Origin of the sequence: Hymenobacter sp. UV11 (assembly GCF_004684095.1) — a bacterium.
Classification (GTDB): domain Bacteria; phylum Bacteroidota; class Bacteroidia; order Cytophagales; family Hymenobacteraceae; genus Hymenobacter.
Genome location: NZ_SRII01000002.1, coordinates 1 through 115343, shown reverse-complemented (window position 1 = coordinate 115343; position 115343 = coordinate 1). Strand labels below are relative to the sequence as shown.

At 62.1% G+C, this 115343-nt stretch carries 92 protein-coding genes and 1 tRNA gene (1 of these 93 running past the window's edge); 60 read left to right on the top strand and 33 right to left on the bottom strand.

Annotated elements, in window-relative coordinates; translation table 11 throughout:
* A protein-coding gene (locus E4631_RS03105) for a DUF4331 family protein (protein ID WP_133657457.1) crosses the window boundary here: on the bottom strand, positions 1-255 show its start. It extends 1905 nt beyond the left edge of the window; only the first 255 of its 2160 coding nucleotides appear in the window; the start codon lies at positions 253-255; its stop codon lies beyond the left edge, outside the window.
* Positions 256-611: 356 nt separating this feature from the next.
* Positions 612-2633 carry a M1 family metallopeptidase gene (locus tag E4631_RS03100; RefSeq protein ID WP_133657458.1) on the bottom strand — a complete coding sequence of 674 codons (2022 nt, stop codon included), beginning with the start codon at positions 2631-2633 and terminating at the stop codon, positions 612-614.
* Between the two features lie 160 nt (positions 2634-2793).
* On the opposite strand from E4631_RS03100, the gene E4631_RS03095 reads away from it, so the two are divergent.
* Both E4631_RS03095 and E4631_RS03090 read left to right on the top strand, forming a co-directional pair.
* Entirely contained in the window at positions 2794-3198 is a 405-nt protein-coding gene (locus E4631_RS03095) for a VOC family protein (protein ID WP_133657459.1), read from the top strand.
* 3 nt (positions 3199-3201) lie between these two features.
* Positions 3202-4149 (top strand): hypothetical protein, encoded by a 948-nt coding sequence (locus E4631_RS03090; RefSeq protein ID WP_133657460.1) that lies wholly within the window; start codon positions 3202-3204, stop codon positions 4147-4149.
* Positions 4150-4163: 14 nt separating this feature from the next.
* Here the strand turns inward: E4631_RS03090 and E4631_RS03085 are convergent, their stop codons facing one another.
* On the bottom strand, positions 4164-5420 hold the full coding sequence (locus tag E4631_RS03085; protein ID WP_133657461.1) for an MFS transporter: 1257 nt from the start codon (positions 5418-5420) through the stop codon (positions 4164-4166).
* 319 nt (positions 5421-5739) lie between these two features.
* On the opposite strand from E4631_RS03085, the gene E4631_RS03080 reads away from it, so the two are divergent.
* The gene (locus E4631_RS03080) at positions 5740-6705 is read left to right on the top strand and encodes an aldo/keto reductase (RefSeq protein ID WP_133657462.1); all 966 of its coding nucleotides are present in this window, start codon (positions 5740-5742) and stop codon (positions 6703-6705) included.
* A 66-nt stretch (positions 6706-6771) separates the two neighbouring features.
* On the opposite strand, the gene E4631_RS26215 is transcribed toward E4631_RS03080, so the two are convergent.
* From E4631_RS26215 to E4631_RS03050, 6 genes are all read right to left on the bottom strand, one after another.
* Positions 6772-7245: a hypothetical protein gene (locus E4631_RS26215; RefSeq protein ID WP_174805455.1), complete on the bottom strand. Its 474-nt coding sequence runs from the start codon at positions 7243-7245 to the stop codon at positions 6772-6774.
* Between the two features lie 41 nt (positions 7246-7286).
* Positions 7287-7820 carry an SgcJ/EcaC family oxidoreductase gene (locus tag E4631_RS03070; protein ID WP_133657463.1) on the bottom strand — a complete coding sequence of 178 codons (534 nt, stop codon included), beginning with the start codon at positions 7818-7820 and terminating at the stop codon, positions 7287-7289.
* A gap of 27 nt (positions 7821-7847) precedes the next feature.
* Complete coding sequence (locus E4631_RS03065; RefSeq protein WP_133657464.1) at positions 7848-8399, bottom strand: SgcJ/EcaC family oxidoreductase; 552 nt, start codon at positions 8397-8399, stop codon at positions 7848-7850.
* A 74-nt stretch (positions 8400-8473) separates the two neighbouring features.
* On the bottom strand, positions 8474-9298 hold the full coding sequence (locus E4631_RS03060) for a helix-turn-helix domain-containing protein (RefSeq protein WP_133657465.1): 825 nt from the start codon (positions 9296-9298) through the stop codon (positions 8474-8476).
* A 76-nt stretch (positions 9299-9374) separates the two neighbouring features.
* Complete coding sequence (locus E4631_RS03055) at positions 9375-10754, bottom strand: HAMP domain-containing sensor histidine kinase (RefSeq protein WP_133657466.1); 1380 nt, start codon at positions 10752-10754, stop codon at positions 9375-9377.
* Positions 10755-11429: a response regulator transcription factor gene (locus E4631_RS03050; protein WP_133657467.1), complete on the bottom strand. Its 675-nt coding sequence runs from the start codon at positions 11427-11429 to the stop codon at positions 10755-10757.
* A gap of 274 nt (positions 11430-11703) precedes the next feature.
* Here E4631_RS03050 and E4631_RS03045 point away from each other — a divergent pair, with 274 nt between their 5' ends.
* On the top strand, positions 11704-12366 hold the full coding sequence (locus E4631_RS03045) for a Dps family protein (RefSeq protein WP_133657468.1): 663 nt from the start codon (positions 11704-11706) through the stop codon (positions 12364-12366).
* A gap of 94 nt (positions 12367-12460) precedes the next feature.
* Here the strand turns inward: E4631_RS03045 and E4631_RS03040 are convergent, their stop codons facing one another.
* Positions 12461-13450 (bottom strand): transglutaminase-like domain-containing protein, encoded by a 990-nt coding sequence (locus E4631_RS03040; RefSeq protein ID WP_133657469.1) that lies wholly within the window; start codon positions 13448-13450, stop codon positions 12461-12463.
* A gap of 217 nt (positions 13451-13667) precedes the next feature.
* Between E4631_RS03040 and E4631_RS03035 the strand changes: the two genes are divergently transcribed.
* Positions 13668-14573, top strand: coding sequence for an NAD(P)-dependent oxidoreductase (locus E4631_RS03035; protein ID WP_133657470.1), 906 nt, complete (start codon positions 13668-13670; stop codon positions 14571-14573).
* A 114-nt stretch (positions 14574-14687) separates the two neighbouring features.
* Here E4631_RS03035 and E4631_RS03030 read toward each other — a convergent pair whose 3' ends face one another.
* A complete protein-coding gene (locus E4631_RS03030) occupies positions 14688-15308 on the bottom strand; it encodes an FMN-dependent NADH-azoreductase (protein WP_133657471.1) in 621 nt (206 codons plus the stop codon).
* A 177-nt stretch (positions 15309-15485) separates the two neighbouring features.
* Positions 15486-16115: a hypothetical protein gene (locus tag E4631_RS03025; protein WP_133657472.1), complete on the bottom strand. Its 630-nt coding sequence runs from the start codon at positions 16113-16115 to the stop codon at positions 15486-15488.
* Between the two features lie 57 nt (positions 16116-16172).
* Between E4631_RS03025 and serA the strand changes: the two genes are divergently transcribed.
* From serA to E4631_RS03010, 3 genes are all read left to right on the top strand, one after another.
* Positions 16173-18074, top strand: a complete 1902-nt coding sequence (serA, locus tag E4631_RS03020; RefSeq protein WP_133657473.1) for a phosphoglycerate dehydrogenase — start codon at positions 16173-16175, stop codon at positions 18072-18074.
* A gap of 63 nt (positions 18075-18137) precedes the next feature.
* Complete coding sequence (locus E4631_RS03015) at positions 18138-18401, top strand: DUF6364 family protein (protein ID WP_133657474.1); 264 nt, start codon at positions 18138-18140, stop codon at positions 18399-18401.
* Positions 18398-18820 (top strand): PIN domain-containing protein, encoded by a 423-nt coding sequence (locus tag E4631_RS03010; RefSeq protein WP_133657475.1) that lies wholly within the window; start codon positions 18398-18400, stop codon positions 18818-18820. The genes E4631_RS03015 and E4631_RS03010 overlap by 4 nt, the downstream gene beginning before the upstream one ends.
* Here the strand turns inward: E4631_RS03010 and E4631_RS03005 are convergent.
* From E4631_RS03005 to E4631_RS02990, 4 genes are all read right to left on the bottom strand, one after another.
* Positions 18817-19179, bottom strand: coding sequence for a hypothetical protein (locus E4631_RS03005; protein ID WP_133657476.1), 363 nt, complete (start codon positions 19177-19179; stop codon positions 18817-18819). The two genes, E4631_RS03010 and E4631_RS03005, sit on opposite strands and share 4 nt — an antisense overlap.
* Before the next feature lie 226 nt (positions 19180-19405).
* Entirely contained in the window at positions 19406-21247 is a 1842-nt protein-coding gene (locus tag E4631_RS03000; protein WP_133657477.1) for a VCBS repeat-containing protein, read from the bottom strand.
* Between the two features lie 613 nt (positions 21248-21860).
* Positions 21861-23336, bottom strand: a complete 1476-nt coding sequence (locus tag E4631_RS02995; RefSeq protein ID WP_133657478.1) for a D-alanyl-D-alanine carboxypeptidase — start codon at positions 23334-23336, stop codon at positions 21861-21863.
* Positions 23337-23430: 94 nt separating this feature from the next.
* A complete protein-coding gene (locus E4631_RS02990) occupies positions 23431-24975 on the bottom strand; it encodes a hypothetical protein (RefSeq protein WP_240734641.1) in 1545 nt (514 codons plus the stop codon).
* A gap of 168 nt (positions 24976-25143) precedes the next feature.
* Here E4631_RS02990 and E4631_RS02985 point away from each other — a divergent pair, with 168 nt between their 5' ends.
* The 10 genes from E4631_RS02985 to galA all read left to right on the top strand — a co-directional run bounded on the left by E4631_RS02985 (position 25144) and on the right by galA (position 39673).
* On the top strand, positions 25144-26310 hold the full coding sequence (locus tag E4631_RS02985) for a 2-isopropylmalate synthase (protein ID WP_133657479.1): 1167 nt from the start codon (positions 25144-25146) through the stop codon (positions 26308-26310).
* Between the two features lie 308 nt (positions 26311-26618).
* Positions 26619-28010, top strand: coding sequence for a 3-isopropylmalate dehydratase large subunit (gene leuC, locus E4631_RS02980; RefSeq protein ID WP_133657480.1), 1392 nt, complete (start codon positions 26619-26621; stop codon positions 28008-28010).
* Complete coding sequence (leuD, locus tag E4631_RS02975) at positions 28010-28606, top strand: 3-isopropylmalate dehydratase small subunit (protein ID WP_133657481.1); 597 nt, start codon at positions 28010-28012, stop codon at positions 28604-28606. Before leuC ends, leuD begins: the two co-directional genes overlap by 1 nt.
* Positions 28600-29715, top strand: a complete 1116-nt coding sequence (gene leuB / locus E4631_RS02970; RefSeq protein ID WP_133657482.1) for a 3-isopropylmalate dehydrogenase — start codon at positions 28600-28602, stop codon at positions 29713-29715. Before leuD ends, leuB begins: the two co-directional genes overlap by 7 nt.
* Positions 29716-29927: 212 nt before the next feature.
* A complete protein-coding gene (ilvD, locus tag E4631_RS02965; RefSeq protein ID WP_133657483.1) occupies positions 29928-31646 on the top strand; it encodes a dihydroxy-acid dehydratase in 1719 nt (572 codons plus the stop codon).
* 28 nt (positions 31647-31674) lie between these two features.
* Positions 31675-33357, top strand: a complete 1683-nt coding sequence (ilvB, locus tag E4631_RS02960; RefSeq protein ID WP_240734669.1) for a biosynthetic-type acetolactate synthase large subunit — start codon at positions 31675-31677, stop codon at positions 33355-33357.
* A gap of 90 nt (positions 33358-33447) precedes the next feature.
* On the top strand, positions 33448-34038 hold the full coding sequence (ilvN, locus tag E4631_RS02955; RefSeq protein WP_133657485.1) for an acetolactate synthase small subunit: 591 nt from the start codon (positions 33448-33450) through the stop codon (positions 34036-34038).
* A gap of 113 nt (positions 34039-34151) precedes the next feature.
* Positions 34152-35213: a ketol-acid reductoisomerase gene (gene ilvC / locus E4631_RS02950; RefSeq protein WP_133657486.1), complete on the top strand. Its 1062-nt coding sequence runs from the start codon at positions 34152-34154 to the stop codon at positions 35211-35213.
* 164 nt (positions 35214-35377) lie between these two features.
* Positions 35378-36652, top strand: a complete 1275-nt coding sequence (gene ilvA / locus E4631_RS02945; protein WP_133657487.1) for a threonine ammonia-lyase IlvA — start codon at positions 35378-35380, stop codon at positions 36650-36652.
* 126 nt (positions 36653-36778) lie between these two features.
* Positions 36779-39673: a beta-galactosidase GalA gene (gene galA, locus E4631_RS02940; RefSeq protein WP_133657488.1), complete on the top strand. Its 2895-nt coding sequence runs from the start codon at positions 36779-36781 to the stop codon at positions 39671-39673.
* Between the two features lie 138 nt (positions 39674-39811).
* On the opposite strand, the gene E4631_RS02935 is transcribed toward galA, so the two are convergent.
* The 4 genes from E4631_RS02935 to E4631_RS02920 all read right to left on the bottom strand — a co-directional run bounded on the left by E4631_RS02935 (position 39812) and on the right by E4631_RS02920 (position 44515).
* Positions 39812-41848 (bottom strand): cellulase family glycosylhydrolase, encoded by a 2037-nt coding sequence (locus tag E4631_RS02935; RefSeq protein ID WP_133657489.1) that lies wholly within the window; start codon positions 41846-41848, stop codon positions 39812-39814.
* 141 nt (positions 41849-41989) lie between these two features.
* Complete coding sequence (locus tag E4631_RS02930; RefSeq protein ID WP_166648078.1) at positions 41990-42268, bottom strand: T9SS type A sorting domain-containing protein; 279 nt, start codon at positions 42266-42268, stop codon at positions 41990-41992.
* Positions 42269-42289: 21 nt separating this feature from the next.
* Entirely contained in the window at positions 42290-42532 is a 243-nt protein-coding gene (locus E4631_RS02925; protein ID WP_133657491.1) for a hypothetical protein, read from the bottom strand.
* A 129-nt stretch (positions 42533-42661) separates the two neighbouring features.
* On the bottom strand, positions 42662-44515 hold the full coding sequence (locus tag E4631_RS02920) for a right-handed parallel beta-helix repeat-containing protein (protein ID WP_166648079.1): 1854 nt from the start codon (positions 44513-44515) through the stop codon (positions 42662-42664).
* Between the two features lie 185 nt (positions 44516-44700).
* On the opposite strand from E4631_RS02920, the gene E4631_RS02915 reads away from it, so the two are divergent.
* The 4 genes from E4631_RS02915 (at position 44701) to E4631_RS02900 (ending at position 51645) form a co-directional block, all read left to right on the top strand.
* Complete coding sequence (locus E4631_RS02915; RefSeq protein ID WP_133657493.1) at positions 44701-46350, top strand: CTP synthase; 1650 nt, start codon at positions 44701-44703, stop codon at positions 46348-46350.
* Positions 46351-46562: 212 nt separating this feature from the next.
* Positions 46563-48344, top strand: a complete 1782-nt coding sequence (yidC, locus tag E4631_RS02910; protein WP_133657494.1) for a membrane protein insertase YidC — start codon at positions 46563-46565, stop codon at positions 48342-48344.
* A 98-nt stretch (positions 48345-48442) separates the two neighbouring features.
* Positions 48443-48934, top strand: a complete 492-nt coding sequence (locus tag E4631_RS02905; RefSeq protein ID WP_133657495.1) for a DUF6438 domain-containing protein — start codon at positions 48443-48445, stop codon at positions 48932-48934.
* Positions 48935-49197: 263 nt separating this feature from the next.
* A complete protein-coding gene (locus tag E4631_RS02900; protein ID WP_133657496.1) occupies positions 49198-51645 on the top strand; it encodes an SBBP repeat-containing protein in 2448 nt (815 codons plus the stop codon).
* Positions 51646-51673: 28 nt separating this feature from the next.
* Here the strand turns inward: E4631_RS02900 and E4631_RS02895 are convergent, their stop codons facing one another.
* Positions 51674-53338: an ABC transporter substrate-binding protein gene (locus E4631_RS02895; RefSeq protein WP_240734639.1), complete on the bottom strand. Its 1665-nt coding sequence runs from the start codon at positions 53336-53338 to the stop codon at positions 51674-51676.
* A 96-nt stretch (positions 53339-53434) separates the two neighbouring features.
* Between E4631_RS02895 and E4631_RS02890 the strand changes: the two genes are divergently transcribed.
* From E4631_RS02890 to E4631_RS02855, 8 genes are all read left to right on the top strand, one after another.
* Positions 53435-54115: a metal-dependent hydrolase gene (locus tag E4631_RS02890; protein ID WP_133657498.1), complete on the top strand. Its 681-nt coding sequence runs from the start codon at positions 53435-53437 to the stop codon at positions 54113-54115.
* 263 nt (positions 54116-54378) lie between these two features.
* Positions 54379-55188: a ParA family protein gene (locus E4631_RS02885; protein WP_133657499.1), complete on the top strand. Its 810-nt coding sequence runs from the start codon at positions 54379-54381 to the stop codon at positions 55186-55188.
* Between the two features lie 158 nt (positions 55189-55346).
* A complete protein-coding gene (locus tag E4631_RS02880) occupies positions 55347-55568 on the top strand; it encodes a DUF433 domain-containing protein (RefSeq protein ID WP_133657500.1) in 222 nt (73 codons plus the stop codon).
* An 86-nt stretch (positions 55569-55654) separates the two neighbouring features.
* Positions 55655-56629 carry a ParB/RepB/Spo0J family partition protein gene (locus tag E4631_RS02875; protein WP_133657501.1) on the top strand — a complete coding sequence of 325 codons (975 nt, stop codon included), beginning with the start codon at positions 55655-55657 and terminating at the stop codon, positions 56627-56629.
* A 43-nt stretch (positions 56630-56672) separates the two neighbouring features.
* On the top strand, positions 56673-57419 hold the full coding sequence (locus tag E4631_RS02870) for a DUF5683 domain-containing protein (protein WP_133657502.1): 747 nt from the start codon (positions 56673-56675) through the stop codon (positions 57417-57419).
* 20 nt (positions 57420-57439) lie between these two features.
* On the top strand, positions 57440-58162 hold the full coding sequence (gene dapB / locus E4631_RS02865; RefSeq protein ID WP_133657503.1) for a 4-hydroxy-tetrahydrodipicolinate reductase: 723 nt from the start codon (positions 57440-57442) through the stop codon (positions 58160-58162).
* A gap of 162 nt (positions 58163-58324) precedes the next feature.
* Positions 58325-59479 carry a signal peptidase I gene (lepB, locus tag E4631_RS02860; RefSeq protein WP_133657504.1) on the top strand — a complete coding sequence of 385 codons (1155 nt, stop codon included), beginning with the start codon at positions 58325-58327 and terminating at the stop codon, positions 59477-59479.
* A 115-nt stretch (positions 59480-59594) separates the two neighbouring features.
* Positions 59595-60089, top strand: coding sequence for an HNH endonuclease (locus E4631_RS02855; RefSeq protein ID WP_133657505.1), 495 nt, complete (start codon positions 59595-59597; stop codon positions 60087-60089).
* Positions 60090-60165: 76 nt separating this feature from the next.
* Here the strand turns inward: E4631_RS02855 and E4631_RS02850 are convergent, their stop codons facing one another.
* Positions 60166-61110 (bottom strand): alpha/beta fold hydrolase, encoded by a 945-nt coding sequence (locus tag E4631_RS02850; protein ID WP_133657506.1) that lies wholly within the window; start codon positions 61108-61110, stop codon positions 60166-60168.
* Positions 61111-61304: 194 nt separating this feature from the next.
* Between E4631_RS02850 and E4631_RS02845 the strand changes: the two genes are divergently transcribed.
* The gene (locus tag E4631_RS02845) at positions 61305-62522 is read left to right on the top strand and encodes a DUF3298 and DUF4163 domain-containing protein (protein ID WP_133657507.1); all 1218 of its coding nucleotides are present in this window, start codon (positions 61305-61307) and stop codon (positions 62520-62522) included.
* A 74-nt stretch (positions 62523-62596) separates the two neighbouring features.
* On the top strand, positions 62597-63193 hold the full coding sequence (locus E4631_RS02840; RefSeq protein WP_133657553.1) for a DUF4202 domain-containing protein: 597 nt from the start codon (positions 62597-62599) through the stop codon (positions 63191-63193).
* A gap of 200 nt (positions 63194-63393) precedes the next feature.
* On the opposite strand, the gene cobA is transcribed toward E4631_RS02840, so the two are convergent.
* The gene (cobA, locus tag E4631_RS02835) at positions 63394-64137 is read right to left on the bottom strand and encodes a uroporphyrinogen-III C-methyltransferase (protein WP_133657508.1); all 744 of its coding nucleotides are present in this window, start codon (positions 64135-64137) and stop codon (positions 63394-63396) included.
* Between the two features lie 336 nt (positions 64138-64473).
* On the opposite strand from cobA, the gene nirB reads away from it, so the two are divergent.
* From nirB to E4631_RS02795, 8 genes are all read left to right on the top strand, one after another.
* The gene (gene nirB, locus E4631_RS02830; protein ID WP_133657509.1) at positions 64474-66978 is read left to right on the top strand and encodes a nitrite reductase large subunit NirB; all 2505 of its coding nucleotides are present in this window, start codon (positions 64474-64476) and stop codon (positions 66976-66978) included.
* Positions 66979-67051: 73 nt separating this feature from the next.
* Entirely contained in the window at positions 67052-67402 is a 351-nt protein-coding gene (gene nirD, locus E4631_RS02825) for a nitrite reductase small subunit NirD (RefSeq protein WP_133657510.1), read from the top strand.
* A gap of 100 nt (positions 67403-67502) precedes the next feature.
* On the top strand, positions 67503-68816 hold the full coding sequence (locus tag E4631_RS02820; protein WP_133657511.1) for an MFS transporter: 1314 nt from the start codon (positions 67503-67505) through the stop codon (positions 68814-68816).
* A 178-nt stretch (positions 68817-68994) separates the two neighbouring features.
* Positions 68995-72501: a nitrate reductase gene (locus E4631_RS02815; protein ID WP_133657512.1), complete on the top strand. Its 3507-nt coding sequence runs from the start codon at positions 68995-68997 to the stop codon at positions 72499-72501.
* Between the two features lie 55 nt (positions 72502-72556).
* The gene (locus E4631_RS02810; RefSeq protein ID WP_133657513.1) at positions 72557-74038 is read left to right on the top strand and encodes a rubredoxin; all 1482 of its coding nucleotides are present in this window, start codon (positions 72557-72559) and stop codon (positions 74036-74038) included.
* Positions 74039-74108: 70 nt separating this feature from the next.
* Positions 74109-74795, top strand: coding sequence for a bifunctional precorrin-2 dehydrogenase/sirohydrochlorin ferrochelatase (locus E4631_RS02805; protein ID WP_133657514.1), 687 nt, complete (start codon positions 74109-74111; stop codon positions 74793-74795).
* Positions 74796-74860: 65 nt separating this feature from the next.
* Positions 74861-75433 carry a TIGR04282 family arsenosugar biosynthesis glycosyltransferase gene (locus E4631_RS02800; protein WP_240734637.1) on the top strand — a complete coding sequence of 191 codons (573 nt, stop codon included), beginning with the start codon at positions 74861-74863 and terminating at the stop codon, positions 75431-75433.
* A 124-nt stretch (positions 75434-75557) separates the two neighbouring features.
* Complete coding sequence (locus E4631_RS02795; protein ID WP_133657516.1) at positions 75558-76994, top strand: NAD(P)/FAD-dependent oxidoreductase; 1437 nt, start codon at positions 75558-75560, stop codon at positions 76992-76994.
* Here E4631_RS02795 and E4631_RS02790 read toward each other — a convergent pair whose 3' ends face one another.
* Entirely contained in the window at positions 76995-77717 is a 723-nt protein-coding gene (locus E4631_RS02790; RefSeq protein ID WP_133657517.1) for a TIGR04283 family arsenosugar biosynthesis glycosyltransferase, read from the bottom strand.
* A 104-nt stretch (positions 77718-77821) separates the two neighbouring features.
* On the opposite strand from E4631_RS02790, the gene E4631_RS02785 reads away from it, so the two are divergent.
* The 3 genes from E4631_RS02785 (at position 77822) to E4631_RS02775 (ending at position 80470) form a co-directional block, all read left to right on the top strand.
* A complete protein-coding gene (locus E4631_RS02785) occupies positions 77822-78229 on the top strand; it encodes a hypothetical protein (protein ID WP_133657518.1) in 408 nt (135 codons plus the stop codon).
* A gap of 165 nt (positions 78230-78394) precedes the next feature.
* Positions 78395-80287: a 30S ribosomal protein S1 gene (gene rpsA, locus E4631_RS02780; RefSeq protein ID WP_133657519.1), complete on the top strand. Its 1893-nt coding sequence runs from the start codon at positions 78395-78397 to the stop codon at positions 80285-80287.
* A 109-nt stretch (positions 80288-80396) separates the two neighbouring features.
* Positions 80397-80470 (top strand) — tRNA-Cys (locus tag E4631_RS02775).
* Between the two features lie 60 nt (positions 80471-80530).
* On the opposite strand, the gene E4631_RS25785 is transcribed toward E4631_RS02775, so the two are convergent.
* Positions 80531-80707, bottom strand: a complete 177-nt coding sequence (locus tag E4631_RS25785; protein ID WP_166648080.1) for a hypothetical protein — start codon at positions 80705-80707, stop codon at positions 80531-80533.
* Positions 80708-81117: 410 nt separating this feature from the next.
* On the opposite strand from E4631_RS25785, the gene cphA reads away from it, so the two are divergent.
* The 3 genes from cphA (at position 81118) to E4631_RS02760 (ending at position 88223) form a co-directional block, all read left to right on the top strand.
* The gene (gene cphA, locus E4631_RS02770) at positions 81118-83754 is read left to right on the top strand and encodes a cyanophycin synthetase (protein WP_133657520.1); all 2637 of its coding nucleotides are present in this window, start codon (positions 81118-81120) and stop codon (positions 83752-83754) included.
* A gap of 202 nt (positions 83755-83956) precedes the next feature.
* Entirely contained in the window at positions 83957-85762 is a 1806-nt protein-coding gene (locus E4631_RS02765) for a DUF885 family protein (RefSeq protein WP_133657521.1), read from the top strand.
* Positions 85763-85967: 205 nt separating this feature from the next.
* A complete protein-coding gene (locus E4631_RS02760; RefSeq protein WP_133657522.1) occupies positions 85968-88223 on the top strand; it encodes a M3 family metallopeptidase in 2256 nt (751 codons plus the stop codon).
* A 196-nt stretch (positions 88224-88419) separates the two neighbouring features.
* Here E4631_RS02760 and E4631_RS02755 read toward each other — a convergent pair whose 3' ends face one another.
* Positions 88420-90030 (bottom strand): T9SS type A sorting domain-containing protein, encoded by a 1611-nt coding sequence (locus E4631_RS02755; protein WP_133657523.1) that lies wholly within the window; start codon positions 90028-90030, stop codon positions 88420-88422.
* An 88-nt stretch (positions 90031-90118) separates the two neighbouring features.
* Positions 90119-91063 carry an SMP-30/gluconolactonase/LRE family protein gene (locus E4631_RS02750; RefSeq protein ID WP_133657524.1) on the bottom strand — a complete coding sequence of 315 codons (945 nt, stop codon included), beginning with the start codon at positions 91061-91063 and terminating at the stop codon, positions 90119-90121.
* Between the two features lie 142 nt (positions 91064-91205).
* Here E4631_RS02750 and E4631_RS02745 point away from each other — a divergent pair, with 142 nt between their 5' ends.
* From E4631_RS02745 to E4631_RS02730, 4 genes are all read left to right on the top strand, one after another.
* Positions 91206-91625 (top strand): DoxX family membrane protein, encoded by a 420-nt coding sequence (locus tag E4631_RS02745; RefSeq protein ID WP_133657525.1) that lies wholly within the window; start codon positions 91206-91208, stop codon positions 91623-91625.
* Between the two features lie 209 nt (positions 91626-91834).
* A complete protein-coding gene (locus E4631_RS02740) occupies positions 91835-93211 on the top strand; it encodes a POT family MFS transporter (protein WP_240734635.1) in 1377 nt (458 codons plus the stop codon).
* 29 nt (positions 93212-93240) lie between these two features.
* On the top strand, positions 93241-94005 hold the full coding sequence (locus E4631_RS02735) for a creatininase family protein (RefSeq protein ID WP_133657526.1): 765 nt from the start codon (positions 93241-93243) through the stop codon (positions 94003-94005).
* 93 nt (positions 94006-94098) lie between these two features.
* A complete protein-coding gene (locus tag E4631_RS02730) occupies positions 94099-94731 on the top strand; it encodes a flavin reductase family protein (RefSeq protein WP_133657527.1) in 633 nt (210 codons plus the stop codon).
* 86 nt (positions 94732-94817) lie between these two features.
* Here the strand turns inward: E4631_RS02730 and E4631_RS02725 are convergent, their stop codons facing one another.
* Positions 94818-95198: a hypothetical protein gene (locus E4631_RS02725; protein ID WP_133657528.1), complete on the bottom strand. Its 381-nt coding sequence runs from the start codon at positions 95196-95198 to the stop codon at positions 94818-94820.
* Positions 95199-95397: 199 nt separating this feature from the next.
* Here E4631_RS02725 and E4631_RS02720 point away from each other — a divergent pair, with 199 nt between their 5' ends.
* From E4631_RS02720 to E4631_RS02710, 3 genes are all read left to right on the top strand, one after another.
* Positions 95398-96549: a triacylglycerol lipase gene (locus tag E4631_RS02720; protein ID WP_133657529.1), complete on the top strand. Its 1152-nt coding sequence runs from the start codon at positions 95398-95400 to the stop codon at positions 96547-96549.
* A 67-nt stretch (positions 96550-96616) separates the two neighbouring features.
* Entirely contained in the window at positions 96617-98299 is a 1683-nt protein-coding gene (locus E4631_RS02715; RefSeq protein ID WP_133657530.1) for an MFS transporter, read from the top strand.
* 65 nt (positions 98300-98364) lie between these two features.
* Positions 98365-98943, top strand: coding sequence for a hypothetical protein (locus E4631_RS02710; protein WP_133657531.1), 579 nt, complete (start codon positions 98365-98367; stop codon positions 98941-98943).
* A 10-nt stretch (positions 98944-98953) separates the two neighbouring features.
* Here E4631_RS02710 and E4631_RS02705 read toward each other — a convergent pair whose 3' ends face one another.
* Entirely contained in the window at positions 98954-100801 is a 1848-nt protein-coding gene (locus E4631_RS02705) for an SBBP repeat-containing protein (protein WP_133657532.1), read from the bottom strand.
* Positions 100802-101012: 211 nt separating this feature from the next.
* Between E4631_RS02705 and E4631_RS02700 the strand changes: the two genes are divergently transcribed.
* Positions 101013-101258, top strand: a complete 246-nt coding sequence (locus E4631_RS02700) for a hypothetical protein (protein ID WP_133657533.1) — start codon at positions 101013-101015, stop codon at positions 101256-101258.
* Between the two features lie 144 nt (positions 101259-101402).
* Here E4631_RS02700 and E4631_RS02695 read toward each other — a convergent pair whose 3' ends face one another.
* Positions 101403-102677 carry a M48 family metallopeptidase gene (locus E4631_RS02695; RefSeq protein WP_133657534.1) on the bottom strand — a complete coding sequence of 425 codons (1275 nt, stop codon included), beginning with the start codon at positions 102675-102677 and terminating at the stop codon, positions 101403-101405.
* A gap of 158 nt (positions 102678-102835) precedes the next feature.
* Positions 102836-104074 (bottom strand): YgcG family protein, encoded by a 1239-nt coding sequence (locus tag E4631_RS02690; RefSeq protein ID WP_166648082.1) that lies wholly within the window; start codon positions 104072-104074, stop codon positions 102836-102838.
* A gap of 212 nt (positions 104075-104286) precedes the next feature.
* Between E4631_RS02690 and E4631_RS02685 the strand changes: the two genes are divergently transcribed.
* From E4631_RS02685 to E4631_RS02675, 3 genes are all read left to right on the top strand, one after another.
* Entirely contained in the window at positions 104287-105081 is a 795-nt protein-coding gene (locus tag E4631_RS02685) for a bacteriorhodopsin-like (protein ID WP_133657536.1), read from the top strand.
* Positions 105082-105164: 83 nt separating this feature from the next.
* Complete coding sequence (locus E4631_RS02680) at positions 105165-106175, top strand: Brp/Blh family beta-carotene 15,15'-dioxygenase (protein WP_133657537.1); 1011 nt, start codon at positions 105165-105167, stop codon at positions 106173-106175.
* 262 nt (positions 106176-106437) lie between these two features.
* On the top strand, positions 106438-107502 hold the full coding sequence (locus E4631_RS02675; protein ID WP_133657538.1) for an acyl-CoA desaturase: 1065 nt from the start codon (positions 106438-106440) through the stop codon (positions 107500-107502).
* 133 nt (positions 107503-107635) lie between these two features.
* Here E4631_RS02675 and E4631_RS02670 read toward each other — a convergent pair whose 3' ends face one another.
* Positions 107636-109075, bottom strand: coding sequence for an amidohydrolase family protein (locus E4631_RS02670; protein ID WP_133657539.1), 1440 nt, complete (start codon positions 109073-109075; stop codon positions 107636-107638).
* Between the two features lie 117 nt (positions 109076-109192).
* Between E4631_RS02670 and E4631_RS02665 the strand changes: the two genes are divergently transcribed.
* The 3 genes from E4631_RS02665 (at position 109193) to eat (ending at position 112629) form a co-directional block, all read left to right on the top strand.
* Positions 109193-109771, top strand: a complete 579-nt coding sequence (locus tag E4631_RS02665) for a DUF421 domain-containing protein (RefSeq protein ID WP_133657540.1) — start codon at positions 109193-109195, stop codon at positions 109769-109771.
* A complete protein-coding gene (locus tag E4631_RS02660; RefSeq protein WP_133657541.1) occupies positions 109764-111098 on the top strand; it encodes a DUF2254 domain-containing protein in 1335 nt (444 codons plus the stop codon). The genes E4631_RS02665 and E4631_RS02660 overlap by 8 nt, the downstream gene beginning before the upstream one ends.
* 244 nt (positions 111099-111342) lie before the next feature.
* Complete coding sequence (eat, locus tag E4631_RS02655; RefSeq protein WP_133657542.1) at positions 111343-112629, top strand: ethanolamine permease; 1287 nt, start codon at positions 111343-111345, stop codon at positions 112627-112629.
* A gap of 74 nt (positions 112630-112703) precedes the next feature.
* Here the strand turns inward: eat and E4631_RS26735 are convergent, their stop codons facing one another.
* The gene (locus E4631_RS26735) at positions 112704-114866 is read right to left on the bottom strand and encodes a DUF748 domain-containing protein (protein ID WP_133657543.1); all 2163 of its coding nucleotides are present in this window, start codon (positions 114864-114866) and stop codon (positions 112704-112706) included.
* Between the last annotated feature and the right edge of the window lie 477 nt (positions 114867-115343).

The window sequence follows — 115343 nt, the reverse complement described above, 5'->3', positions numbered from 1 at the left end:
GTAGTAGTTCGGGCCGCCCTGCGGCAGCTGCATCGGGATAAAGTTGGCGATGATGTTAATCATCTCCGGGTCCGTCGGGTCCTTAAAGGCGTACACGTCGGTGTTGTCAGCCAGCGGGTCGTCGGCAATGAGCGGGGCTTCGCGGTGGCTACTAGCCTCCAGCCGGTTGTGCTGGCCACTCCAGGCCATGAGTCCGCCTATAGCGGTTGCCACTACGGCAACGTGAAGGGCAGGACGAGTAAGCAGTTTCTTCATAAAAGGGTAAGGGGAAAGGGGGTGGGGGAAAAAATGAAATAGCTCAACAGTAGTGGGCCAACAGAGGTCGGCTAAGCTGCTGCTTAGGTGGTTTAGGCACTTATCCTATGATTAATGTGAAGCTACGAAGATGGCGTGATACCGGATTTAGATTAATGACATTATTTTACTAATTTTTTGTCTTTACGCCAGCAGGTCGTCTAAACTCATTTTCAGGGCGTTGTATAAGCTCAAAGCCAGCGAAGGCCGGGCCGGAATAGGAGCACCTATTCCGACCCGGCCTTCGCTGGCTGTTGGGTGTTTCTGGCCGCCTTCGCGACCTATTTTCGGGGCCTACCCCCATGGCGACTAGCAGCCTACTCGGGCAGCTTCAGGGCCCGCCAGGTGTTGTTATAGCGGTTCACATCGGGCAGGATGTTGGTGGGGTTCAGCACCACCTGCGTGAGGGGGGTAGTGGTGTTGGCCCGGAACGTCCAGGTGCCGCCGCGCTGCCAGATTTCGACGGGCAGGTGCACGGTGGTTTTCTTGCCGTTGGTTTCGGTTATCTCGGCCGTCACGGGCATGGCGGCCTGGCCCTTGTTTTCGATGGTGATAAGGGCGCCCTTGCTGGCGTCCTGGTTCACGTAGGCCACCGACGTCACGGCCTGGTCGAGCAGCCAGTTTTCGAAAAACCACTCGTGGTAGAACCACGACAGGTCCTCACCAGCCACCTCGTTCATGGTGCGGAAAAAGTCGCGCGGCTGCGGGTGCTTAAACGCCCAGCGCTTGATGTAGGTACGGAAAGCGTAGTCGAAGCGCTCGGAGCCCAGGATTTCCGAGCGCAGCAGGTACAGGCCATAGCCGGTTTTAGAATACGCCGCGAAGCCCAGGTTGCGGGCCTGCGTCACGTCGGGCACGGTGTAGGGCACATCCATGGTGGGCTGCATCATCTGGTACGTCACGCCGGGCGCGGTACGGCCGGCCACGTCGCCCTGCTCCTTGTACTCGCCGTTGTTGAAATTCTGGCTGCTCAGGATGTTGATAAACGTGTTGAAACCCTCGTCCATCCACGGGTACTTACGCTCGTTCGAGCCCACAATCATCGGAAACCAGTTGTGGCCAAACTCGTGGTCGGTCACGCCCCACAGGCTGCCCTTGCGGGCCTTCACGCCGCAGAATACGATGCCCGGATACTCCATGCCGCCCACCACGCCGGCCACGTTGGTAGCCACCGGGTAGGTGTATTCGTACCACTGCTTCGAGTTGTATTCGATGCTTTTCTTCACATATTCCGTCGAGCGATTCCAGGCCGTATCCTGGGCGGCTTCGACGGGGTAGAGCGACATAGCCAGCGACTTGCGCCCGCTGGGCAGGTTCATCTTGGCGGCATCCCACACGAAGGCCGACGAGGCGGCCCAGGCCACATCGCGCGCCCGCTGGCACTTGAAGTGCCACGTCAGGCGGCCGTTTTTGCCGGCCGGACGCGAGCCCGCCTGCGTCACCTCGGCGGGCGTGCGCACCAGCACCGTTTGGTCGGAGGTAGCCGCCTGGGCTAGGCGGCGCTGCTGGGCGGCCGTAAGCACTTCGGCGGGATTCACCAGCTCGCCCGAGCCGCCCACGAGGTAGCTGGCCGGCACGTTGACGGTATAGTCGAAGTTGCCGTATTCGAGGTAAAACTCGGCCGACATATAGGGCAGCGTGTTCCAGCCCGAAATGTCGTCGTAGACGAACATGCGCGGGTACCACTGCGCCACCTCAAATATTTCGCCGTTGGGCGTCTTCAGGCGGCCCAGGCGGTCGGCCCCGTACTCGGGAATGTTGAAGCCGTAGGCGATGCTGATTTTGAGCTTATCGCCCTTGGGCCGCATTGGCTCGGGCAGGATAATCTGCATTCGCGTGTCGTTCACGCGGTAGTTGGCCTGCATCTTCTTGCCGTGCAGCTCAATGCTGACCGTGCGCAGCGAGTCGCCGCCCTGGAAGCCGCGCGCGCCGTTGCCGAAGCGACTGCCCGCCACCGGCGTGGCCGCCGCCCCGCGCGAGTCGGCCCGAAACAGGTTCTGGTCGAGCTGCACCCACACGAAGGGCAGCTCGTCGGGGCTGTTGTTGGTGTAGGTGATGGTGGCGGTGGCCGTTACGCGGGCCGCCTTTTCGTCGAGGCTGGCGGCCAGCTGGTAGTCGGCCGCGTTTTGCCAGTAGGTGGCGCCGGGCTTGCCGCCGCCGGTGCGGGTTGCGGGCGCGGTCTGGTCGAGGTAATCGGGCTGAAACAGCACCCGCGCATCGTAGGGCGGCATGTTGGCCGGGGGAGGGGGTAGGGGCGCGGGGCGCTGGGCCTGGGCCGTAGCTGCGCCAAGCAGCAGCACCGCGCTGGCCAGCAGCTTGGTAAAGGAAAGTTTTTTCATCGAAAAAGAATAAGGCGAAAACCTGTGCGCCAAAAGTAGTAAACCTGGTGAAAGCCCACACCTTACCGGCAGCCCCGGTTTATGGCAGGGCAGAAGGACGCGGCGGCCGGCGCGCCGTTGCAACGGGCGCATTAGCGCCAGCGCACCCGTACTTTGCCGCATGCCTACTGCCTCTACGCTGCGCCTGCGGGGCGTGCACCACATTGCCATCATCTGCGCCGACTACGCCGCTTCGAAACGGTTTTATACCGAAGTACTGGGGCTGGAAATCATTCGGGAGGTGCACCGTGCCGCCCGCGATTCCTACAAGCTCGACCTGGCGGTGAACGGGCAGTACGTCATCGAGCTATTTTCTTTCCCTACCCCCCCGCCACGCCTCAGCCAGCCCGAGGCCACGGGCCTGCGCCACCTGGCCTTCGCGGTGGCCGACGTAGAGGCCGCCCGCCAGCACCTGGCCGCCCACGGGGTGGCCTGCGAGCCGGTGCGAACGGATGAGTTTACGGGCCGGCGCTTCACGTTTTTCAGCGACCCCGACGGGCTGCCGCTGGAGCTGTATGAGGCCTAGCGTATGCTGAAAGGTTACTTCCTCGTCGGGCTGCTGGCCCTGGCCGGCTGCGCCACCCGCCCGCCCACGCGCCTGGCCGTGGCCGCCGGCTACTGCGACCCGCCCCTACCCTACCGCTACAACCCGGCCTTCGCGCCGCAGGCCGACCTGGCGGCGGCGCTCACGCCCGCGCTACTGGCCCATTACCCCCGCCGCAACCTACTCACGGCCAATGCGGTCGGCATCTTGCCTGCCTTGCACGAGTTGCTGGCTTTGCAGGAAAAAGCGGCGCGGCAGCCCGGCCTGGCCGCCGAGCTGGCGGTGCTAAAGCAGCGGCAGCGCATTGCGGCGCAGGTGGCGCTGGTGAGCAGCACCGTGGCCAGCCTTGCCGCCGAGCTGGACTGCGAGGGCGAGCGCGCCGACCAGGTGGCCGGCTACCTCAAAACCCTGGACGACCGCCGCACGCAGCGCCTCAACGTGCTGTCCATCAGCGTGGGGGCGGCCAGCGGCATCGGCACCACGGTTATCGGCAGCCAGGGCGGGCAGTATGCGCTCGGTATTGGGGGCGGGCTGCTGGCGGCGGGGCTGGGGCTGCTGACCCTGCGCCAGAGCGGGCACACGGCCGAGTTTACGCACCCGCGCAACCTGCTGGGCGAGGTGTGGGCCGAACAGCCGGCCGCCGACCTCTACCCGCCCAGCGTGTGGTACATGCTCACCAACCCGGCGTTCAGCAACGGCGGCCAAACAAGCATTATTCACAACACGCGCCAGCGCTGGCAGCACTACGGCCAGCTCAGCAAGCCCGATTCGAAGGAGGGCCGGGCACTGGCAGCGCTGCTCTTCGGCCCCGGCGGCCAGTACTCGGCCGACCAGCTCACCGTGCGGGCCAACCTGCTGAATGAGCTGCAATCGGCGGTGCGCCTGCTGAATCAGGAGCTGCAGGGCCTGCTGGTGGTGCTGAATGAGGGGTGAGCCACCCGCTCAGCTTAGCGGGCTTGGGCGGCCGGCAGGGGGGTAGGCGCCAGGGGCGCGGCCGCCTGGGTCTGGCGCAGGTTGCGCAGGTAGAGCAGGCCAATGAGCAGCGCCAGTCCGCCCTCGGCCAGCACGGTGGCCCGCACGCCCACGCGCTGCGAAATAGCCCCCACCAGCAGGCTGCCCAGCGGCAGCGCCGCCGTGTACACCAGCACATAGAGGCTGATGACGCGCCCGCGCATGGCCGGCAGCACGGTGGTTTGCATCAGCGTCACGTTGAGGGTGGTCTGGGCCATCATGCCGAAGGCGCCTACTACCAGAAAGGCCAGCGCCAGCCAGTACCAGGGCGTGTAGGCAAACAGCAGCAGCCCCACGCCCAGCACAAAGCTGTTGGCGGTTATCACCCGGTTGAGGTCGGCGCGGGGGGGTAGGGAGGTCAGGTAGAGCGCCGCCGCAAAGCCGCCCAGCCCAATGGCGCCGTCCAGGATGCCGAAGGTGGCCGCCGTGCCCCCAAAAATATCCTTGGCAAACACCGGCATGAGCGTAGTAAAGGGCAGCACCAGCAGCGCCAGCAGGCCAATAGTAATGATAATGAACCGAATATGCGGCGTGTCGCGCACGTACCGGAAGCCATCCGTGAGCTCCGCCAGGATGGGCTGCGTGCGCGGCTGGGCCACGAACGCGGGCAGCCGCATGGCCAGCAGCGACCCGATAACAGCCACGAAGCTGAGCGCATTGAGCCCAAAGCAGGCGGCCGCCCCCAGGCGCTCGATGGCAAAGCCCGCCACGGCCGGCCCCAGCAGCTTGCTCAGGTTGAGCATGGTCGAGTTGAAGGCCACCGCGTTGGGCAGGTCCTGCTTGTTGTCGACCAGCTCGTATACCAATGACTGCCGGGCGGGCACGTCGAAGGCGTTGATAATGCCCAGCACCGCGCTCAGGCTGATGATGGCCCACACCGCATCCTGCTCGTGCATAAACACGGCCAGCGCCAGCAGGGCGGCCTGCGCCATCGATAGCACCTGCGTGGCCAGCAGCACGCGGTAGCGCGAGTAGCGGTCGGACACGACGCCCCCGAGCAGCGAAAACAGCGCCGACGGAAACAGCGTGGCAAACACGCTCACGCCCAGCATCAGCTTGGAGTGCGTTTCGGCATACACCACCCAGCTCACCGCTGTTTTCTGCATCCAGGTGCCCAGCAGCGACAACGACTGCCCGGCAAAAAACAAGCGAAAGTTGCGGCTTCGAAAGGCGCGAAAGGCGTCAGGGTTCATGCGGGGGCGGGTCAGGTAGCGCAAGTTCGCAGGTAGTGCGTGGCTGCCTGGCGCCGCGCCCCTGCGCGGCCCGCCGGCAGCCCGCCCTTTTGCCGCCAGAAGCGGCCAAGCGCCGCACCTCTACCTCAGGTACCAGCGCTGCAAAGCTGCGGCAAAAAGCGCGGAGCAGGCCGGGCAGCACCGTTGAGCTAACTGGCTGGCCGCTGCCGCCCTACCCCCCTCGGCCAGCCCCAGGTGCGCAACCCAAACGGCCCTGACGAGTTATAGGTCATTCGTAACCGGAACGCTTTGCGGCTTTCCCTCCACAATTTCCTTTGCAATGACAACTTTTCGTGAACTTGGCCACTCGGGCCTGCACATTGCCCCGCTCGTGCTGGGTGGCAACGTATTTGGCTGGACGGCCGACGAGCAAACCTCCTTCGCCGTGCTCGACGCCTTCGTGGCGGGCGGCGGCAACGCCATCGACACCGCCGACGTGTACTCGGCCTGGGTGCCCGGCCACAAAGGCGGCGGGCAGTCGGAAGCCGTGATTGGTAAGTGGCTGGCCCAGCGCGGCCGCCGCGACGACGTGCTCCTCTTCACCAAAGTGGGCATGGACCTGGGCGATGGCCAAAATGGCTTGTCGAAAGCCTACATCAAGCGCTGCGTAGAAGACTCGCTCAAGCGCTTGCAGACTGACTATATCGACCTCTACCAGAGCCATAAAGACGACGAGAGCCTGCCCGTGACCGAGCCGCTCGAAGCCTACGCCGAGCTGCTAAAGGAGGGTAAAATCCGGGCCATCGGGGCCAGCAACTTCAAGCCCGAGCGCCTGCAAGCGGCCCTCGACGCGGCCAAAAGTGGCCTGCCCCGCTACGAAAGCCTGCAGCCCGAGTATAACCTCTACGACCACGAGACGTTTGAGAAGGACGACCTGGCCATCGTGCAGGCCAGCGGCATCGGCGTCATTCCGTACTTCGGCCTGGCCGCCGGCTTCCTCACCGGCAAGTACCGCTCAAAGGATGACCTCAAAAAGAGCCCACGCGGCGAGGGCATCGGCAAGAAGTACCTGAACGATAAGGGCATGGCCGTTTTGAAAGCCCTGGATGCCGTGGCCGACCGCCACTCGGCCACCCAGGCCCAAATAGCGCTGGCCTGGCTGATGCAGGCGCCCGGCATCACGGCGCCCATCGCCAGCGGCACCAGCCCCGGCCAGGTGCAAGAGCTGACCGAAGCCATGAACCTCCGGCTCACCGCCGCCGACGTGGCCGAGCTGCAAGTGCCCGAGCCCGCCAAGGCCGCGTAGCCTTCTTCGTGCCTCAGCCAAAAGCGTCGCTCCACCCGAAGCGACGCTTTTTTTTGCCCTACCCCCCTATTTCAGTTCAACGCGGATAAAGCGGTCGGCCACCTCGTCGGTGTTTTCGACGGCGTGCGGGGCTTCGGGGGCCTGCCAGCGGGCGCGCACCAGGTCGGGCCCTTTGCGATAGGGCGTGGTGGACTCGTGCACCAGCTGGCCGGTGGCGTCGTAGTAGCGGCCCCGGCCGGTTTGCTCCTTGTAAATCACGCTGGGCCAGCGGTGGGTGTGCACCGGCTCGCGCTGGTGGGGCGGCACCGTCACTTCGAGCACCCGCACGCGGTCATTTTCGAATAATACGCGGTGAAATTTGGGCGCCGCTACCACGGCATCGAGCGAGTCGGGGTAGGGCCAGGGTGGGGCCGCCTGGCGCTCCCACCCGGCGGCTTTCAGCGGCTGCCCTGTGCCCGAGTGGCCCGCCGCGCCGAGCGCCACGCCGACAAAGACCCCGAACACCACCGCTCCAAACCAGGATAATAAGCTATTTTTCAAGATACTAAGGAGTAAGTAGAAAGCAATATCAACGGGCAGCCTTACCGGATAGGATTAGCGGCCGCGGCGCGGGCATCGACGGGCGTGTTTTGGCCGGCCGTGATGAGCCAGCGGCCCTGGCGCTTCACCAGCAGCGTGTTGAAGATGGACTCGGCCGCGGCCGGGGGTGCGCCGGCGGGCGGCGGCCCATCCGAGCGCACGGGCATGGTGGAGCGGCTCGTCACCAGCACCACATCAGGCGTGATGGCCCGAAACGTGAGATTGCCGGGCGCGGCGGGGGGTAGGGCCGCGCCCTTGTAAATGCGGTCGAAGATGGCCTGGTGCGCCCGCTGCACATCGGCCTCGCCCTGCCAAAACATGCCCACCACATTCACGAAGCTGATATCGGGCGTGGTATAAGCGGGCATCTCGGCAAACTGGTGGTCGCCCAGGTTTTTCCGGAATTTACCCAGCGTGGTTTCAATAGCCGCCTTGTCGGCCGCCGACAGCGCCGGGCCCGCCTCCTGCGCCAGCGCCTGATACCCAATGAATAAGGAGGGAAAGGCACTCAGCAATACGACTTTTAGCGTGCTCATAGTAGCAGGTTTTGACGTGAGGTTGAGTTAGTGCTGGTCGGCTATTTTGGCGGGGTCGAAGGGCGGCGGGCTAGCCTGGCCTATTGGGTTATTGGCGGCCGCGCTGGCCCGCACCACGGTGTTTTGGCCGGCCGCCAGCAGCCAGCGGCCCTGGCGCTTCACCAGCACCAGCGTGAGCAAGTCTTCGTCGTCGCCCTCCTTGTTGGTGCCGTGGTCGATGCCATCGGGGGGGTAGAAGGCGCCCACGTGGCAGTACATATTCACCACTGCCACGCCCGGCGCGATGGGGCGCACCGTGGCCGGGCCGGGCTTGAAAGCCACGCCCTTGAAGAGGGTGTCGAATATTTCCTGGTGGGCGGCCTGCACCTGCGCCCGGCCGCGCCACCACATGCCCACGATGTTCACCCAGCTCACGTCGGGCGTGGTGTAGGTGGCCATATCGGCAAACTGGTGGTTGGTGAAATTGGTGGTCATGCGCGCCACCGTCTGGCGGATGGCGGCCTCTTCGGCGGCGGGGGTTTGGGCAAATGCGCGGCTGGCTGCCAGCAGCAGGCTCAGGCTCAACAAGTAGGTTTTCATAGGGGTAGGGAGGTTAATGATGCTGCAAAGCTCCTACCCTCTCCCCCACTCGTAGTAGTAAAAAACCGACATTCTCAGCCGGCCAGCGCCAGCCGGGTGTGGCGGGCATCGGCGGCCAGCAGCTGCGGCGGCGTCACGCCGGCAAAGGCCTTGAAATCGCGCACCAGGTGGCGGTAGTCGTAGTAGCCGCATTGCACGGCCACAGTCAGCCAGTCGAGGGCGGGCTGCCGCTCCTTCAGCCGAAAAGCCTGGTCGAAACGCACGATGCGGGCGTGCAGCTTGGGCCCCATGCCCACCCGCTCGATAAAGCTGCGCTCAAACTGCCGGGGGCTGAGGCAGACTTCGTGCGCCAGCTGCTCAATGGGTTGCGCGGCCCAGGCGCCCAGCAGCTGCGGCAGCAGCGCATCGAGGGGCCGGGCGGGGGGTAGGGCGCGCCGGGCGGCACGCAGCAGGTAGCTTTCGACGGTGGCCACCATGCGGTCGTAGTCGGTGAGCTCGGCCAGGCGGTCGGCCACCTCGTCCACGGCGGGGCCCAGCACGGCGCGGCTATCCACTGAGAAGTCAAACAGCTCTTTCACCGGCACACCCAGCAGGCGGTGCAGCCCGCCGGGCCGAAACGCCACGCACACCACCAGGTGGTCGGCGGCAAAATTCAAGTCGACCCGTGACACCTGCGGCCCCACCAAAATGCTGCGCGGCGACCGCAGCTCGCGCGCCTGCCCGTAGTGAAAGTTGCGCACCTCATCGCGCGGGTAAAAGAACAGAAACTGCTGCGGCGTGGGCGGCTGTGGCTTGGGCGCGGGCAGCGGCAGGCCATCGGCGGTGCGCACGTGGGCCACCAGGTAGTGCTGCACAAACGGGCGCAGCGGCGCGGCCGGCGGGTAGAGGCGGAAAAACATACGACCAGGCAGTTGGTGCGCCGGAAGATAATCATCAGCCAGTCAATACGGTGGCTACTATGTTCGCCCTACCCCCCTACGCCGGAAAGCCGAGCGTGAAGGTGCTGCCCCGGTTCAGCTCGCTGGCCACCGTCAGCTCGATGCCCAGCTGCTGGCAGGCCTTGGCCACGATGGACAAGCCCAGGCCGGTGCCGCCGATGTGCTTGTGCTGCAGCGCATCGGAGCGGTACAGCGGGTCAAAAATGCGGTCCAACTCTTCGGGCCGAATGCCAATGCCCTCGTCGGTGATGGTGCAGCGCAGCCGCGCGCCCTCCTGCGACAGCCCCACCACAATGGCCGAGCCGGCCGACGAATACTTGATGGCGTTGGACAGCAGGTTGTCCAGAATCAAATCGACCAGGTAGGGGTCCGATACCAGGGGCGGGGTGTCGCCGTCCTGCACATCGACCCGGATGTGCTTGGCGCTGAGGTCGGCGCGGCGGCGGTACAGCACGTCGTGCACGCAGCTCAGCACCGAGAGCTCCTGGCGATTGTGGCTTTTAGCGTGGTTCTCGAAGCGGGCCAGCAGCAAGAGCTGGTCCACGAGCTGCGAAAGGCGGTCAATTTCCCGAATGCCGAGCGTGATATTGGCCACGTACTCCTCGGGCTGGCGGGGCTTGCGCACCAGCACTTCGAGCGTGCCCTTGAGCACAGCCAGCGGCGTGCGCAGCTCGTGCGAGGCATCGGCCGTGAACTGCTTTTCGCGCTCCACGGCCTGCTCGATGCGGTGCAGCAGGCCGTTGATGGCGCTGGCCAGCGTGTGCAGCTCATCGGGGCGGGGGGGTAGGGCCACGCGCGCCGAGAGGTTGCTGCGGGTAATGCGGTTGGTGGCGGCCGTAATCTGGGCCACGGGCGCAATGCTGCGCCCCGCCAGCACCCGCGCACTGCCAAACAGCGCCAGCAGCACCACCGGAAACGACCCCAGCAGCACCATCGCCAAGCTATTGAGCACGTGCTGCGCCGCCTCCGACGAGATGGCCGCCAGCAGGTAGCCCACCGTGGCGCCGCCCTGCTGCACCGGCACCTGCACCTGCCGCAGGGCTTTGCCGCGTAGCGCCGAGTTGTGGGGCGCCTGCCCGCCCGGCGTGGTATCAAAAGCCAGCTGGTCGGCCTTGAGGTTGGGCGAGCGGTCGGTGAGGCGGCCGCGCAGGTCACTTACCTGAATAAAGACCGGGTCCACCTGCACCTCCAAGTGCTCGCGCTCTTCCCACTCGCGGCGGTTGCCAAAGCGCAGGGTGCCGCCCATCACGCGCAGCTCGCCCATGTGCTTGGCGGTTTCGAAGCGCAGGTTGCGGTCGAGGTCGGTGTACACGCGGTTGCGCACCACCCCGAATACTACCAGGTAGGCCGCAGCCACCAGCGCGGCCGTGGCCAGCACGTAGTGCAGCGCAATACGGTTCTTAAACGTCAGGCCCATTTAGTCGCGGGCGACATAGCCAATGCCGCGAATGGTCTGCAAATAATCGTCGTCTTTGCTGAGGTGCAGCTTCTTACGCAGCGCGTTCATGTACACGTCCAGCACGCCGGTGTTGTACTCGAAGTGGATGTCCCACACGTTTTCAATAATGCTTTGGCGGCGGCACACCTTGCCCTTGTGGCGCAGCAGGTATTCGAGCAGCGCAAACTCTTTCTGAGTCAGGGCGATTTCCTCGTCGTCTTTGTGCACCTGGTGGGTAGCCACGTCGAGCACGATGGGGCCTACCGAAAACCGCTCGGTGGGGCCGCCCGCCGGCCCCGCCGCCCGCAACTGCACCCGAATGCGCTCCAGCAACTCTTCAAAGTGAAACGGCTTCTTGATGTAGTCGTTGGCGCCCGCCTGCAGGCCAGCGATGGTATCGGGCACGGTGTCTTTGGCGGTGAGGAAGATGATGGGCGCGCCTACCCCCTGGCCGCGCAGCTGCCGGCACACCTCCAGGCCCGTGAGGCCGGGCAGCATCCAGTCGAGCAGCAGCAGGCTGTAGGGCTGGGCCAGGGCGCGGGCCAGGCCGTCGGGACCGTTGTCGGCCACGTCCACGGTATAGCCTTCCTCCTCCAAGCCCTGCTTCACAAACCGGGCAATACCCGGCTCGTCTTCCATTAATAATAAGTGCATCGTCGAAATCGAATAGAAAATTAAGATAGAAACAGTTGCGCGGCCTAACTGCCGAGGAAGCCGCCTCCAAAAGGCCTGCCATACTGTTCAGATAATGGCTAACGGCTAGGCTCTCAGATAGATGTGCGGAACCCGAAACCAGTCGGCTTTTTAAGTAAACCTTAATTTTATCTTAAGAAAGCTTTAAGAACAGCCCCCGTTAAAGGACCATATCTTAAAAATACTGGCTGGTTGCCGCCCGGCACCCGGCTACTGTTTACTCATTTTTCTCTTTATGAAAGTTTACCTATTGGCGGCTGCGGCGGCCATTCTCTCGCTCACAGCCACGCACGAAGCGGCGGCCCAAAATCGTCGAAATAACAACAATACGACGACCATGCCGGCCACCTCGCCAACGGCAACTACTCCGGATAACACGGCCAACCCGCCCGCCGACACCAACGGCAAGCTCGACTACCGCAACCCCGCCGCCGACCCGCTCATTCCGGTAGAGGCCGAAAAGCGCCAGCCCATCACCGACGACCTGCAGGCCACGGTAGTGGAGCTGCTGGAGCTTTTCCACGATTCGAAGCAGAGCCACTGGAACCTGCGCGGCCCCATCTACCTCTCGCTGCACGAGCAGCTGCAGGAAAATGCCGACGAGTACCGCAAGTATGGCGACATCCTGGCTGAGCGCGTGCTGCAAGTGGGCCACCCCATCGACGGCCGTACCAGCGTGATAGCTGCTACCGCCAACCTGGGCGGCTACCCCGGCGGCTACCTGTCCGATAAGCAAGTGCTCATCTTGATGACCGAGCGCATCAACACCGTAGCGAAGCGCGTGCGCCAGCGCATCGAGCATATGAGCAAAGTGGATGAAGTAACTTCTAACCAGCTGCAAGAGTTGAGCTATGCTCTTGACAAGCAGGTGTGGAAGTTCCGCGTGATGCAGCAATAACCAGCCTGGCCACTAGCTAAAAAAGCCCGCCCGCAGTTCCCATTTGGGTGATGCGGGCGGGCTTTTTTAGCTAGTGGCCAGTGCTTCCCTACCCCTACTGGGCCACGTCGGCAAAGGTGTAGGTATGGGCCACTTCGAGCGGCTGGCCGTCGGCCTCGGCATACGGGTACACGAAGTAGTTGAGCGGCGCGCCAGCCTGCTTGGGCTTGAGGGTGAGGTCGCGGCCGCGGGTAAACTCGACGCGGTTTTCGTCGTGGGCGCCGAAGAAGTAAGCGCGCTTATCGGGGTTTTTGGCGGCTTCCGAGGCATCGACGGGTACCCAGCCGGTTTGCTTGGTGAAGAACTCGGCCCAGCAGTGGTAGCCCTTGATTTCACCCTTGCCGCGCTCGGCGGGCAGCGGCAGCCCGATGCTGAAGCGCGCCGGAATGCCCAGCGCCCGGCAGTAGCCGATAACGATGGCGTGAAAATCGGTGCAGTTGCCGCGCCGCGCGTCGCAGGCGTAGTAGATGTCGCCGCGGCCCCAGCCCTGGCCGGTTTTGTCGTAGGTGACGGTGCTCACCACGTGCTCGTAGATGGCGCGGGCCTTTTGCAGGTCGGTTTTGGCGCCGGCCTTGTCTACCACGTCCTGGGCCTGGGCCTTGATTTTGAAATCGAGTGGCACCAGCCGGTCGGGCGCCAGCCAGCGGCTGAGATTGGGGTCCTGGGCCTCAGTTTCGGCGGGCGCGTGGTCGTCGGTAGCGCGCAGGTTGAGGTGCTCGCGGCGCGTGACCTGGGCCGTGAGCGTGACCACCAGCGGCGCCGTGGGCACGGTAGCCGGCTTCAAGTGCAGCGTTTGGTTGCCGTACTGGTCGGTGGCAATGGTGTAGGGCACGCCGGCCTCAATCTTGAGGTCGTGCACATCCTGGCTCTTGTCGCTGTGCGGCACGGGCATCCACAGCTCCAGGGCCTTGGTGCCGGCCGCGGGCACGGGCACCGTGGCCCGGCTCGTGAGCTGGAAGGTGCGGCTGCGCGGCGCAACCGTTGTAGTGGCCGGCGCGGCGGCGGTGAAAAGCAGCGCCGTAGCAGCGAGCAGCAGGGGTTTCATAAGCGGCGGAACTAGTAAAGAATCACAAATTTACGCCCTACCCCCCAAGTGGGGCCCAACCGGCACAACGCCCCGTTGCGGGCCCTGATTACCAGCTTAGCGGGCACATTGCCCAAAAAATGCACGGCGGCGAAACCCGCCCCGCCGTATTAGGCCTAACTACTACCGGATGGCGGCCAGGCGGCCGCCGCCCGGCCTTTTCCACTTCTCTCTTTTCATGAAATCTCCCAAGCAAAAAACCGCCAAGCGCATTCTCGTGACCGGCGGCACCGGCAAGCTCGGTAAAGCGTGCGTGCAAGACCTGCTGGCCCACGGCTACGACGTATTCGTGGTCGACGTGGTGGCGCCCGAAAAAGGCATTCCGCACATCATCGCCGACCTCTCCGACTTTGGCCAGACGCTCGACGCGCTCTCCTCAGTGAGCTTCGATATCCACGCCGGGGTAGGGCCGCAAGCTTTTGATGCCATTGTGCACCTGGCCGCCTTCCCTACCCCCCGCCAGTACCCCGACGCGCACTTGTTCCAGAACAACCTCATGGGCACCTACAACGTGTTTGAGGCCGGGCGGCGGCTGGGCATTCACAACATCATCTGGGCCAGCAGCGAAACCACGCTCGGCGAGCCCTTCGACGGTGCTGAGCCCTACGCGCCCGTGGACGAGGATTACCCGCTGCGCGCCAAGAGCGCCTACGCCCTGGCCAAGGTACTGATGGAGGACATGGCCCGCCAGTTCGTCCTCCAAACGCCCGATATGAAGCTCATCGGCCTGCGCTTCTCGAACGTGATGGAGCCGCAGGACTACGCCAAATTTGCGGCCTACGACGACGACCCCGAGGAGCGCAAGTGGAATATGTGGGCCTACATCGACGCCCGCGACGGCTCGCAGGCCATCCGCAAGGCCATCGAGTGGGAGGCCACTGGCATGCACCCCTTCATCATTGCTAATGCCGACACGGTGATGTCAAAATCCTCGACCGAGCTGATGAAAAACTTCCTACCCCAGGTGGAAGTGCGCAAGGAGCTGGGCGAGCACGAAACGCTGCTCTCCATCGAGAAGGCGCGCCGCGTGCTGGGCTACGAGCCCGAGTTCAGCTGGCGCAACAAGAAGTCGTGGCAGGCCTAACACAGTAGCGCGAACTTTGTAGTTCGCGTCCCCGCGCCAGTCGAATCAACCTGATGGCGCGGGGACGCGAACTACAAAGTTTGCGCTACAAGTTTTTTAATAACTACCTGTTAATTAAGCCATAACAGCTTCTTTAGCGGTAATCGTCACGCTGTCTAGGCCTTTCTGCACGGCCGTATCCTGCACGCCGGGAATGGACAGGCCTTCAGCGCGGGCCACGGTTACGTCGGTCATGCCCAGGAAGCCAAGCACGGCTTTCAGGTAGGGCGCTACGAAGTCGTAGCCGGCCGCCGGGCCCTCGGAATAGATACCGCCGCTGGCCATAGCCACGTACACTTTCTTGCCGGTAATGAGGCCCTGGGGAGCACCATCGACGTACTTGAACGTGACGCCGGCGCGGGCAATGTGGTCAACCCAGGCCTTCAGCGTGGAGGGAATACCGAAGTTGTAGAGCGGCGCGCCAATCACGATAACGTCGGCATCCTTGATTTCCTGGATGGCGTCGTCGGAGTGCTTCACGGCAGCAGCATGCTCGGGCGAGCGGCCTTCAGCGGGCGTGAAAAACGATTGCAACGTAGCCTCCTCCAGGTGCGGGAAGGGGTGGGTAGCCAGGTCGTGCACCACGACATTGCTGCCAGGATTGGCGGCCTGCAGTTTTTCGATGATGCCGTTGGCGAGTTGAATGCTGGCCGAAGCCCCTTTGCGCGGGCTGGAAATGATGTTGAGGATATTCACGAGAAAGACAATGGTTGTGGCCCAAGAGCCAGTAGGTACAAGGTCAGGCGCGGGGCTAACCGCGCTTCAAATGTACATACATCTAATGTATCAACATTGTTTCTTGACGGATAAAAAAATCCTGCCCATCCTTAACGCCTGGGCAGGCTCTGGGGGCGCACCGTGGCTGAATGCTGCTTATTGAAGTGTCAGCCGGGCGTACTTGAAAGTGTTACCTGGGCTCTTACCACCCCACATCTTCTTAATCAGCAGGAGCGAATTATTTGAGGTCCAGCATACTTGAGAGGGCTCCCAAGTTTTGGGTTCTAAAGACCAGACCTCTCGCCAGGTGCCATTCTTTAAGTGGAACAACCGGATATAATTAGAATTTGCCCAATATTCCAGCCCTGCCGAAATAGCCACATAGCTGGTGAGGTCTAGCGAAAATTCTGGCTTATCCTGAAACACTAACTGCTGGCCACTTTGGCTAAGCACTATCATGCGCGACCACTCATAGTGACGATGAAAAATCAAATGCACTCCCGCCTGCGGTAAATAACCCTCGTACTCATACTTTTCCCAATCAGGATTATCTTCCTCCAAGTTGCTGTCGCGAAAAACCTTCTGTCCTTTTGCGGTTGGAATGACAATGCGCCCGTGCTGCTTTTTAAGCGGAAACGTAACGCGCGGCTTGGTTTCGACGCAGCTTTTTGCCGCCGCCAGGTACGCTGCTTTCGTTAGCGGGCTGAACGTGACGCGCACGGCGGGCGGGGCGCCGGCCCTACCCCCGCCAAGCAGCGCAACGAGTAGCAGCAAGCCGGTTTTCATAAATTAATTGGCAGTTAAGTACCTGGGCAAGATACTAGCGGCCGCATCTTTGCGCCCATGCCCGACGCTGCCCCGCTCCTCCCCTACCTCGTTTTCGACTTCGACTCCACGTTTACGCAAGTCGAAGGGCTTGATGAGCTGGCCGACATTGCCTTGCAAGGCCAGCCCGACCGGGCCGCGCGCGTGGCCCAAATCAAGGCCCTCACCGACCGCGGCATGGCCGGCGAAATCGGCTTTCAGGAGTCGCTGCGCCAGCGGCTGGCGCTGCTGGGGGCCAACCGGCGGCACCTGGCCCCGCTGGTGGCGCACCTGCAAACCAAGGTGAGCGCCAGCATCCGGCGCAACGGCGACTTCTTCCGGCGCTTTGCCGACCGCATCTACGTGGTGAGCAGCGGCTTTCGGGAGTTTATTGAGCCGGTAGTGGCCGAGTTTGGCATTCCGGCCAGCCACGTGCTGGCCAATACGTTCACCTACGATGCCGAGGGCAACATCACGGGCTGCGACCCGCAGAACGTGCTGAGCCGCGACGGCGGCAAGATTCGCCAGCTCGTGCTGCTCGACCTCGACGGGCCAGTGTACGTGCTCGGCGACGGCTACACCGACTACCAGATTCGGGAAGCCGGCCTGGCCCACCGCTTCTACGCCTACACCGAAAACGTGAGCCGCCCCAGCGTGGTAGCCCACGCCGATGAGGTGCTGCCCACTTTTGACGAGTTTTTATACCAACTGAAATTACCGATGACTCTTTCGTATCCCAAGAACCGCATCAAGGTGCTGCTGCTGGAAAACCCCGACGCCCGCGCCGCCGAGCTCTTCCGCCAGGAAGGCTACCAGGTGGAGCAAGTGAAAGGTGCCCTCGACGAAGACGAGCTAGTGGCCCGCATCGAAGGCGTGAGCATCCTCGGCATCCGGTCGAAAACGCACGTGACCCAGCGCGTGCTCGACGCGGCCAACCGCCTCATCGGCATCGGCGCCTTCTGCATCGGCACCAACCAGATTGACCTGCCGGCGGCCATGAAAAAGGGGGTAGCCGTGTTCAACGCGCCCTTCAGCAATACCCGCTCGGTGGTGGAGCTGACGCTGGCCGAGCTGATTATGCTGGCCCGCCGCATTCCGGAGAAAAACCCCAAGATGCACGCCGGCGAGTGGGACAAGTCGTCGAACGGCTCGTTCGAGATTCGGGGCAAGACGCTGGGTATCATTGGCTACGGCAACATCGGGGCGCAGCTCTCGGTGGTGGCCGAGGCCGTGGGCCTAAAGGTCATTTACTACGACATGGCTGAAAAGCTCCAGCTCGGCAACGCGGTGAAGGTTAAGACCCTGGAGGAGATGCTACCCCTGGCCGACATCGTGACGCTGCACATCGACGGCCGCCCCGAAAACCAGGACTTCTTCGGCGCCAAGGAATTTGCCTTGATGAAGCCCGGCGCGCTGTTTATCAACAACGCCCGCGGCCACGTGGTAGACGTGCCCGCCCTGGCCGCCGCCCTGCGCAGCGGCCAGCTCGGCGGCGCGGCCATCGACGTGTTTCCCCACGAGCCCAAAACCAACGCCGAGAGCTTCGAGAGCGAGCTGCGTGGCCTGCCCAACGTGCTCCTTACCCCCCACATCGGGGGTAGCACGGCCGAGGCTCAGCGCAACATCGCCGAGTTTGTGCCCGAGCGCATTATGGAGTACATCAACACCGGCAACACGCAGCAGAGCGTCAACTTCCCCAACATTCAGCTGCCGGTGCAGCAGGCGCACCGCCTCATTCACATCCACGCCAACGTGCCCGGCGTGCTGGCCAACATCAACAACGTGCTGGCCACGCACCACGTCAACATCCTGGGCCAGTACCTCAAAACCAACGAGCACATCGGCTACGTGATTACGGACATCAACCGCGAATACGACCAGGACGTGATTCAGGCCCTGCGCGAGGTCGAGCACACCATCAAGTTTCGGGTGCTGTACTAGCCGCGGGGCAAACTCTTGGGCGGCGCTGGTCGTTATCTTCCTGTTGTCATTTAACTTACTGCCATGTCCCAGCTCACTATCACGCTCGACGACAACTTGTTGCAGGCCGCCCAGGAGTACGCCCGCCGGAATGGGCAGGAATTGAACGCCTGGGTAGCGCAGCTGCTGGCAGAAGCTATGCAGCCGGCTACCGATGCGCCGGCCGACCAACCGGCGCGGCCTTTATCGCCCCGCATTCAGCGCCTGTTTGGCGCAGTGAAGGTGCCCGCTGATTTTGACTATAAGAAAGTGTTGGATGAGGCAATGCGGGAGCGTTACGGGATATGAGGCATTTTTTTGTAGACACGAATGTGCTGCTGGATTTTTTAATGCACCGTGCTCCTTTTGCATTTGCTGCCGCAGAATTATTCCAACTGGCGGAGGACCGCACCATCGGGCTCTATTGCAGCAGTCTATCTTTTAGCCAAGCCCATTACGTCCTCCGCAAGGTAGTTGGGTCTTCCCAAGCGCAGGATTTGCTTATTGAAATCGCTGACATCGTGACAATCATTGCGGTTGACTCGCGTAACGTCAACGATGCCTTGCGTTCTTCCTTCACTGATTTTGAAGACGCGCTGCAATATTTTGCCGTCCTGGCCGAAGAGCCAGTCATCGAGGCCATCGTCACTCGCGACCCAAAGGGTTTCGCAAGTGGCGCCCTACCCGTGCTGACACCCCCGGAGGCGTTGGCACGGGTAGGGCGCTAGTCGGCCACTGGCGACTGACTGGCGGCCAGCTCAGGCGGCAGACTCAGTGCGTGCTGATAAGGCACTTGCCGCAGCTCAGACACGGGGATACCGCTTTTCAGGTCGGCCAGCAGCTCGCCTAGCAATTCCATGCTCTGCGCGGCCGGGCACCGAAACTTGCGCATCACGTAGCCGGTGGCCAGGCCCACCCACTGGTCGATGCTCTGCTGAATGAGCAGCAGGTCGGCGTCCGGAGCTTCGCGCAGCTGCGGCTGCTGAGCCAGGCGGTCGTCTTCTTCCAGGTGCAGCCGAATGGTGTTCATGGCTAGGGAAAAAAGGGTTTTGTCGCGGCGCAGCTGGCGCGGGCGGGGGGTAGGCATAGCAGCTCGGCTAATGTGGGAGGAACTGCAAAGGTAGAAGCAGGCGCTTAGCACGGCCTCGCGGCGCGGCCCAGGCAGTACGCAGGCTCTGCGCGTCGTAAAGCACCCCGGATAGAAAACGGATTCATCGCCCTACCCCACGCTCAAAGGCCGGCCCGCTGCACTGCGAGTCGGCCTTTTGTTTAGCTAGATAAGCTGATAGAAAGCGGAGAGCGGGTACTGTTAATTAGTTGTGGCTGAGGCGCTGGGTGGTGGTGCCAGCGGCGGTAGTGGTGCGCAGCAGGTAGAGGCCGGGGGCCAGGGCAGGCAGTTCGGCCAGCGCCTGGGGGGTAGCGCCCAGCTCCACGGCGCGGCTGTACACGGTGCGGCCATCGAGGGTGAGCAGGGCGATGGTAGCCGGCTGGCTAGCCTCGGCACCGGGCAGGGCTACGCTCAGCGTTTCGGCAAAAGGCGAGGGGTAGGCCAGGGCCTGGGCCGCCACGGCAAGGCGGGTGGCGGTGAGCACCACCACGGGCGAGTAGGCCACGGTGCCGTCGAGGTCTACCTGGCGCAGGCGGTAGTAGCTGAGGCCGGCCGGGGCGGCGGCGTCGAGGTACTGGTAGGTGCGGGCGCTGGTGGTGGTGCCGGCGGCGGCTATGCTGCCAAGCGGCGCGAAGGTGTTGCCATCGGCCGAGCGCTCTACTTCGAAGCTGCGGCTGTTTTGTTCGGTGGCCGTGGCCCAGCGCAGTTGGTTGCCGGCGCTGGTAGCCTGGCCAGTAAAGGCGGTGAGCACCACCGGCAGCGGCGAGGCCACGAGGGCCGCCTGCTGGGCCTGGGTGTAGAGGTAAATCGAGCCGTTGGTGTCGCCAATCAGCATGTCGAGGCGACCGTCGTTGTTGATGTCGGTGATGATGGGCGCCGCGAAGCCACCCTCGTTGTTGCCCGTGGTACCCATGTTGATGGCCGTGGTGCCGTCAGTAGTCAGGTTGCCTTTGCTGGTGAACGTCAGGGCGTAGCGCGCCGACTGCTCGTAGCGGATAATGGCCCCGAGCTGCGTGCCCATCACCATGTCCAGCAGCCCATTACCATCCATGTCAAAAATCAGCGGCTTGGAGGTACCATTCGCGGTCGCGCCATCGGCTTTGATATCGACCCCGTCGACCTGCACGTTGCCGGCGTCGGCAGTAAAGGTGGCGGCGTTCACGGCGCTGGCCTCGTAGCGCTTCATCAGGCCCGAGTAGTCGCCAATCAGCAGGTCAAGCTTGCCATCACCGTTCAGGTCGGTAATGGCCGGGCGGGGGAAGTTGCCACCCGTCAACAGGTCGGCGCCCGAGGTCAGTTTTAGGTTGCCAAGCGAAGTAAACGTGGTGGCCCCAGCGGCCGTTTGCTCGAAGCGGGCAATGTGCTTGTCACTACCGGTGCCTACCAGCATATCCAGCAAGCCGTCGCCGTCGATGTCGGCCACGGTCGGCTTGGCGAAGTTGGTCACCCGAATATCTACGCCACCTGCCTGCAAGTTGCCAATTTTGGTAAAAGCCGTGCCGTTTACAGTGGTCTGCTTCCAGTACTCCACATTGCCGTTGGCATTGCCAATCAGCAGGTCGGTGCGGTTGGTGTTAGTCAGGTCGGCAATGGTGGGGGTCGAGTAGTACACCGCACCGTAGGCAGCCGTCACGGCCGAATTGCTGGCAGCAGTTACTTTAATAGAGCTAAACGAGGCGCCCTTCGTGGTTTGCTGCGGAAAGGTGGTGCCCGAGGTGCTGCGCGTCACGCCAAACTGCGTGGCCGATAGCACGTTGCCCGTGGCCGTAGTGAGCACCAGCTTGCCGGTGCTGGCGGCTACGGGTACCGTCACTTGCAACGATACACCCGTATTGATACCCAGTTTCAGCGATTGACCATTGAGCAGCACCGACTTTGCCCCGGCAAGACCGGTGCCCGTGATGGTAATCGAGGTGCCGACCGGACCCGTAGCCGGCGTGAAATTGGTAATGGTTTGGGCCAGCGTAGCCAGCGGCAGCGCTACCCCGGTAGCGAAAGCTAAAAACCTGAACATTTTGGCAGGTGAATATTTGGTAGAGAGCAACATAAAGTAGAAGCGCAGAAGAAGGTTGAGTGCTGATAACACTACAAATTTCCCCTTCGCAGCGCAGCCAGATGCCTCTCTTTCGTCCAGTTTATAGTTTCACTATGCGAATGAATGTAAAGCCCAGGTTAAATAATGCGCTCGGCATCCAACGCGCTACGAAATCGCGCTTTTTGCGCACTACTATGCATTTTACAGTATTCCGAAGTGGTTTCTGCTGGGTATTTCAGCCTTATATTATCAGATAAAATATAGCATTTAGCCCAATCAAATGCTATCTGATACGTTCTGATTACCGCTAAAGCCTCAGCTTAGAGAGCAGGCAAGCTACACGCCAGCGGAGCCTCCTCCCTCCCACTGCCATAAGGGAACTTAAGCTACATTCTTACACGCGGGCGCGGCTGCTTCTAGAGCAGTTCCCAAGGCGGTGTAGGTTCGGGTACATGCGCCGGTCCGACGGCGGAGCCGTCCGACCGGTTGTTGCAGGAACGAGGACTGAACGCCTGACCAGAAGGCGCACCCGACAACCGGTCGGACGGCTCCGCCGTCGGACCGGAGCGGGTAGACCAACCTGGAAATTGCTCTAGGTGGTCAGAGCCTCGGCCCTACCCCCCTCCTAGAGCCGCGTGCGTACCTCGCTTAGTATCCACTGCATGGTGTTGCGGGTGCGCTGGTCGTCGCCGGGAATGCCGTTGTTGAAGAACGTGACGGCCACCAGCCGGCCGCTTTTGCAGCGGACGTAGCCCGCCAAGTTGCAGGTGTGGGTGAGCGTGCCGGTTTTACCCCAAAACCACGTCACCTTGGGCGGGCCGGGCTCGAAGTAGCGCTTGCGCAGCGTGCCCTGGCCGCCGCCGGCCGCCAGCAGGCTCAGCAGGCGGCGCTCGGGCACTTGTTGGTGCAGCCGCACCAGCAGCGCCGTGAGGGTGCGCGGCGTGAGCAGGTTGAGGCGCGACAGGCCCGAGCCATCAACCCAGTCGGGCCGGTCAGGCAAGCCCTTCAGCTGGTTTTTGAGCAGAAAGCGAATGGCCCGCGGCCCGCTCAGCGAGTCGCGGTAGCCGACTTGCGTACTGGCCATGAGCAGCAGCTGCTCGGCCAGGAAATTGTCGCTCACGCGCAGCATGCGGCGGTAGAGCGAGTCGGCGCGCATCCCGCGCAGCGTGGCCACGCCGTCTTGGTTAGGGCGCGGGCGCCACGGCACGCCCACAATGGCCCGGCGCAACGTATCGCCGAGCAGGCGCAGCAGCAGCGTGCGGCTGGTGCGGTAGGGCACCTCATCGACCCACTTTTTGGGGGTAGGGACGTAGGTAAAGCGATTTTCGAGCGGCGCGCGGTACACGTGCTCCTCGTCGTCCTGATCGGGCGAGAGGCGAAAATCCTCCCCTGCCCGCTCGGTCAGCGGCGCGAAGCTGCGCGGCACTACCCGCACGTGCTGCGGCAGCATCCGCACTGCCGCGCCCGGCCGGGCGCGCACCACTTGCGGCACCAGCCCGTAGAAGCGCACCGTGTTGCCATACACCGGAAACGCCGTGCGCTCGGGCTGGAAATAGTAGCCAAAATCGTCCCAGGACCAGCTTGGGCCGTAGGTGGGCACGCAGGCAATATCACAGTAAGCCAGCACTTTCTCGGGCCGATTGGCCAGAAAAGCGTAGGCCCGCCGCGAGGGCACGTCGCCGTGCAAAAAAGTGGGGTCGCCGGTGCCCTGAAAGAACAAGGTGTCGCCCCGCGAGAAGTAGCGCAGGCTGGGCAGCGAGTCGCCGAGCAGCGCTAGTCCACCAGCCAGGCTCAGCAGCTTCATGGTGCTGGCAGGGGTGAAGTAGCGCGCCTCGTTGTAGCCAAACAGCGGCTCGCCGGTGGTGGCGTCGGCCAGGGCCACGCCCACCTGGTGGCGGCGCAGCGCAGCGCTGCTATCGAGGCGCTGGCGCAGCCAGGGCATGTCGATGCGGCCAGTGGCCGAATCGACTACTACAGCCGGCGGCAAGGCAGTTGTGGGGGTAGTAGTTTGCCCGCAGGCAGTGGTAAAAACGAGGCTCAGCAGCGCCAGCAGACTGGCGTAGCGCTGCGCCGCGCGAATAGCAGAAACAGAGGGTAGCATGGGCACAGCCGCAACTTAAGCACGAACGCGGCAGTAGTTGGCCTGCTTGGGCCCCTACCCCCCTTTTTTAGTAGCAAAGCCCGCTGCGCACCGCTTACTTCAGCGTCAGAAACTTCTGCTGCATCACGTCCTGCACCGAGCGGCCCGAAATCTTGCTTTCGAGCCACGAGATGATGTCGAAATACAGGAACGGCCGGCGGTCGAAGGGCCGGGCGGCGATTTCTTCCAGCTTGGCTTTCAGGCTGATAAATTCCTCGCGCAGCTGCGCCGGCGCCGCGTGCCCTACCCGCCGCAAAAACCGGAATACCTCGACCTGCATGGGCTGCTGGTCGTTCATCTTGCCCAGAAACTGGTACACCGAGCGCACCTGGTATTCGAGTTCGGCATCCTGGCCGGCTTCGTAGTGCGCCACCAGGTTGAGGATGCGCGCAAAGCACTGCAGGTCTTCGCGCAAGCTCAACTCCTTGTGTTCAATGATGCGATTTAAGTACTTGATAGCCTGCCTATACTGACCGCTGCCAAAGTACAAACAGGCAATTTTGTAGTAAAATACCAGCGTGCGATGCAAGTCGAGCTGGCCCTTGTACTGCTCCAGCTGCTCCAGCAATTCGGGCACAATCTCTACCCCCTCCGTGAAGCGCGCCTCCAGAAAATAGGCGTTGATGCGGTTGGTCCAGATGTACTGAAACAGCAGGATTTCGGTGTTCGGCGTGGCACGGCGCGTCTGGTTGGCCCCAAAGTCCTCCAGCACCTGCAGCACCTCCCGGAACCGGCTGTAATACATCATATTAAACAAAGATGCCAGCACGTTGTGCAGGCCCTTGATGTAGAGCATCGTCTGGCTTTCCTTGAGGTGCGGCTGCTGCTCAAACAGGTCTACCCACTTCTGCGCGTAGCGATAGCAAGATTTAAAATCCTGGTTGATAGTATGATACCACACGTGCGCCTGATAAAAGTACAGCTTCTCCCAAAAACCGCTGTTGCGTGCCAGCTGCGCCGGCAACTGATTGCGAAAATAGGCCGTAAACTGCTCGTGGTCAGCTTGGTTACGGGCGTGCCCGGCATGCAGGTACAGCCCATACAGCCGCAGCGACGCATTGGACAAGGCGTGCTGCTGCGCGAGGTGCGCCGCCGTGGCCGTGGCTTCGGCCGCCAAAGATTCGGCCCTACCCTGCAAGCTGCGCGTGATGTACTGCGACTCAATAAGCTTCTCAAAATCAATGGCTAGTAACGCCACGTGCGGCAGCTCGGCCTGCTGGGCGGCCAGCTTTACCTTGGCCAGCATGCGCAGGCTTTGCTGGTAAAAGCCTTTGTTGTAGAGCACGCGGGCATAGTCGAGCTGCTCGTGCAGCTGAATGTCCAGGTTTTGGCCCGCGTGGTAGAGACGCAGGCTGGCCAGCAGCTGCTTATACAGGTTGGCCTTGAGGTTGGCGAGCTGAGCGCGCTTGAGAGCCGGCACCTGGGTCAGCACGCGCTCCTCATCGTGCTGCTCCTGAGCATCGAATGCGTCAAAAAGCTGGAGAAACTTGAGGCCTTCCGTTGAGCCCTGGCGGTTAGTAAAGAGCCGAAAATGGCGCTTTTCCGACTGCGTCAGAGATTTTATTAGCTGAAAAACGGGGTCATTGCTCTTATTAGGCATTGTATAATAACTAGTTGCAAAACCCTTATTTACAGTTTATTAACCAAAATAATAGTCAACTTGGAAATAATAGAAACCACGGAAAAATGTTTTTGCCAGCTTGAAAAGTACTGGTACTTGCAGTGCAATAACAAAGTTGGCCCCGTCTCGGCGGGCTTTTTATCTCTTATGGCGACGCAAAAAATTCAGATTTTCGATACCACGCTCCGCGACGGCGAACAGGTGCCGGGCTGCAAGCTAAACCAGCAGGAGAAACTCGTTATTGCCCGCCAGCTGGAAGCGCTGGGCGTCGATGTCATCGAGGCCGGCTTTCCGGTGTCGAGCCCCGGCGACTTTGCCGCCGTGGCTGCCATCGCCGCCCAAACCAAGGAAGCCACCGTCTGCGGCCTCACCCGCGCCGTCGAAAACGACATTCGGGTGGCTGCCGAGGCGCTGCGCGGGGCGCGCCGGCCGCGCATCCACACCGGCATCGGCACCTCCGACCTGCACGTGCAGCAGAAGCTGCGCACCACCCGCGAAGACGTGGTGCAGCGCGCTGTGGCCGCCGTGAAGCTCGCCAAGAGCTTTGTGGAGGACGTGGAGTTTTACGCTGAAGACGCCGGCCGCACCGACAACGAGTTTCTGGCCCGCGTCTGCGAAGCGGCTATCGCGGCTGGCGCCACCGTCCTCAACATCCCCGACACTACCGGCTACTGCTTACCCCAGGAGTACGGCGCCAAGATTAAGTACCTGTACGAGAATGTAAAAGGTATCGACAAGGCGATTCTTTCGACGCATTGCCACAACGACCTCGGCCTGGCTACGGCCAACTCCATCGCGGGCGTCAGCAACGGCGCGCGGCAGATTGAGTGCACCATCAATGGGGTAGGCGAGCGCGCCGGCAACACGGCCTTGGAGGAAGTGGTGATGATTTTGCGCCAGCATCCCTACCTCAACCTCACGACCAACGTGCAAACCAAGCTATTGGCTGAAACCTCGGCGCTGGTCTCGCACCTCATGAGCATGCCCGTGCAGGCCAACAAGGCCATCGTAGGCGCTAACGCCTTCGCGCACAGCAGCGGCATCCACCAGGATGGCGTGATTAAGTGCCGCGAAACCTACGAAATTATTGACCCTAAAGAAGTTGGCGTCGCCGATTCGAGCATCGTGCTCACCGCCCGCTCGGGCCGCGCTGCCCTCGCCTACCGCCTCCAAAAGCTGGGCTACGACCTGGAACGCCCGGCCCTGAACATGGCCTACGCCAGCTTCCTGCAATTGGCCGACCGCCAGCGCGAAGTATTTGACAACGACTTACACAGCCTTATTGAGCAAGAAAAATTAGTAGCCATCGGCTAAACAAGACTAAGGAAACGGGGTGGCAGGCGCTGCCAGTGGGTGGGAGCAGGGAAATCAGGGGGTCGGGTTAAAAACCCATAAACGCCATTCTTTCACACTCTTAACACGACCAAAATTTCCCCCTGTTGCTTCGTTTCCTTAGCCTTTTAGTTGATTACTGCTTACTTAAAAAATCACCTGTAGCACGTCATGCTGAACGCAGTGAAGCATCTCATCCGCTTCGTTTGAACGATGCGGATGAAGCGCCCAAGATGCTTCACTGCGTTCAGCATGACGTGCTAAAAGTTACGCTATCCCTACCCTACCTCATGTCCCGCACGCTATTCGATAAAATCTGGGATGCCCACGTCGTTCGCTCCGTTGAGGGGTTGGACGTGGTGTACATCGACCGGCACCTGATTCACGAAGTCACCAGCCCCCAGGCGTTTGACGAGTTGGCGGCGCGCAACCTGCCGCTGTTCCGCCCCAGCCAGATACTCGCCACGGCTGACCACAACGTGCCGACCCTGCACCAGGACCAGCCCATCCGGGAGCCGCTCTCGCGCTTGCAGGTGGAGAAACTGACCGAAAACTGCGAGAAGTACGGCATCGAATTGTACGGCCTGGGCCACCAGCGCCAGGGCATTGTGCACGTTATCGGGCCGGAACTGGGCCTGACCCAGCCAGGCCTCACCATGGTATGCGGCGACAGCCACACCAGCACCCACGGCGCGTTTGGCGCGGTGGCCTTCGGCATTGGTACCAGCCAAGTGGCGCAGGTAATGGCCTCGCAGTGCCTGCTGCTGAGCCGCCCCAAGCGCATGCGCATTTCGGTAGAAGGCGAGCTGCGGCCCGGCGTCACGGCTAAAGACCTGATTCTCTACGTTATCGCGCAGCTCGGTACGGGCGGGGCCACCGGCCACTTCGTGGAGTACGCGGGCAGCGCCGTGCGCAGCCTCAGCATGGAAGGCCGCATGACGGTCTGCAACATGAGTATCGAGATGGGCGCGCGCGGCGGCCTCATCGCCCCCGACGCCACTACGTTTGCCTACGTCGAGGGCCGGCCTTTTGCCCCCAAAGGCGAGGCCTGGCACGACGCCGTGGCCTACTGGCAAACGCTGTATTCGGACGACGACGCCACGTTTGAAACCGAGTACACCTACCAAGCGGCCGACATCACGCCGATGATTACCTACGGCACTAATCCCGGCATGGGCATTCCGCTCACCGGCCACGTGCCGAGCGAAGTGCCCGCCAGCGAGGCCGAGAGCTTCGACAAGTCGTTGAAATACATGGGCTTCGAGCGCGGCGAATCGCTGCTCGGCAAGCAGATTGACTACGTATTCATCGGTAGCTGCACCAACTCACGCATCGAGGACCTGCGCGCCGTGGCCGCCTACGTACAGGGTAAGCAAAAGGCCAACCACGTGGAAGCCATCATCGTGCCCGGCTCCAAACAAGTTGAGCATCAGGCCATTGCCGAGGGTATCGACAAGATTTTTGCCGCCGCCGGCTTCGAGCTGCGCGAGCCCGGCTGCAGTGCCTGCCTGGCCATGAACGAGGACAAGATTCCGGCCGGCGCCTACTGCGTGGCCACTTCCAACCGCAACTTCGAAGGCCGCCAGGGCCCCGGCTCGCGCACGCTGCTGGCCTCGCCGCTGGTGGCAGCCATCACGGCCGTGCAGGGCCGCATCGTGGACATCACGCAGTATTTGAACTAATGGAAAAATTTCAAACCCTGCACACCACCGGCCGGCCGCTGCCGCTGGAAAACATTGACACCGACCAGATTATCCCGGCGCGGTTTCTGAAGGCGACCACCCGCGAAGGCTTCGGCGAAAACCTGTTTTGCGACTGGCGCTACAACGCCGACGGCTCGCCCAAGCCAGGGTTTGTGCTGAACGACTCGCGCTACCGCGGCTCCATCCTGGTAGCCGGCAAAAACTTCGGCTGCGGCAGCAGCCGCGAGCACGCCGCCTGGGCGCTGTACGATGCTGGTTTTCGGGCCGTTATCTCCAGCTACTTCGCCGACATCTTTCGGGGTAATGCGCTGAATACCGGCCTCCTACCCCTGCAAGTGAGCGATGAGGTGCTGGCCCGCCTGCTGGCCGCCATCGAAGCCGACCCGCAGTTGGAATTGGTGGTCGATTTGCCCTCCCAAACGCTGGCCGTGCCGGCCTGGAGCGAGACGTTCAGCTTCGCCATCGACGGCTACAAAAAGGAGTGCCTGATTAACGGCTACGACGACATCGACTTTTTAGTGAATCAAAAATCGGCCATTGAGGCCTTTGAAAAACAACGCGCCTGGACATGGTAACCAAGAAAATAGCTTTACTGCCGGGCGACGGCATCGGGCCGGAAGTGTGTCGGCAGGCCGTGAAAGTGCTCGACGCCGTAGCCGAGCGCTTCGGCCACCGCTTTGAATTTACCTCGCACCTCGTGGGCGCCTGCGCCATCGACGCCACCGGCAACCCGCTGCCCGACGAAACGCTGGCCGCTTGCCGTGCCGCTGACGCGGTGCTCTTTGGTGCCATCGGCGACCCGAAATACGACAACGACCCCACTGCCAAGGTGCGCCCCGAGCAGGGCCTGCTGCGCATGCGCAAGGAGCTGGGCTTGTTTGCCAACATCCGCCCCGTCACGGCCTACCAGGCGCTGCTCAAGCATTCACCCCTGAAATCGGACCGCATCGAGGGCACCGATATGGTGATTTTCCGAGAACTGACGGGCGGCATCTACTTCGGTGAGAAGGGCCGCACGGCCGACGGCACGGCCTACGATAACTGCACCTACTCGCGCCCCGAGATTGAGCGCATCGCGCACCTGGCGTTTCAGTCGGCCGCCGGCCGCCGTCAGCATCTCACGCTCGTGGATAAGGCTAACGTACTGGAAACCTCGCGCTTGTGGCGCGAAGTAGTGCGCGAAATCGCGCCTCAATACCCCGACGTGACGGTCGATTACCTATTCGTGGACAACGCCGCGATGCAGATTATCACCAACCCCCGGCAGTTTGACGTGGTGCTGACTGAGAACATGTTCGGCGACATTATCTCGGACGAGGCCTCGGTCATTGCCGGCTCGATGGGCCTGTTGCCCTCGGCCTCGGTGGGCGCGGCGGTGGCGGTGTTCGAGCCCATCCACGGCTCCTACCCCCAGGCAAAGGGCAAAGGCATTGCCAACCCGCTGGCCGCCATCCTCTCGGCCGCCATGCTGCTCGACCACCTGGGCCTCACGGTCGAGGCCGAGCTGGTGCGCGAGGCAGTAGATGAAGCGTTGACTAACAATATCTTGACACCGGAATTAAACCCCACCGCTCCGTATACTACTGAGCAGGTGGGTAGCTACGTAGCGTTTTGGATTGCCGACTCGAACGAGCAGCAGTGGAACGCGCACAACATTGCGGTGGGCGTGAGCACGATTATTTAAACAACGTTTGCCTCACCCCTAGCCCCGGTTCGCTTTAGGCGCGAAGCCAGAACAACAATCCTATGCCCCGCCTACCCCTCCTTTCCGTGGTCATTATTATGCCTACCCTCGCGGGCTAGCCGAAGCTTCTTACTCCAAAGAAAACCTTCCTAGCCCGTTGCTCAGGAAGGTTTTTTTAGGACCAAACTCTTCTTTATCGTCGAAATAACCTCATGACGCTCAATAAATTCAGCCGCATCTACACCCAGGACGACAGCTTGCCGGCCTCGCAGGCCATGCTCATCGGGGCGGGCTTGTCGGACGCGGATTTGCGCAAGCCGTTCGTGGGCATCTGCTCCACGGGCTTCGAGGGCAACACCTGCAACATGCACCTCAACGGCCTGGCCGACGAGGTGAAGCGCGGCGTGGCCGCCCAGGGCTTGGTGGGACTGCGCTTCAACACGATTGGGGTGAGCGACGGCATCACCAACGGCAACGCGGGTATGCGCTACTCGCTGGTTTCGAGAGAAATAATTGCCGATTCGATTGAGGCGATGGCGGGCGCGCACTACTACGACGCGCTGGCTACCGTGGTGGGGTGCGACAAGAACATGCCCGGCGCGCTCATCGCCATGGCGCGGCTCAACCGGCCCTCGTTGATGGTGTATGGTGGCACCATCAGGGGTGGCGAGTTCAAGGGGCAGCAGCTCAACATTGTGTCGTGCTTTGAGGCTTACGGTAAGAAAGTTAATGGTAATATTTCGGAGGAAGACTACCAGGGTATTATCCACAATGCCTGCCCCGGCCCCGGCGCCTGCGGCGGCATGTACACGGCCAATACCATGGCGGCGGCCATCGAAACGCTGGGCATGAGCGTGCCCGCCTCGTCGTCTCTGCCGGCTGAGAGCGCCGCCAAGGTGCAGGAGTGCCTCGATGCCGGCGCCTACCTGCGCAACTTGCTGGAGCTGGACTTGAAGCCGCGTGATATCCTGACCCGGGCGGCGTTTGAGAATGCCATGGTGATGATAACCGTGCTCGGCGGCTCCACCAATGCCGTGCTGCACCTCATCGCCATTGCCCACGCGGCCGGCGTGAAGCTGACGATGGAGGATTTCCAGGCCGTGAGCAACCGCGTGCCGGTGCTGGCCGACCTCAAGCCCAGCGGCCGGTATTTGATGGAAGACCTGTCGAAAATCGGCGGCGTACCCGCCGTGCAGCGCACCCTGCTTGACTACGGCATGCTCAATGGTGACCTGCTGACCGTGACCGGCCGCACGCTGGCCGAAAACCTCGCCGACGTAAAGCCATTGGGCGCGGAACAGGATTTGCTGCGCCCGCTCAGCAACCCCATCAAGGCCGATGGGCACATTCAGATGCTCTACGGCAACCTGGCCACCAAGGGGGGGGTAGCAAAAATCACCGGTAAGGAAGGGCTGCGGTTTGAGGGCCCGGCCATCGTGTTCAACTCGGAAGAAGAGCTGAACCAGGGCATTATCGACCACAAAATCAAGGCCGGGCAGGTGGTCGTGATTCGCTACGTGGGCCCCAAGGGCGGGCCGGGAATGCCCGAAATGCTGAAGCCGACCTCGGCCATCATGGGCGCGGGTCTGGGCGACAAGGTGGCGCTGATAACCGACGGCCGCTTTTCGGGCGGCACGCACGGCTTCGTTATCGGCCACATTTGCCCCGAGGCCTACGACGGCGGCGGCCTGGCCCTGGTGCAGGACGGCGACTGGATTATCCTGGACGCCAGCACCAACACCATTGACGTGCAGCTGACCGACGACGAGCTGGCCGCCCGCCGCGCCGCCTGGCAGCGCCCGCCGCTGCCGGTGCGCCAAGGCGTGCTGCTCAAGTACATCCGCACCGTGAGCGACGCCAGCCACGGGTGCATCACTGATTTATTAGAAGAAGATTATGTCCCCGCAGACCTTAGCCCAGCCCGCCGCTAGCCCGGCCGCCGCCCCTACCCTCGCCCCCATGACGGGCGCGGTAGCCACGCTGCAAGCCCTGGTGGCCGAAGGCGTGGACACGATTTTTGGCTATCCCGGCGGGGCCATCATCCCGATTTACGACGCGCTCTACGACTTCAAGGACCAGCTCAACCACGTGCTGGTGCGGCATGAGCAGGGCGGCATTCACGCGGCGCAGGGCTACGCGCGCAGCTCGGGCCGGGTGGGCGTGGCGCTGGCCACCAGCGGGCCGGGCGCGACCAACCTCGTGACGGGCCTGGCCGATGCCATGATTGACAGCACGCCAGTGGTGTGCATCACGGGGCAGGTGTTCGCGCATTTGCTGGGCACCGATGCGTTTCAGGAAACGGATATCATCAACATCACTACCCCCGTCACGAAGTGGAACTACCAGGTAACCAGGGCTGAAGAAATTCCAGAGGCACTGGCCAAGGCCTTCTACATTGCGCGCAGCGGCCGGCCGGGCCCGGTATTGGTGGACATCACCAAGAACGCGCAGATGCAGACCTTCGACGCGCCGGAGTACGAGCCGTGCACGCACATCCGCAGCTACCGGCCCGCGCCGGTGGTGCGCCGCGAGTACGTGGAGCAGGCGGCGGCCCTGATTAACAGCGCCAAAAAGCCCTTTATTCTGTGGGGCCAGGGCGTAGTGCTGGGCAAAGCCGAAGCCGAGTTCAAGGCCTTTGTGGAGAAAAGCGGCATTCCGGCGGCCTGGACTATTCTGGGCGTGGGGGCCCTACCCACCGGCCACCCGCTGAACGTGGGCATGCTGGGCATGCACGGCAACTACGGCCCCAACGTGCTCACCAATGAGTGCGACGTGCTGATTGCCATTGGGATGCGCTTTGACGACCGGGTGACCGGCCGGCTCGACAAGTACGCCAAGCAGGCGCAGGTTATTCACCTCGATATCGACCCGACCGAGATTGATAAGAACGTAAAAACCACCGTGCCGGTGTGGGGCGACTGTAAGGAAACCCTACCCCTGCTCACAGCGCTGGTCGAGCGCAAGGCGCACCCCGAGTGGCTGGCCCGCTTCAACGACCACATGGCGCAGGAAGTGGAGGCCGTAATTCAGGAGGAGTTATTCCCGACTTCGGAGGAGCTGACGATGGGCGAGGTGATGCAGCAGCTCAACGAAATTACTGGGGGCGAGGCCATTATCGTGTCCGATGTGGGGCAGCACCAGATGGTAGCCTGCCGCTACGCGCAGCTCAACCATTCGCGCAGCAACGTGACGAGCGGCGGCCTGGGCACCATGGGCTTTGCGCTGCCCGCCGCCATCGGGGCCAAGTTTGGCGCGCCCGACCGGCCGGTGGTGGCCGTGATTGGCGACGGCGGCTTCCAGATGACGATTCAGGAGTTGGGCACCATCATGCAGACGGGGGTAGACGTGAAAATCATCATCCTCAACAACCAGTTTTTGGGCATGGTGCGGCAGTGGCAGGAGCTATTTCACCAGCGCCGCTACTCGTTTGTGGATATCCAAAGCCCTGATTTTGTGGCCGTAGCCGCGGGCTACCGCATCGCCGGCCAGCGCGTGGACGACCGCGCCGACTTGCGCCCGGCGCTGGCGCGGATGCTGGCGCATCCGGGGTCGTTTTTGCTGGAAGTAATGGTGACGAAGGAGAACAACATCTTCCCGATGGTGCCGCAGGGGTGCAGCGTGGCGGAAATCCGGCTGAAGTAGGGTAAGCTTTAGCTTGCCGCCTCAAGGCTTTTTTCGCTCTTTTTCAATTTATTACCCACGCACGGCAAGCTAAAGCTTACCCTACACGCTATGGACCGCCAGGAATACAACATCACCGCGTACACCGAAAACCAGGTGGGCTTGCTCAACCGCATTGCCATCATCTTTTCGCGCCGCAAAATCAATATTGAGAGCCTCAACGTGTCGCCTTCGGAGATTGAGGGCATTCACCGCTTCAACATCGTGATTGTGGAAACGGAGGAGGTGGTGGAGAAGCTGGCCAAGCAAATCGAGAAGCAGGTGGAGGTGCTGAAAGTGTATTTCAACACCAACGCCGACGTGATTTGGCAGGAGATGGCCCTCTACAAAGTGCCCACCGACGTGATTGCCGAAAAAGTGCTCGTGGAGCGCCTGCTGCGCGAAAACGGGGCCCGCGCCGTGGTCATTCGCAAGGACTACACGGTGTTTGAAACTACCGGCCACCGCGAAGAAACTGACAACCTGATTAAGGCTTTGCAGCCGTACGGGCTGATTGAGTTTGTGCGCTCGGCGCGCATTGCCATTATCAAGGCCAGCGACGGTTTTCACCACAAGCTTCAGGAGTTTGAGCGCCGCGAGCCGAGCGAGGAAGTGGCCGAGAACGAGTTTTTGAATGACCGCGAGCAGGTCTTTACGATGTAGCGCGGGCTTTAACTACGCTGACTTTCAGTTTAGTACGCGACCCAGACAATTTTATTAAACACCTTTTTTCACTCCACTCGCGGACTAAAAGTCCGCGCTACCCCCCCACTACTATGGCAACCATCAACTTCGGCGGCGTACCCGAAACCGTAATCACCCGCGACGAATTTCCGCTCGACAAGGCGCTCGACTTTTTGAAAGACGACACCATTGCCGTTATCGGCTACGGTGTGCAGGGCCCCGGCCAGGCGCTGAACATGCGCGACAACGGCTTCCATGTTATTGTGGGCCAGCGCGAGGGCACGCCTTCGTGGGAGCGCGCCCTTAAGGATGGCTGGGTGCCGGGCGAGTCCCTGTTTTCGATTGAGGAAGCGGCCGATAAGGGTACCATCCTCTGCAATTTGCTGTCGGACGCGGGGCAGATTGCGCTGTGGCCTACCCTCCAGAAATACCTCACGCCGGGCAAGACGCTGTACTTCTCGCACGGCTTCGGCATCACGTTCAATGACCAGACGGGTATCGTGCCCGCCAAGGACATCGATGTGATTCTGGTGGCGCCCAAGGGCAGCGGCACCAGCCTGCGCCGCCTGTTTGTGGCTGGCGGCGGGTTGAACTCGTCGTTTGCCGTGTTCCAGGACGCTACGGGCAAAGCCTGGGAGAAGGCAATTGCGATGGGCATCGGCGTGGGCTCGGGCTACTTGTTTGAAACCGACTTTAAGAAGGAAGTGTACTCCGACCTCACTGGCGAGCGCGGCGTGCTGATGGGCGCCCTGGCCGGCATCATCGAGGCGCAGTACCAGGTGCTGCGCCAGCGCGGGCACTCGCCTTCCGAGGCCTTCAACGAAACCGTGGAGGAGCTGACCCAAAGCCTGGTGCCGCTGGTGGGCGAAAACGGCATGGACTGGATGTTTGCCAACTGCTCGGTGACGGCCCAGCGCGGCGCCTTGGACTGGAAAGGCAAGTTCCGCGACGCGACCCTACCCGTGCTCAACGAGCTGTATGACAGCGTGGCTAGCGGCGAGGAAGCCCGCCGCACCATCGAGCGCGGCTCGACGCCTAACTACCGCAAGGAGCTGGAAGCTGAGTTGAAAGAAGTGCGTGAATCGGAGCTGTGGGCCACTGGCGCCACCGTGCGCGAGCTGCGCTCACGCAGCACCGCGAGCGTGGAGGCGTAAATCCTTCTGTTACCGATTACAACAGGCCGTCATGCTGCGCTTGCCGAAGCATCTCTACCACGCCGCTAGGGTTACTAATCCAACGAGGCGGTAGAGATGCTTCGGCAAGCTCAGCATGACGTTCCTTTTTCCTGTACTGACTCAGAACCAGCCCCCTACCCCCCATGCCCGACCTGCTAGCCCCGGCGGCCACCGCCGTCACCCTGGAAAACGTCGAGGCCGCCGCGCGCCGCCTCAAAGGCGTGATTACCAAGACGCCCCTGATGCTGAACCTGGGGCTTTCGCGCACTTATGACGCCACCATTTTGCTCAAGCGCGAGGACTTGCAGGTGGTGCGCTCTTACAAAATCCGGGGGGCTTACAACAAGATTGCCACGCTGCCGATTACCGTGCCGGGCCGTCAAATCGTGTGCGCCAGCGCCGGCAACCACGCTCAGGGCGTGGCCTACGCCTGCCAGCTACTGGGCTTGCAGGGCGACATTTTTATGCCCGCCCAAACGCCCGCGCAGAAGGTGGACAAGGTGCGCCTCTTCGGCAAAGACATGGTGACGGTGCACCTCACGGGCCGCACGTTTGACGACTGCTACCAGGCGGCGCAGGCGTTTTGCGATGCGCGCGGCAGCACGTTTGTGCACCCGTTTGATGACTTGGCGATTGTGGAGGGGCAGGCTACGGTGGGTCTGGAAATCCTGAAATCAGCTCATAACAAGCCGATTGACTTCTGCTTCATGCCCATTGGGGGCGGTGGGCTGGCCTCGGGCTTATCGAGCGTGTTTCGGCAATTGAGCCCGCGGACCCGGCTCATTGGGGTGCAGCCGCTGGGCGCGCCGAGCATGCACGACGCCATTCGGGCCGGGCAACGGCAGGCCCTACCCCACCTCGACACCTTCGTGGACGGCGCGGCCGTGAAATGCCCCGGCGAGTTGACGTTTGAGATTTGCCAGGCCCTGCTCGATGAGGTGCACCTCGTGCCCGAAGGCCAGGTGTGCGAGGATTTGCTGAAGATGTACAACGAGGAAGGCATGGTACTGGAGCCCGCCGGCACGCTGGCCATCTCGGCCCTGCACGCCTACGCCGACCAGATAAAGGGCAAAACGGTGGTGTGCGTGGTGAGCGGCTCCAACAACGACATCACCCGCATGGAGGACATCAAGGAGCGCGCCCAGCGCCACCAGGGCCTCAAGCACTACTTCATGGTGACGTTCAACCAGGCGCCCGGCGCGCTCCGGCGCTTCGTGAACAACGTGCTGGCCGAGGGCGAGGACATCATTCAGTTTCAGTACATCAAGAAGAACAACAAGGAGAAAGGCCCCGTTTTCATCGGCGTCGAGGTCAAAAAGCCGCATGATGTGGAGGGTATCAAGGCGCGGATGGCGGCCGAGGGCTTTGGGTTTGAGTATCTGAACGGTAAGCAGGATTTCCTGAGCCTACTAGTGTAGCGGGATAGAGCTGCAACGGGTTTGGTACTGATTTAGCAAACTATGGGCAGCTTTCACGCGGGCAGCTGCCACGGGACACAGGGCTTACCAAAGCGCTCTAGCTTTGCGCAGCCCCTATTCTGTCTTATGTTCCCACGTCATCTGCTCGCATTGCTGCTCCTGCTGGGGGCCCTACCCCCCTTGCGCGGCCTAGCCGCACCGCCGGCCGGCCGCGAGCACCTGCTGCTGGATTCCGGCTGGCGCTTTGCCTTCGGTCATCCGTTTGACCCCAGGCTGGACTTTGGCAATGGGGTAGGCTACTTCTCTTACCTGGCCAAAACCGGCTACGGCGACGGGGCCGCCGCCGCCAATTTTGACGACCGGGCGTGGCGGCAGCTCGACCTACCCCACGACTGGGCCGTGGAGCAGCCGTTCAGCGAAAAAGCCAGCTTCAGCCACGGCTTCAAGGCCATTGGGCGGCCGTTTCCGAACGCTAGCGTTGGGTGGTACCGCAAGTCATTCACGGTGCCAGCCAGCGACCTGGGGCGGCGCATCAGCCTCGATTTTGACGGGGTGTTCCGCAACTCCATCGTGTGGGTGAATGGGCACTACCTGGGCACCGAACCCAGTGGCTACCAGGGTTTTCAGTACGATATTTCCGATTACCTGAACTATGACGGCCGGCCCAACGTGATTGCCGTGCGCGTGGACGCTACGCTGGAGGAAGGCTGGTTTTATGAGGGCGCGGGCATCTACCGCCACGTGTGGCTGACCAAAACCGCGCCCGTGCGCGTGGCCCCCAACGGCACGTTTGTGACGACGCAGCTGGCCGGCAGCACGGCCACGCTCACGGCCCAGGCCACACTGACCAACGGCAGCCCTACCCCCCAAAACGCGGAGGTAGTGCAGGAAGTGGTGGACGCCGCGGGCCAAACCGTGGCCACGGCCCAGGCCGCGGCTGGACAGCTGGCCGGGGCCGGGCAGCGCGATTTTACCGTGCAAATTCCGGTGGCTAATGCGCACTTATGGTCCTTGGAATCGCCCTACCTCTACACGCTGGTAACGCGGGTGCGGCAGGGCGGCCAGGTAGTGGACGAGTACCGCACGCACTTCGGCGTGCGCACCATTCGCTTCGATGCCAACGAGGGCTTTTTCCTCAATGGGAAGCACGTAAAAATCACGGGCACCAACAACCACCAGGACCACGCGGGGGTAGGCACGGCCATGCCCGATGCGCTGCAAGACTGGCGCATCGCGCAGCTTAAAGCGTTTGGCTGCAACGCTTACCGCACCTCGCACAACCCGCCCACGCCGGAGCTGCTCGACGCCTGCGACCGGCTGGGCATGCTCGTCATTGACGAAAACCGGCTGATGGGCATCACGCAGAATAACCTGGGCGACCTGCGCCGGATGATAGTGCGCGACCGCAACCACCCGAGCATTATCAGCTGGTCGATTGGCAATGAGGAATGGGCCATCGAGAGCAATGTGGTAGGCGCACGCATTGGGGCTACTATGCAGGCATTTGCCAAAACCGTGGACTCGACGCGGGCCATTACGGTGGCCGTGAGCGGCGGCTGGGGCCAGGGCACGTCTACGGCTATCGACGTGATGGGCTTCAATTACATCGGCCAGGGCAACACCGACGCCTACCACGCCAAATTTCCGAATAAGCCCAGCTGGGGCACCGAGGAGGGCTCGACCCACGCCACGCGCGGCATCTACTTCACTGACAACGACAAGCACTACAGCGCGGCCTACGATCAGAAGCCCAGCCCCACATTTTACAGCATCGAGGGCGGCTGGCAGTACTACGCGGCGCGGCCCTACCTGGCGGGCATGTACATCTGGACGGGCTTTGACTACCGGGGCGAGCCCACGCCGTTCGGCTGGCCGTCCATCACCTCGTATTTCGGGATGATGGACTTGTGCGGCTTCCCGAAGGACAACGTGTGGTACCTGAAAGCCTGGTGGACCGACCAGACCGTGCTGCACCTGCTACCCCACTGGAACTGGCCCGGCCGCGAGGGCCAGCCCATCGCTGTGTGGGCCTACAGCAACTGCGACGAGGTGGAGCTGTTCCTCAACAAAAAGAGCCAGGGCAGGAAGCCGATGGTCAAGAACTCGCACCTCGAATGGCAGGTGCCCTACGCGCCCGGCACCCTCGAAGCCGTGGGCTACCGCAACGGCCGGCGCATTGCCACCGACGTGGTGCGCACCACCGCCGAGGCGGCGGCCATTCAGCTGCTGCCCAACAAGCCCGCGCTGCAAGCCACCCGCGAGGACCTGGCCGTCGTCACGGTGCGGCTCACCGATAAGAACAACCGCCCGGTGCCTACCGCTAACCAGGAAATTACCTTTAGCCTGAGTGGCCCCGGCCGCATCATCGGCGTCGGTAATGGCGACCCGACCTCGCTCGAACCCGACCGCTACCTGGAAACAATAAGCGCCCTACCCCTCGAAAACCTGAAGGAGCGCGCCGCCGACGGCATGACCAGCGGCCCCGAAACCACGACCGACTTTGACGATGCCGGCTGGGGCCCCGCCTTCACGGCGCGCCAGCTCGATGCCACGCAGCTGGCGCCCACCGCCAAATACTACGTCACGCGGGGCAGCTTCGAGCTGCCGCCCAGCCTGGCCGGCGCCACGGTTACGCTGTTCTACCAGCCTATCGGGCGCGAGCAGACCATCTACGTGAACGGCCGCGCCATTGCCCAGAATATGACGGCCGAGCAAGCTGTCAAAAAAGGCTTTACGCTGGACGCGGCCCTGCTGAAGCCCGGCAAAAACAGCATCGTGTTCGTGGCCACGCCGCTGGTCAAGAACAAACCCTGGGACGTGCTCAATACTCTGCCCGGCACTATTCAGGTGCGTACGCCCGCCCCAGCCTGGCGGCGCAAAACCTTCAATGGCCTGGCCCAGGTGCTGGTGCAATCGACCCAGGCAGCGGGCGACATCACGCTCACGGCCACCGCGCCCGGCCTGAAAACCAGCGTGTTGAAAATCAAGTCCGTTGCCGCCGCGCCACGTCCGGCTCTTTAGCGGGGGGTAGGGCTTCGAGGATATCAATGGCCGGCAGGATTTTCTACGCTTGCTGGTACGGCAGGTTTTGCTCGCTACAGATGAAGCCTGTCATGCTAAGTCGGCGCAGCATGACAGGATTTTATGCGTCGCTCCTCTCTACTCCTTCGTCACCTTGAACGACTGCGTAAAGTCGGCGCCCGTTAGCCTTACCACGTAAATTCCGCTATCCAGCCCCGAGGTGTCCAGCGTGTTCTGCGCGCCCGTGTTGCCGTAGCTGCGCGTGAGCACGGTGCGGCCGGTGGCATCTACCACGCTCAGGACGTGGGCCTTGGTGGAGGGGGGTAGGGAATACGTAAGGCTGCCGACTACGGGGTTGGGGTAGGCAAAGGCGGGCTTATCGGCACCGGGCCGGCTAGCCAGCGGGGTACCGGGCGCGTAGATATTGCCCACCACCACGTAGCCAAACGACTCGGCGGCCGTGATAGCCACGCTGGTGCAGGTCATGGGTTGGGCGCCGCTTTCGCTGGAGATATAGCGGCCGTTGGAGCCGCGCAGCGCAACGCTTTTGTCGGGATTCGCTATCCACTCAAACGTTTCGGTATCCGAGATGGCCAAGCGGTTGCAGGTGATGGGCTGGGTACCGTTTTCGCTCGACACATAGCTGCCCAGCGACCGCAGCGCCACCCTGCCGTTGCCCGCGTCGAGCACCGCAAACTGCTCCCAGGCCCCTGCTGCCGTCCGGTTGCAGTTCATGGGTTGAAGGCCCTTTTCAGACGACACGTACAGCCCATTATTTCCTTTCAGGGTGATGATGCTGGCCAGGGGTGGCGGCGGGGGCGGCGTGCCGGTGGGGTTGGGGGCCACAGCGTTGATAGTTGCCTCGTTGGGAATGCAGTTGGCAAATTTGATATTTTCGAGCACTGCCGACAGGTTACTGGGCGGGTTGTCCACCATATAGGGCGGCGTAATGTGCATAAACGCCGCGTTGGAGCCATTCTCAAAGCGCTTGAACGTCCAGTGGCACCAGCCGATGCCCACCGAGTTGAGGTTGCGGGCGGCCTCGCTCATCCAGGTGGGCGAGTTTTCCCCGGTTTCGCCCACCCACACCGGCGCGTCATTATCGGCACGAAAGCGCGTTAGATTTCCAATGAGGCTAAGCTGGTTAGCACTGCCGCCGGAGGCGTTCACGTCGTTGGAGAGGGGGTAGGCCGGCGCGTCGTAGCGGTGCGAGTTGAATACCAGGTTGGCCTGGTTGGTGAAGGTGCGCTTCTCCATGTAGTCGTAGTTGTTGCCATAGCCATTGCCTTCCAGCAGAATAAGGTGGTTGTCGCCGGTGGCGCGCACCGTATTGATGAGCCGCTCCAGCACGTTGTGAATGACCTGGTTGGCACCAGGGTTACCGCCGGGCACGTTGTTGGGCTCGTTGATGAGGTCGTACATGGCCACGCGCGGGTCGTTTTTGTAGCGCGTGGCCAGCATGGCCCACAGGCGATTGGCAATATCCTGGTTGATAGAATTATTCCAGAAGTCATTGGGCTGCAGCGCGTCCGAAATGTTGGTGTCGGTGCCCTGAGCGCCGGGCGCGGCGTGCAGGTCGAGCACCACGTACAGGTTGTTGGCCCCGCACCAGTCCAGGGTTTTATCAATCAGCCGGATGGCCTCCAGGCTGGCCGGGTCGGTGAAGAGCTGATTGGTGTTATACCAGTCGGTGAGCGAGTTCACGTAGCTGCTGTACGGCACCGTGCCCCGAATGACATTGTTACGCACCGCTCGCTGGCTAGCGGTCAAAAACAGCTCGTAGTGCATCGGCAGCCGGATGCAGTTGAAGCCCTTGGCGGCGATGTAGTTGATGTCGGCCCGCGTAATGAAGTTGTCGCGCCACTGCTGGTAAAAGCTCTCGACCTGGGCATCGCTCTGGCCAGCGTTGTAAAGCAGTTTTTTTATCGAGCCCTGCGTGCCCCCAAAACCGGGCTTCATTATGTAGCCCTCTTGTAGCATCCAGCCGCCCAGGTTCATCCCTTTCAGAATAACCTCCTGGCCGCTGGCATTCACCATTTTGGGCCCGCTGGCCCGTAGCATACTTTGCGCGGCGGCCGGCAGCCAGCTCTGGCCACCAAAAACCAGCGCCAGTAAGAAAAAAAGGACGCGGCGCAGCCGCGCCCGATTAGGAAAGAGTAGCGTAGTCTGAACCATACAGGGTGGGAAAAGAAAGAGATAATTTGAACAATATCGGCAGCAATTGATAAGAAAGCAGCAGCTTACGAGGTATGTCCCTAGCGTAAAAGCAAAGGCAGCCTCACGAGGAGGCTGCCTTTTATAACTACTGGCTCCCGGCTACTCTTTCGTCATCTTAAACGACTGCGTGAAGTCGGCGTCCATTAGCCTTACCACGTAAATCCCGCTACCCAGCCCCGAGGTATCCAGCGTGTTCTGCGCGCCCGTGTTGCCGTAGCTGCGCGTGAGCACAGTGCGGCCGGTGGCATCTGCCACGCTCAGGACGTGGAACTTAGTGGAGGGGGTAGGGAATACGTGAGGCTGCCGACCATTGGGGTTGGGACAGGCACTCGTTACTTGGCTGGCGCCGGTGGCCGTAGTCAGCGGGCCGGCGTACACCAAGCCGTAGTTGAATGCCTCCTAGGTGGCGACGGCGGCGCGGGCACAATTCATCGTCTGCTGGCCGTTTTCGCTCGATACGTACTGGCCGTTGGAGCCGCGTAGGGAATAGGTGCCATCGGGATTTACTACGATGTCGAAGGTTTCGGTGGCGGTTACGGCGGTGCGGGTGCAGGGCATGGCCTGGGTGCCGTTTTCGCTCGCTACATACTTGCCCAGCATGGGTAGGAAAAAGATGCTGCAAAAGGAGCCGCGAGCCACCATAAGCGCTTGTGGTAACTTTCATATATAACACACCCTCAAACCCTTCAACCTTAGCCCGGTACAAAAACATTTTCACAGCCAGCGGCAGGCTGTGTTGTTCCCCAAGCCCAACTGCACTGCGCCTGTGGCCTAGCCCGGCCGCCGGCCTTTGATGGCCCTGGGAGCCAGCCGCACCCTACCCTTACCCACAGTGGTTACCGGGGCGCTGGGGTCGGTGTAGAAATAGGCTCCGTCTTCCACAATCAGCTGGCCAGCGATGGTCACCTTGGTATGGGCCGCCACTTCCAGCGAAGCGCCTTTTTTGAGTACTAGCTTCGAGGTTGGCCCTATATAAAGCTCCGTCACCGTCCAACCCAGGTCATTGATAACCATTGAATTGCCCGGCCCGAGGATAACACTGGCCGAGTCACGACTGTGAGCAGGGGCGCGGCCAATGTCGAGGCCCGCCACGACCGTATAAGCACAATTGCTGGCCAGCAGTTGAAGGCTGCCCGGCGCACGCACTACTGTGGAGCCCGAAGCGCCGCCGTTGCCCAGCGTTACATTGGTGTGGTGCAGACTGGTGCGGTGCGGACCATCCCGAAACACGTTGGGCCCCGTAAACACGGTCCCTTGCAAATTGTCGTATGAGCCCTGCGTGGGCTGGGCGTAGTCGTAGAGAAAGGTGCAGCGCCGCAGGTGAAAAAAGCTGGCTGTATCGGGGTTGCCGCCGCCATCGTACTTGCTCACGATAGCCCAGATGAGGTAGTTGTACGTACCCACAAAGCGGCAGTCGGTGAAGCTCATGTAGCGGGCCGCCCCATCGGAATGAAAGGCGAACGTGCCATAGGCAGTTTGGCCGTGGTAGGGCTTGTCTTCGAAGGTGCAGCTCACGAAGCGCGTGGCCTCGGCGGCATTGTCGGCCCGGCAGCCGTGCACGAACGCCCCGTAGATGCGGCAGTTGGTGAACAGGAAATAGGGCTGCGTGACCCAGGCCGACCAGTTAGTAGTGCCCCAAATCAGGCTATTATTCACTACAATATTCTGAGTAGTGTGGCTGTTGCCGGGCCGGTCCGACACGAGCGCTTGGCCCGCGTTGTCCACTAAGCGGCAGTTGTCGAAGCGCACATTCTGTACGAAGCCCCCTTCCGGCTCCAGGTCTACCCCCGCGCCGGGATTCGAAAATAGCGCCCTACCCAACGAGGGTATTACCACCCGACCGGTGTGGCTAAAATCGCAGTTGGTAGCCCGTAGGCCATTGACACCCGTCACCGACAGGCCTTGGCGGCCGTTGTAGCGGCAAGTCAGGTTTTCGAGCACGATGTTTTCAGTCAGCGGGTCACCCAGACGCTTGGCCAAGTGGTTGAGCACCTGAATGCCGTCGCGGCCGAAGTGGTGCAGCGCCAGCCCGCGCAACGTAATGCGACGCGACTCACCAACAAAAATACCGTCGTAGTTGAGTTGAATACCCGTATCACCCCAGTGCCCGCCTACGACGGACTTGTCACTGTTACCATTAATTGCTAGGCTGGTTATAGCCACATTCTCGCAATTTTGCAGGGAAAGACATACCCCTACTATGCCAGCGTAGTTGGGGTCGGTGAAGAAGGCAGCTGGTGCTTCGAATGGTTTCTTAGTGCCAGGGTCGAAGGACCCGTAGCGCAGGCCAGAGGCATACCGAATCTCGGTGCTGGCACTGTCGGCGCCCTGGATGGTGAGGTTGCGGCAGCCTACCAGGTGCAGCACATCGCTGCCCTTGCCCGCCGCATCCTGGCGGCCTACCAGGTACACGCCCTTCGGAATGGCGAGCACGGCCGGCGCGGTGCCGGCGGGCGTTTGGGCACGCTTATTAAAAAAATCGGCGGCTTTTTCGAACGCCGCCTGGTCGTTGATGCGGCCGTCGCCCACAGCACCGAAGTCTTTTTTCAGGTCCTTGCGCAGCACCGCCACGTTGGACTGGGCATGGCCTACCCCCCTCAAAAGCAGGAAAAGACTAACTAGCAACAGGCTCCAGGCTGGCAAATGGAAACCTGGATTTTTTTTTCGAAGATGCTTCATACGTAGCTAACCTAACTGGGCTGGGGGCTCGAATAGTACGGCCGGAAGCAAAATTAGCCGCTCCCTACCCGGCCCGGCCGGCGTAAGCTGGGCTGCTGGCGGCTGGCCACGCCGTAACTTTGACCCCCGTCATGCCCGAACGCACCCCTACCCCCAGCGCGTCGGCCGCGAAGTATATCTTCGTCACCGGCGGCGTCACCTCTTCACTAGGTAAAGGAATTATTTCCGCCTCCCTGGCCAAGCTCTTGCAGGCCAGAGGGTTCCGAGTTACAATTCAAAAATTCGACCCGTACATCAACATCGACCCCGGCACGCTCAACCCGTATGAGCACGGGGAATGCTACGTGACCGACGACGGCGCCGAAACCGACCTCGACCTGGGTCACTACGAGCGCTTCCTGAATACGCCGACCTCGCAGGCCAACAATGTGACCACCGGCCGCATCTACGATACGGTCATTCGGCGTGAGCGCGAGGGTGCTTTCCTGGGCAAAACCGTGCAGGTGATACCTCACATCACCGACGAGATAAAGCGCCGGATGCTGCTGCTGGGCCAGAAGGGCGAGTTTGATGTAGTGATAACCGAGATTGGCGGCTGCATTGGCGATATCGAGAGCCTGCCTTTTGTGGAGGCCGTGCGCCAGCTGCGCTGGGAGCTGCCGCCCCACGACTCGCTCGTCATTCACCTCACGCTGCTACCCTACCTGGCGGCGGCCGGCGAGCTCAAGACCAAGCCTACCCAGCACTCGGTGCGCGACCTGCGCGAGGCGGGCTTGCAGCCCGACATCCTGGTGTGCCGCTCCGAGCACCCCATTCCACCCGAGATGCGGCGCAAGATTGCGCTGTTCTGCAACGTCAAAATCAACTCCGTTATCGAGAGCCTCGACGCCGACAGCATCTACTCGGTACCATTGCTCATGCTGAAGGAGGAGCTTGATGCCCGCGTGATTGCCAAGCTGCGCCTCAACGGCGGCCACGCGCCCGACCTGGAGGAGTGGAAGGAATTTTTGGGCCGCCTCAAGAACCCGACCGAGGAAGTGACCATCGCGCTGGTGGGCAAATACGTGGAGCTACCCGATGCCTACAAGTCTATCATTGAGGCATTTATTCACGCGGGCGCTACCAACGAGTGCAAGGTGCGGGTGCGCACTATTCAGAGCGAGTTTTTGACTCCTGAAAACGCCGTGCAGCAGCTCGAAGGCGTGGATGGCGTGCTGGTGGCGCCCGGTTTTGGTGAGCGCGGCTTTGAGGGCAAGGTGGCCGCCGTGCGCTACGTGCGGGAGAATAATATTCCGTTTTTCGGTATTTGCCTGGGCATGCAGGTGGCCGTGGTGGAGTATGCGCGCCACGTGCTGGGCCTACCCCAGGCCAGCTCGACCGAGATGGACCCGCTCACGCCCGACCCGGTTATCGCCCTCATGGCCGACCAGAAGGACATTACCCAGAAGGGCGGCACCATGCGCCTCGGCGCTTACACCTGCGAGCTGAAGCGCGGCTCGCGCGCCGCCAAGGCCTACGGCCGCAATACCATCAGCGAGCGCCACCGCCACCGCTATGAGTTTAATAACGAGTACCTTGCCCGCTTTGAGGAAGCCGGCATGTCGGCTTCGGGCATCAACCCCGCCACGGGCCTGGTGGAGGTGATTGAGCTACCTAAAACGGTGCACCCGTGGTTCGTGGCCGGGCAGTTTCACCCCGAGCTCAAGAGCACCGTGGAAAACCCGCACCCGCTGTTTGTGCGGTTTGTGCGGGCTGCGATTCAGCGCAAGAAGGGACTGTAATGCTGAAGTAAAATCTCCGATAGAACGTCATGCTGAGCTTGTCGAAGCATCTCTACCGCTTTCATCGGGTTACTAACCCTATCGGCGCGGTAGAGATGCTTCGACAAGCTCAGCATGACGTTCTGCTTTATCAGCATGACGTTCTGTTTTAGTAGGCACTAACCCTACCCCGCCCCGCCGTACCTTTGCCCTTCGTATTTTTTTTACTGTAAATGGACCGCAATCAAGCGACTGGCCTATTCTTAATTTCGGCCTTGCTCCTGGTGTACTTGTTTTTCTTCTCGCCCAAAAAGGAGGCGGAGCAAACCAAGACTCAGGCTACTACTACGGCCGCCGCGCCTACCGCGGCAGTCCCTACCCCCGCCCTGGCGCCCGAAGCCCGGCTGGACTCGGCCGCCGGCCCGGTGCGCAGCATCGAGGTGAAAAACCCCGAGCTGACGCTCACCTTCTCGACCCAGGGTGGCCATGTGGCCGCCGTGCGCCTCAACGGCTACAAGACGTTCTTCGGCAAGCCGCTGAATTTGTTTGATGCCCAGAGCGCCCGCTACAACACCAAGCTGCGCACGCTGGATGGCAAAACGGTGGATTTTGGCACGCTGAACTTCCAGGCCGGCGGCCCTACCCCCACTGCCGACGGCGGGCAGCAGCTAACGTTCACAGCGCCTGTGGGCGGCGGCACCGTAACGCAGACCTACACGCTGCCCAAGAGCGGCTTCGAGGTGAAGTACAACCTGAAGCTCAGCGGCGTAGCCGTGGCGCAGGAGCCGCTCACGTTCTCGTTTGTGGATAATGTGCGCCAGACCGAGCAGGACCTCAAGCAGAACCGCAACCACACTACCATCAACCACTACCTGGCCAGCGACGACCCCGGCTCTTTGGCCGAAGCCAGCGAGAAGCCGGAGGAGATGAAAATTACGGCCCCCGTCAAGTGGGCGGCCGATAAGCACGACTTCTTCATTGCGGGCTTTATCGCCGATTCGCAGCCCTTCACCAGCGGCACGTTTAACTCCGACGTGAACCTGAACGACTCGACGTTCATCAAGACGCTGAGCACCACGCTGACCCTGCCCGTGGCCGACGTGACGAGCGCGGCCGGCGGCCAGTACCGCTTCTTTTTCGGGCCCAACCAGTTCAATCTGCTCAAGAGTACCGCGCCCAATTTTGACCGCAACGTGTACCTGGGTTTCGGGCCTTTCCGCTGGGTCAATCGCTTTCTCATCATTCCGGTCTTCAACTTTCTGGAGCAGTACATCAGCAACTACGGGGTTATCATCCTGATACTGGTAGTGCTTATTAAGCTCGTAACGTGGCCGTTGACCTATAAGACCTACGAGAGCCAGGCGCGCATGAAAGTGCTGAAACCCGAGCTCGACGAGATTAAGGCCAAGCACCCCGACGACCAGGTGAAGACCCAGCAGGAGACGATGAAGCTCTACAACCAGTTTGGGGTGTCGCCGCTCAGCGGCTGCGTGCCCACGCTGCTCACGCTGCCGATTCTGTTCGCCATGTTCCAGTTTTTCCCCAACGCGATTGAGCTGCGCCAGCAGCCTTTCCTGTGGGCCACCGACCTGAGCACGTTTGACAGCCCCATTCACTTGCCGTTTACGCTGCCGTACCTGGGCAGCCACATTAGCCTGTTCACGGTGCTGATGACGATTTCGACGCTCTTCATGACCTACCAGAGCAACCAGATGAATACGGCCGCCATGCAAGGCCCCATGAAGTTCTACAGCTACCTCATGCCGCTGGTGTTCTTCTTCGTGTTGAACAGCTTCGCCGCCGGCCTCACCTGGTACTACCTGGTTTCCAACGTCGTAACGCTGGGCCAGCAGGCGCTCACCCGCTCCTTCGTGAACGACACCAAGATTCGGGCGCAGCTCGAAGCCAACAAGGTGAAGAACAAGGACAAGAAGCCCGGCGGCTTCCAGGCGCGCCTGGCCGAGGCCATGAAAACCGCCCAGGAGCGCGACGCTCAGGGCAAGAAGAAGGGATAAGCGCTCGCTTGCCAGAAAAGTGTAGGGTAAGCTTTAGCTTGCCGTAAGATAGTTACCACTTCTTACGGCAAGCTAAAACTTACCCTACACTTTTTTTTATGCGCTCTTATCTCTGGCTATTCGTTTTTGCGCTCGCACTACCCGCCTGCGCCCACAAAAAAATGCCTCAGCAAAGTGCTTCCACCACGGCCCCTACCCCCCCGGCGCAGGTCGGGCCGGTGCTGGTGTTTCAACGCACGCCGTGCTACGGCACTTGCCCGGCCTACACGGCCAGCATCTTTGCCGATGGGCGGGTTGAGTACGAGGGCCAGCGCTTTGTGCCGGTGCTGGGCAAGCACACGCTGCGCCTACCCCCCTCCACGGTGGCCGAGATGCTGGCCGCGGCCCAGCGCATCAATTTCAGCCAGCTAGAGGAGCGCTATTCGCGCAATACCTCCGACTTGCCGGCTACCGTTATTACCGTACACCCGGCCGGGCAGCCCGCTAAATCGGTGTTTGCGGCGGAGGAAATTCCGGCCGGCTTGCAGGGCTACATCACGTACCTCAAGGGGCAGCTCGACCCGCTGGCGGGCATTGGGTTGAAAGAATAACAGCCCTATTGCGGGCCCACCGCTGTCTATACTGGATGGCCGACGGCGTTCATGCGAGTTGCATTTAGGCAAGATAAAAAATAACAACTTCAAGGCCTGGGATACTGAAACAACTTCCCTATATTTGACGCTATTCACTCCTAACACACTGCTTTGCAACTAGGTGAACGCTTTCAATTCGCTTAGATAATCCGTAGCCTGTGAAATGAGCGCTAATTTTTCACGAGTGCCGATTCCATTTCCCACTTTTTTCATTCTCAGCTATGAAAACACTTTTTACGCGCGCCTTGCTGCCGGCAGCAGGCTTTTTACTGGTGGCATCTTCCGCAGTAGGGCAGCCTGCGAGTCCGCCAGCCGTAATTTCCGAAACGGTGCGCCAGGAATGGGTAAATAATTACAGCTCAGGCTACGGCAATGCGCTTAAGGCACTGAAAGTAGCTACTGATGCGGCGGGAAATTCCTACACGCTGGGCCAAGCAAAGTTTGGGAAATACTATTCAAGCTACTTTCTCGTCATTAAATACTCGCCCGCCGGAAAGCAGCTCTGGCAGGTTATCTATAACGCGGGCACTTACAATGGCAGCACGCCAACCGATTTGGCGGTGGATGCGGCGGGCAACGTGTACGTGACGGGCTCGTCCGATTACATTACGTTTTTTGGCAATCAAAACGTTGATTATACGACGGTTAAATACTCGCCGGCCGGCGACCGGGTGTGGGAATCCCGGTACGATGCGCCCCAATCGACTTCCCAGGCCCCGATTTACGATTACGCGAAGGCCGTAGCCGTTGATGCCGAGGGTAACGTGTACGTCACGGGCATTTCCGGCAACGACTACGCCACGGTGAAGTACAACGCGGCCGGACAGCAGGTTTGGGCCAGCCGTCTGGCGGGTGGCAGCGCCGCCGACGTGGCCGTAGACCTGGCCGGCAACGTACTGGTAACGGGCACCCAGGCCGACGACTATGCCACCGTAAAGTACTCGGCCAGTGGGCAGCAGCTCTGGGTGGCTCGTTACAACGGCCCCACAAACGGCCCCGACGAGGCGAAAGTAGTAGCCGTGGATGCGGCCGGCAACGTGGTAGTAACGGGCAGCTCCGCTACCGATTACGCCACGGTAAGCTACGCGCCGGACGGGCAGCAGCAGTGGGCGATGCGCTACAACGGCCCCGGCAACGACTACGATGCCCCGCAGGACATGGCTGTGGATGCGGCCGGCAACGCCTACGTTACCGGCACCTCGGTGGGGGTAGGAACTGGTGCTGACTACGCTACCCTCAAGTATTCGCGCACCGGCCAGTTGCAGTGGGCAGCCCGCTACAACGGGGGTAGCAACAGTGGGGACTATGCCAACGCCATTGCCCTGGACCCGGCCGGCAACGCCTACGTTACCGGCGTGGCCAGTAACGCAATGGTCACTATCAAGTACGGCGCCGATGGCCAACAGCGATGGCTTATTAGCTATAATGACATTGATAAGCAGTATAACGTACCAAGCCCGGCCAGCGGGACCGCCATTGCCCTGGATAAGGCGGGTAATGTATTCGTGACGGGAGATGCGAACAGCACTTACGGACTAACTTCTATTGCCACTTTAAAATACGTTCAAGAGGGCCCTACCCCCCCTGCCAGCTGCAACCCGCTGGCAACGGAGCCCCATACCCAGCCCGACCAGCTCACAACCGCAGCAGGAACCGCTCTTACCTTCAATTCGGCCGTATTGGTAGCCAACGACACGGACCCACTGGGCCGCCAGCTCCAAGTTGCCAGCATCGAAAAGCCCAGCGTGGGCACCGTCACGCGCAACGCGGATGGCACGTTTACCTACGCACCTCCGGCGGGCTTCGTGGGGCAGGTAGACCTTACCTATCTGGTGCAGGGGGCCGAGCCAGTGCTGGCCTCGCGCGCCACGGGGCACTACTATGAATTTGTGGCCGCACCGGGTATTTGCTGGACGGCCGCGAAGACGGCAGCAGCCGGGCGCACCTACCAAGGCATGCAGGGCTACCTGGCCACCATCACCTTTCAGGGTGAGCAGGATTTTCTGACCGGGCGCCAGAGCAGCCAGTTCTGGCTCGGCGCTTCGGATATGGATGTGGAAGGGGAATGGCGCTGGAAAACCGGCCCCGAAGCGGGTCAGCTCATCTGGCAAGGCGATGGCGCTACCGGCCGTGGCCTAGCATATACCAATTGGGTTACTGGCCAGCCCGATGACTACAAAAACCAATACCGCCCTCAAGGCGAAGATTATGGCATGCTCTATGGGCAATCGGGGCAGTGGAATGACCTGGATGAGTGCGGCACCGGCGCTGGCATCGCGGGCTATATTATTGAGTACGGAGGACTGGAAAAGTGCCTCCCTACCCTCTATTCTTTGGGCAAGATTACCCTAACGGTGGGGTCGTCATCATCGGCCCTGACAGCGAAAGTTGCCTCAGCAGCTGCCGGGCAAACGCAGAGTTTACTGGCTTATCCAAACCCAAGCAACGGCCAGTTTCAGGTGCGCGTAGCGGCGCAGGTCGATGGCCCGGCTCAGCTAGAGTTGTTCGATTTGCAAGGCAAAAAAGTGAAATCCTTGTTTGAGGGGCAGCTGGGAGCGGGCGAAGTGCGGGAAATATCGGTTAATAACCAAGGGCTAGCCACGGGCTTGTACCAAATGCGCTTGGTCAATGGCTCTAACGTCCAACTGCTGCGCGTCAGCATTCAGTAGCCATTCTCCACTCGACCCCATGCACCAACTACTGCTTGCGCACTTGCTCCAGCAGCAGCTGGTTCATGGGGTTGGGCGTGAGGCCGCGCACGTTGCGCTGGGTGAGGCGGATTATCTCGTCGTAGTAGAGCGAGATAACCGGCTGGTCGCGCACCACGAGGCGGTCCATGGCCTGGTACAGCGCCGTGCGCCGGGCGGCATCCTGCTCCCGGATAGCCTGCTGGTAGAGCTGGTCGTACTCCGCTGATTTATAATGCGTTTTGTCGGGGCCAGCGGGGCTGAAGTTGGGCGAGTAGAACAGGGCCAGGTAGTTTTCGGCGTCGGGGTAGTCGCCGAGCCAGCTCTTGCTGAAAAACGCGGCGCGGCCGTTGTCTACCAGCTCCTGCTGGGCAGCCGACTGATTGATATCAATCTGGACCTGCACGCCCACGTCGGCCCAGTTTTTCTGTAAATATTCGGCCACGGCCTTGCGCTCGGCCACGGTGCTCAGGCGTAGCCGCAAGGGTCGGGCGAGACCGTAGCCGGCCGCCGCCAGCAGCGCCCGCGCCTTATTTGGCTGAAAGGTATAGCCGGGCACCTTAGCCGCCGAAAAGGAGGGTAGGGCCGCCGGCACGAAGCCCGACGTGCCCGGCCGCCCCACATGGTTGAGCACGTAGGCCAGCATCTCGGCGCGGTTGATGGCATAGCTCAGGGCCTGGCGCACGCGCCGGTCGCGCAAGGCCCGGCCCTGCGCCGCCTGCTCGCCGGTGAGCTTCGCACTATCGAGTTGAAAACCCAGGTATTCGGTATTGAGATAGGGCGCTTTCTGGAGGTTGAAGCGGCCTTTGAAATCAGCCCGCACTGAGCCGTCGGGGTTCAGAATGAGGTCACGCGAGCCTTCGCGGATGCCGCTCAAAAAATCAAGCTTGCCCTGCAAAAAGGTCAGAAACTCGGTCTTGCGGTCGGCGATGAAGCTGATAGCCACCACGTCGAGGTAGGGTAGCTGCCGGCCCTGCGCATCGTGGCGCCAGTAGCTGGGGTTGCGGTGGAAAAGCAGCACGTTGCCCTCATCCCAGACCTTGAACCGGAACGGCCCGGTGCCCACCGGGTGCTCACGAAAGTCCTTGCCGTACTTCTCCACGGCCTCGTGCGGCACCACGTAGGCGTAGGGCATGGTAAGCAGGCTCAAAAAAGGAATAAACGGCGCTTTGAGGTGCATGCGCAGCGTGGAATCATTAGCCGCCACGAAGCACGTGTCGCTGATTTCGCCCTTGCTGTCTTCCAGCACTTTACCCCGGAAAATCCAGCCACCCGGCGAGGCCGTTTTGGCCTCAAACAAGCGCCGGAACGAGTACACGAAGTCACTCGCTACCACGGCCCGGCCCCTACCCCCCGCAAACGCCGCATTGTCGTGGAAGCGTACGCCGCGCCGCAGCCAGAACGTGTAGGTCAGCCCATCGGGCGAAATCTGGTAGCGGCGGGCCAGGGCGGGCGCGGGTTGCAGGGTTGAGTCCAGCTCCAGCAGGCCGTTGTAGAGCTGCGCCACGGCCCAGCCGTTGGCCTGGTTGCGGGCAAAGGCGGGGTCGAGCGAGGTGAGCGCCTCAGGCTGGTTGTAGCGAAATACCCGGCGCTCGTCGGCCGCCGAGGGGCCGGCGCCCGAGCAGGCCGCCAGCAGGGCGGTGCTGGCCACCGCCAGGCAGGAAAACCAACGCATGCGCAATTCAGGTAGAAACATCGGTTCGGGGTGTCGGTTGCAAAGGTAGGGGCCGCGTTGGCCCGTTTTTTTGCTTATTCCTACCCCCCTCTTTTTATGCAGCTTACCTATTTCGGCCATGCTTCGTTCCTGGCCACCATCGGCGGCGTTCGCGTGTTGTTCGACCCGTTCATCAGCCCCAACCCGCTGGCCAAGGCCATCAACGTCGATGCCATTGAGGCCGACTACATCCTGGTTTCGCACGGCCACGGCGACCACATCGCCGATGTGGAAAGCATCGCCAAGCGCACGGGCGCCAAAGTGCTGGCCATTGCCGAGATAGCCGGCTACTTCGGCGCCAAGGGCCTCGACGTGATTGGCACAAACCTGGGCGGCAAAGTGGCCCTGCCCTTTGGCACGGTGCATTGCGTAGCCGCGGCGCACAGCAGCTCGTTTCCCGATGGCTCGTATGCCGGTGTGGCCATGGGCTTCGTTATCAAAACCACTGAAGGCCAAACGTTTTACTTTGCCGGCGACACGGCCCTGACCTACGACCTCAAGCTCATCAAGGACCGCCACAAGGTGGATGTGGCCCTGCTGCCCATCGGCGACAACTACACCATGGGCATCACCGACGCGCTGGTGGCCGCCGACTGGGTAGGCACCACCGAGATTATCGGCATGCACTACGACACCTTCCCGGTTATCGCCATCGACCATGAAGCCGCGCTGGCCGAGGCTAAAGCCGCTGGCAAAAACCTGCGCCTGCTCCGCATCGGCGAGTCGGTGGAGCTATAGGGCCGGCAACAGGCCACTAAAAGAACGTCATGCTGAGCTTGTCGAAGCATCTCTACCGCGTAGCTAACATCAAACGTTAGGTTTACTTACCCGGTAGAGATGCTTCGGCAGGCTCAGCATGACGTTCTTTTAGTTGGCACTAATTCTACCGGCTTCTTGGCTAATCCATTTTTTTTAGCCTTATTTTGTAGATTGAACGATGCCGGTCCCGACTGGCTTTATTCCTTCGCGTAGCGCGTTTTCTAGTTATACAGTTTGTTGTTATGGGCAAAATTATCGCGGTAGCCAACCAGAAGGGTGGCGTCGGCAAAACCACCTCGGCCATTAACCTGGCGGCCTCCCTGGCGGCGCTGGATTACCGGACGCTGCTCGTCGATGCCGACCCGCAGGCGAATGCCACCTCGGGCGTGGGCTTTGACCCCAAAGACATTGAAAACAGCGTGTACGAGTGCATGGTAGATGGCATCGACCCGCAAGATATCATCTTGCAAACCAACATCCTACCCCACCTCGACCTCATGCCCTCGCACATCGACCTGGTGGGTGCCGAGGTAGAGATGATAAACCTGCCCAACCGCGAGGAGAAAATGAAGGAGGCCCTGCGCCCCTTGGTCGACCTCTACGATTTCATCATCATCGACTGCTCGCCCTCGCTGGGCCTCATCACGGTAAACGCCCTCACGGCGGCGCACTCGGTTATCATTCCGGTGCAGTGCGAGTATTTTGCGCTCGAAGGCCTGGGTAAGCTCTTGAATACCATTAAGATAATTCAGAGTCGCCTCAATACCAACCTCGAAATCGAAGGCATCCTACTCACGATGTACGACGTGCGCCTGCGCCTCAGCAACCAAGTGGTGGAGGAAGTGCAGCTGCACTTCCAGCAGCTCGTGTTCGACACCATTATTCCGCGCAACGTGAAGCTGAGCGAGTCGCCGAGCTTCGGCATCCCGGTTATCCTGCACGATGCCGAGAGCAAGGGCGCCGTGAGCTACCTCAACCTGGCCCGCGAAATAGTGGAGAAAAACAGCGTGGAAGCCCGCCCCGAGGAGGCGCCGGAAGACGAGCTGGCGTAGCGCTACCTGATTCTGCTACTGAACGTCATGCTGAGCCTGTCGAAGCATCTCTACCACGCCGCATGGGGGTACTAACCTAAGGGCGCGAGCGAGATGCTTCGACAAGCTCAGCATGACGTTCTTTTTTTACTTTATTTAGCATCAAATTCCCTTTCTCTATGCCGCCCCTACCCCGCCACCCGCTCATCAGTACCGACTCAACTGTACGCTCGGGGCGGCCGTACCTCACGGGCACCCGCATCAGCGTGGCCGATGTGCTGGACTGGCTCAACAGCGGCGTGACGGAAGCGGCGCTGCTGCGCGATTTTCCAGACTTAACGCCGGAAATGATTCATGCCTGCCTGCGCTACTCCTCCGACCGCGGGCATTGGTCCTATTGAAGGGGGGTAGGGCTTGCCCTTCGCCCGCCACGGTGTAATTTTGACATTCGGCCGCCGCTTGCCTTTTGGGCCGCGCCGATGTTAGTATGTCCGTAGAGAAGAACGAAGAGAAAATTCAGGCTGCCCTCAACGCCAACCCTGGCGTGGCCGGCGCGGCCAAGCGTAGAATCGGCGGCCTGGGCCGGGGGCTCAACGCGCTGATTGAGGGGAGCTACGAGCCCAAAGGCGACCGTGAGCAGCGCCTGGTGCCCCACCCCGTCAACTCGGTAGGCCAGATTCCGCTGGGCTACATTGAAGCTAACCCCTACCAGCCACGTACGCACTTCGACCAGGAGGCACTGGCTGAGCTGGCCGACAGCATCAAGATTCAGGGCATTATTCAGCCCGTAACGGTGCGCCAGATGGGCACCAACTCGTTCCAGCTCATCTCGGGCGAGCGCCGCCTACAAGCCAGCAAGCTGGCCGGCCTGGACACCATTCCGGCCTACATCCGCAAGGCCGACGACCAGCAGATGCTGGAAATGGCGCTGATTGAGAACATTCAGCGCGAAAACCTGAACGCGATTGAAATCGCGCTCAGCTACCAACGCCTGCTCAGCGAGTGCCAGCTGCGCCAGGAAGACCTGGGCGAGCGCGTAGGTAAAAACCGCTCGACCGTGACCAACTACTTGCGCCTGCTGAAGCTGCCGCCCAGCATCCAGATTGGCCTACGCGACTCAATTATTGGCATGGGCCACGCCCGCGCCCTCATCAATATTGAGGACGCGCAGCAGCAGGTCGATTTGTACAAGCGCATTGTGGCCGAGGAGCTGTCGGTGCGCCGCGTGGAGGAAATCGTGCGCAGCGGCTTCGGCCAGCCCACGGGGGGTAGCAGCCCCAAGGTGCAGCCTACGCCGGTGGTGCCGGTGGCCGAGCTGCGCCGCACCGAGCGTCAGCTCACCGACCACTTTGGCTCGAAGGTGCAGCTGCGGCCGGGCGCGCAGGGCCGCGGCGAAATCAAGATTTCCTTCGACTCGGTGGAGGATATGCAACGCATTCTGCACATTCTGCAACCTGCATAGGTACCGCACTACTTGGGCGCCGGCTGGCGTTAGCGGCTTGCTTATGAACAACTCTTTGCGTTCCCTACCCCCCCGCCACCGCCTGGGCTGGCTGCTCAGCTTGCTGCTACTGCTGGCCTGCACGCACGTGGCCCAGGCGCAACAGTACCCCACCACTACGCCCAATCCGCTGGGCACAGGCTCGGGCCTGAACGCGCCTACGGTGGTGCGGCCTGACACGGCCACCGTGCGCAAAATGAGCAAAAAAGAGAAGCGTGCCCTGGCCGCCGCCGACTCGGCTAAGCGCACCGAGCGGCTGTTTGGCCTGCACCTCACGCGGCCTGAAAAAGCCGGGTATCTGGCGCTGCTGCCCGGCGCGGGGCAGATTTACAACCACAAGTACTGGAAGCTGCCCATTGTGTATGGGATGCTGGGTACGCTAGGCGTGGTAGAAGTATTTTACCAACAGCATTATAAGGAGTATTCCAAAGCCTACGCAATTACTTCTTTGCAGCCTTCAGTGCTACCCGCAGTGCTGTTGAATACCGACGATTATCCGAATGCGAGCAAGGAAACGTCGGCTACCAATATCCAGACGGGCATCATCTTTTATCGCCGCTACCGCGACCTGTTCGTTTTAGTTGGAGCGCTGGGCTACGGCCTGCAAATTCTGGATGCGGTGGTCGATGCCCACCTCTACGACTTTGACGTGAGCGATAACCTGTCGCTCAACCTACAGCCGACGCTCCTACCCCAGCCGGGGCAGCTGATGCCGGGCACCGGCCTGGCCCTGTCACTCCGGGTCAAATAGGAACCAGAAATTACTATTCTATGAACATTCTATTAATCGGCTACGGTAAAATGGGCCAGACGATAGCTGGCCTGGCCGCCAGCCGGGGCCACGAAATCGTGGGCATTGTGGACCACCAGACCTCCAACCAGCGCATCGAGGACTTCACACCGGCGCAGGTCGATGTCGCCATTGAATTCACGCATCCCGAGGCGGCCTATGCCAACGTGGCGGCCTGCCTGCGCCAGGGCCTACCCGTGGTGTGCGGCTCGACGGGCTGGCTGCACCACTTCGACGAGGCCCGGGAGCTGACGGCCCAGACCAACGGCGCGCTTTTTTACGCCTCCAATTACAGCGTGGGCGTGAACCTGTTCTTTCACTTCAACGAGTACATCGCGGCCAAAATGAACCAGTTTGCGGCTGGCTATGATGTGCAGCTCACCGAGATTCACCACGTGCACAAGGTGGACCAGCCCAGCGGCACCGCCCTCACGGCGGCCGAGGGCGTGCTAGCCAACTTCCCGGCCAAAACCACCTGGCGCAACGCGCCGGCCCAGGCGCCGCACGAGCTGGCCGTGCTCAGCGAGCGGCGCGGCGAGGTGGTAGGCACCCACGAGGTGCGCTACGTATCGAGCGCCGACACCATCGAGCTGCGCCACGAGGCCCACTCGCGCGAGGGCTTTGCGCTGGGCGCACTGCTGGCGGCCGAATGGCTGCCCGGCCGCCACGGCGTGTTTGGCATGAAAGAATTGCTGGGGCTGTAAAAGCTGCGTTCGTGAAAATCGTTTGTCATTGCGAGCGCAGCGCGGCAATCACACCTGAACGAAATCCACGCCAGTCGTTCGTCTATCGTTCGGGTGCGATTGCCGCGCTGCGCTCGCAATGACAACCGGCGTTGTTTATTTGCTAACTATTCTACTGATTTCATGCTCGTTCGCAAAACTGACCCTACTGCCCCGCCCAAGCCAGCCAAGACCAAGAGCCGGGAATGGGTCGACTCGCTGCTGTTTGCGGTAATCGCGGCCACGCTCATTCGCTGGGCCACGTTTGAGGCCTACGTTATTCCGTCGCCGAGCATGGAGCACTCGCTGCTGGTGGGCGACTACCTGTTTGTGAGCAAGTTGCACTACGGGCCCATTACGCCCCAAACGCCCTTGCAGGTGCCGCTCACGCACCAGACGCTGCCGATTTTTGGCTTCAAGAGCTACTCTGACCTCATTCAGCTGCCCACGTTCCGCTTTCCGGGCTTCAGCTCGATTAAGCGCAACGACGTGGTGGTGTTTCACGTGCCGCACGAGCAGCAGTTTCCGGCCGACCTGCGCACCAACTACATCAAGCGCTGCATTGCCATTGCGGGCGATACGCTGGAGATTCGCAACGGCGTGATTTTCCTGAACGGCAAGCCGGGCGCCATTGCGGGCGCGCCGCAAACCACGTATTTCATGGCGGTGGAAACGCCCAACGACGAGGTGCGCCAGGCGCTGCACGACCAGGGGGTAGTGGACTACGACCAGCCCGACGGCATTCCGGGGGCCGGCACCAACCCCGAAACCGGCCAGCTGGGCTACGTTATCAGCTGCCCGGCCGACGTGGCCGCCTACTTCAAAAAGCAGCCCTATGTGAAGTCGCTGACCGTGACGGCGCCCGCCGTGCAGCTCTTTCCCGACGTGGCCGACTTCCACGGCTCGGGCGCCATGAGCGCGGTGCAGCGCCGGTGGCAGCTCGACAACTACGGGCCGCTCCCCATTCCCAAAAAAGGCCAGACGATAGCGCTCTCGCCAGCCAATGCCGCGATTTACTTCAAAATCGTGAGCCAGTATGAGCACAATAAAAACGTTACCTGGGGCCCCGACGGCATGATTTTGCAGGATGGCAAGCCGCTCACCAGCTACACTATTAAGCAGAACTACTACTGGATGATGGGCGACAACCGCCACAACTCAGAAGATTCGCGCTTCTGGGGCTTTGTGCCCGAAGACCATGTGGTGGGCAAGGCCGTGCTTATCTGGCTCTCGCTCGACCCCTTCGGCGACGCCACCCACAAGGTGCGTTGGAGCCGGGTGTTCCGCACCATCGACTAGCCCTACCCCCCCTTGGTAGAGGCTAAAGGCCCCCGGCGGAATCATTCCGCCGGGGGCCTTTGTTGTTATGCCGATTAGCTAGTAGCTTGCAGTCTCTAGTTTTCGCCTACCGTATATGGACCAGAAAGTGCTCGTACTCAATGGCGATTACACCGCCATTACCTTATGCAGCGTGCAGAAGGCTTTCGTATTGTTATTCCTGGATAAAGCCGAGATGGTAGCCAAGTCGGAGCACGGCACCATGCGCACCGTTTCGCAGGTATACCCCAAGCCCAGCATCATCCGGCTGGCGCGCTACGTGCGCGTGCCCTACAAGGGTATCGCCCTCAGCCGCCACAATATTTTCAAGCGCGACCAGTACGAATGCCAGTACTGCGGCTCGACCAAAACCCTGACCCTCGACCACGTGCTGCCCCGCTCGCGCGGCGGCGACTCGGGCTGGACCAACCTCATCACGGCCTGCTCGCGCTGCAACCACGCCAAGGGCCAGCGCACGCCCTCGGAGGCCAACATGCCCCTGCGCACCCAGCCCAAGAAGCCGACCCTCGCGGGCTTCCTCAAGCTCTCGGCGGGCACCCTCGACCAGAACTGGCACGCCTACCTGGGGTAGGGAAGCAGTGGCACAAAAAAACGCCCCGCTGGCCAGCGGGGCGTTTTTTTGTGCTTAGTAGGCAGCGTTGGCTGCTTTAGTAGGTAGCCGGTGTGGGGGCGTTGGCGCTGAGCGCGGCGTTGTTTTGGTTGCGGCGGGGCATGTTGCCCGACATCTCATCCTGGTCGTAGTACGACTGCACGGGCTGGCCGCTCACGAAGGTGAGCAGGTCGCGGTTGAGGCGGTCTTTCGAGGTAATGTTGAGGCCGTGCGGCTCGCCGTCGTAGGCAACAAGCTGCGAGCCGGGCACCAGGGGGGCGGCGGCTTCAGCGCCCGTAGCCGGGGGCACAATGGCGTCGGAAGTGCCGTAGATGAAAAGCGCGGGCACTTTAATCGCCTTCATGTCCTGGCGAAAGTCGGTTTCACCAAAGGCCTTCACGCACTGCGAAGTAGCGCGGGGCGAAGCAGGAAAGGCAAGCATGGCAAACGAGTCCAGCACTCCTTGGCTCACGGGGTGCGATAGTACGCCCTGGCCGTAGAAGTTCTTAGAAAAGTCTTGCAAAAAGCCGAAACGGTCCTTGCCCAGGTTCTCAATCATGTCGTCAAATGTCGACTTGTCAACGCCCGAGTCGTTATTCTCAGTTTTCAGCATGAAGGGCGTCACGGCGCTTATAAACGCTACTTTGCTCACGCGGGCGCCGTTGTGGCGGCTCATGTAGCGGGCCACTTCGCCGCCGCCCATCGAGAAGCCCACGAGGGTCACATTCTGGAGGTCGAGGGCGTCGAGCACAGCCTTGAGGTCGTCGGCAAACGTGTCGTAGTTGTAGCCATCCCAGGGCTTCGACGACATGCCGAAACCACGGCGGTCGTAGGCAATCACGCGCACATCGTGCAGCGGCAGCTCGGCCAACTGATACTCCCAGGAGGCCGCGCTCAGGGGCCAGCCGTGGATGAGCACAATCGGGTTGCCCTGGCCGTAGTCGTAGTAATTCAGATTAATGTCTTTGCCTTGGGCATCTTGGCCAACTTTGATAAGATTCATGGGGGTAGGGAAAAGTGGAAAAGGAAGAACTTTGCTTAGTTTACGTAAAGCTAAAGGTGAAGGATTGGCTAGGGCATTACTTTATTATGAACTGTGATAGCCAATTGACTATCAGGCAAAAGAATAGGGTTGTTTTTATCTTTCCAAAGCCCAGGCGTAAGCCACAATCGCCCGCTTCAACCGTCTTTTGGGCTATGAAACGCATTATCTGCGCCCTGGCTGGGCTGGTAAGCCTGGCTGGCTGCAACACCCAAACCTCCCCGGCTACTACCCCCGCCCAGGCCACCCGGCCCCAGCAGGCCGGCCCGCCGGCCAACTCGCCCGGCACTGACTACCAGGTATATCGCACCCAGCTGCCCGGCCAAGCCGACAGCGTGACGCTGCACCTCGTCACGGCGCCGCGCGGCTTCGATGCCACCGGCACGGCGGGCCGCTTCGGCAGCTACTACGGGCCGGCGGGCCGCCCCTACACGCTGCAAGGCCAGCCCAGCGCGGCCCCCGACAGCGTGGTGCTGTTCGAAACCAGCCCCGAAAAAGCCATCGACCCCAATGGCAGCACCCTATATTGGCGCCTGCGCCGGCAGCCGGGCGGCGACCTGGCTGGCGCGGTGGGCCAGCAGCCGGTGCGGCTGCGGCTGGTGCGGCCGGCGGCCGGGGCGCTCACCTTTGTAGTGCACTACTTTGCCGACTCGGTCGCGGCCTTTCCGCGCGAGGCCCGGTCGCCGAAGGCGCACCTGAGCGTGCAGGCCCTGGTGCCCGTGGGCCAGCCCCAAACCCTGGCGACCAGCATACTCAGCGGCCTGCGCGGCGACACTATCGACGGCATACCCAGCACCAGCCTGGCCGCGCTGTATAAGCAGCAGCGCCAGAACTATTTTAAGAACTACCACGAAGATGCCGCCGACAGCCGCCCTACCCCTGCCGATACGGCTGGCATCGGGGCCTATGCCCCCGGCCTCACCTACGAAAACCAAACGGCCGCCTACGTGCTCTACCAGCAGGGCAACTTGCTGAGCCTGGGCTTTTTTCGCTACGACTACAGCGGTGGGGCGCACGGCAACTACGGCACCACCGCGGCCAGCTACGACCTGCGTACCGGCCGCCGCCTGCGCTACGCCGACATATTTCAGCCGGCGGCGGCCCGGCAGTTGCCCGCTTTGCTGGCTCGCGCGGTGCGCCCGCTGGTAGGCTTGCAGGCCAACGAGCCGCTCGATAAGCAGCTTATGGTGAATACTATACCCGTTACACACAATGTATTTTTGACCGAAGGCGGCGCGGTATTCATCTACCAGCCTTACGAAATTGCCTCTTATGCGCAGGGCGAAATTCGGGTTTTCCTACCCCTGTCGGAGCTGCGGCCACTACTGCGCGAGGGCCTGCCGCTGCCCGCCAGCGGGGTAGCCACGCGTTGACGAGCCGCGCCCGGCGCCTTACTTTGCGCGGCGGGGGGCCGGCCGTGCGCCCTTCCCTACCCCCCTCCCAGCGCATGAACTCAGCCACCGCCCGCCTCGCCGAAGCCTTTCGCCTCTTCGACGCCGCCAATGCCGAAGACCCTACCCTTGAGCCCGGCACCGACGGCCAGCCCGCGCCCAAGGAGGTGCTCTATGCCCGGCGCATGACGGCCTGCCTCCGCCGCGTGGCGCCCACCGCGCCCGAGGCTGTGCAGCTGGCCGCCCGCTGCCAGCACATTCAGCGCTGGAAAATTCCGCGCCAGGACTTTCCGATGACGCGCCCCGGCTACCACCAGTGGCGCAACACGCTCAAGAAGTTTCACGCCGAGCTGGCGGGCCAGCTCCTGGCCCAGGCGGGTTACGCGCCGGCCGAAATTGAGCGGGTGCAGCAGCTGGTGCAGAAGCTGCGCCTCCAGGACGACCCCGAAGTGCAGCTGCTGGAAGACGTTATCTGCCTGGTGTTTCTGGAGCACTATTTCCTACCCTTCGCTGCCCAGCACCCCGAAGAAAAAGTGATGGAGATAGTGCAGAAAACCTGGCCCAAAATGACCGAGCGCGGCCACGCGCTAGCGTTGCAGCTACCCTTCACACCCGAAGGCCTGGCGCTGGTAACGAAGGCACTGGGGCGGTGAGCAGTGAGCAGTGAGCAGTGAGCAGTGAGCAGTGAGCAGTGAGCAGTGAGCAGTGAGCAGTGAGCAGTGAGCAGTGAGCAGTGAGCAGTGAGCAAAAGAACGTCATGCAGACCGAAGGGAAGCATCTCGCGTGCAGCAATAATCCAGTCGTTCAACGCGAGACGAGCGAGATGCTTCCCTTCGGTCTGCATGACGTTCTTTTACTCCCTATTTACCGCTCGCCCTATTTCTACCACGTCGCCGATGAAGATGATGGCGGGGTACGTGATGCCGGCGGCGGCGACCAGGGCGGGCAGGTCGCGCACGGGGCCGGCCACCATTTTGCGGTGGGGTAGGGAGGCGTGCATGACCACGGCGGCGGGCGTGTTGCCGCGGCCTTCTTGCACGTAGGTATCGGCTATCTGGGCTATCTTCTTCATGCCCATGTAGATAACTACCGTCGAGTTGCTCTGCATAGCCAGGCGCAGGTCGGCCGAGAGGGTACCGTCCTTTTTGGTGCCGGTGAGCACCCAAAAGCCCTCGCTCACCACGCGGTGCGTGAGCGTAATGTCCTCAAAACCAACGGCCTGCATGCTCGAAATGCCCGGCACGTAGTGCGCCACAATGCCGTGGCTGCGCGCAAACAGCATTTCCTCGAAGCCCCGGCCGAAGATGAACGGGTCGCCACCTTTCAGGCGCACCACCCGGCCGCAGGCCCGTGCCTTTTCGAGAATCAGCTCGTGGATGACTTCCTGGGGCGTGTACTCGCCATAGGGCTTTTTGCCCACGTAGATGCACTCGCAGGCGGCCGGAGCCAGCGCCAGCAGCTCCTGGTTGGCGAGGTTGTCGTAGAGAATAACGTCGGCCGTTTGCAGAATGCGGTACGCCTTGAGCGTCAGCAGCTCCGGGTCGCCGGGGCCGGCACCCACTACATATAGTTCGGGAGGAGGAGGAAGGCGAGCCATGTGAGCAAGGTAAAACCGCCAGCGCGGCAAAGAGATGCAAAGTACTGGCTACCCTCGCTGGATTTATGCGGGCAATCGGCGAAAGCTACAAACAGGTCGACTGTTAATTTTAGGGTCATTTTAATAAAATTTGTAGCATTATTTCTTAACACACCTATTGAGTTAGGGTATGTTTTGTTTAAGTTTGCTTTACAAGACGCTAGACACCTATTTAATAAGGGGTATTTTTGAAATACTCTGCTTTTAAAAATGTCTGCTTTTTACAATTCCCTACCCTCCCCCTACCCACCCGCCTTCGCCAGTTCAACTCTCTTCTACACCTAAACCTAGGTTAGCATGGCACCGCAGGGAAAACCAACTGTTGTCGTTATCGGCAATGGCATGGTCGGCTATAAATTTTGCGAGAAGCTTCTCGCCAAGTCGACCCATTTCAATCTGGTAGTATTCGGTGAGGAGCCCCGCGTGGCCTACGACCGGGTGCACCTGAGCGAATATTTCGGGGGCAAGACCGCCGACGACCTCCTGATGGCGCCCCATCAGTGGTACCTCGACAACGGCATTACGATGCATCTCGGCGACGCGGTGCAGGAAATCGACCGCGCCAGCCAGACGGTGCACGCCCGCAGCGGGCTGGTGCAGCCTTATGACTACCTAGTGCTGGCCACCGGCTCGTCGGCCTTCGTGCCCGATATTCCAGGCGTCGAGAAGGCGGGCGTGATGGTGTACCGCACCATCGAAGACCTGGAAGAGATAAAAGCCGCCGCTGCCACCGCCCGCCACGGCGCCGTGCTGGGCGGCGGCCTGCTGGGCCTGGAGGCCGCCAAGGCCCTGCTAGACCTGGGCGTGGCCGAAACGCACGTTATCGAGTTTGCCCCGCGCCTGATGCCCAGGCAGATAGACGCCGCCGGCAGCGCCATGCTACAAAGCAAGCTGGAAGCGCTGGGCCTGCAAATTCACCTCAGCAAGGCCACCTCGCATATCGGCGGCGAGGGCCGCATTGATGCGCTGCACTTCGGCGACGGCTCCATTCTGGAGGTCGATATGCTGGTGATTTCGGCCGGCATCCGGCCCCGCGACGAGCTGGCCAAGCTGGCCGGCCTGGAAGTGGGCATGCGCGGCGGCATCGTGGTGAACGACACCATGCAAACCAGCGACCCCCACATCTTCGCCATCGGCGAATGCGCGCTGCACGCCGGCATGATTTACGGCCTCGTGGCCCCCGGCTACGACATGGCCGAGGTGGTGGCCAGCCAGCTCACGCAGGGCGCGCGCGCCTTCACGGGCTTCGACATGAGCAGCAAGCTCAAGCTGATTGGGGTGGACGTGGCCAGCTTCGGCGACCCGTTTATCGCGGAGCCGCACAGCCGCAGCATCGTATTTGAGGACGCCCACAGCGGGGTATACAAGCGCATCAACCTCAGCCCCGACGGCAAGCAGCTGCTGGGCGGCGTGCTCATCGGCGACGCCGATGCTTACAGTATGCTGCTGCAAACGGCCGTCAATAAACTGGCCCTACCCCCTCATCCCGAGGACCTTATCCTGGGCGCGCGGGGTAGCGAGGGCGAGAGCAGCGCAAGCGTGCTGAACCTGCCCGACGAGGCGCTGGTGTGCTCGTGCGAGGCCGTGACCAAAGGCGCCATCTGCGCCGCCGTGACCGAGCTGAACGTGACGTCGGTGGAGGCCATGAAGAAGTGCAACAAGGCCGGCACCGGCTGCGGCGGCTGCGTGCCCCTGGTGAAGGACCTCATCAACGGCACGCTCACGGCCCAAGGCGCCTACATCAAAAACGTGCTGTGCGAGCACTTCGACTACTCGCGCCAGGAGCTGTTTGACCTATTGAAAATCAACAACCTGCGCACCTACGACGCGGCCCTCGACCACTACGGCCGGGGCGATGGCTGCGAGGTGTGCAAGCCGGCGGTGGGCAGCATTTTGGCCGGTTTGTGGAATGACTTGATTGTTAAGCAAAACGTTATTCAGGATACCAACGACCGCTACCTGGCCAACATCCAGAAGGGAGGTAGCTACTCGGTGGTGCCGCGCATTGCGGGCGGCGAGGTGTCGCCCGAGCAGCTGATGGTAATTGGGCGGGTAGCCCAGAAATACGGCCTGTATACCAAGATTACGGGCGGCCAGCGCATCGACATGTTCGGGGCGCACGTGAGCGATTTGCCCGACATCTGGGAGGAATTAATCAACGCCGGCTTCGAGAGCGGGCACGCCTATGGCAAGAGCCTGCGCACCGTGAAAAGCTGCGTGGGCAGCACCTGGTGCCGCTACGGCCTGCACGACAGCGTGTCGCTGGCCATCGAAATCGAGAACCGCTACAAGGGCATTCGCTCGCCTCACAAGCTAAAAAGCGGCGTGAGCGGCTGCGTGCGCGAGTGCGCCGAGGCCCAGGCCAAGGACTTCGGCATCATCGCTACCGAGAAGGGCTGGAACCTGTACGTGTGCGGCAACGGCGGCTCGAAGCCCCAGCACGCCCAGCTGCTGGCCACCGATATCGACAAGGAAACGCTGGTGAAATATCTTGACCGCTTCCTGATGTTCTATATCAAAACGGCCGACCCGCTGACCCGCACCGCCGTGTGGCTCAATAAGATGGAGGGCGGCCTGGCCTACCTCAAAAACGTGGTCATCAACGACAGCCTCGGCATCGCCGCCGACCTAGAGGCCGAGATGGCGCTGCTCATCCAGCACTACCACTGCGAGTGGAAGGAAGTGGTCGAGAACCCCGAATTGCGCAAGCAGTTCACGCACTTCGTGAACGCGCCCCAGGTGAAAGACCCCACCATGGAGTTTGCCGAGATGCGCGGCCAAAAGAAGGTAGTAGCCTGGTAAAACCCGCGCTTACCGAGCGAAAAATTCCTACCCCCCTCCCGGCGGGCCAGCACCGCCTAACTACTTATCACTCATGGAAACTCTAACCGAAGTAACCTGGCTGCCCGTGTGCAAAACCACCGACATTCCTGCCGATGGCGGGGCGTGTGTGCTGGTGGAGGGCCAGCAGGTGGCCATTTTCAACTTTGCCCGTCGCGGCGAGTGGTACGCCACCCAAAACCTGTGCCCCCACAAGCAGCAGATGGCCCTGGCCCGCGGCCTGCTCGGCAGCGCCGGCGAGGCCTGCGAGCCCAAGGTGGCCTGCCCGTTTCACAAACGCACGTTTTCGCTGCTGACGGGCGAGTGCCTGAACGGCGACGAGTGCGCCATTCAGACCTATCCTATTAAGGTGGAAGGCGACGACGTGTACATAGGCTGGCTGTAAAACGGAGTGGTACTCCGTTTCCGCCCGAACGACTCGTTCAACGACAAACGGAGTACCACTCCGTTTTACAACGCATCATCTCACACTAAACCAACTGCTTATGGACGCGACCCTCACTCCGACTGCCCAGCAGCCGCTGAACCGGCTCAACATCTTTGCCGCCGCGGGCGTGCAGATGCGCACGTTTCACCTGACGTGGCTCACGTTTTTCTTCTGTTTTTTCGGGTGGTTTGGCATTGCGCCACTCATGCCGCTGGTGCGCGAGCAGTTGCATTTGGATAAAGGACAGGTCGGCAATATTGTCATTGCCTCGGTGTCGGCCACCATTCTGGCGCGCCTGCTCATGGGCAAGCTCTGCGACACCATCGGGCCGCGCCTGGCTTATACCTGGCTGCTGGTTATTGGCTCTATTCCGGTGATGTTCATTGGCTTGAGCAACAGCTACGAGAGCTTTCTGCTGTTTCGGCTAGCCATTGGCATCATCGGGGCGTCGTTCGTGATTACCCAGTTTCACACGTCCATGATGTTTGCGCCCAATATCGTGGGCACCGCCAACGCGGTGGCCGGTGGCTGGGGCAACCTCGGCGCGGGCATCGCCAACATGGTGATGCCGCTGATAGCCGCCGGCTTCGTGGCTCTGGGCTTCGCCACCAAGGCCGACTCGTGGCGCTACGCAATGGTAGTGCCCGGCATTATCCTGCTGATAATGGCCGGCTTGTACTACCGCTACACCGAAGACACGCCCCGCGGCAACTATGCCGACATTCGCCGCGAGGCCGCCAGCAAGTCCAAGGGCACCTTTATGCTGGCCCTGCGCGACTACCGCACCTGGCTGCTGGCCCTGGCCTACAGCGCCTGCTTCGGCATCGAAATCACGGTCGATAACGTGGCCGCCATCTACTTCGTGGACCACTACGGCGCCTCGCTCGTAACGGCGGGCTTGCTGGCCGGCACCTTCGGCTTCATGAACATCTTCGCCCGCGCCCTGGGCGGCATCGTGAGCGACCGCACCGGCCGCGCCTACGGCATTCAGGGCAAGTGGCTGCTGCTAAGCTTTATGCTGGTACTTGAAGGCATCGGCATCGCGTTCTTCTCGCTGGCCCCGAGCCTGGCGCTGGCCATCACGGCCATGCTGCTCTTCGCCTTGTTTTTGAAAATGGCCAACGGCTGCACCTACTCCATTGTGCCCTTCGTGAACCGCCAGGCCATCGGCAGCGTGAGCGGCATCGTGGGCGCGGGCGGCAACCTGGGCGCCATGCTGGTGGGCTTCCTGTTCAAGTCCAAAGAAATCAGCTACAGCACGGCTTTTCTCTACATCGGTGGCGGCGTGGCCGTGGTGGGCGCGCTGGTGCTACTGGTGCGCCTGGTGGCCAAAAGTGAGGCGGTGTCGGAGCCGACGGTGGCGATGGCGTAGGGTCGCTCTAGCGGGGTACCCCACCCCCCTACCCCCTCCCCTTCGGGAGAGGGGAAGCCGGTCATTAATTATTAAAGCGTAACGAATAATTAGCAGATAGTTTCCTTCGCCCGGCTCACCCTCTCCCGAAGGGGAGGGGGTAGGGGGTGGGGTAATCGTTGCATAATACTCTTTACTTATGGCCACCAAATCCCCCGCGCTTCCCTCCATTTGCTGCTACTGCGGGGTAGGCTGCGGGGTACTGGTCGAGCCGCTCAAAAACGGCGACGTGACCGTGGTGGGCAATCCCGCCTACCCCGTGAACCGGGGCGCGCTGTGCAGCAAGGGCCTGAACCTGCAGTACACCGTAAACGACCGCTCGGACCGGCTGCTGTACCCGCAGATGCGCTACAGCAAGCAGCGGCCCCTGCAGCGCGTGAGCTGGGACGAAGCGCTGGCCCGCACCGCGGCGGTGTTCAAGACCTTTATTGAGCAATACGGGCCTGACTCGGTGGCGTTTTACGCCTCGGGACAATGCCTGACGGAAGAATATTACGTGCTCAATAAGCTCATGAAGGGCTTTATTGGCAGCAACAACCTCGACACCAACTCGCGCTTGTGCATGAGCAGCGCGGTGGTTGGCTACAAGATGGCGCTGGGCGAGGACAGCGTGCCGGTATGCTACGACGACATTGAGCTAACCGACTGCCTGCTGGTGACCGGGGCCAACCCCGCCTGGTGCCACCCCATTTTGTGGCGGCGCGTGGAGGCCCACAAGGCCGCCAACCCGGCCACGAAAATCATCGTCATCGACCCGCGCGCCACCGACTCAACGGCCATCGCCGACCTGCACTTGCAGCTCATTCCGGGCACCGACGTGGTGCTGAACCAGGCCCTGGCCCGCGTGCTCATTGAAAACGGCGACGTGGACATGGCCTTTATCGAGCAGCACGCCGAGGGGTTTGAGGCCTACAAAGCCATCGTGCTGGAGCGCAGCCTGGCCGAATCGGCACAATTGTGTGGGGTAGCGGAAGAAGATATCCGGCTGGCGGCGAGCTACATCGGGTCGGCCAAGGCGTTCCTTTCGATGTGGACGATGGGGCTGAACCAGAGCGCCGTGGGCGTGGATAAGAACCTGAGCCTGCTCAACCTGCACCTGCTAACGGGGCAGATTGGGCGGCCGGGCGCGGGGCCGCTCTCGCTCACCGGGCAGCCCAACGCCATGGGCGGCCGCGAGGTGGGCGGCTTGTCGAATCTCCTACCCGCCCACCGCAACCTGGCCAACCCCGCGCACCGCGCCGAGGTGCAGCAGTTTTGGGGCAGCGGGCCGCTGGCCTCCACCCCTGGCTTCACGGCCACCGAAATGTTTGAGGCCCTGGAAGATGGCCGCCTCAAAGCCATCTGGATACTGTGCACCAACCCGCTCACCAGCCTGCCCAATGTGCGCCAGGCCGAGGCCGCGCTGGCCAAGGCCAAGTACGTGGTGGTGCAGGAAGTTAGCAACCAGCCCACCACCCTGGCCTACGCCGACGTGATTTTGCCCGCCGCCGCCTGGGCCGAAAAGGAGGGCACCATGACCAACTCGGAGCGCCGCATCAGCCACCTGGCCAAAGTAGTGGACGCGCCCGGCGAGGCCCTGCCCGACGCCGAAATCATCTGCCGCTTTGCGCGGGCTATGGGCTTCAAGGGTTTCGACTTCCCTACCCCCGCCGCCATCTACGACGAGCACGCCCGCCTCACGGCCGGCACCACGCTCGATATCTCGAGGTTGAACTACGCCATTTTACAGGAGCGCGGCTCGGTGCAGTGGCCCTACAGAGCCGGGCGGGCGGAGCCCGACACAGAGCGCCTGTTCACGGACCAGCAGTTTTACACGCCGTCGCGGCGGGCGGTTATTCATCCCATCACGGCCAATTTCCGCAGCGAGGCACCCGACGAGGATTTTCCGTTCATTCTCACCACCGGCCGCATCCGCGACCAGTGGCACACCATGACCAAAACGGGCCGGGTGAGCAAGCTTACGCAGCATATTCCGCAGGCTTTTCTGGAAATGCACCCGCAGGATGCCGCCGCGCTGGGCGTGGCCGAAGGCGACCTGGTGGCCGTGACCTCGCGCCGGGGCGACGTGCGCGTGGCGGCGCGGCTGAGTGCGGGCATCCGGCCGGGCGTGGTGCTGCTGCCCATGCACTGGGGCCGCAGCCTGGGCTCGGACTTGAACCGGGCTAATAACCTCACATCGGGCACGTTGGACCCTATTTCCAAGGAGCCCGATTTCAAGTTTTGCGCCGTGCAGGTGGTGAAGTACCGCAAGCCCCGGCAGCGCATTGTGGTCATTGGGGCGGGCGCGGGGGCGTTTGGCTTCGTGAAGTCATACCGCGAGCTGAATCAGGAAGATGATATCACCATCTTTAGCAAGGAAGACTTCCCGTTCTACAACCGGGTGATGCTGCCCGACTACATCAGCGGCCACCAAGACTGGGCGCAGCTGGTGAAGATGCAGGACCACGAGGAGCCCGCCTACCGCATTGACCTGCGGCGCGGCGTGAGCGTGGAAACCATCAACCGGGCCGCCAAATACGTGCTAGACTCGCGCGGCGAGCGCACTGAGTACGACGTGCTACTCGTGGCCACTGGTAGCCGGGCGGCGGTGCCGCGTGGCGTGCCCGCGCTGCCCGGCATCTTCTCGATGCGTAGCCGCCTTGATGCCGATAATTTCAGAAATCATCTGCCCGAAAACCCGCACGTGGTGGTGGTAGGCGGCGGCCTGCTGGGCCTCGAAATGGCCGCTTCGCTGCGCGAGGTGGGCACGCGGGTTACCATTATTCAACGCACGTCGCGGTTTCTGGACCGGCAGCTCGACCAGCTGGGCAGCCAGCTCTTGCAGGAAGAAATGGTGGACCAGGGCTGCGACCTCTATTTCAACGACGAGGTGGAGCTGTACTACGGCCGCTCGCGCCTGACGGGGGTAGGGCTGCGCAGCGGCCGCCGCATCGACTGCGACGCCCTCATTCTGGCCATCGGCACGGCGCCCAACCTGGAGCTGGCCCGCGACTGCGGCCTGGCCTGCCAGCGGGGGGTAGTAGTCGATGCGCACCTGCAAACCAGCGACCCGAGCGTGTTTGCGCTGGGCGAAATCGCCGAGTTTGAGGGCGTGCTCTACGGCATTACGGCCGCGGCCGAGCAGCAGGCGGCCGTGCTGGCCCGCTACCTCAGCGGCGACGTGGGCAGCCAGTACCGGGGTAGCACGTTCATGAACATCATCAAGATTCACGGCTTCGACCTGTGCAGCATTGGCCTGCCCGAGCGCCCCAACACGACTGACTACGAAGAGATTGTCTTTATCGACAAAGCCCAGCGCTACTACAAGAAGTGCATCATTCACCAGGACCGGCTGGTGGGCGCCATCCTCATCGGCGACAAGGGCGAGTTCCAGGAATTCCGCGAATTAATCGCCAACAAAACTGAGCTGAGCGACAAGCGCCTCCAGCTGCTGCGCAGCGGCCGCAAGGCCGCGCCGGTGCTGGGCAAGCTGGTGTGCAGCTGCAACAACGTGGGCGCCGACAACCTGCGCCAGGCCATCGCCGGCGGCTGCGACTCGCTGCAGGAGCTATGCGCCACTACCGGCGCGGGCACCGGCTGCGGCTCGTGCCGGCCGGAGGTACAGCGCATACTGGAGGCTGCGGTTCGGCAGGAAGTGGAGATTTAAGAATTTAGCCGTTTGTCATTGCGAGCGTCTTTCATACAAGCCTAAACATTCCCACTTGTCCTCCACCGTTAAAGTTAACCTCCCCGGCGGCATTGTGCCGGCCGGCGATTTGCTCACGATTCTGGAAGCTGCCGAGCGGGCCGAGGTCGAGTATGTGCAGGTTGGCAATCGCCAGCAGCTGCTGTTTACGGTGGCGGCCGAGCACCGGCGAGGGCTGCTGCACGCGCTAGGCAAGGCTGATATGCTGGCCGAAATCGACGCCGACGCGCACCCCAATATCGTGAGCTCGTACGTGGTGGAGGAGGTATTTCACAACACGGCCTGGCTGCGCGAGGGCGTGTACATGGATGTGCTGGACCTGTTTGACTATCAGCCGCGGCTGAAAATCAACCTCATCGACCGGCACCAGACGTTCATTCCTTTCTTCACCGGCAATCTCAATTTTATCACCGCCGATACGCCCAACTACTGGTACCTCTACGTGCGCTTTCCGCAGACCAACGCGCTCTACTGCTGGCCCTCGCTGGTGTATTCGGAGGATATTCCGGCCCTGAGCAGCGCCGTGGAGCGGGTCATTTTTGCGAACCGCGACAAATTCCACGACCAGCCGGCCGCTGATGGCGCGCTGCTGCACAACCTGGTAAATACCGGCCAACGCTTTGTGGTTCAGCCGATTACTACCCCCCTCACGCTACCCGAGTTCACGCTGCCCTACTACGAGGGCTTCAACCGCTACGGCAGCAAGCTGTGGCTGGGCATTTACCGGCGCGATGAGCAATTTTCGGTGGCTTTTTTGAAGGACCTGTGCCAGGTGTGCCTGCACACGCGCATCGGCCAGCTGTGCCCTACCCCCTGGAAATCACTCATCATCAAGGGTATCGAGTTGGCCGACCGCCCGCTCTGGGATGCCGTGCTACGCCGCCACCGCATCAACGTGCGCCACGCCGCCAACGAGCTCAACTGGCAGGTCGAAGACTTTTGCGCCGAGGGCCTGGCGCTGAAGCACGAGCTGGTGCGCCACTTCAACGAGGAAGATATTCGCACCTATCAGCTCTGCTTCGCCATCAAAACCAAGCCCCAAACCGGGCTCTTCGGCTCCATCGTGGTGCGCCGCCACTTCGACAGCCTCACCCAAACCGGCCTGCACGGCGAGCAGTACGAGGTGCTGCACACCCGCGACTTCAACCCTAACAGCAAGGACTTTATCAGCTTCCGTAAGAAGGTGAACCGCGAAAACCTGCCGTGGTACCTCGCCCAGCTCTGCGACCAGTTTTATGAGCAGCAGGCGGCCGCCCTGCTGCCCACCGCACCGCTTGGCGAGGCGCCCCCTACCCCCCCCGTCGAGCCCAACCAGCCGCCACTGCACCAGTGCCGCCGCTGCTTCACGGTGTACGACGAGGCCGACGGCGACCCGGCCCAGGGCGTCGCGCCCGGCACGCCCTGGGCGGCGCTGGCCACGTATGCCTGCCCTACCTGCGAAGCCCCGAAGGAGCTTTTCGTAGCTGTTGGCTCTCCGCACGCTTACATCGTAAACTAAAAGCGCCGCCGCCCGTGACAATGACTGCCCGCAACTGTTCATTGCTCACTGCTCATTGCTCACTGTCAAGATGCCCGACCAAAACCCGCTTTTCCCGGCCTTTCTGAAGCTCGAAAACCTACGCGTACTACTGGTAGGCGGCGGCAACGTGGGTCTCGAAAAGCTCACCGCCATCCTGCGCAGCAGCCCCAAAACGGCCGTTACCATCGTCAGCCTCACGTTTTTAGACGAGCTGTGCGAGGTCGCGGCCCGGCACCCGCGCCTCACACTGGTGCAGCGCGGCTGGCTCGAAACCGACCTCGACGCGGCCGATATCGTCTTTGCCGCTACCGACGACCGCGCCCTGCACCACCGCATTAAAGCGGCCGCCCGCCAGCGCCGCCTGCTCGTGAACGTGGCCGACACACCCGATTTGTGCGATTTTTACCTTTCCTCAGTGGTGCAGAAAGGCCAGCTTAAAGTCGCTATTTCGACCAATGGCAAGTCGCCCACCGTGGCCAAGCGCGTGCGCGCCATGCTGGAGGAAACCCTACCTGAGGAACTGGACGAAGTGCTTCAGCAGATGACAGTTATCCGCGGTAAAGTAGCGGGCGATTTTGCCGCCAAGGTAAAGGCGCTGAACGCCGTAACGGCCGAGCTGGCGGGCGGCAAGGCCTTCGAGTCGCCGGCTACCAAGCGCTGGCGGCGCGTGGCCACGGGCTCCTTGCTGGCGGTGGGTTCGCTACTGGCGGCGCGGCTGTTCCGCCGGCCCGATTAGGGCGATAAAATTATTCATTGCTCCTTACTACTTGCTCATTGCCAACTACTTCCCACCTGCTAATCATGGCGCGACACCCGGTGCTGGGCCAGGGTAAAACGCGCCTGGCCAGCACCATCGGCGCCGAAGCCACGCTGGCTGTGTACCACGAATTGCTGGCCCACGCCCGCGCCGCCACGGCCAGCGTGCCCGCCATCAAAACGGTGTGGCTGGCCGGTGCCCCTACCCCCGGCGCGCCCGACTACTGGCCCGGCTATGCCCAGCACCCGCAGCCGGCCGGCGACCTGGGCCAGCGCATGCACGCGGCCTTCGCCACGGCTTTTGCGGCCGGCGCCACCAAGGCCGTCATTATCGGCACCGACTGCCCCGAGCTCACTACGCAGCTGCTAAACCAAGCTTTCGCGCAGCTCGACGCGCATGATGCCGTGCTGGGCCCGGCGCTCGATGGCGGCTATTACTTACTGGGAATGAAGGAATTATTCCCTGATTTTTTTCTTGAAAAAGAATGGAGTACCGCCACTGTGCGCCCCGCCACGCTTGCTGATGCAGCCCGGCTGGGCTTGCGCGTAGCCCTACTACCCCCCCTCGCCGACGTAGACACGGCCGAAGACCTGGCCGCCTGGCGCGCCCGCTCGTAAAGCAGTAGCGCGAAGTTTTCACTTCGTGCGCGAGCATATATCATCTGTGCCGTGCGGCCCCGCCTGCTCGCTCCGCTCGCGCGCGAAGTGGAAACTTCGCGCTACTCCAGTTCCTACCCCTATCATGGCCAACGAAGCATTTGATTTTGAGCTTATTGTATTAGGCGCGGGCTCAGCAGGCCTGGGCCTAGCCTTGTTCATGGCGAAGGCTAAGCTCAGCGTATTGCTGATTGACAAAACGGCGCAGGACGTGGGCGGCGACTGCCTCAACCACGGCTGCGTGCCCAGCAAGGCGCTCATTCATGCGGCGCGGCAGGTGCACCAGTCCCGGCAGGCGGCCCGCTTTGGCGTGCAGGTGAGCGGCGCGGCAGACCTGGGCCGGGTGATGGACTACGTGCAAGAGCGCCAGGCTATTATTCGTCGCCACGAAAACCCCGACTACCTGCGTGAGCAAGGCATTACGGTCGAAATCGGCGAGCCGCGCTTTGTAGGGCCGCACGATATTGAGCTTAATGGGCGCACGCACCGTGGCCGCCGCCTCGTCATTGCCACGGGTTCGCGGCCCCGCCAGCTCGCGGTGCCCGGCGCCGAACTGGTGGCCCACTACGACAACCAGCATGTGTGGGACCTGCGCCAACTGCCCGCCCGCCTACTGGTAGTGGGCGGCGGCCCCAACGGCGTAGAGCTGGCCCAAGCCATGCAACGCTTTGGCGCGCAGGTAACGGTGGTGCATTCGGATAAGCAGATTTTAGAAAAAGAAGACCCTAGCATCAGCGCCGTGCTGCTGGAGCGGCTGCGCGGTGAAGGCATTGATTTTCAGTTGGAAGCTAAAATAACGGCCTTTTCGAATGCCAACACGGCGCAGGTGCGGCACGCCGACGGCCACGAAACCGCCGTCGAGTTTGACGCTGCCTACGTGGCCATTGGGCGCGAAGTAGGCTTCAATGGCTTGCAACTCGAAAAGGCGGGGGTAGGGCTGGACGCACACGGCCATCTGGTGCTCGACGAGCATTTGCAAACCACTAACCCCGCCGTTTTTGCGGCCGGCGATGCGGCCAACTCGCTCAAATTCAGCCACGGCGCCGAGCTGCACATGCGGCTACTGCTGTTCAACTTTTTCTCGCCCATCAAGAAAAAGCTCGACTACGACCACTTTTCCTGGGTCACGTTCACCGACCCCGAAGTGGCGCACTTCGGCCTCGACGCCGCCGAGCTCGACAAGCGCGGCACCGCCTACGAACGCTGGGAAACCGACTTTGCCGCCGACGACCGCGCCGTGGTGGACGACTACCAATACGGCCGCCTGCTGCTCTTCGTCGAAAAAAACCTGTTGCCCGGCACCAAGCGCCGCCTGCTGGGCGGGGCCATGGTGGCCCCCGGCGCCGGCGAGCTGGTGCAGGAGCTGATATTGGCCAACAGCAGCGGCCTCGGCGTGGATGCGCTCTTCGACAAAATCTATCCCTACCCCACCGCCGCGCGCATCAACCAGGCATTAGTAGTGAGCCAGCGCGACATTTCGCCACTAACCCGGCTGGCCCTCGATTTTGCCTACAAACTGTAGCTACAGCTTGCCCTGCCGCACCAACGCCCGGTACACGCGCAGCAGCCGCGCCTGCGGCACCCCCAGCCGGTACAGCAGCACGATAAGCGCGAAGATGCCCTGCAGCCGAAACACGCCGTTGACTAGGTACTTGCGCGCCGATGTGACCACCGCCCGTGGCAGCAGCCGAAACGGCGCCGCCCGCTGCAGGCGTTCCACTATTTCCTGGTCTTCCATCACCAGCAGGTCCTCGCGGTAGCCACCTACTTGCGCAAACAGCTTTTTGCGAACGAATAAGCTCTGGTCGCCAAACCGAAACCACAGCACCGGCCAGCGCGTCATCCAGGCATTGAGGCGCAAAAACCAGTGCCCGTGGTCGAAGGCCAGCCGGTAGCAGCCGCTACCCGCCCCAGCCGCCACCGCCCGTCGAATATCGCGTTCGAAGCCCGGCGGGGGGTGGGAGTCGGCGTGCAGAAAATACAGAATATCCCCGCTGGCCTGCGCCGCCCCGTAGTTGAGCTGCGCGGCGCGGCCCTTGCGCGTGCTGGCCAGCACGCGCGCGCCGGCTTCGGCCGCCAGCCGGGGGGTAGGGTCGGTGCTGCCGCCGTCCACCACCACTAGTTCGGTGCTATCATCAATTTCCGCCCGCAGATAGGCCAGCAGCGGGCCGATAGTGGCCGCCTCGTTGAACGTGGGGATGATGAGGCTGATAGCGGGCGCGGCAGGGGGGTAGGCGTCCGGCATAGGAAGGTTGGCGACTGCTTTAGTAAGCAACGGCGGGCGGCCTGGCTAGGTTTGCGCGGCCGATAAGATGCCACCTCAAAAGCCTTTATAAAAGCCACCTCACCATGCGACAACCATCCATTGCAACTGACTATTGGGAATTGCGGTCCGCTGAGAAAGCTCACGCCCAATATGGTGACAGGTTTTGGATTCCTGCCTTAATAGAAAGACAAGCTATAAGACGAGGCCAAGCCGCTCGCCTCATTTTTGACATAGAAGTTGATAATGCAGGCAAACTGGAGATTCAGGGAGAACGCATGTATGTTATCGTCAGCGAGAAAATCGGTGATATCTACATCGGTATCCTTGATAACCAACCTGCTTGCTCCAACTTTGAGGACAATGTGTACCTGTGTATGGGTGCCGAAGTGCCATTTTTAGCTGAGCACGTCATTGACATTGACGATCCACCGCAGGACTACGTTGATTGGCAGCTTGGCCAGAAACCCGAGCGAGTTTGGCCGCGCCAATAATGTACTTGAAGTGCTGGTGGTTAGTAGCTTTTCTCCCTGAAAATCCGTACCTTTGCGGCCCTGTCAAGGCGGCAGGTCGGGGGCTTACCCCCTCGGAACCAACCCAAAATGCGCTCCGCCCTGGGTTCCGGCGGTGGCGTTCAGTAGTTTAGGAACCCGCATCACATGGCAGAATTGGTTGACGATTTCGACTGGGACAATGTCGGAGCAGGCGGCTTTGGCGGTAATTACAATGCCGACCAGCGCGCCGAGCTAGAAAAGCTCTACAGCGACACCCTCACCACCGTACAGGAGGAAGAGGTAATTAAAGGCACCGTGGTGGGCATGACCGACCGCGATGTTATCCTGAACATCGGCTTCAAATCGGATGGCCTCGTGCCGCTGAGCGAATTCCGTGACCTGCCCGACCTCAAGGTTGGCGACGAGGTGGACGTGTTCATCGAAGACCAGGAAGATGCCAACGGCCAGCTCATCCTGAGCCGCAAGAAGGCTAAAATCAAGCAGGCCTGGAACGCGATTTACGCGGCTCTGGAGAATGATACCGTGCTGGAAGGCGTGGTGAAGCGCCGCACCAAAGGCGGCCTCATCATGGAGATGGATGGCGTAGAAGCCTTCCTCCCCGGCTCGCAAATCGACGTGAAGCCTATTCGCGACTTCGATATCTATGTGGGTCGCCGCATGGAAGTGAAAGTGGTGAAAATCAACGCTGCTTTCGACAACGTGGTTGTCTCGCACAAAGTCCTCATCGAGAAGGACCTGGAGCAGCAGCGCGAAGCCATCCTGAACAACCTCGAAAAAGGTCAGATTCTGGAAGGCAACATCAAGAACATGACCAACTTCGGCGTGTTCATCGACCTCGGCGGTGTCGATGGTCTGCTGCACATCACGGACATTTCGTGGGGCCGCATCGCTCACCCGAGCGAGGCACTGCAGCTCGACCAGAAACTCAACGTGGTTGTGTTGGACTTCGACGAAGCCAAGAAGCGTATCTCGCTGGGCTTGAAGCAGCTCACTCCTCACCCGTGGGATTCGCTGCCGGCCGACCTCGGTCCCGGCTCGCGTGTGCAGGGCCGCATCGTGAACGTAGCCGACTACGGCGCATTCATGGAAGTGGTACCGGGCGTAGAAGGCCTCATCCACGTTTCGGAAATGAGCTGGAGCCAGCACCTGCGCAACCCGCAGGACTTCATCAAGCAGGGGGACATTGTGGAGGCAGTAGTACTGACCCTCGACCGTGAAGACCGCAAGATGAGCCTCGGCATCAAGCAATTGACCGAAGACCCGTGGACGCGTGGCGACTTCGCCGACAAGTTTGCCGTGGGTACCAAGCACAGCGGCCAGGTTCGTAACCTCACCAACTTCGGCCTCTTCGTGGAGCTGGAAGAAGGTGTAGACGGCCTCGTGCACGTGTCGGACCTGTCGTGGACCAAGAAAGTGAAGCACCCTTCGGAAGTAGTGAAGGTGGGCGACAAGCTCGACGTAGTAGTACTCGAGCTGGATATGTCGGCCCGTCGCCTCGCCCTGGGTGTGAAGCAGCTGGAGGAGAACCCCTGGGATACGTTCCAGACGGTATTCACCACTGGCTCGGTACACAAGGCTACCATCACCGAGAAGTCGGACCGTGGTGCGGTGCTCGAGTTGCCTTACGGCATCGAAGGCTTCGCCTACCCCAAGGGCTTGGTGAAGGAAGATGGCTCGAACGCCGAAAACGGCGAGCAGCTCGACTTCCGCGTTACGGAGTTCTCGAAAGATGACCGTCGCATCGTGCTTTCGCACACTGCGGTGTACAACAAAGAGGACGAAAGCAACCGCAGCACGGCCAACTCGAAGTTCACGAAGAAAACCCCCGCCGGCGGCCAAGCCCAAGGCGAAGGCAAACTGAGCGACCTCAAGAAGCCGGCTGATAAGAACACCCTCGGCGACCTCGACGCCCTCAGCGCCCTGCGCGACCAGCTTGCTGGCGCCGAGCGCCAGGCCGGCGAAGACCGCCTGAAGGCGCGCGTTGACGCTGGCACCCCGCTGGCCGGCCCGTCGCCCGACAATGCCGATATCGCCTAAGCGATTGACGTAGGGTAAAATAAGAAGCCCTGGCCGCAAGGTCAGGGCTTTTTTATGGCCTTGCAGTTTGGCAGTACAGGGTTTTTTCGTACCTTTGTGCCCCCAAGCCGGTAACGTGACCGAGCGGCTAGGTAGAGGTCTGCAAAACCTCCTACGGCGGTTCGAATCCGCCCGTTACCTCCAAACAAAAACCCCACCTGGCAGCTGCCGGGTGGGGTTTTTGTTTGGAGGTAAGCTAATAGGCTAGCTACCGGTCATTTTGCGGCCTTTCAGGTTCTGCTTGGCTCCTTCGAGCTGCAGCTCCAGAGACTTCAGCTTCTGCTTTTCGGCGTCTACCAGTCTTTTCTGCGTGTCAACCTGGTCTTTCAGCATCTGTGCCTTTTGAGCCTGCTCGGCCACGTATGGGTCACTAGAATTCACACCACTGATATTGTGTGAGCAACTAACCAGGCCTACGCTTATAGCGGCAGCAATAAGGATTGTCTTGATTTGCATAGTCGTAATGATTTTCGGCTTATGGAAAGAAGGTGCGGGCGGTTCATCAGCCCTTGAGCTAGCACGCTGCCCACCGTAGATACTAAGTGGTTAGCTACTACATCTTTTACGAGAATGTGGCATAATTAGTTGATTATTTAGAGTTTTATTGCGGTAAAAGTCGCGCTTTTTAAGCTTGCAGTCGGTTCTTCGTTTCGAAGGGGGGTAGGGCCTAGATGTGGGAGCTTAGCAGGCCCTGCTGGCTACTCAGAGGCCCCCGATACCCAAATAAGCCCCGCCGTGCCTACATTGCTAAGCCGCTGGCTGAGCTGGCGGCTTATCCTTGCCCTGGCTATATGAAGATTATTGACCTGCGCACGATGCGCGGCCCGAGCTACTGGTCGGTGAAGCACTACCGACTCATTGTATGTAAAGTTGATTTACAAGAACTTGCCGGCGAATGGAGCAATACCCTGGAGGGTTTTGCCGAGCGCCTGACCACCCTGCTACCCCAGATTGGGAAGCCGCACGAGCCGGGCCGCCACTCGAGCAAGCAGCTGGCCAAGCACCCGCCCCTGACGCAGCAGCAGCTGGCCGACGGTGAGCCACTGGGCCACGTCATTCAGCATGTGGCGCTGGAGCTGCAGCGCCGGGCCGGCATGCCGGTATTCTGGGGCAAGAGCTACCCGGCCCGCGAGGAGGGGGTAGAGTACGTGGTGTTTGCCTACCAGGAGGAGCGCGCCGGCCGCTACGCCGCCCAGGCCGCCGTGGAGCTGGTGGAGGCACTTTGCAAGGGCGAAGAATTCGTCCTCAAGCCCGTTATCGACGAGCTGCACGACATTCGGGAGGAGGAGTTTATTGGGCCCAGCACCTACAGCATCGTGGCAGAGGCGGCCTCGCGTAACATCCCGTACATTCAGCTGAAAAACAGCAACATCATCCAGCTCGGCTACGGCGTGAACCAGCGCCGCATCTGGGCCACTACCACCAACCTGACCTCGCACGCGGGGGTAGAGGTGGCCGGCAATAAGAACCGCACCAAGGCCATGCTCGACGATGGCGGCGTGCCGGTGCCGCGCGGCACTACCGTGTACTCGGAAGACGGCCTGCGCGACGCCATCGAGGAGTTGGGCTTTCCTATCGTGACCAAGCCGCTCGACGGCAACCACGGCAAGGGCGCCACCATCCACATCACCAACTGGGAAGACGCCGCGGCGGGCCTCAAAGCGGCCAAAGAATACTCGCGCGCCGTAATTGTGGAGCAGTTCGTGCAGGGCGACGACTACCGCCTGCTGGTGGTGAACGGCAAGCTCATTGCGGCTGCCAAGCGCACGCCGGCCGCCGTGGTGGGCAATGGCGAACGTACTGTGCAGCAGCTTATTGACAAGGTGAATGAGGACCCGCGCAGGGGGGTAGGGCACGAGAAAGTGCTCACATCCATCAAGGCTGACCAGCACACGCTCGACATCCTGAAGGGCCGCGACCTGGCCCTGGACTCGGTGCTACCGGCCGGCGAAACGCTATACCTGAAGAGCACCGCCAACATCAGCACCGGCGGCACGGCCACCGACGTAACCGACCTCGTGGACCCGTATAATGTGCTGCTGGCCGAGCGCGTGGCCGGTATCGTGGGCCTCGACATCTGCGGCATCGACATGCTAACCAGCGACATTGCCATTCCGCTGAACCAGACGCGCGGCGCCGTAATCGAGGTGAACGCCGCCCCCGGCTTCCGCATGCACATTGCCCCTACCGAGGGCCTGGCCCGCAACGTGGCCGCGCCGGTCGTGGACATGCTGTTTCCGCCCGGCAGCACGGCGCGGGTGCCGATTATCGCTGTCACGGGCACCAACGGCAAAACGACCACTACGCGCCTCATCGCGCACCTGGTGAGCAGCATTGGTTACAAAGTGGGCTTCACCACTACCGATGGCATTTATATTCAGGGAGTTCAGCTGCAAAAGGGCGACTGCACGGGCAGCCAAAGCGCCGAGTTTGTGCTGCGCGACCCCACCATCAACTACGCGGTGCTCGAAACGGCGCGCGGCGGCATGCTGCGCTCGGGCCTGGGCTTTCACACCTGCGACATTGCGGTGGTGACCAACGTGGCGGCCGACCACCTGGGCATGCGCGACATCTACACGGTGGAGGAAATGGCCGCCGTGAAGGGCGTGCTGCCCCGCACGGTACATAAATACGGCTGGGCTGTGCTCAACGCCGACGACGACCTGGTGTACGAGATGGGCCGCAACCTGGAGTGCCGGGTGGCTTACTTCTCCATGAATGACCAGAACCCGCGCATTCAGGAGCACGTGGAGGCCGGCGGCGTGGCAGCGGTGTACGAGGAAGGCTACCTCACGATTTACAAGAATTCGTACAAGCTGCGCATCGACCGGGCGGCCGAGTTCCCGGTTACGCTGGGGGGTAGGGCTGGCTTCAACATCGAAAACGCGCTGGCGGCCGCGCTGGCGGGCTACCTGGCGGGCTTCGATAAGGACACCATTAAGACGGCTTTCCGCACCTTTATCCCGTCGGGCACCAAGACGCCGGGCCGCATGAACGTGTACAAATTTCCGCGCTTCGAGGTGATTGTGGACTATGCCCACAACACGGCCGGCATCACGCGCTTTGCCGAGTTTATGGACGCCACCACGGCAACCCGCAAGATTGGCGTGGTATCGGGCCTGGGCGACCGCCGCGACGAAGACACGCTGGGCTTTTCGCGCATTGCGGGCCGCGTTTTCGACGAGGTTATTTTGCGCCAGGACCGCGACCTGCGCGGCAAAACCGCCGAGCAGCTGCGCGAGATTATGACCCGCGGCCTGCGCCTCGACAAGCCGGAGCTGCCCATTACCTACATCGAGAACGAGCTGAAAGCCATTGACCACGTGCTGGCTACCGCGCCCGACGGCGCCGTGGTAGTGCTACTGACCGAGGACATCAGCGCGGTGCTCAAAAAGCTCGACGAGTACGAGGCGAGCCAGGCAGAATAAAGCTGCTGGCTTTGCGTGCCGCTTATTTTTGTTTGTCATTGCGAGCGCAACGAAGTGGAGCGCGGCAATCTTTGCTTTTCGTTGTGGTACTAACCCTGACGTGAAGGAAAGATTGCCGCGCTCCACTTCGTTGCGCTCGCAATGACAGGCGGGTTTTGATTTAATCCATCCAATTATTCCCTCCCTACCCCCCCTCTTTTCCATGAAATACTTCGCGCAGGCGGCCATTGCGATGGCCGTTTTGGGACTGGCCGGCTGCCAGTCGGGCACCACTACTGATAAAACCACGGCCGGCACCGGCGCCGGTAATTCGGACCTGAACGGCTTATTCAGCCAGTATTGGGAGAAGCAGTCGCGCCTTGACCCGCTGGCCGCCACTGGCCAGGGCGACAGCCGCTTCAACGACCAGCTGCCCAACGACCAGACCCAGGCTTTTCGCGATACGCTCGGCGCATTTTATCAGAACTACCTGACGCGTCTGGAGAAATTTGACCGCAACACGCTGGACGACAATGATAAAATCAGCTACGACATTTTTCAGTACGAGATGCAGCAGCGCCTGGCCGGCCTGAAGCTGAACACCTGGATGATGCCGTTTCAGCAGTTTTGGGGGCTGCCCATTACGCTGGGCCAGTACGGCTCGGGGGCGGGCAACCAGCCGTTTAAGACGGTGAAGGACTACGACAACTGGCTGGGCCGGGTGCACGGCTTCACGCTGTGGGCCGACTCGGCCATCGGCAACTTCCGCCGGGGCATGAAGGCGGGGGTAGTGCTGCCCAAAGCGCTGGTGACGAAGATGATTCCGCAGATGCGCGGCAAGGACATTGTGGTGACGGACCCCACGCAGTCGCTGTTCTACGGGCCCATTAAGATGCTGCCCAAGGACTTTTCGGACGCTGATAAGCAGCGTATCACGGCGGCTTATAAGAAGGCGATTATGACCGAGCTGGTGCCCACTTACCAGAAGCTAGGCAACTTCCTGGCGACGGAATACCTGCCCAAATCGCGGACCACAAGCGGTATTTCGGCCGTGCCGGGTGGGGCGGGCATGTACACCTACGACGTAGCGTACTGGACTACCACCGCCAAAACGCCGCAGGAAATCTACCAGACGGGCCTCTCGGAAGTGGCGCGCATCAAGGGCGAGATGGAGAAGGTAAAGGCGCAGGTGGGCTTCAAGGGCGACTTGCCGGCGTTTTTCAACTACCTGAAGACGGACAAGAAATTTACGCCCTACAAGTCGCCGAAGGAGGTGCTTGATGCGTTCCGCAAGATTCAGGCGACTATCGACCCCAACCTGAAAAAGATGTTTGGGCACACGCCTAAAACGCCGTTTGAGATTCGGCAGACCGAGAAATTCCGCGAAGCTTCGGCTTCGGCTGAGTACAACCCTGGCTCGCCGGATGGCGCGCGGCCGGGCGTGTTCTACGTGCCAATTGCCGACGCTACCAAGTTTAACACTACCTCGGGCATGGAGTCGCTGTTTCTGCACGAGGCCATTCCGGGCCACCACTACCAGATATCATTGCAGCAGGAAAACAAGGACTTGCCCAAGTTTCGGCAGTTTGCCTGGTACGGCGCTATGGGCGAGGGCTGGGCGCTCTACTCCGAGAGCCTAGGCAAGGAGCTAGGCCTTTACACCGACCCCTACCAGTACATGGGCGCGCTCGGCGACGAGATGCACCGGGCGGTGCGCCTGGTGGTGGACACAGGATTGCACTCGCGCAACATGACCCGCGAAGAGGCTATTAAGTATATGATGGATAATGAGCCGATTAGCGAGGACGGCGCCACGGCCGAGATTGAGCGCTACATGGCCATTCCGGGCCAAGCGCTGAGCTACAAGACCGGCCAGCTCAAAATCCGCGAGCTGCGCACCCGCTACGAAAAGGAGCTGGGTAGCAAGTTCAAGCTCAGCGACTTTCACGATGAACTGCTGAAAGATGGCGTGATGCCGCTGGCGGTACTGGAGAAGAAAATGGACGCCTGGGCGGCCAAGCAGAAATAGCCAGAGCGCCCTACCCCCCCTTTTTTGGTTAACAGAAGAACGTCATGCTGAGCTTGTCGAAGCATCTCTACCACGCCGCCTAACGATGCGGCCAAGATGCTTCGACAAGCTCAGCATGACGTTCTGCTGTTACTTTAACCTGCTTACTTTATAGTTCTGCTACCCGCGCCGGAACAACTACCGGCCTTCTTCCCGTTGTTTTTTGATGTATTTATTTCCTAACCTTGCCAATCGGCGCCTTGCCAGCTTGCTGGCGGCGCTTGGTCTGGCGGCTGGCTCCCCTACCCTCAGCATGGCGCAAACTGCTCCTACCATCACCGTGGCTACCCGTGCCAACCAACCGCTCCTGCAGACGTGGGGCGGCAATCATGGCGGCGTGCCGGCCTTCGACCAGGTAAAAGTGGCCGACTTCAAGCCCGCGATGGAGGCGGCGATGGCCGAGAACCTGGCCGAAATCAATACCATTGCCAGTAGTCCGCAGGCGCCGACGTTTGACAACACCATTGCGACATTGGAGCGCAGCGGGGCGGCGCTGGACCGGGTAGAGGCCGTGTACGGCGTGTGGAACTCGACCCTGAACGACGCCGCTTTTAGCGGGGTAGCGCGCGAAATGGCGCCGCGCATGGCCGCTTTCAACGACCAGATTACGCAGAATACGGCGTTGTTTAAGCGCATTGAGGCCGTATATAATTCGCCCGATAAGAAGAAGCTCACGCCGGAGCAGCAGCGCCTGGTGGAGGTGCGCTACAAGGCGTTTGTGCGCGCTGGGGCCAAGCTCGACGCCACGGCCAAGACGCGGCTTTCGCAGATAAATCAGCAGCTGGCGGGGCTTTTCACGCGATTTCAGCAGAATGTGCTGGCGGAGGAGGCCGACTCGGTGCTGGTGCTGAAAACGGATAAGGACCTGGGCGGACTGCCGGCCTCGCTGCGCGAGGCGGCCAAGACTACGGCGGCCACGCGCAAGCTGGACGCGGCGGGCGTCATCACGAATACGCGCTCGTCGATTGACCCGTTTCTGACTTACTCCGACCAGCGGGCGCTGCGCCAGAAGGCGTGGCGCATGTTCACGAACCGCGGCGACAACGGCAACGCGCACGACAACAACGCGATTATCACCCAGATTTTGCAGCTGCGCGCCGAGCGCGCCAAGCTGCTGGGCTACCCCACCCACGCCCACCTGCGCCTCGACAACACCATGATGAAGTCGCCGGAAAAGGCGATGGCTTTAATGCTGGAAATGTGGAAGCCCGCCGTGGCCCGCGTGCACGAGGAAGTGGCCGACATGCTGACCCTGGCCAAAAAAGAAGGCGCCCCGGCCGACTTCAAAATCGAGCCCTGGGACTACCGTTACTACGCCGAAAAGGTGCGCAAGGACCGCTACGACCTCGACCAGGACGAGGTGAAGCAGTACTTACAGCTCGATAAAATGCGAGAGGGTATGTTCTGGGTGGCCGGCGAATTATTCAACTTCGCCTTTTTGCCCGTGACCGACGTGCCCGTGTACCACCCCGACGTGCAGGTGTGGCAGGTGAACGACAAAACCACTGGCAAGCAGGTGGGCCTGTGGTACTTTGACCCTTACGCCCGGCCCGGCAAAAACTCGGGCGCCTGGATGAACGCCTACCGCAAGCAGGAGCGCCTCGACGGCAAGGAGGTCACGACCATCGTTTCCAATAACGCCAACTTCGTGAAGGGCAAACCCGGTGAGCCAGTGCTCATCTCCTGGACCGATGCCACGACGCTGTTTCACGAGTTTGGCCACGCGCTGCACGGCTTGTCATCCAACGTGACCTACCCCACGCTGGCGGGCACGAGCGTGGTGCGCGACTACGTGGAGTTTCCGTCGCAGCTGCTCGAAAACTGGCTCCCTACCCCCCAGGTACTCAACCGCTTCGCGCTGCACTACCAAACCGGCAAGCCTATTCCACAGGCGCTAGTGGACCGCATCAACAAGGCCAGCACCTTCAACGAGGGCTTTGCCACGACCGAGTTTATGGCCAGCGCGCTCGTTGATATGAAGCTGCACCTGGCCGGCGATAAGGTTATCGACCCCGACAAGTTTGAGCGCGAAACCCTGGCCGAGCTGGGCATGCCCCACGAGCTGGTGATGCGCCATCGCACGCCGCAGTTCTCGCACGTGTTTTCCTCCGATGGCTACTCGGCGGGCTACTACTCTTACTTATGGTCGGTGGTGTTGGCGGCCGACGGCTTCAGCGCCTTCACCGAGGCCGGCGGGCCCTACGACAAAGCCGTGGCCGAGCGCCTGCGGAAGAACGTGTTCACGGTGGGCAACACCATCGACCCGGCTGTGGGCTACCGCGCCTTCCGCGGCCGCGAACCCAAGATTGACGCCCTGATGAAGCAGCGCGGCTTCCCGATGACTGGCGCGAAAGCCGGCAGCCCTACCCCCGCTAAGAAGCTTGGTGGCAAAGGCAAGTCGGCCGCGGCGAAACACAAGTAGTGGCGACGACAAACGCTTGATAAACCTTTAATTACAAGTACCAAAGGCCGTCATGCTGAGCTTGTCGAAGCATCTTGGTCGCATCGTTAGGGTAATACTCCAACGACGCGACCAAGATGCTTCGACAAGCTCAGCATGACGGCCTTTTAGGCTTTTCTTACTTCATAAAGCCTGTTTCCTTATTCTACAGATTCGCTTACTTCTTCACTACGCGCAGCACTTGGTTGATGCCCGCGCCCTGCACCCGCACGAGGTACGAGCCGCTGCCTACCCCTGCTACTTCGACGCGCGTGCCGCCGACGGCTTGCTGGGTAGCCTGCACGGCGCGACCTAGTAGGTCGAGCACCGTGATGGTGTAGGAGCCGGGGGGTAGGGCAGTGAGGTCGAGGGTGGCGGGGCCGGTGCCGCTGGGGTTGGGGTAGAGCTGGGCGGTGGCTACGGCCTTGGCCGCGCTGGTGGCCAGCGGCGCGGCCGGCGCGGTGAGCTGGTAGATGGTGCCGCTCTGGTCGTCGGAGATGAGGATGCGGCCCTGCGGGTCCACGGCCGTATCGACGGGGCGGCCCCAGGCGCTGCCAGCGCTGAGGTCGGTGAAGCCGGCTACCAGGTCGGTTTGGGCGCCGGGCAGTTTGGTGGCGGCATTCCAGGGGAAATACACCACTTTGTAGCCGGTGGGCGTGGTGCGGTTCCAGGAGCCGTGCAGGGCGATAACAGCCCCATTGTTATACGCCGCCGGAAATTTGGTGCCCTGCAAAAACGTGAGGCCCAGCGCCGCCGAATGCGCCTGAATGCCCTTGCTGATGCGCGTCATGGTGGCCACGTCCACGTGGCCGTCGCGGTTGAAGTCGTAGTCGCGGTCGAAGGGCATGTTGTCCATGCCGGTGCTCGTGTCGGGGTTGGGGTTGAAGAATGGCCAGCCGTAATTCGCGCCGTCGTTTACTTGGGTAAACTCGTCGGGCGGGTGGTTATCCACGTATTCGGCAATCACTTGCCCATACTTGCCCGAGCCGTCGTCGAAGGGGTAGGGCGTGTTGTCGCGGTTGTTCACGGCTACCCACAGCGTATTGGTGCCGGGCACGAAAGCCAGGCCCTCGGCATTGCGCAGGCCGCGGGCAAAGAGCCGGCGGTTGGTGCCATCGGCATCGTACTGGTAGATGGCGCCGCGCACGGGGTCGCTCTGAGTATCAGAAAGGCAGGCGTTGCAGGTTGAGGCAATGCTCACGTAGAGCTTGTGGGTGCCATCGAGGGCTAGGTTCTTGAGCTGGTGGCCGTAGGCGCCTTGCAGCTCGGGCGTACTGGCGTCGGGCAGGCCCGTGATGACCACTTGGCGGCTCTGGCCGGTGAGGTCGCCGGCCTGGTACACGTAGCGGTTTATCTGGTTGCTCTCGCTTAGGTAGAGGTAGGTGGTGGTGCCGATGATGTGAAACACCATATCGTGCGGCTGGCGTAGGCCGGTCACGAAGTCCGTGACCACTGGCTGGCCGCCCGCGGTGCCCGGCCGCACCAGGCTCACCTTGCCCGCGCCGGGCTGCGACACCAGCAAATTACCATCGGGCGTGACGGCCAGAAACCGCGCCCCCGGCACCCGCGCATACACCGCAATGGCAAAGCCCGCCGGCACCTGCAGCGACCGCGCTACATTAAACGGCGAGCTGGCCAGCGCCGCCGGCACCGTGAGCGCCACCGTAGCTGGCGCGGGCAATTGAGCCAATGCCGGGTGGGCCAGGCCCACACTGAGGCCCAGCGCGGCCACCCAGCGGGCCCAGGTGGTGGCTTTCGACAAAATCGGACGGGGCAGGGACGTTTTCATAAGCTAGCGGCGATACGTGAATTGAATACTGGATTATTCCCTACCTACTGATTTTCAAGGCTGATGGTTTGCGCCGCCCGCCCTACCCCTACCGCACGCCGCGCACGCGCATGGGCACCGTGAACACGGCCTCCGAGGCCGTGATGAAGAGCGTGCGCATATCGGCGCCGCCGAAGCAGATATTGGCCGTCCAGGCGGCGGGCACGGGCAGGTGCGCCAGCCGCTCGCCAGTGGGGCTGAAGATGGTTACGCCCTGGCCGGTGAGGTACACGTTGCCGCGCTCGTCGAGCGTCATGCCATCGGAACCCATCTCTACAAATACTTGCTTATCAATTAATTCTCCCTTCGACCCGAGGCGGTAGCGGTAAGTTTTGCCGGCCCCGATGTCGGCCACGTAGAGCAGCTTGCCATCGGGCGAGCCGATGATGCCGTTGGGCTGGCGCAGGGTTTTGTCCACGGCCACGGGCTGCGCGGCGCCGGGCGCCAGGTAGTACACGTACTGCTCGGTGGGGCCGGTGCGGTCGGCGGGCCAGTAGTCGCGCTTGTAGTAGGGGTCGGTGAAATAGAGGCCGCCCTGGGGGCTGACCCACACGTCGTTGGGGCCGTTCAGGCGCTGGCCGTTCACCTTATCAACCAGCACTTTTTCCTGGCCGCTGGGGCTGATGGACCAGAGCTGGTTCTGGCCGTCGGCGCAGGCAATGAGGTTGCCTTTTTTGTCGAAGTACAGGCCGTTGGACCGCCCGGCGGGGCTCAGAAACACGCTCAGCTTGCCGGCGAGGTCGTATTTCCAGATTTTGTCGTTGGGCTGGTCGGTGAAGTAGATGTTGCCCCGCCGGTCCACGGCCGGCCCCTCGGTGAAGCTGAACTGCTTGGCCACCAGGTGGGGGGTAGGCGCCCCCGCAAACAGCGCCTGCCCGGCCGCCGATAGCGGCGCATCGGCCGCGGCGGGGGGGGTAGGGGCCTGGGCGCTGGCCGCGCCGGGCAGCAGGCTAAGCGCCACGCAAAAGGAGGTCAGGAAAGGGCGAAATCTCATAAAAGCTCAGGTGGGAATAAAGACTGACAACGGCTTACGGAGCATAATCACGGCGCGCAGCTGAACCATACGGCCGCAAAAGGCGAATACGTAGGCTAACCCTACTCCGTCGCCGCCGCAAAGATGCGGCCCGCCTTTGCTTATGAAACTCAACAACTTCGAACTGGCCTTTGTGCTGGGCCGCCTGCTGCTCGGCCTCAACTTCCTGATGCACGGCCTGGTGCGCATTCCCAAGCTCAGCGTTTTCAGCGCCGGCGTCGAGAAAGAATTTGCCGCCGCCCCGCTGCCGCCGGCCCTGGTGAGCGCCTACGCCCACGCCCTACCCTTCGCGGAGGGCGCCATTGGCCTGCTGCTGCTGCTGGGCCTGTGGACGCGCCCGGCGCTGGTGGCCGCCATGCTGGTGATAATGAGTCTGGTATTCGGCAGCAGCCTGCTGGAGAAGTGGAGCCTGGTGGGCGACCAGTTGCTCTACGGCCTCTACATCATCACGCTGGTGCTGCACCTGCAGCGCAACCGCCTGTGCCTCGACCCGTTGGCAGTGGTAGAAACAAGGAGTAACTAGCTTTGAAAAAGCATCCTGCTTTGCTTTGCTCAGCAGGACGTTCTTTTACTCCTGGAACTTACGCAAAAGCATTTGTCATTGCGAGCGCAGCGCGGCAATCGCACCAGAACGATACCCGAACGACTCGTTCTGGTGCGATTGCCGCGCTGCGCTCGCAATGACAAACAAGTCCTAACTCACTATTCACCGCTCACTGCTCCCTGAAATCCGTGCCTACCCACCCCCCACCGGCCGAAGCCGCTCGCTTTCCGCGCGCGGTGCCCTTCATTATCGGCAACGAGGTGGCCGAGCGCTTCAGCTACTACGGCATGCGGGCCATCCTGCCCACATTTCTGGTGGCGCAGTTTTTCAATCCTACGCACAGCGCGGCGCTCACGGCGGCGGCCGAGGCGCGGGCCAATGACTTCGTGCACTCGTTTGCGGCGCTGGGCTACGCGCTGCCGGTGGTGGGCGCGCTACTGGCCGACTGGGTGCTGGGTAAGTACCGCGTTATCCTCTATCTGTCAATCTTCTACTGCCTGGGGCACGCGCTGCTGGCGGCTTACACCGACGACCTGGCGGGCTTCCAGGCGGGGCTCATTGTGATTGCCATTGGCATGGGCGGCATCAAGTCGAGCGTCACGGCCAACCTCGGCGACCAGTTCGACCAGCGCAATGCCCACCTGCTGCCCAAGGCCTACGGGTGGTTTCAGCTGGCTATTGATGCGGGGGCGGCGGTGTCCACGGCGCTCATCCCGGAGCTGTACGCCTACGCGGGGGCGGCCTGGGCCTTTGGTGTGCCAGGCCTGCTGATGGGCGCGGCGGCGCTCACCTTCTGGCTTGGGCGGCGGCACTACGTGCGGGTGCCTACCACGGGCCTGCGCGCCGGCCTGCGCCACGCGCTGGGGCCGGGCGAGAGCCGGGCGGCACTACGCCGAGTGGGCGTCATTTTCCTGTTTATTCCGGTGCTGTGGGCGCTGTACAACCAGAGCGAGTCGGAGTGGGTGCTGCAGGCGGCGCACCTCGACCGGCACCTGTGGCCCGGCTACGCCCCACTGCCCGAGCAGCTCCAGATTCTGGGCATTGTGTTCGGCATTGGGCTCAATCCGCTGCTCACGTACCGCATTTATCCGGCGCTGGCGCGGCGCGGCATCCGGGCCACGCCGCTGCGGCGCATGGGATTCGGGATGGTGCTGGTGGCGCTGGCCATGTGCATCATTGCCGGCGTGCAGCACGGCCTCGATACGGGGGGTAGCCCCTCGGTGTGGTGGCAGGTGCTGGCCTACTTCGTGGTGGCCGGCGGCACGCTCATGGTAGCCGTGACGGGCCTCGAATATGCTTACACCTACGCGCCGCCGACGCTCAAGAGCCTCACGACCTCGCTGTGGCTGCTCACCATTGCGGGCGGCAATTATTTCTTGGCCATTATGAATGCCAGCATTGCGCGGGGCGGCTTTTTTGCCCGGTTTCAGGGCGCTAATTACTACTGGTTTTTTGTGGGCTTGATGGCCGTGAACTTCACGCTGTTTTTGCTGATAGCGACGCGGCTCACCCAGAAGACCTACGTGGGGGCCCTACCCCCGCCGCTGGAGCCGTTGGCGGAGTAAGGCCGCTTCATTTCACCTTTCTTCTCCCTATGCCCGCTCGTCCCTATATTCTCGCCGAAACTACTTGGCAAGCTGTGAAAGCGGCCGCCTTTGAGGTAGTTATTTTGCCCTGGGGCGCCACCGAGGCCCACAATTACCACTTGCCCTACGGCACCGACAACTACCAGTGCGACTACGTGGCGGCCGAGGCGGCCCGCCTGGCCTGGGAGCAGGGGGCCAAAGTGGTGGTGGTGCCCACTATCCCATTTGGTGTAAATACCGGTCAGCTCGATATTACATTGGATATCAACCTAAATCCTAGCACGCAACTGGCCATTCTGCGCGATGTGGTGCGAGTGCTGGCGCGGCAGGGTATTCCGAAGCTGATGCTGCTAAACGGCCACGGAGGCAATGACTTTCGCCAACATTTGCGCGAGTTGCAAGCCGAATTCCCGACTGTTTTTTTGAGCACAGCTACGTTGTTTCGCATCGTGGACCGCAGCCAGTTTTTTGACGCGCCCGGCGACCACGCCGACGAAATGGAAACGAGCATGATGCTCCACATTGCGCCCGACCTAGTGCGGCCATTATCCGAAGCGGGCTCGGGTGCCAGCAAGCAATTTCGCATTCGGGCCCTGCGCGAATGGGCCTGGGCGCAGCGCGAGTGGAGCCAGGTAACGGCCGACACGGGGGTAGGCGACCCGGCGGCGTCCACGGCCGAAAAAGGCGCAGATTTTCTGCGCGCCGTTACGACCGAGCTGAGTAAGTTTCTAGTAGAATTAGCCGCTGCCGACCCGCAGGATTTATATGAATAATAAGTTCCTGATTCTTGGTTTCCAGTTATTGATTTGAACTAGGGTTGACCAGTCCGGTTCAAACTAAGAACTCGCAACCAGGAACCCAAAAAGATGCAGCACATCACCGCCGCCGACATTACGGCTTTTGAAAAGGTCTACCGCCTCAACTTCGTAAATGGCCTGCCGGGCTACAAGCCGGCCAACCTGGTGGGCACAGCCGCGCCCGGTGGCCGCACCAACCTGGCCATTTTTAGCTCGGTGCTGCACCTGGGCTCCGACCCGGCGGTGCTGGGCATGGTGACGCGCCCCACCACCGTGCCGCGCCACACCTACCAGAATATCAAGGATAACGGTGGCTGCTACACCCTCAACCAGGTGCCAATGCCGCTGGTGGCCCACGCTCACTACACCTCGGCCAATTTTGAGGACGAGTCCGAGTTTGACGCTTGCGGCTTCACGGCCGAGCTGCGCGATGGCTTCGCGGCGCCCTACGTGGCCGAGAGTGCGCTCAGCATTGGGATGCGGCTGAAGGAGGAGCACGCTATTTTCAACGGCACGGTGCTGCTGGTGGGCACCGTGGAGCACGTGTACCTGCGCCCCGAAGCCCTGCGCCCCGACGGCACCCTCGACCTGGCCGCCGCCGACACGGCCGCCATTTCGGGCCTCGATGGCTACCACCAGGTGCTGGCGCCCGTGCGCTACGGCTACGCCCGGCCGGGGCAGTTTCCGGAGCCGCTGCGGTAGCAAAGGCGTTTTCAACGCACGAAGCCCGCTACCGAGGGGGTAGCGGGCTTCGAGGAACCAGCCCCGGCCGGGGCCGGGTGCAGCTTTTACATCGAGCTGCTGGCGCTTCTCTTCTTCGATTTCGGCGTTGCCGACGGCGTCATGTTTTGGTCAGTCGAGCCCATTTGGCCGCTGGCCGTTTGGGGCGAGGTAGTGTTGTCGCCGGCCGGGGCCGAGTTCAGCTGGTCGTCGACGCTGCCGTTTTTGATGGCCGTGGCCGAGCCCTTGCCGATAGGCTTAGTAACGGTTTGCTTGTAGTTGATGCTGTCGCGGTTGATGTCGGCGTTGGTGTAGCCTTTGGGGTTATTGAAGCCGGCGATAAACTGTTTGTTGTAGCCGGGGCTGTATTTGTAGTCGCATGCGGTGAGCAAGGTGGCGGAGCTGCTTATCAGCAACAGGGCAACAACGGGGCGAAAAGAGAATTTCATACTATAGGCGGAGGATTGACTGGTGCAAAGATGCGACCCGGCCGCTAAACCTGTTGGACGCATCAACCAGATTTTAGTTGCCTGCGTTGGAGGAAATAGGCCGGGCCTTTGGCTAGTTGCTGCGGCTTGCTGGGCGCCACGATGCCAACCAGGCGGTTTTTAGCCCGAAGAAGACGCAGAAGCCTTCGTCAGTAGTCACTTGTCAGTAGTCATTAATTCCCTACCCCCCATGCTGCGCCGCACGCTTACTACCCTGGCCCGCACGGCTTTGCTGCCCGTGCGCGGGGCCACGCTGCTGTACCAGGCGGGGCGGGCGCACCAGCATTTTTTTCAGCCCGTGCTCAATGGCGCGCTCGGCGACCAGCTGGCCGCCCGCCACGACCCGCGCACCATTGCCCTGAGCTTTCGGCGGGGCGGCCACGATGTGCCGGTGGCCGAGCTGGGCCTGAGCGAGGCGCGCCAGAAAACGGTGGTGTTCGTGCACGGCCTCATGGGCGACGAGCTTATCTGGCAAACCGGCTTCCAGGACGAGGCCGGCGGGCCGCTGCGCTACGGGCCGCGCCTGGCCGCCGAGGCCGGCTGCCGCCCGCTCTACGTGCGCTTCAACTCGGGCCTGCACATCTCCGAAAATGGCCGCGCCCTGAGCCAGCTGCTCACCGAGCTGGTTGAGGCCTACCCCCTGGCGGTGGGCGAGCTGGTGCTGGTGGGCCACAGCATGGGCGGGCTTATTATTCGCTCGGCGGGCTACTATGGCAGTGAGCAGTTAGTAGTGAGCAGTGAACAAGTGCCCACGAAGCGTAAGCGGCCCACCAAAAAATTGCTCACTTCTCATTGCTCATTGCTCACTGAGAAAGCGCCTTGGCTGGCGCACGTGCGGTCGGTGTTTTTGTTGGGCGTGCCGCACGAGGGCTCGTACCTGGAGCAGAACGGGCTACTGGTGGAGCGGCTCTTGCAGCGCATCAACCTGTTTCCGACGCGCTTTCTGAGCCAGGCTATTGCGCGGCGCTCCAACGGCATCAAGGACCTGGGCCAGGCGCTGCTGGTGGATGAGGACTGGCAGCAGCCCGACGACCCCGCCCTACCCCGCCCCCGCACGCTGGTGCCGCTGCTGCCCGGCGTGCGCTACCACGTGCTGGTGGGCGAGTGGCTGCGCGCCAGCCTGCCTCAGGCCGTGCGCGAGTATTTTGGCGATGGCATCGTGGGGGCGGCCAGCGGCCGGGGTCAGCTTTTTGACGACGAAACGGCTCTGCCGCCCGGCACGGCGGTGCGCACCGCCCGCTTTGGGCAGCAGCACCACGGCGGCCTGCTGCACCACCCCGAGGTGTACCAATACCTGAAGCAGTGGGCATGAGCCGCGCCGCACTTTTGGCCGACGTGCTGCCGAACATCGTACGCCCTGACTGGCTTATACCTAGTGCATGACTTCCACGCTTCCTACCCCTGCTGAGCCCCGGCCGGGGCTACGCACCCCGTTTATCTACCCCCTGTTTCGGGCCATCTGGATTGCCTCGCTCGTGAGCAACGTGGGCACCTGGATGCAGAACGTGGCCGGCGTGTGGCTCGTGACCACCCTTACCACCTCGGCCCTGCTGGTGGCGCTCATGCAGACGGCCACCAGCCTGCCCGCCTTTTTGCTGAGTATGCCGGCCGGCGCCATCGGCGACCTCATCGACCGGCGCAAGCTGCTGCTGTTTACGCAGGGTTTTATGGCGGTGGTGGCGCTGGCGCTGGGCGCGTTTACGCTGCTGGGGCCGCACACGTTTGTTGGGCCCATTCGGGCGATTGACGTGCTGGGCTTCACGTTTTTGCTGGGCATGGGCTCGGCGTTGAATGGGCCCATCTGGCAGACGGTGACGACCGAGCTGGTGCCGCGGCCGGTGCTGACGTTCGCCATTACCCTCAATGGGGTGAGCAACAACATTGCCCGCGCCATTGGGCCGGCACTGGGCGGGCTTATCATTACCTACTACTCGCCGGGCTGGGTATTTGTGCTAAACGGCGTGTCGTTTGTGGGCACCTGGCTGGTGGTGTACCGGTGGCGGCGCGAGGCGCAGGCCGAGGGCGGGCCGGCCGAAAACTTTTCGGGGGCGCTGCGGGCGGGTATTCGCTACGTGCAGTACTCGCCGCCGCTGGTGGCGGTGCTGGTGCGCACGTTCGCGTTTGCGTTTGGGGCCAGCACGCTGTGGGCGCTGCTGAGCGTGGTGGTGGCGCGGCGGCTACACCTGCAATCGGGCTCCTACGCCGTGATGCTGTCGTGGGTGGGGGCCGGCGCCGTGACGGGCGCGCTGCTCATCGGGCGCATCGGCCACCGCCTCAACCTGAACCGCCGGGTGCTGCTGGGCTCGTTTATCTTCGTGGGCACCAACCTTAGCATGGCGCTGGTTACCAGCGAGTACTGGTTATTTCCGGTGATGTTTCTGACGGGCATGGCCTGGCTCATCGTCATGACCAGCTTCAGCACCAGCGTGCAGCTGCACGTGCCCAAGTGGGTGCAGGCGCGGGCCGTAAGCATTTATATGCTCGTGTTTCAGGCGGGCATGACGCTGGGCAGCATTGTGTGGGGCGAGCTGGCCGACCGCACCAGCCTCACGCTGGCGCTGCTGATGGCGGCGGGCTGGATGCTGGCCGGCCTGGCCCTGGCCCTGCCCTTCCCCATGCACCAGCCCGAGGGCCTCGACTTCAGCCCCGGCGAGTCGTGGAGCGACCCCCTACCCCCCTCCGAAGAGGCCATCGAGGCCGAAGACGGCCCCGTCATCGTGATGATAGACTACGACGTGGACCCAGCCGACCACCCGGCCTTTCAGGCGGCGGCGCAGCAGCTCAGGCGCCTGCGCCTGCGCGATGGTGCCCTGCGGGCCGGCGTGTTTACCGACGTGAGCCAGCCCCGCCGCCTCACCGAGTTTTTTTACGTGGCCACCTGGGCCGAACACGAGCGCCAGCACCACCGCTTCACCCGCGACGACCAGCAGGTGGAGGCCGAGGTGCGGCGGTTTCACCAGGGCGCCGAGCCGCCGCGCGTGACGCACTTCCTGGCCTTCCCGCGCACTTCCAACGTGGAGGTGGCCGCCCCGCCGCTGCAAGTGGCGGGCAGCGCGCAGTAGGCGGCGGCTGGGCAGCCCTACGCCCCCTATGCCCGTAGAAAGCGCTGAAACTACTGTTTTCAGCTATGCGTTTTTTACTTGCTTTACTAGGGGCCAGTCTGCTCATGGCCACGCCGCGCCCTACCCCCAATGATTTTTTAGTAGTGCCCGGTCATAGCCTGGGCCACCTGCAACTTGGCGATAACGCAAACACCCTGAGTACCTTGGGTAAGGGCGCCTACGGCGACGCCGCCATGCAGAAGGCCTGGGGCACTTGGTACGGCCGCCGGCCCGCCAACGGCATGGCACCCAGCGAGCTGGACGTGTACACCGCTCCGCAAAACAACGATGTGGACCACCACACGGTGCAGGTAATTCGAGCCACGTCGCCTTGGTTTCACTTGGCTAATGGACTGCGGCCAGGTTCTTCTTTGGAAGCTATTCGGGTGGCCTACGGCAAGCTGCCACTGGTGGCCACTTTCCGCATGGCTGACGGGCCGCACCACCTTTACGACGACATGGCCCACGGCATTGCCTTCGAAACTGACACCACGGCCGGCTTTGGATGCTGCCAGGCGCTGATTGTACATCAAGCCGGCAAGCTACTGATGCAGAACTACCTGCCAATGCCCGAGTATCTCAAGCAGGTGCCGTCGGCCCGGTAATCACTGGTTTTCAACGCACTACTTCTATCCAGCCCGTGTACACGCGGCCCGAAGAATGCCGCAGCCGGTAGTAATACATGCCGGCGCCTACGCCCACCGCGCCCCAGTCTTGCCGGTAGCTAGCGGTAGCGAATACTTCGCGGCCCCAGCGCGAATACACTGTGAGCGCCCATTGGTTGTCGGTTAGCCCACTGATAATCAGACGGTCATTAAGGCCATCGCCGTTGGGCGTCAGGATATTAGGCACCGATACTTCCGGTTCGGGGCTGGGCGCGGGGGTAGGAGCCGGCACGGGAGCTGGGGTCGGCGCAGGAGGGGGAGTTGGCGCCGGCGTGGGGGTTGGGGTCGGTGTGGGTGCGGGAGGAGGCGTAGGCGCTGGCGGCGGCGTGGGTGTGGGGGTAGGCGCAGGCGGTGGAGTTGGGGCGGGCGTGGGGGTAGGCGCGGGCGGCGGGGCCACCGATGAACAGGAAAACCCATCGGGGGTGGAAGGCACGGTCAAATCTCCTACTTTGGCCAAAAAGGCCGCACCCGCATTCGGGTCAAACACCGTCGAAACGAAGCTGGCGATACTCGTAAACGAGCCCACGATGTAGATTTCGTGTTGCGCATTGACCGCAATACCCAGGCTGAACGTGCCACCGCAGGCACCCTCGCGCTGGGCGGCCAGCACGCGGCCCTGGGGGTCGTACTTCACGATGTAGGCGTTTTTGCCGCCCACGTGAGTTAGCTCGGTATTTTCCCAGCGGGTGGGAGCCGAGGCAAAAACGCCGGTTGTGTACACATTGCCTTGCTCGTCGAGCGCCACGCTGGTGCCGTAGTCGGTGTCGGAGCCAGCCACCTGGCGCAGCCACTGCACTTCGCCCGCCGCGTTGTGCTTCACCACAAAGCCGTCCTGGCCGCCGGCCGAGGTGAGGGAATAAGCCCCAAACGCGCCGCCGTTCGTGGTCCCAGTCAGCACCGTATTGCCTTGCGCATCGGCGGCCAGCTGAGAGTAGTACACCGTGCCGCCGCCGCCGTGCACGATGGCCCAGGCAAAGTTGCCCGTAGTGACATCGCACTTGGCGAGCAGCAGGCCGCCGCTAGTGGTGAGGGTAGTGCTGCCGTACACAGCCGAGCCGCTGAAGCCGCCCGCCGCGTACAGATTACCCACCGCATCGAGGCATAGGGCACCGCCGGTGCTGCGGCTATTTTTGCCGCCGCCCTGCCGCACCCAGCGCACGCTACCTTGCGCGTTATAGCTGGCCAGCAGCAAATTGCCCGCTGCTGCCTCGCTGGTGACTGTGCCGCCGAGCCAGCTGGCTGTGCCGGTAAGCGTGCCCGACACGTAGGCGTTGCCCTGCGCATCGAGGGCCATACCCTGGCCCGAGAGGCTGCTGCCCGGCTGGCTACCCCCCTGACGGCTCCAAAGCACCTGGCCCTGCGGGTCATACTTCACGAGCAGCAAATCGAAAGCGCCTTGGCTGCTAAGCAGTTGCCCGCCTAGGTTAGCGCTGCCGGTAAGGCTGCCAGCTGCATAGATATTGCCGCTGGCATCGACGGCTACTTTGGTAAAATCCACGGCGCCCTCGGCTTGCCGCGCCCAAACCATAGCACCTAGCGGGTCATACTTTGCCACAAAGCCACTGTAGCTACTGGTACTCGTGAGGGAAATGTTGTCAAATTTTACCATGCCCCGAAACGTACCAACTACGTAAGCATTACCGCTAGCATCAAGCACCACGCTGGTAGCTGTGCCGCTTAGCCCGCCCAGCTGACGTGACCAGCGCACCTGCGCTGCCGCGGGCGCCGGGTGCAACAGCCCGCCTAGCAAAAGGCCCCCGAATAGCACATAAGATAGCCATCTCGTAAAAATTTTCATAGCATAACGGTTCGCATAAGCACCAAAAAAGCAAGCTGGGGGGCACCCTCTACCCTGCTGGTGAAGGCTTGGAGCAGTTTTTGACTACCGCGCATGTCAGTCCCGGCTGTGCGGCGGCCTTCACCAAAACCGCACCATTATTTGGCTTTTGCCGGATGCCGGGTTGTTGACCCGCGCGCTGTTCTGCTACACCAAGTCGCTTTTACCTCCTATGAATCGCTTTTTTGTTTTACTGCTGCTGGTGCTGCTGAGCTTGGCCGATGCCGGCTCGGCGCTGGCCTACCCCCGGCCGGGCCGCCACCGGCCGCACTACACAGCCTACAAGCACCGCGGCGACGCCCGCAAGCGCTGGCGACGCATGGGCGTGCTGGGCCGCTGGCGCTACCGCCAGCAGCACCGCAAGCCGCACGGCGTCATCAAGGTAGGGCCACCCCGCGCCACTATGCCCCGGCACTAGCGCGGGTTTGCTTTCTGTAAGCTGAGTTAAAAGTTGAGCGTTAAAAGTTAAAACACAGGCGGTGCGCTTTTTAACTTTTAACGCTCAACTTTTAACTCAGCCTACAGAAGGCATCCTACATCACAATTCGCTGTAGGCCAAACATTAGCGTCCATCCAGGTGCTCAGCCTTCCAGCGCATGGCCGACTGCACCCGCGTGCGCCCGCTGGGGTGGTCGAAGAAGATGACTTCTTCGAGCGGCGTGGGCTCCAGCTTGCGGTATTCGGAGAGCTTGATGGCAATGCTGGCGAAGCCGTCGGGCTGGCGCGCGGCATTCAGGCCGAACATGTCGGCCTCCTGCTCGCTGGTGCGGATAATGGTGTTGGTGATGGGCGTGGCCAGCAAGCCCACTACCGTGAACAGCGCTACCAGCAGGGGTAGGCCGCCCACGTCGGCCAGGCCCGTAATGCCCCAGCGCGGCCCGTAGCGCGCCACCAGACGCCGGAAGGCCCAGTCCACAAGCTTGAAGCCGATGCCGAGCAGCACAATGAAAAACACCAGCATCTTCACGATGTGGTTGAGCACGTAGTGGCCCAGTTCGTGGCCCATTACGGCCTGAATTTCGGCCGGCGTGCAGCGGTTCAGCAGGTTGTCATTCAGCGATACGCGGATGGTGCTGCCCAGGCCGCTCACGTTGGCGCTGATGCGCTTGCTCTGCTTGGAGGCGTCGAAGTAGTACACGTTGCTGGCCGGCACGCCGTTGGCGCGGGCCATGCTCAGGATGCCGTTGCGCACTGGGCCGGGGGGTAGGGTCGTGTATTTGTTGAATAGCGGGCTGATAAACACCGGCCCCACGGCCACCGCAATTACCAGAAACACGCCCACCAGGGCCGTGCCCCAGGCCCACCAGCTGGCCCCGGCCCGCCGAATAGCGGCATACAAAGCCAGAATAATGAGGCTACTAAACACCACCGACAGCACCAGGCTGGTCAGCGTTTCGCCCGCCCAGGCCCCGAAGGTGAGGTTGGAGAGGCCATACTGGTGCTCGCGCACGTAGCCCTCGTAAATATTTAAGGGCAAGGTGAGTACGAACGCCGCCAGCAGGTACAGCGCGGCGTAGGCCCAGGTGCGCAGCCAGCGCCGGGGTAGGCGGTCGGCCAGCGCCAGCAGCCGGCGCGACAGCCCCAGGCCCAGAAACACGCCCGCCACGGCCAGCGCGTACACCATATCCCAGAGCTGGAGCCAGTAGCCCCCTTCAAAATAGGCATCGGACTTGGCTTTTTGGGCCGGGGTGAGGGTGTCGAGGTAGTGCCGGGTGGCGGCCTCTACGTTGAAAGAAGCGGCGGGGGTAGGGGCCGCTACGGGCGCCGCCGGCTGGGCGGCAGGCGCCGCCAACGCGCTGAGGAGCAAGACCAATAAGAGTAGTAGCTTGTGTAGCATCACAAAACAGATAAGGTGCAGCCGGCCACCCGGCCGCGCGCCGCAAGCTACCAGTTTTTGGGGCGGTTTGCCAACTTCGCCCATCAACCGCCTGCTGCAAAAACAGCCGCCCGAAACCGGGCGGCTGTCTTGTTTTTACTGCTTGCTGCGGGCGAATTTTACCACGAGCCGCTGTTGTCGTCGGTGCTGTCGAAGCCGCCGCCGCCCGTGTCGCCCGACGAGGTATCGTCGTACGACGAATTATCGGAGGAAAAATAATCACCTGAGTTGTCGGTGTTATTGCCCGAGAAGTAGTCGGGGGCGTTGTCGTCGTTGCTGCTGGCGCTGCCGCGGCCCGAGAAGTAGTCGCCGGCCGCGCCCGTGCCGGCCGCCGCCGCGCCGGCGCCCAGGCCGCTGTTGTTGTCGAAATGCTGCGGCGCGCTGCCCGAGTCGTGGCTGCCGCCCAGGCGGTTGCCGAGGTAGGCGCCGGCCGCTGCCGCCGCGCCCGTGGCCAGGATGCCGCCCATGCCGCTGCCGCCGCTGCTGTTGCCACCCTGGTTAGGGTAGTTGCCGGGCGCCGGGCCGTTCTGGTTGGGGTAGAAGGTAGGCTGGTTGGGCTGAGCGTTGGCGTTGGAATTGGAATTGGGGTAGAAGTTGGGCGTGCCGCCGTTTTGGGCCGACGCGCTTTTACCCTTGAACATCCGAATGACGAAAAACAGGATGCCACCAATAACCAGCGCCCCGATGAGTAGCGTACCCATGCCGATACCCGACGAGGCGGGTGCCGACACCTCCGACTGCTGCGCGCCGGCCGGGTCGCTGGGCATGGTCGTGGTGTTCGACATGGCACTGTTGTCGTTGAGGCTGCTGCGGCTTGCTACCCCCGTGCCGCTGGCGGCGGCAGTTGTGTTCTTATTCGGAGCCGAGCCGGGGTTGGCGGTCACCATCAGGCGGTTGAGGCCGCTACGCAGGCCCGCGAAGTAGTTGCCCTGCTTGAACTCCGGCGTCATTTCGCCAATAACGCGGCTGGTGACGGCGGGCGTAATGACGCTGGCCAGGCCCGAGCCGGGCTGGATGGACACCTTGTGGTCCTGGGCGCTGAGCAGCACTACTACACCGTTGTTTTTGTCGCGCTGCCCTACCCCCCAGGCGGTGCCCAGGGCGCGGGCGTAGTCGGCGGCCGAGCGGCCACCCAGGCTGGGCACCGTCACGACCACGACCTGGGTGCCGGTTTTTTCGGCGTAGGCGCGCAGGCCGCCGTCGAGCTTTTTGGCGTCGCCGGCGCTCAGCAGGCTGCCTTGGTCCGTGACGAAGGTGAAGGGCACCGGGCGGGCGGGCAGCCCGCCGGTCGACTGAGCTACGATGGGCCCGTGCAGGCAGACCCCAAGCAAAAGCAACAGAAGCACAAAGCGATTCATGGCGGAAAAGGGAAAAGTGACTAAATGCATTCGCCTTCTACGGCCCGCCCGGCCCGGCGGCTGCCCCAGCCGGGCCGGGCCGCCACCAGCCATCGTTTCAGCTAACCTCAAGTGAGCCTTCATCAAAAAAACATCTTTCTTTTGACTTACGGAAAACATTAATTGTCAATAGCTTATTTATAAAACGTATCTCACCATTTAATTCTCCACCCATGCAGACCGTACTACTCGACGTCATGAAAATTCCGGTTGACGACCCGGTTGCATTTACTTTTTTCACGGGCTACATGGCCATGGCCGCCGCGTCGGTGTTCTTCTTGTTTGAGCGGAGCACCGTGGCCGATAAGTGGAAAACCTCGCTCCTCATTTCGGGGATGATTACGGGCATCGCCGCCGTGCATTATTACTACATGCGCGACTACTACATCAGCACCCACGAAACCCCCGTGGCCCTGCGCTACATTGACTGGACGCTGACCGTGCCGCTCATGGTTATCGAGTTCTACTTACTGGTGCGGGCCGCCGGGGCCAAAATCGGCCTGCTCTGGAAGCTCGTGGTCGCGGCCGTGTTCATGCTCGTTACCGGCTACATCGGCGAAGCCTTTACCGATGGCTCCATGGCCCACTCGGCAATCTGGGGCGCAATATCGACGCTGGGTTACCTCTACATTCTGTACTCGGCGTGGATGGGTGAAATTGCGCAGCTGGCCGCCAAATCCGATTCGGATGCCGTTAGAAAAGGCGTGCGGACCCTGGCTTGGTTTATCCTCGTGGGCTGGGCCATTTACCCCATCGGCTACATGGCCATGCCCGGCGGCCTGCTCGGCAGTGGCGGCCTGAACCTGCTCAACGCGCACAGCCTCGACCTGATTTACAACCTCGGCGATGCTATTAATAAAATCGGCTTCGGACTAGTGGTGTATAACCTGGCCCGGAAGGAATCGGCAGTGCAGGCCTACCCGCAGCAAGGCGTGGGAGCTGGGACCAAGGAAAAAGTAATGGCCTAAACTCCTGAACAGGTTCATTTTACGGGCCGTTGCATTGCTTTACTGCCGTGCAACGGCCTGTTTTGGTTTCCTACCATTTTGCTATGTTCCTCCCCAATCCTGCTTTTGCTTCCAGCTGGCCCCAGCGGCGCTACTCCTACGCCGCCGTGCTCGCGCTGGCGGGGGTAGGCGCGGCCTTTCCGGCGGCGGCTGGGCGGCTGCTGAGCCTTCCGCTGGCGGTGGGCATGGTACTGCTGGGCGTGGCGCACGGTGCCTGCGACCAACTGGTAGTGCCCGCTACCGGGCGGGGTAGTAGCGGCTGGCGCTACTGGCTCGGTTTTTTGGGGGGCTACCTGGGCCTGGCCGGCGTGGTGGGCGTGCTGTGGTGGCGCTGGCCGGCCCCGGCGGTAGGCATTTTTCTGGTACTCACGGTGTGGCACTGGGGCTCGGCCGACGCGCCTGGCCCGGAGCCTGAGCCGCTGGGCGTATGGCTGATGCACAGCGTATTGCGTGGCCTGCTGCTATTTGCGGTACCCGCCTGGTGCTGGCCCACCGAAACGGCCGGGGTAGTCAATAATCTGCTCACGTTTACGGGGGCTGCGCCGCTGGGCATGGCCACTTTTGCCACCGGGGCCCGCGTGCTGGCCGCACTCACGCTGGGTGGGCATCTGGGCCTGTGGCTTTGGTATGCCCGGCACCGGCGGGGCGCCGGGCTGCCCACCGAGGCGCTGGAGGTGCTGTTGCTCACGGGGCTGTTTGTAGCGCTGCCGCCCCGGCTATCGGTAGGCGTGTATTTTGTGTTTTGGCATAGTTTGCAGCACGTGCTGCGCCTCACGAGTTGGCTGGGCTACCCTACACCGGCCGCTTCTCCAGGCCCGGCGCTCCTGCCGCGGCTGGTGTTTTTTCTGCGCCGGGCGGCCCCGTTGCTGCTGATAAGCTGCGTGGCCCTGCTGGCGCTGGGCTACCTGGCGGCCGCCCACCGGCCCGATGCCAATACCTGGTTTAGCCTGGCGTTGGTGGTGGCCTCGGTAGTGACGCTGCCCCACGCCCTGCTCGTAACCACCGTAATGGATGCCGCGCGCTGGCGCGGCGCCCTGGGCCGAAGCACCAGCTAACGCAACGTTTGTCCGGCGGCGGCGGGCCGGTGGCTGCCCGTGCCGGTGGCCGCCGCCCGGCCAATGCCCGGAAGCTGCACTTATCGGCCCTGGCTGGGGTTGTACTTTTGCGAGGGGGTAGGGATTAGCGCAACGCCGTTTCTTATCCCCCGCGTTTGGCTTGTGCAGGGTGCAGAAGCTTGCTGTAGCTGCCGATGGGTGATGCGGCCCCGTTCCGGCGGCCTGCTTTGCGGCGGCCATCCAGCCGGCTTTCCTCCCCCTTATGCTCCTGCCAAGATTTGCGCCTCCGCGCTCGTTCCACGCCGAACTCAAGCGCCGCACGGCCGACTACTTCACCACCACGGGCAAAGCCCAGACCGGCAACGGTGCGCTGCTGGGCAAGGCCCTGCTGCTGGTGGGCGCCCTACTGGTACTGTACGTGCACCTGGTTTTCTTCACGCCCCCTACCCCCTGGGCGCTGGCCGAGTGCGTACTGATGGGCACCGTGCTGGCCCTCATCGGCTTCAACGTGATGCACGACGGAGCGCACGGCAGCTTCAGCCGCCACGGCTGGCTCAATAAGACGGCGGCCTTCACGCTCAACGTGTTGGGTGGCAGCAGCTACATGTGGGATGCCAAACATAATACCGTGCACCACATGTACACCAACATCGACGGCGTGGACGACGACCTCGACATCCGGCCCTGGATGCGCCTCACGCCCGACCAGCCGCGCCACCGCGCCCACCGCTTTCAGCACCTGTATTTTGGCTTTTTCTACTGCCTGCTCTACATCTCCTGGATTCTGTTTACCGACTACCAGAAGTATTTCAGCCGCAAGATTGGCAGCGTGGCCCTCAAGCCCATGAGCACCAATGACCACCTCATTTTCTGGGGCTTTAAGATCTTGAACCTGGGCCTGTACGTGGCGCTGCCCATCTACGCGCTAGGCTGGGCTGGCTGGCTGGTGGGCTTCCTGCTCACGGGCGCGGTGGCGGGCTTCGTGCTCAGCATCGTGTTTCAATTGGCGCACACCGTGGAGCAAACCGCCTTCCCGGTGCCGCACGCCACCACCCGCAAGCTCGAAGACGAGTGGGCTATCCATCAGTTGCGCACCACGGCCAACTTTGCCACCGACAACCGCCTGATTAGCTGGCTAGTGGGTGGGCTCAACTTTCAGGTAGAGCACCATTTGTTCCCCAAAATCTCGCACGTGCACTACCCCAACCTGAGCAAAATCATTCGGGAAACGTGCCTGGAATTTGGCCTGCCTTACCAGGAATACCCCAAGATGCGCTCGGCCGTAGCCTCGCACGTGGCCTTTCTGCGCCAGATGGGCCGGGCGTAGGTAGCCTAAGTAAGCATCATTAGATAACAGTCATGCTGAGCTTGTCGAAGCATCTCTACCGCCTCGTTGGATGAAGCGGTAGAGATGCTTCGACAAGCTCAGCATGACCGTTCTTTTTTAGTCTGTTATCTGCCTACTTATTCTTAATCGCCGCCAGCATCTTGCCCAGCTCGGCGCGCGGGTACACTTTGCCGCGCGACACCACGGCCACGACTTTGCGGGTGTTGCGAATGTCGGCCAAGGGGTTGGCGGCCAGCAGCAGCAGGTCAGCGTCTTTGCCCTCGGCGATGCTGCCGCTGCGGTCGGCCACGCCCATAAACGTGGCGCCGTTGAGGGTGGCGGCACGCAGGGCCTGGGCGGGCGTGAGGCCGGCCTGCACCAGCAGCGCCAGCTCGTCTTGCAGCGAGGCACCGGGGTAGGTGAAGGAGTTGAACGCCCCGCTGTCGGACCCGGCCAGGATGGTGACGCCGGCCGCCTCCATCTGCGGCACCATACTCATAAACTTGGTTTCCAGCTTTTCGGTGAAGGCGCGGGCGGCCGGCGATTGCGTGCGGGCACTGGCCAGGCGCTTGGTGTAGGTGCGCTGGATTTTGGGGTCGATGTAGGCCAGCAGCGTGTCGTGGGCGTGGTTGGTGGGCGTGAGCTCGGCCAGCGTTTTGCCGATGGCCAGCGTGGGCACGGCGGCCGTGTGGTGCTGGGCCATAAGCCGGTAGATGCGCTGCGCGGCGGCCGGGCTGTAGGTGTCGTACACGGCCGGCAGCATGGCAAACAGGCCCAGCGGCTTGCTGGTAGTGAGGCTGTTGCGCACCAATGCCGTGAGGCTATCTTCCTTGCCCGAGCAGGCTTTGAACACGTAGTAGAGGTGCTCGGTGGCGTCGAGGCCACGGTTCACGGCCTCGGCCAGCGTGACTGAATACGGCATGTGGCCGGTGGTTTTCATGCCCCGCTTCTCAGCCTGCGAGATAGTTTCTAGGTAGGCCTCACCCGATATTTTGCTGTCGTAAATCTTCACGAAATCAACCTTCAGCTTTTGCAGCGAGTCGAGGGCGTGGCTGACATCGGCGGGTGTCACGACCTCCAGCGAGCCGGCCCAGGTAGCGCCGGGGCCGTCGATTTTGGGCCCCGAGGTGAAGATGCGCGGGCCGGCCAGCGTGCCGGCGGCTTCCTCCTGCCGCCACTTAAAAACGTAAGGCGTGAGGTCGCCGCCGCAGTCGCGCACCGTCGTGATGCCGTGGGCCAGGTACAGCGCCAGACTTTTTTTATTGGCCGCCGCCAGGCTGTCGCCGCCCCGGAAGTGCACGTGCATGTCCCAGAGGCCGGGCAGGAGGAAGCGGCCGGTGCCGTCCAGTGTTTGGCGGGCCTGGTAGTGCTCCTGGCTTTCAGGCCCAACGCGCACGATTTTGCCGCCCGATACGGCCACCGCCTGGTCGGGCAGCAGGCGGCCGGTGGCCACGTCCACCACATTCACGTGCTTGATAACCAGGTCGTAGGTTACCGAGGGGGTAGGGCGGTGGCCGAAGCCCAGCAGCAGCGCGGCCGCGGGCAGGCCCAGCAAAAGGCGCGAGAGTTTCATATCAGCAAGGAAGAGGCCGGAAGGAGCCCAAAGGTAGGCGGGGCCCGGCTCAACCCATGTGGCTGCTATAGGCTGCTATTTCAGCCCCTACCCCCCTTCGCTGCGTTAACCTAGCCTATGGACAAGATTTTCTTTATCAGCTGGGCCAGCATTGGGCGCACGCTTATTATTGGGGTGGCGGCCTACGTGGGCCTTATGCTGCTACTGCGCATTTCGGGCAAGCGCACACTCACCAAGATGAATGCCTTCGACCTGGTGGTGACCGTGGCGCTGGGCTCGACGCTGGCCACGGTGCTGCTGAGCAAGAGCGTGGCCCTGGCCGATGGCCTCACGGCCTTTGCGCTGCTCATCGCGCTGCAATTTTCCATTACCTGGCTCTCAGTGCGCTCGCGAACGGTGGGCCAGTTGGTGAAGGCCGAGCCCACGCTGCTCGTGTACCAGGGCGCTTTTTTGCCCGCGGCAATGCGCACCGAGCGCATTACGGAGCACGAGCTGCTGGCGGCGCTGCGCCAGCACGGGCTGGCGAGCGTGGACAAGGCGGCGGCCGTGGTGCTCGAAAACAACGGCCAGCTCAGCGTGCTCAAACAAACGACTACCGGGCCCGACTCGGCCCTGCGCGACGTGCCGCGGCCCAGTGATGCCGCCAGCGCGGCACAACCCGCGGCTAAGCGCAACAGTAAGCCAGAGGATGAATAGACTTCGTACGCTCTGGCGCAACCTCAACTCCAGCCTGTGGTTTGTGCCCACGCTCATGGTGGTGGTGGCGCTGGTGCTGGCCTACTGCCTCGTTATTCTCGACCTCAGCATGGGGCACAAATGGGTGAGCGACTACCCCCTGCTTTTTGGCTCGGGGGCCGATGGCGCGCGCGGCGTGCTCACGGCCATCGCGGGCTCCATGATGACGGTGGCGGCCCTTATTTTCTCGCTCACGCTGAGCACCTTGGCCCAGGTGTCGAGCCAGTATACGCCGCGGGTGCTGCGCAACTTTATGAGCAACCGCACCAACCAGGTGGTGCTGGGGTTTTTCGTGAGCATTTTCGTGTACTGCCTGTTTGTGCTGCGCACGATTCGGGGCGCCGACGAGGGAAATTTTATCCCGTCGTTGGCCGTGACGGGCGGCCTGGTGCTGGCGCTGGTGAGCATCGGGGTGCTGGTGTTTTTTATTCACCATATGGCCTCGTCCATTCAGGCGGCCAGCATTTTGCAGGCCGTGACGGAAGAAACCGAGGCGGCCATCGAGCGGCTTTTCCCCAAAAAGCTGGGCGACGCCGCCGACGAGAACGAGCGCGCCCACCTTTTCACCCAGGCCGATGAGCTGCGCTGGGTACCCGTGCCGGCCAGCACCAGCGGCTACGTGCAAAGCCTCGACAGTAAGGGCCTGCTGTCTTTGGCCCAGGATGTGGAGGGCGTGGTGCGCATGGAGCGCGGCGTGGGCAGCTTTGTGGCGCGCGGGGCGGCCCTGGTGTCGGTGGCCCGCTACGAGGACGGCCCCCTACCCCTCTCCGACAAGCTGACCGACCGCTTGAACGAGCAGTTCAGCCTGGGCAGCCAGCGCTCGGTGGAGCAGGACGTGGGCTTCGGCCTGCGCCAGATTGTGGACATTGCCCTCAAGGCGCTTTCGCCGGGTGTGAACGACACGACTACCTCCATCATCTGCATCGACTATCTGGGCACGCTGCTGGCCCAGCTGGCGGCCAGCAACTTCCCTACCCCCCTGCGCACCGACGACGACAACCGGGTGCGCGTGGTGACCCTGGAGCCTTCCTTCGCCAGCTACGTCACCACCGCCCTCGACCAGATTCGGGTATCGGGCGAGGCCAACGTGGCCGTGTACCTGCGCCTGCTCACGGCCATCGGCACGGCGGCCGTGCGCACCACCTCGCCCAGCAACCGCCTCACACTGCGCCTGCAAGTCAGCTACATCCGCGAAGCCGCCGAGCGCACCCTCACTACCGAGTATGAGCGCAGCAAAGTGCACGTGCGCGCCACGGAGGCAGAAGCGCTGCTGAGCAGTGAGCAGTGAGCAGTGAGCGGTGAGCAGTGAGCAGTGAGCAGTGAGCAGTGAGCAGTGAGCAGTGAGCAGTGAGCAGTGAGCAGTGAGCAGTGAGCAAAAGAAACGTCATGCTGACGAAGGAAGCATCTCTACCGCGCAAGTAATTCTGCTGGTTGGGGTTACTTGCGCGAGCAAGATGCTTCCTTCGTCAGCATGACGTTTCTTTTGCTCACTGCTCACTGCTCACTGCTCACTGCTCACCCCTCACCACTACATGAAAACGACCCTTACGCCTACCCTGGGCACCTGGCAGCTGTGGGCCATTGCGGTGGGGCTCGTCATTTCGGGCGAATATTTTGGGTGGAACTACGGCTGGGCGGTGGCCGGGCCGGTGGGTTTCCTGCTAGCCACGCTGCTCGTGACGGTGCTCTACGTCACGTTCGTGCTCAGCTTCACGGAGCTGACGACGGCCATTCCACAGGCGGGCGGGCCGTTTGCCTACGCCTCGCGGGCGTTTGGGCCGGTGGGGGGGGTAGTGGCCGGCTACGCCACGCTGGTGGAATTTTTGCTGACGCCGCCGGCCATTGCGTTTGCGCTGGGCAGCTACGCGCATTTTTTGTGGGCCGCGCTGCCGGTGCGGGGCACGGCGCTGAGCTGCTACGTGGTTTTTACGCTACTCAATTTATTGGGCATGAAGGAGTCGGCCAGGTTTGCGCTGGTGGTCACGGGGCTGGCAGTGGCCGAGCTACTGGTGTTTATGGGCCTCATGGCGCCGCACTTTCGGGTGGCTAATTTTCTGGCGCACCCGGTGCCGGTGCGGCTGGGCGGCGTGCTGGCGGCCCTGCCGTTCGCCATCTGGTTTTACCTGGCCATCGAGGGGGTAGCGCTGGTGGCCGAGGAGGTGAAGGAGCCCCGGCGCACCATTCCGCGGGGCTACGGCTATGGGCTGGGCACGCTGCTGCTGCTGGCCCTGGGCGTGATGATACTCACCGGCGGGGCCACCGACTGGCGCGCCCTCAGCCACCTCGACTACCCCCTGCCCGAGGCCCTACGCCTGGTGCTGGGGCCGGCCAGCCCCTGGACCAAGCTTTTTGCCAGCATCGGGCTGTTTGGGCTGGTGGCCTCGTTTCACGGCACTATTATCGGCTACTCGCGGCAGCTGTTTGCGCTGGCGCGGGCCGGCTACCTCCCTACCCCCCTGGCGCGCGTCAATGGCCGGGGGGCGCCGCACTGGGCGCTGGTGGCAGGCGGCGCGGTGGGCTGCGTGGCCCTGCTCACCGGCACCACCGACCAGGTGATTATCCTGGCAGTGCTGGGCGCGGTGGTGATGTACGCCATCAGCCTGCTGAGTTTGTTTGCCCTGCGCCGCCGCGAGCCGGCGCTGGCGCGGCCCTTCCAGGTGCCCGGCTACCCGGCGGTGCCGCTGCTGGCGCTGGCCCTGGTGCTGCTGAGCCTCGGCACGATAATCTATTATAATCCAGGCCTGAGCGTAGCCTTTGCGGTGGGATTGGGGCTGGCGGTCGGTGGCGCGAAGCTGATACGGGGGAAGTTAATAGTTTAGGACTTACGCAAAACGTGTGTCATTGCGAGCGCAACGAAGTGGAACGCGGCACTGACACACGCTTTGTTTTAGCTTCAGTTCTTGCCCTCGCTCAGCTTCTGGGCAATGGGCTGGGGCACGCCGGCGCTGTTGAGCAGGCCGCTCACCAGCGCTTGCCGCCAGAGCACAAACACGGCGGCGTGCAGGTCGCGGGTGGTGCGCAGGCTGCCGGGCGCCAGCCGGCCGTTGGCGCGCGGGTTGTTGTTGCGAATGAACAGGGTGTTCGCCAGGCCCGATTCGATTTTAGTTAATAGATTCTTTTTCAGCTTATCACCCTTACTTTTCAACACTTGCAAATGCAGGCCCGAATACTCGGCCCACATGGTGCCCGTGGCTCCCTGCCGGTCGGCGTGCAGGTCGAAGCGCATGGCGTGCAGTTCGCCGCTGCTGAACGAAAAGAGCCGCGTGGGCTCAATCATGGGGTTGAGAATGGCAAACGGCGCGGCCCCGAACGTGCCCGTGACCTGGTGCCGCTCCAGCGGGTCGAGCAGCGGAATGCGCAGCTGCAAATCCAGGCGGCAGCTATTTTGCAGCAGGGCCGTGGCCGCGCCGGTGAGGGGGTAGGCGGCCGTCATGCGGCGCGGGTCGTTGCTGAGGTTGCGCAGCGTACCGCTGAGGTTATTGAGCGTAATGTGGCCGACCACCGGACTGCGCGGACTGCGGTAGGGCAGGCGCACGTTGGCCCCCTGCACCCGCACCTCGCCCACGCTCACCAGCAAGGGTAGGCGGCGCACCGCCAGCGGCGTAAAGATGGACGGCTGGCGGGGCAGCGGCGCGCGGCCATCGCTGGCAATCTCCACCCAGGGCCGCTCGGCGGTGAGGGTGCGCGCCACCAGCTCGCGCTGTCGGGCCAGCCGGCCAAAGTCGAGCCCCGCCAGCCGCAGCGCCGGCAGCCGCACCACCAGGTGCACCGACTGCTCGCCCTTGCGCCGGTCCTGCTCGGCGGCCGAAAAGTTGGGCTGAATGGCCAGGCCCAGCAGGCTCAGCGTTTGCCGCCGGGTATCGAGGCGCAGCCCCGCCGCCGCCAGCCGAAAAAACGGCCCATCGTAGCGGGCCGTGATGCGCCCGGTACTGGCCCGCCAGGCGCGGGCGTAGGCCACGCGGCGCGGGTCGCGGGCGGCGCCAGCATCAATTCTTATCCCGCTGGCTTGCACGTTAATAGCGCGCACGACAGGCGTCAACTCGCCACCCTTAGTCTGAATTTCGCCGGCCCGCACGCGCAGCCTGGCCAGGTCGGCGCGGCGCAGGTAGAGCGCCAGCAGCTCATGCAGCGGCCGGGCCGGCGCGCCGGGCGCCGGGCCTTGCACCAAGGGCTTGTCAAGCGTTAGAGAGTCAGCCCGAAAGCGGCGCTGGTGCTGCATGGCCGCCGTTTGCCAGCCCGTGAGGAGCAGGTGGGGCAGCCACAGGTGCGTGGGCGCGGGGCCATTGCTGAGCAGGCGTAAGGAATCAATAACCAGCTTATTATTACTGCATTGCAGCCTCGCCAGCTGCCCTACCCCGCCGGGCAGGCGCAAGGCCGCGCCGCGCAGCCGGGCCGCCAGGCTGGCGGCGTAGGCGGTGCGCTGGGTGTCGGCCGCGCCGGCGGCACTGAGTAGCACATCGTGGGCCAGCAGGTCGGCGCGGGCTACGTCGGCCAGGGTATCGGGGCCGGCGGCGTAGCGGGCGCGCAGCCCACGCACGGCCAGCAGCCCCAGCCGCAGGCCCGCAATACGCCGGGGCAGCCGCTGGTACAGCGGCGGGCTCTTCGCCAGGAAATGAGGGGGTAGGCCCGCCGGCACGCTCAGCGATAAATCGCTCACTACCAAACTATCCACCGGCACCACGCCGCCGCGTAGCGCGGCCAGCACGCCCACGCCGCTGAGCCGCGCCGTGCCCAGCGTGAGGCGGAGCTGGGGCAAGGCAGCCGGCCACGCGCCGCGGTGGTGCGGGTCGGGCAGCAGCTGCACCTGCTGTAGCTCCAGGCTCCTGCCCCACAGGTGGGTGCGCAGCGCGCCCAGCCGCAGCTGGTAGGCGCCGTGGCTCTGGCGGCTCACCTGCTGCTCCAGCTCGCGGCGCAGCCAGGGGTCGAGCTGCGCCAGGGCCACGGTTATTGCCACTGCCAGCAGTAGCACTACCCCCGCCACCCAGGGCCACCAGCGCCGGCCACGAGTGGCGGCAGCGGCAGGAGCATCAACTAGCGACGAAGAAGGCAGGGGCATATACAACAGGCACTACGTAAGCCCCTAACGGCAAAAGCTGGGCTGAAGCTGAAGCAACGGCCAAAAAACTGCGCGCAATACCCGTAAGTCTTTTATCCTGGCAAGCTAGGAAAGCCGCAGCGGGGCGGCATGTCACGAGCAGTAAGTAGTTCAAAGCCCTGTAGGGGCAACACGCGACCGTCTTGGCTGCTGAATACCTGGTGTTACGCAACGCTTGTCGCCCTCCGCGTAACCTCACCCCCTAGCCCCCTCTCCCATGGAGAGGGGGAACTAGCTCTAGTTCTAAATAAAAACTAGAAGCTAAATTTAGAAACTAGTGGTCTGACAACTTAATTCTGCCAGTAACAGTACCGAGTAAACACTATCCGTTTTTTGCCAACGCCCCGCCTCGCCAAACCCGTCATGCTACCGCCTGCCGATGCCGCCAAATTAGAGGCGATTGTCAAAAAAGGCACCCACAAGAGCCGCAAAATCGCG

Excerpts from the sequence above, each read along its gene's own strand:
- E4631_RS02995 (WP_133657478.1), bottom strand. The coding sequence starts at position 23,336 with ATGCTACCCTCTGTTTCTGCTATTCGCGCGGCGCAGCGCTACGCCAGT.
- nirD (WP_133657510.1), top strand. The coding sequence starts at position 67,052 with ATGGAAACTCTAACCGAAGTAACCTGGCTGCCCGTGTGCAAAACCACC.
- E4631_RS02710 (WP_133657531.1), top strand. The coding sequence starts at position 98,365 with ATGCGTTTTTTACTTGCTTTACTAGGGGCCAGTCTGCTCATGGCCACG.
- E4631_RS03080 (WP_133657462.1), top strand. The coding sequence starts at position 5,740 with ATGACAACTTTTCGTGAACTTGGCCACTCGGGCCTGCACATTGCCCCG.
- E4631_RS26735 (WP_133657543.1), bottom strand. The coding sequence starts at position 114,866 with ATGCCCCTGCCTTCTTCGTCGCTAGTTGATGCTCCTGCCGCTGCCGCC.
- ilvN (WP_133657485.1), top strand. The coding sequence starts at position 33,448 with ATGGACCGCCAGGAATACAACATCACCGCGTACACCGAAAACCAGGTG.
- E4631_RS02905 (WP_133657495.1), top strand. The coding sequence starts at position 48,443 with ATGCGCTCTTATCTCTGGCTATTCGTTTTTGCGCTCGCACTACCCGCC.
- E4631_RS02800 (WP_240734637.1), top strand. The coding sequence starts at position 74,861 with ATGGCGCGACACCCGGTGCTGGGCCAGGGTAAAACGCGCCTGGCCAGC.
- E4631_RS02875 (WP_133657501.1), top strand. The coding sequence starts at position 55,655 with ATGTCCGTAGAGAAGAACGAAGAGAAAATTCAGGCTGCCCTCAACGCC.
- E4631_RS02990 (WP_240734641.1), bottom strand. The coding sequence starts at position 24,975 with ATGCCTAATAAGAGCAATGACCCCGTTTTTCAGCTAATAAAATCTCTG.
- rpsA (WP_133657519.1), top strand. The coding sequence starts at position 78,395 with ATGGCAGAATTGGTTGACGATTTCGACTGGGACAATGTCGGAGCAGGC.
- E4631_RS02925 (WP_133657491.1), bottom strand. The coding sequence starts at position 42,532 with ATGGTGGCTCGCGGCTCCTTTTGCAGCATCTTTTTCCTACCCATGCTG.
- E4631_RS02725 (WP_133657528.1), bottom strand. The coding sequence starts at position 95,198 with ATGAAATTCTCTTTTCGCCCCGTTGTTGCCCTGTTGCTGATAAGCAGC.
- nirB (WP_133657509.1), top strand. The coding sequence starts at position 64,474 with ATGGCACCGCAGGGAAAACCAACTGTTGTCGTTATCGGCAATGGCATG.
- E4631_RS03095 (WP_133657459.1), top strand. The coding sequence starts at position 2,794 with ATGCCTACTGCCTCTACGCTGCGCCTGCGGGGCGTGCACCACATTGCC.
- lepB (WP_133657504.1), top strand. The coding sequence starts at position 58,325 with ATGCTCGTTCGCAAAACTGACCCTACTGCCCCGCCCAAGCCAGCCAAG.
- E4631_RS03060 (WP_133657465.1), bottom strand. The coding sequence starts at position 9,298 with ATGTTTTTCCGCCTCTACCCGCCGGCCGCGCCGCTGCGCCCGTTTGTG.
- E4631_RS02870 (WP_133657502.1), top strand. The coding sequence starts at position 56,673 with ATGAACAACTCTTTGCGTTCCCTACCCCCCCGCCACCGCCTGGGCTGG.
- E4631_RS02900 (WP_133657496.1), top strand. The coding sequence starts at position 49,198 with ATGAAAACACTTTTTACGCGCGCCTTGCTGCCGGCAGCAGGCTTTTTA.
- E4631_RS03055 (WP_133657466.1), bottom strand. The coding sequence starts at position 10,754 with ATGGGCCTGACGTTTAAGAACCGTATTGCGCTGCACTACGTGCTGGCC.
- E4631_RS02690 (WP_166648082.1), bottom strand. The coding sequence starts at position 104,074 with ATGAATCGCTTTGTGCTTCTGTTGCTTTTGCTTGGGGTCTGCCTGCAC.
- E4631_RS02695 (WP_133657534.1), bottom strand. The coding sequence starts at position 102,677 with ATGCTACACAAGCTACTACTCTTATTGGTCTTGCTCCTCAGCGCGTTG.
- E4631_RS03015 (WP_133657474.1), top strand. The coding sequence starts at position 18,138 with ATGTCCCAGCTCACTATCACGCTCGACGACAACTTGTTGCAGGCCGCC.
- E4631_RS03035 (WP_133657470.1), top strand. The coding sequence starts at position 13,668 with ATGAAATCTCCCAAGCAAAAAACCGCCAAGCGCATTCTCGTGACCGGC.
- E4631_RS03050 (WP_133657467.1), bottom strand. The coding sequence starts at position 11,429 with ATGCACTTATTATTAATGGAAGACGAGCCGGGTATTGCCCGGTTTGTG.
- E4631_RS02735 (WP_133657526.1), top strand. The coding sequence starts at position 93,241 with ATGCCCGCTCGTCCCTATATTCTCGCCGAAACTACTTGGCAAGCTGTG.
- E4631_RS03085 (WP_133657461.1), bottom strand. The coding sequence starts at position 5,420 with ATGAACCCTGACGCCTTTCGCGCCTTTCGAAGCCGCAACTTTCGCTTG.
- E4631_RS02685 (WP_133657536.1), top strand. The coding sequence starts at position 104,287 with ATGCAGACCGTACTACTCGACGTCATGAAAATTCCGGTTGACGACCCG.
- E4631_RS02805 (WP_133657514.1), top strand. The coding sequence starts at position 74,109 with ATGCCCGACCAAAACCCGCTTTTCCCGGCCTTTCTGAAGCTCGAAAAC.
- E4631_RS02790 (WP_133657517.1), bottom strand. The coding sequence starts at position 77,717 with ATGCCGGACGCCTACCCCCCTGCCGCGCCCGCTATCAGCCTCATCATC.
- E4631_RS02675 (WP_133657538.1), top strand. The coding sequence starts at position 106,438 with ATGCTCCTGCCAAGATTTGCGCCTCCGCGCTCGTTCCACGCCGAACTC.
- E4631_RS02700 (WP_133657533.1), top strand. The coding sequence starts at position 101,013 with ATGAATCGCTTTTTTGTTTTACTGCTGCTGGTGCTGCTGAGCTTGGCC.
- E4631_RS02890 (WP_133657498.1), top strand. The coding sequence starts at position 53,435 with ATGCAGCTTACCTATTTCGGCCATGCTTCGTTCCTGGCCACCATCGGC.
- cphA (WP_133657520.1), top strand. The coding sequence starts at position 81,118 with ATGAAGATTATTGACCTGCGCACGATGCGCGGCCCGAGCTACTGGTCG.
- E4631_RS02750 (WP_133657524.1), bottom strand. The coding sequence starts at position 91,063 with ATGAGATTTCGCCCTTTCCTGACCTCCTTTTGCGTGGCGCTTAGCCTG.
- E4631_RS02915 (WP_133657493.1), top strand. The coding sequence starts at position 44,701 with ATGCCCGAACGCACCCCTACCCCCAGCGCGTCGGCCGCGAAGTATATC.
- leuB (WP_133657482.1), top strand. The coding sequence starts at position 28,600 with ATGGTAACCAAGAAAATAGCTTTACTGCCGGGCGACGGCATCGGGCCG.
- ilvD (WP_133657483.1), top strand. The coding sequence starts at position 29,928 with ATGACGCTCAATAAATTCAGCCGCATCTACACCCAGGACGACAGCTTG.
- ilvA (WP_133657487.1), top strand. The coding sequence starts at position 35,378 with ATGCCCGACCTGCTAGCCCCGGCGGCCACCGCCGTCACCCTGGAAAAC.
- E4631_RS02845 (WP_133657507.1), top strand. The coding sequence starts at position 61,305 with ATGAAACGCATTATCTGCGCCCTGGCTGGGCTGGTAAGCCTGGCTGGC.
- E4631_RS02935 (WP_133657489.1), bottom strand. The coding sequence starts at position 41,848 with ATGGTTCAGACTACGCTACTCTTTCCTAATCGGGCGCGGCTGCGCCGC.
- E4631_RS02660 (WP_133657541.1), top strand. The coding sequence starts at position 109,764 with ATGAATAGACTTCGTACGCTCTGGCGCAACCTCAACTCCAGCCTGTGG.
- E4631_RS03005 (WP_133657476.1), bottom strand. The coding sequence starts at position 19,179 with ATGCCTACCCCCCGCCCGCGCCAGCTGCGCCGCGACAAAACCCTTTTT.
- E4631_RS02745 (WP_133657525.1), top strand. The coding sequence starts at position 91,206 with ATGAAACTCAACAACTTCGAACTGGCCTTTGTGCTGGGCCGCCTGCTG.
- cobA (WP_133657508.1), bottom strand. The coding sequence starts at position 64,137 with ATGGCTCGCCTTCCTCCTCCTCCCGAACTATATGTAGTGGGTGCCGGC.
- E4631_RS02665 (WP_133657540.1), top strand. The coding sequence starts at position 109,193 with ATGGACAAGATTTTCTTTATCAGCTGGGCCAGCATTGGGCGCACGCTT.
- E4631_RS02715 (WP_133657530.1), top strand. The coding sequence starts at position 96,617 with ATGACTTCCACGCTTCCTACCCCTGCTGAGCCCCGGCCGGGGCTACGC.
- E4631_RS03090 (WP_133657460.1), top strand. The coding sequence starts at position 3,202 with ATGCTGAAAGGTTACTTCCTCGTCGGGCTGCTGGCCCTGGCCGGCTGC.
- dapB (WP_133657503.1), top strand. The coding sequence starts at position 57,440 with ATGAACATTCTATTAATCGGCTACGGTAAAATGGGCCAGACGATAGCT.
- leuD (WP_133657481.1), top strand. The coding sequence starts at position 28,010 with ATGGAAAAATTTCAAACCCTGCACACCACCGGCCGGCCGCTGCCGCTG.
- E4631_RS02885 (WP_133657499.1), top strand. The coding sequence starts at position 54,379 with ATGGGCAAAATTATCGCGGTAGCCAACCAGAAGGGTGGCGTCGGCAAA.
- E4631_RS02680 (WP_133657537.1), top strand. The coding sequence starts at position 105,165 with ATGTTCCTCCCCAATCCTGCTTTTGCTTCCAGCTGGCCCCAGCGGCGC.
- E4631_RS03000 (WP_133657477.1), bottom strand. The coding sequence starts at position 21,247 with ATGTTGCTCTCTACCAAATATTCACCTGCCAAAATGTTCAGGTTTTTA.
- E4631_RS03010 (WP_133657475.1), top strand. The coding sequence starts at position 18,398 with ATGAGGCATTTTTTTGTAGACACGAATGTGCTGCTGGATTTTTTAATG.
- E4631_RS02985 (WP_133657479.1), top strand. The coding sequence starts at position 25,144 with ATGGCGACGCAAAAAATTCAGATTTTCGATACCACGCTCCGCGACGGC.
- eat (WP_133657542.1), top strand. The coding sequence starts at position 111,343 with ATGAAAACGACCCTTACGCCTACCCTGGGCACCTGGCAGCTGTGGGCC.
- E4631_RS02880 (WP_133657500.1), top strand. The coding sequence starts at position 55,347 with ATGCCGCCCCTACCCCGCCACCCGCTCATCAGTACCGACTCAACTGTA.
- E4631_RS02795 (WP_133657516.1), top strand. The coding sequence starts at position 75,558 with ATGGCCAACGAAGCATTTGATTTTGAGCTTATTGTATTAGGCGCGGGC.
- E4631_RS03065 (WP_133657464.1), bottom strand. The coding sequence starts at position 8,399 with ATGAAAACCTACTTGTTGAGCCTGAGCCTGCTGCTGGCAGCCAGCCGC.
- E4631_RS02855 (WP_133657505.1), top strand. The coding sequence starts at position 59,595 with ATGGACCAGAAAGTGCTCGTACTCAATGGCGATTACACCGCCATTACC.
- galA (WP_133657488.1), top strand. The coding sequence starts at position 36,779 with ATGTTCCCACGTCATCTGCTCGCATTGCTGCTCCTGCTGGGGGCCCTA.
- E4631_RS03040 (WP_133657469.1), bottom strand. The coding sequence starts at position 13,450 with ATGAAACCCCTGCTGCTCGCTGCTACGGCGCTGCTTTTCACCGCCGCC.
- yidC (WP_133657494.1), top strand. The coding sequence starts at position 46,563 with ATGGACCGCAATCAAGCGACTGGCCTATTCTTAATTTCGGCCTTGCTC.
- E4631_RS02670 (WP_133657539.1), bottom strand. The coding sequence starts at position 109,075 with ATGAAACTCTCGCGCCTTTTGCTGGGCCTGCCCGCGGCCGCGCTGCTG.
- E4631_RS02895 (WP_240734639.1), bottom strand. The coding sequence starts at position 53,338 with ATGCGTTGGTTTTCCTGCCTGGCGGTGGCCAGCACCGCCCTGCTGGCG.
- E4631_RS02785 (WP_133657518.1), top strand. The coding sequence starts at position 77,822 with ATGCGACAACCATCCATTGCAACTGACTATTGGGAATTGCGGTCCGCT.
- E4631_RS02705 (WP_133657532.1), bottom strand. The coding sequence starts at position 100,801 with ATGAAAATTTTTACGAGATGGCTATCTTATGTGCTATTCGGGGGCCTT.
- E4631_RS03100 (WP_133657458.1), bottom strand. The coding sequence starts at position 2,633 with ATGAAAAAACTTTCCTTTACCAAGCTGCTGGCCAGCGCGGTGCTGCTG.
- E4631_RS03025 (WP_133657472.1), bottom strand. The coding sequence starts at position 16,115 with ATGAAAACCGGCTTGCTGCTACTCGTTGCGCTGCTTGGCGGGGGTAGG.
- E4631_RS02850 (WP_133657506.1), bottom strand. The coding sequence starts at position 61,110 with ATGAATCTTATCAAAGTTGGCCAAGATGCCCAAGGCAAAGACATTAAT.
- E4631_RS02765 (WP_133657521.1), top strand. The coding sequence starts at position 83,957 with ATGAAATACTTCGCGCAGGCGGCCATTGCGATGGCCGTTTTGGGACTG.
- serA (WP_133657473.1), top strand. The coding sequence starts at position 16,173 with ATGCCCGACGCTGCCCCGCTCCTCCCCTACCTCGTTTTCGACTTCGAC.
- E4631_RS02820 (WP_133657511.1), top strand. The coding sequence starts at position 67,503 with ATGGACGCGACCCTCACTCCGACTGCCCAGCAGCCGCTGAACCGGCTC.
- E4631_RS02815 (WP_133657512.1), top strand. The coding sequence starts at position 68,995 with ATGGCCACCAAATCCCCCGCGCTTCCCTCCATTTGCTGCTACTGCGGG.
- E4631_RS02840 (WP_133657553.1), top strand. The coding sequence starts at position 62,597 with ATGAACTCAGCCACCGCCCGCCTCGCCGAAGCCTTTCGCCTCTTCGAC.
- E4631_RS02755 (WP_133657523.1), bottom strand. The coding sequence starts at position 90,030 with ATGAAAACGTCCCTGCCCCGTCCGATTTTGTCGAAAGCCACCACCTGG.
- E4631_RS03045 (WP_133657468.1), top strand. The coding sequence starts at position 11,704 with ATGAAAGTTTACCTATTGGCGGCTGCGGCGGCCATTCTCTCGCTCACA.
- E4631_RS02730 (WP_133657527.1), top strand. The coding sequence starts at position 94,099 with ATGCAGCACATCACCGCCGCCGACATTACGGCTTTTGAAAAGGTCTAC.
- E4631_RS02760 (WP_133657522.1), top strand. The coding sequence starts at position 85,968 with ATGTATTTATTTCCTAACCTTGCCAATCGGCGCCTTGCCAGCTTGCTG.
- E4631_RS03070 (WP_133657463.1), bottom strand. The coding sequence starts at position 7,820 with ATGAGCACGCTAAAAGTCGTATTGCTGAGTGCCTTTCCCTCCTTATTC.
- leuC (WP_133657480.1), top strand. The coding sequence starts at position 26,619 with ATGTCCCGCACGCTATTCGATAAAATCTGGGATGCCCACGTCGTTCGC.
- ilvC (WP_133657486.1), top strand. The coding sequence starts at position 34,152 with ATGGCAACCATCAACTTCGGCGGCGTACCCGAAACCGTAATCACCCGC.
- ilvB (WP_240734669.1), top strand. The coding sequence starts at position 31,675 with ATGACGGGCGCGGTAGCCACGCTGCAAGCCCTGGTGGCCGAAGGCGTG.